The sequence below is a fragment of the Streptomyces montanisoli genome (assembly GCF_017813245.1).
GTDB lineage: Bacteria > Actinomycetota > Actinomycetes > Streptomycetales > Streptomycetaceae > Streptomyces > Streptomyces montanisoli.
The window spans coordinates 1-104,201 of the sequence record NZ_JAGIQL010000004.1; the positions used below are offsets into that span (position 1 = coordinate 1).

Below are 104,201 nucleotides of genomic sequence, written 5' to 3' on the forward strand. Positions count from 1 at the left end.
GGGGGCCCGGGGGCCCGAATGGCGCCGGTCAGCCCGCCGGCGCCAGCGCCGCGTCGACCAGGCAGACGAACGGCGCGAGGCCGCCGAGCCGCAGCGCGCGGCGCACCGGGAAGGCGGCGCCGTCCACGATCACCTCGGTGCCCGGGGCGAGCCCCTGCTGGCCCAGGGCGAGGCAGCGGACGACGGCGCCCGTCACCGACGTGACGTCCGCCATGTGCAGTACCACCCGGCGCACCGCGCCCGCCGCGATCCCGTCGAGCAACTCACGCAGCCGCGCCGTGTCCCCGTCCCGCAGATCGCCGCGCAGGTGCAGCGCCGCGATCTTGCCCGAGAAGGCGAGGTGTGCCTCGAAGGCCGTGTCCGTGGCCATGTCCGTTCCTCTCGTGTCAGGTCGTACGGGTACTCGCCGCGCGGCGGACTCAGCGGGCCGTCAGGGCGACCACGCTGTGTCCGGCGAGCTGGAGCGAGCCGCGCACGAGGGCGGGCTCCCGCCCCGGCGGGTGGCTGTCCAGCGGTGGTGGCGCGCCGGTGTCCATGGACAGGTGCCAGCGCGTACCCGGCGGCGGCCCGGGCAGCCGGACGGTACGCCGAGCGCCGCCGGTGTTGGCCGCCAGGTAGACCGTGTCCGCCGTGCCCACCGGCTGCTGCTGGTGCAGCATGACCGCCAGCAGGGTCGACGACGGGTGCCAGTCCGGCTCTCCCGGCGTCTCACCGTGCCAGCTCACCGGCGGGTAGCTCCATCCGTCGGGCAGGGCGCCGTCGGGGTGTGTGGTGCGCCGCAGCACCGGGTGGGCACGGCGGAACGCGACGCAGTGGGAGACGAAACGCAGCAGTGCCGCCTGACCGCCGGTGTGCGACCAGTTCAGCCAGCTCACAGGCGAGTCCTGGCTGTAGGCGTTGTTGTTGCCGCGCTGCGTGCGCCCGAACTCGTCGCCGGCGAGCAGCATGGGGACGCCGGCGCTGGTCAGCAGGAGCAGCAGCGCGTTGCGGCGCTGCTGCTCGCGCAGGCGCAGCACCCTGTGATCGTCGGTCGGCCCCTCGTAGCCGCAGTTCCAGCTCTCCTCGTCGGGAATGCCGTCGTCACCCCCCTCGCCGTTGTCCTCGTTGTGCCGCCGGTCGTAGGACGTCCAGTCGGCGAGGGTGAGGCCGTCGTGGCAGGTGATGTAGTTGACCGACGCGGTGGTGGGACGGCCCGTGTACAGGTCGGGTGAGCCGACGAAGCGGGTCGCGAATTCGCCGGCGCTGCCCCGCCTGCCGAGCAGGAAGCGCCGTACCGCGTCGCGGTAGCGGCCGTTCCACTCGCTCCACCGGCCGTGGCCGGGGAAGGATCCCACCTGGTCGAGCCCGGTGGCGTCGGTGGCCTCGGCGATCAGCAGCCGTCCGGCGAGCACCGGGTCGTGCGCGACGGCCGCGAGCAGCGGTGGATCGTCCATGACCCGGCCGTCCGCCCCCCGAGTGAGGATGGACGCCATGTCGAAGCGGAATCCGTCCACGTCGTAGCGGGTGACCCAGTCACGAAGACAGTCGAGGATGAAGCGCGAGGTGATCGGATGGCCGGCGTTGACGGTGTTGCCGGTGGCGGTGATGTTGAGCGGCTCGCCGTCCGGCGTCAGGAGGTAGTACGCCGGCTCGTCCAGGCCGCGGAAGGACAGCATGGGTCCCGTGCGGCCGCCCTCCGCGGTGTGGTTGAACACCACGTCGAGCACCACCTGGATGCCCGACCGGTGCAACGCACCAACTGTCTCGCGCAGTTCGGCGTCGGCGCCGGCCGGGGTGGGGTCGGCCGCGTACGCCGACTTCGGCGCGGCGAAGCCGACGGTGTTGTAGCCCCAGTAGTTCGGCAGCGGGGCGCCGCTCTCCGGTGACGTGTACGTGTTGTCGGACTCGTCGAACTCCGCGATCGGAAGCAGTTCCACACAGTTGACGCCCAGTTCCCGCAGGTACGGGATCTTCTCGCGCAGCCCGGCGAACGTTCCCGGGTGGCTTACGCCCGAGCTGGGATCGCGGGAGAAGCCGCGCACGTGCGCCTCGTAGATCACCAGGTCGGCCGGGTCGATCAGCGGCCGGGGCACGGCGGGCGGGCCGGGCAGGGGCAGCACACGGGAGCGGTACCGCGGCCGTTCGCCCCACGCGCCCGCCCCGGCCAGCCCCCGTGCGTACGGGTCGAGCAGTACCGGCGAGCGGGCACCGGTCGGTTGCTCGACGCGGTAGCCGTAGTCGAAACTGCCGGGTTCGGCGCCGTACAGCCGAATGGTGTGCACGGTGCCGACGCGGCCCTCGTCGGGGAAGGGGTACTCGGCCAGTACAGTGCCGGTGCCCGGGTCCATCAGCACCAGCCACAGGCGCGGTGTGCCACGTGCGTGCACCGCGAAGTTGACCGCGCCGGCCACCGGGGTCGCTCCGAACGGCTGCGCTCGCCCGGGGCCGACACACAGCCTGTCCAGGAGTGGCGGCGCCTGCCCGGCGGCTGTCGCGGGAGGCGTCACGACGTGCTCCCCACCGGGCGCAGGCGCGCTCTGACGAGGTGCCGGGCGCGGTCCACCGGGAGCCGCACGGTCAGCGACGCGGAGTCGAAGTCGGTATGGGGCGCGCCGTCCACGAGGACCGAATCGAGCACCACCCGGCCGGGCGGCAGCATGTCGGGCGCCACGCGCAGCAGCCCCTGCGGGTAGTACGCGTCAGCGCGGGGCCTGAACCACAGGTCCAGAGGCTCTCGGTGCACCAGCAGCCGCCCGTACACCTCGGCCAGGTAGGCCAGTTCCGCCGCGTGGTACATGCTCATCGCGTGGCTGCCCTTGAGCCGCTCGTCGCCCACGTGGTACGGGACCCCGTCGGCGAGCACGGAGAAGTGGACGGCGCCCTCGTCATGGTCGAGGAAGAAGGCGTTGTAGAAGGCGGACGCCTCCTCCGCGTGCCGCAGGAAGCCGTCGTCGCCCGTGTTCCCGGCCAGTACCAGATAGGCCAGGACGGCCTGTTCCTGTTGCCACCAGGTCTTGTGGTCGTGCCAGACGAACGCATGGCGTCCGAGGTCCGCTCGGCGCTCGACCATGTCGTACCAGCCGCCGCGCCGCGGATCGCGGCCGACGTCCGGCATGGTGCGGCCGATGCGTTCGGCCAGTTCGCGGTAGGCGGGCTTGGGCATCGCGGCGTTCATCCGCATGAGGTTCCAGGCGATCTTCAGGTTGTGGCCCACGACGGCCCGGTCCTGCTGCCAGCCCCAGGACCGGTCCGGTGTCCAGTCGGCGTGGAAGCGTTCGTCGACGAAGGGGCTGCCGTCGGCCGACCGGTCGGGCATGTGCGTGACGATCATGTCGAACGTATGTTCAAGCATGTGCAGGTACCGTTCGTCGCCGGTCGCTCCGTACAGGTTGAACAGGTAGGCGGGGGCATGGTCGCCCACCGAGTTCCAGTTCTTGCGAGACCGGTTCGGGCCGAGCGACGCGTGGTGCGGATCGAGCGTCACCGGGTCGATGTGCGAGTAATAGCCGCCGAGGCGCCGGTCGGCGAAGAACCGCTCGAAGAGCCGGACGGTGCCCTCGGCGTCGGCCAGGAGGGCCGGCGCGCCGGTCATCCGGTAGGTCTGCACGAGGCCCGCCAGCGCGTAGATCTGCTCGTACGCCGGTATCGCGCCGCGGTCGTCACCGAACTCCGACGCGTAGAAGCCGCGCGGCCGCGGCCCGCCGGCGTCCAGGCCGTGGTACCAGGACACGATGTCCTCGACCGGGTCGACCGAGCGCAGGTGGTCGTGGAGGTAGTCCGACCCGGCCTCGGCCACGTCGAGGAAGTCCTCCTCGCCGGTGAGCGTGAAGGCCGACGCCATCCCGTACACCATCCGCGAGATGGTGTCGGTCTCCTGGATGTGGACGGTGGTCTTGCCGCCGCCCCCGCCGAGCTCGGTCCGGTAACCGGTGAAGTCGATCGGCCCGTCGCCGAACTGGGAGCGCCGGTAGAAGCGGGCGAGCCCTCGCAGTTGCGCCGTCCACCAGCCGGACGACGCGTACGGCAGTGGCGAGCCCGGCCCACTGACCACGACGACAGCGGTGGCCTGGTGGTGCAGGCCGCCCTCGTGCGGGTAGACCGGGCCGTGGCTGAAGACGAGGGCGCCCGGGGCCAGCAGGTCGTCGAGCCGTCCGGTCACGTCCTGGTACGGCTCGCCCAGGTTGCGCAGCCGCTGCCCGTAGGTGACGTCTGTCAGGTGGACGACCACGGTGCCGCCGCCGGGGGTGCGCAGCTCCACCTGGCGCCCGCGACGAGCGAGCACCCGGCCGGCCACGGTGTCGGAGAAGGTGAAGTCCAGGTCAATGGCCATGACCGGCCTCGCCTGCACTCGGCCCGGCACCAGGTGCACGGCGGTGCGGTGCGTGACGGTTCACGCCGCCACCGCCCGGACGTCGAGCAGGTCGATGACGCCGCGGGCCAGCAGGTGGCAGTCCTCGACCGTGCGGCTGGTCACCAGGTCCCCGTCGATCACCAGGTCCTGCTCGGTGTAGTGCGCGCCCATGTTGCGCACGTCGCCCACCAGGTTGTTGTGGCAGGTGACGGGGCGGCCGCGGACCAGTTCGGGCGCGGCGGACACCAGCAGCAGCCCGTGGCAGGAGAACGCCTTGATCAGGTTCGGCATCCGGAAGGCGCGCCGCATCAGGTCGACGGCGGGCGCGGGGACGCCGAGGTCATCGGTGTAGCGGAGCCGGTCGGAGACCATTCCGGCCGGCACCACGAGTGCGGACAGGCGCGACAGCTCACCGTAGTCGAGCGCTTCGAGGTCGCCTGTCACGGTGACCGTCGCGCGGGTCTCGTGGCCGGTGAAGGTGAGGGACCGCTGTCCCCACAGCCGGGTCAACAGCACGACCTCGGCTCCCTCCTCGGCGAAACGGCGGCGGTAGTAGGAGATCTCGTCCTCGACGAAGTCGCTCTCCATGAGGATCCCGACGCGTTTTCCGGCAAGACGCCCGGACCGGTTCGGCACGGCCTCGGCCATGGTTGTGTCCTTCCCATCGGGTCGATCGGTGGCGCGCGGTCAGGGGCGGGTGAGCGCGACGACCGGCGGGTGCTGCACGAAGGCGATGCCGCGGATACGGGGCACACCGCCCTGGAGCACCACCCGCCAGATCTGGCGGGTGGTCTCCTGCTGTGGGGCGGCGGAACCGGCGCGTGTGATGGTCACCTCCGCATGGATCGGGGAGACGAGCTGGATGCGGACCTCCTCGGCGGGCCGGGCGCCCAGGAAGCCGAAGCCGCCCGCCCGCCCGCGATACCACGCCCTGAACTCCTCGAAATGGCCCTGGAACTCGTCGGTGCCGCGCACCGTCCGTCCTGGCAGTTCGAGCAGCAGGCCGTTGGCCAGGTGCGGCAGCAGGTCCGCCGCGGAAGGGCGCCGGGCCAGCGCGGCCTGCCATTGGGTGACGAGTCTGCGGACCGCCGGTACCGACAGCGCAGTCCTCCTGGCAGGCTCGGGTGATTCCATGAGTGTGTCTTCCTCCTTCGGGTTCTTCGCCGGGCTCAGTCGGTGTCCAGGTCGATGAGGTAGGGGCCGTCGTGGGCGAGCATCTCCCCGACGGCGTCGGCCACCTGGCCGGGCCGCTCGACCCGGCGGCCGGGCACGCCGAGGGAGCCCGCCAGGTCCGTGAAGCGGATCGCCGGATCCGACAGGTCGAACGCCGCCGGAGCGGTGTGCCGGGCGATGCCGAGACCGTCCCAGTACTGCTCGATGTTGAGGTCGAGCAGCCGGTAGCGGTGGTTGTTGCAGATGACGAACTTCGCGCCGATGCCGTAGCGCGCCGCCGTCCACAGTGCCTGGATGGTGTACATGCTGCCGCCGTCGCCGGTGAAACCGACCACCGGCAGTTCCGGGCGGGCCAGCTTGACGCCGAGCGCGCCCGGGATGCCGACGCCGAGCGAGCCGCCCCTGGTCTGGAAGAACCGGCCGGGCTCTCTGGGCGGCAGGTGCCGCGCCAGCGGACCGGACGCGGTCAGCGCCTCGTCGAAGACAGCGAGCTCGGCCGGGGCGCGTTCGGCCAGTGTGCGGACGAACAGGTCGAGGAGGGAGTCGTCCTCGGCGCCGCCCGTGCCGGCCGTGTCGCCCGTACCGGCCGCCGGGCGCCGTTCGTGGGGTACACCGCCCGCGCCCTGCCGGTCCATGGCGCCGGCCAGCGCCGCGAGGGCGAGCTTGGGGTCGGCCACCATGCCGAGGTCGACGGGGAAGTTCTTCGCGATCTCGTACGCGTCCAGGTCGATGTGGACGATTTGGGCGTCTTCGTGGAAGGGGCTGGTCAGCGAGGGGAACACCTCGGGGAAGAGATAGGTCCCCACGACCAGCACGGAGTCGGCGCCGGCGACCACGCGGGCGCTGTCGGCTCCGAACATGTGGCCCAGCTGGCCCCCGTACAGCGGGTGCGTGGTGTCGAAGTTGACCTCAGAGGAGTTGACGCCCCACACCGGTGCTCCCAACCGCTGTGCGACTTCCCTGAGTTCGGCTTGTGCGCCACTGGCGGCGACGCCGTCGCCCATGAGGATCAGTGGCCGCCGCCCGGCCAGCAGCGTGCTGGCGGCACGCTCCACCAGCTCGGGCGACGGCGCGGACCGGGTGTCGGGCAGCGAGGTGGGCACCGCGGTCTCGGTGGTGACCTGGTCGAGTACGTCGGCGGGCAGGACCACGAGGACCGGGCCGCGCGGCGGGGTCATCGCGATCTTGACGGCCCGCCGCAGTACCCGCAGCGTGGAGGCCGGGTCGAGGACGCGGGTGGCGTACTTGGTCACCGGCTCGGCCATCGTCACCAGGTCGGCGGCCATCTGGGCGTCCATGGCGTCGTAGCGCACGCCGGCGTCCCCGGCCAGCACGACCAGCGGTGAACCGCCGCGTTTGGCCTGGTACAGCATGCCGATCCCGTTGCCGAGGCCCACTCCGGTGTGGAGCTGGACCAGGCCGGGCCGCTGGGCGGCGCGAGCGTATCCGTCCGCCATGCCCACCGCCACGCCTTCGTGGAGGGTCAGCAGGTAGGACATCCCGGAGCGGCCCGCCTCGTCGAGGAAGCCCTGCTCCACGGTGCCCGGATTGCCGAACATGTAGGTGATGCCGTCGGCCGCGAACTGCTCGTAGATCGCGGTCTTCCCTGGTCTGGCTCGCATGTCACTGCTCCTGGTTCGTGGGTGGGGTCGGCCGGCTACCAGCCGTAGCGACGAAGGCCGTTCTCCAGGACCCGCACCAGGAGCTCGCCACTGGGGGCGGAGTCCGGCGTGGAGCGGGCGGTGACGAACGGGTGGTCGACGATGACGGACGTCTCCTTGCCGACGTTGCCGTGGAAGCCGCCGTCGGGGCCGGTCGCGTCGCGCAGGATGTACTCCAGCGGGTACGGGGGCGGGCCCATGTTGAAGTCGACGCCCACGAAGCCTGTGCCGTCCTTGTAGTCGTACTCCTTGGGATGGCCGGTGACGTGCTTGCCCTGGAGCAGGCTCGCGCGGGTCTCCAGGTCACGGGCGAAGGCCAGCACGGCGACGCCGTAGCACTCGGCCAGGATCGGCTTGTCCGCGGCGGCGAAGCCCAGCACGACCTCGTGCAGCCGCTCGTTGTTCGCGAGGTCCACGATCGGGCCGCTGCCACCGACGATGACCAGCGCGTCGAAGCCGGCCACGAGGTCCCCGACGGCCGCGTCGCGCAGCCGGTGGTACTCCTCCAGCTCCCGCAGGTGGTTCAGCGAGCTGAAGTAGGGCCGTTCGGGTATGAGTTGCTGAAGGCTCAGCGGGCTGTCGAGGCGGGTGGAGGCGTCGATCTCCCGGACCTTGCGCGCCATGTCCCGCGTGGTGACGGAACGGCCCAGCGGGGGGTCGACGTAATCCGGGTCGTAACTCGGCGGCAGTGCCTGGGCTCGCTGCCCGGTCGGTGTGGCGAAGGTGATGCGGTAGCCGCGGGCGTCGAACGCTTCGACGGGACCGACGAGTTCTTCTCCCCAGTAACCGAATTCGGAGAGAACCACCAGGATACGTTTCGACACGAATGACTCCCGAGATCATGGTTTCGTTGAATGGGGAACGAGCCCCGTGCGTGTTCGTTGAGAAAGGCCGTCAAAGGCCCGTCGCGAACGAGTCCGAGTGAACTCTCCATGGCTGTCGGCAGCAAGCGCCGGGTGGGTCGCGGTGACTACTTCTGGAAGTGGAAAGAATGTCCCGGCAGCGGACATCGGCCGCTTCGCAATTGCGTTAAGTCCAGGAAGTGCGCCACTGATTGCCCGCATCGCTTTCTTCTGCGGGTGATCGCTCCACATGATGACGGCATCGCAGAAGAAGAGGTGACGCACCATGATTGGGCGATTGGGGATCGACGAAGTCACTCCCGTTGTCGACGGGGGTCGCTATCCGTCCAAGGCTGTTGTCGGTGAACACGTACCGGTGGCTGCCACCATATGGCGCGAAGGCCATGACGAGCTGGCGGCCGCGGTCGTCCTGCGCGGGCCGGGGCCCGGCGGCGACCGCGAAGTGCTCCCGATGGAACGTGTCGACGCCGGAGCCGACCGCTGGGCGGCAACCGCCGTGCCCGACCGGCCCGGCGTGTGGACCTACCGCGTGGAGGCATGGAGCGATCCGTGGGCGACCTGGCGGCACGGGATGCGGGCCAAGCTGGACGACGGCTGGACGGCGGAAGACCTCGACAACGAACTGGAGGACGGAGCACGGCTGCTGGAACGCCACGCGGAACAGTCATCACCCGGCGGAGCCGACGCCGGCCGTGCCTGGCTGCACCGCGCGGCCGGGGCGCTGCGCGACCGGCGTGTTCCGCTCGCCGACCGCGTCGCACTCGCACTCGACGGCCGTACCACCACGGCAGCCGACCGCCGTCCGCTGCGTGAACTGCTCACCATCGGAGCGGAGCTCCAAGTCAGGGTGGACAGGCCACGGGCGCTGGCCGGCGCCTGGTACGAGTTGTTCCCCCGCTCCACCGGCGGCCGCGACGAGCACGGCAAGCCCGTGCACGGCACATTCGCCACCGCCGAGGCGCAGCTGCCCCGCATCGCGCGAATGGGCTTCGACGTCCTCTACCTGCCACCGATCCATCCCATCGGTGTGACCCATCGCAAGGGACCCGACAACGCGCTGACGGCCGCGGCCGGCGATGTCGGCTCACCCTGGGCGATCGGCTCCGCCGACGGCGGACACGATGCCGTCCACCCGGAGCTCGGCACCCTGGACGAGTTCGGCCATTTCGTCGCCGCGGCCGCGGAGCACGGGCTCGAAGTGGCGCTCGACCTGGCGTTCCAGTGCTCTCCCGACCACCCGTGGGTGGTCTCGCACCCGGAGTGGTTCACCGCGCGGCCCGACGGTACGGTCGCCTTCGCCGAGAACCCGCCCAAGCGGTACCAGGACATCTACCCGCTCGACTTCGACCAGGAGCCGGCCGGCCTGTACGAGGAACTGCTGCGCGTGGTGCTGTTCTGGGCCGAACGCGGCGTGCGGATATTCCGGGTGGACAACCCGCACACCAAGCCGCGCGACTTCTGGCACTGGCTGATCGGCACCGTCAAGAACAGCCATCCCGACGTGCTGTTCCTCGCCGAGGCGTTCACCAGGCCCGCTGTCCTCAAGGGACTGGCGAAGGCCGGATTCACCCAGTCCTACACGTACTTCACGTGGCGGACGACGAAACGCGAGCTGACCGCGTACCTGACCGAACTGGCCGGCTCGGTCGACTACCTGCGCCCCAACCTCTTCGTCAACACACCCGACATCCTGCCGGCCCACCTCCAGCAGGGCTCGCCGGCCGTCTTCGCCTCCCGCGCCGCCCTCGCCGCCCTCCTCTCACCCACGTGGGGCGTCTACGCGGGCTTCGAGCTCTGCGAGAACGAGGCGCTCGGGGACGGCGGCGAGGAGTACGCACACGCGGAGAAGTACGAACTGCGCCCCCGCGACTGGGCGGCGAGCGCGGCCACCGGCCGCGACCTTCAGCCGTGGATCGCGACGCTCAACCGGCTGCGGCGGGCTCATCCGGCCTTCGGCGGGCTGCGCACACTGCGCTTCCACGACATCGCGCACGACGCGCTGATCGCGTTCTCGAAGACCGACCCGGCCACGGGCGACGCCGTGCTGTGCGTCGTCTCGCTCGCCCCCGACCGCCCGGCGGCCGGACGTCTCGAACTGCGCGGACCCCTGCCCGGCGCGGGCCCCGACGGCACGATCACCGCGCGTGACGCGCTGACCGGCGAGGGGGTCACGCTCGGCGGCGGCACGATCACGATCCTCCCGGGCGGCCCGGTCGCCCGCGTCTTCACCTGGAGCGGCAATGCCTGACGAAGCCACCGACGAGACCGCCGTCCCGCACGCCGCCGAGGTACACGGCAGCGCGCGTGCCATGCCCGTGGAGCGGGACTGGTACAAGCGGGCGGTCTTCTACGAGGTGCTCGTGCGTTCCTTCTACGACAGCGACGGCGACGGGACCGGCGACATGCGCGGCCTCACCGAGAAGCTGGACTACCTCGAGTGGCTGAGCGTGGACTGCCTCTGGCTGCCGCCGTTCTACGCGTCACCCTTGCGCGACGGCGGCTACGACATCAGCGACTTCCGCAGAGTGCGTCCCGAGCACGGCACCATCGAGGACTTCATCGAGCTGCTGGACGCCGCCCACGCCCGCGGACTGCGGATCATCACCGACCTCGTCATGAACCACACCTCCGACCAGCACCCGTGGTTCCAGGAGTCCCGGCGCCATCCGCAGGGGCCCTACGGCGACTTCTACGTCTGGGCCGACGACGATCGCGGATATGCCGACGCCCGGATCATCTTCGTCGACTCCGAGAGCTCCAACTGGACGTTCGACCCGGTACGCGGTCAGTACTTCTTCCACCGCTTCTTCCACCACCAGCCGGACCTCAACTACGAGAACCCGAAGGTCCAGGACGCGATGCTGGACGTGCTGCGCTTCTGGCTCGACCTGGGGATCGACGGATTCCGGATGGACGCGGTGCCCTACCTCTTCGCCGAGGAGGGCACCAACGGGGAGAACCTGCCGCGCACCCACGCCTTCTTGAAGATGGTTCGCAAGGTCGTGGACGACGAGTACCCCGGCCGGGTGCTGCTCGCGGAGGCCAACCAGTGGCCCAAGGACGCCGTGGAGTACTTCGGCGACCCGGCCGTCGGCGGTGACGAGGCACACATGGCGTTCCACTTCCCGCTGATGCCCCGCATCTTCATGGCGCTGCGCATGGCCGACAGCCGGCCGATAACCGAGATCCTCGCCCAGACGCCCGCCATCCCCTCGGGCAGCCAGTGGGGCATCTTCCTGCGCAACCACGATGAGCTGACGCTGGAGATGGTCACCGAGGTCGAGCGCGCCTACATCTACTCGCAGTACGCGCGCGACCCGCGCATGCGGGCCAACATCGGCATACGCCGCCGCCTCGCGCCGCTGCTCGACAACGACCGCGACCAGATCGAGTTGCTGACCGCCCTGCTGCTGTCGCTGCCCGGCTCGCCCGTCCTCTACTACGGGGACGAGATCGGTATGGGCGACAACATCTGGCTCAGCGACCGCGACGGCGTCCGCACGCCGATGCAGTGGACGCCCGACCGCAACGCCGGATTCTCCACCGCGGACCCGGGCCGGCTCATCCTCCCGATCGTCTCGGGCCTCACCTACGGCTACGCGTCGGTCAACGTGGAGGCACAACTCGCCGCTCCCGCGTCACTGCTGCACTGGACGCGCACCATGCTCACCGTGCGGCGCAGACACCCCGCCTTCGGCCAGGGCACCTTCGAGCCGCTGGAGACGGGCAACAGCAGCGTACTGGCCTACGCGCGGCGGTTGAAGCGTGCTGATGGCCCCGACGACCTCATGGTGTGCGTCAACAACCTCTCCGGGCACCCGCAGCCGGTGGCGCTCGACCTCAGCGAGGCGGCGGGCACCGTGCCCACCGAGGTCACCGGTGGTGTGGCCTTCCCCGCCATCACAAAGGCTCCCTACCAACTGGCCCTCGGCGGCCATGGCTTCCTCTGGCTGAGCGTGCGGGTGCGCGGCGATGGGAGCGCTGAGGCGATAGAGGCCGGTCCGGAGGGCGCCGGCTGATCCGCCGCACACCGCCCCTGCCCGGTACCGCCGTCGCCACGAACGGATTCCCACCATGATGTCCATGCCCGACCTGGCTGTCGCCCTCAACGACTGGCTGCCGAGCCAGTCGTGGTTCCCCTCCGGGGGACGCTCGCCCGTCCGCACGGAGGTGCTGCACATCCACCCGTTCGCCCCCGTCGACGACACCCCGGCAGCACGTGTGCGCGGAGTCGTCGCCGTGGTACGCGTCCACCACGCCGACGGGGCGGGCGGGGGAACCTACCAGGTGCCGCTTGGCGTACGTACGTCCTTGCCCACCGGCCTGCGCCCGGACGTGATCGCACAGCGGCTCGGCGTCGTGCTTTACGACGCCCTCGGCGACCCGGAGCTGGTGGACGCCCTGATACGCCGGATCGCGGCTCGCCGCGGTGTGCCGGGCCTGTGTCCGCAAGCGGGACTGCCCGGGCCGCGGCTGCCCGCCCGGCCGCTGCGCTCCCGGCCGCTCGGCGTCGAGCAGAGCAACACCTCGGTACTCGTCGAGGACCGCTACCTGCTGAAGGTCTTCCGGCGGCTGGAGCCGGGCACCAACCCGGACCTGGAGGTCCAGCTGCTGTTGCGGGACGCGGGGTCGCGGAGCGTCCCGCGCCTGCTCGGCGCGCTGACCGGGCGGCTGGGCCGCTCGCACGCCACCCTCGCCGTCCTCCAAGAGTACATCGCGGACGCGGAGGACGGCTGGCGCAGCGCGCTCACGGACCTGCCGGAGGCCGGCGGCGCCGGGCGAGAAGTACCTCCCTCGCCCGGCGCCGCGCACGAGCCCGGCGCCTTCGCCACCGCTGTCCGCGATCTCGGCGGGGCGGTCGCGGAGATCCACCGGGAACTGGCCCGTGCGGGCGGCACCGCGGCCGTGACCGAGTCGGGCACGGCGGCGCTGGCGGCGGGGATGCGGGCCAGGTTCGACGCGGCGACGGCCGAGGTGCCGAGCCTGGCTCCCCACGCGGAGCCGGTCCTGGCCGCGTACGCCGCGGTGGCCGCGCTGCCCGTTCACGGCCTCTGGCCCGACCAGCGCATCCACGGGGACCTGCACCTCGGTCAGGTCCTGCGGACGCGCCGCGGCTGGCGGATCGTGGATTTCGAGGGTGAGCCGAACGCACCGCTGGACGAACGGCGCTCCCGGCACTCGCCGTTGAAGGACGTCGCCGGGATGCTGCGGTCCTTCGACTACGCGGCGCACCACGACCGGCCGGGCGGCGCCGCCCCGGCCCCCGGCGGCGCGCGGGGAGGGGCCAGGGACGCATGGCGCGTCCGCCGGCAGGCCGCCTTCTGCGGGGGTTACGCGGCCGTCGCGGGCCAAGACCCCCGTGAATTCGGCGCCCTTCTGACCGCCCACCTGCTCGACAAGGCGGTGTACGAGGCGGTCTACGAAACAAGGCGGCGTCCGGAGTTGGCGGCCATTCCGCTGGCCGCCGTCGCACGATTGGCCGCGGATATCAACCGCCTCCCGGCTGCCTGAGCGACCGGCGAGACCAACACGGGATTTACCCATTACGGCTCGCGCCTACACGTGCGGGAAGTGCCATGACTCGACCAGGTCCTATCGATGCAAAGGGGTGCAACTACGTTAAATCCACGTTGCAGGTGGTGCTGACCCGTAGGAAGCTGCGAGTGCCTTCGGTGCGGAGATCGCCAGATGTTTCGGAAAGGATTTCTGATGCAACCTGACATGCTAGAAACGCCGCACAGTGATACAGAACCATTATCTTTTGCGGCAGACGCATTCAGTACGATGCCGCGTTCCGATCAACGCCGGTGGGCGAAAGTTTATCTCCGTGGGCTGCTGCTCGCCGACGGCAGGAAATCGGTTCGCCGGATAGCCGACAGCATGCCGGTCGACCGCGCGAAACAATCGCTCCAGCAGTTCATCAACCAGAGCCCGTGGGACTGGGAGCCGGTGCGGGCGCGGATAGCGGCCCGGGTCGAGGGCGAGATCGCGCCCGACGCATGGGTCGTCCACCGAGTGATCATCCCCAAGCGCGGCGACCGCTCCGTCGGTGTGCAGAGACGATTCGTCCCCGAACTCGGCCGTACCGTCAACAGCCAGCTCGTCCTGGGCGTCTCGCTCGCCTCGGCGCGGGCGAACGTACCGGTGGACTGGCGTATCGCGCTCGTCGGCGGGTGGTCCACCGACCGGGATCTGCGCCGAGCCGCGTACATACCGGACACGGTGACCGCGAAACCGGAGTGGTCGGAGATCTCGGACATGCTGGAGGAGATGCTCACACGCTGGGAGCTCACGCCCAGACCCGTCGTCGGGGACCTCCGCCACCTCCAGGACGCGGCACCGCTGATGGCGGCGCTCGACGAACGAGGCCTCAGGTACGTCTTTCAAGTGGACCCCGGCTTCCGGATCACCGCCGGCGGCGCCCCGGCGGCCCCGCCGACCGTCCCTCGCCCGGTAGCCCGGGCCGGCAAGCCGGGCGCCGCCACCGTGCGCGGCCACTTCGAGGCCGTCACCACGCGCCTTGCCGTCCCGCATGCCCGCCCGCCGGCGGGCCCACTGGGGCGCATCGCGACCGTGCCGCGCGGCCGGCTGCTGTCGTCACCCGCCGGCCTGCTCCCCGTCCCCGGCGCGGAGGCCACCCCACGCCCGGTGAGGATCGTCGCCGAGGTGAACGGGCAGGACGAGTTCAGCAGGTTCTGGGTCACCAACGCGGTCCGGGGCAACCTCGACCAGGTGATGGTTTCGGCCCATCGTGGCGTGCGTAACCGGCAGGCCATGACGGAGCTTCAAGCCGGTTTCGGGCTCCTGGACTTCGAAGGGCGCTCCTACCGCGGCCTCCACCATCATTTGACCATGGTATCTGCCGCATTCGCCTACAACGTTGTCGGCGACGCGATGACGGCCGCGCCGGTGTGAGGGCTGTCCTGCGCACTCGCGGCCCGCGGGCGTCCGGACCGTCGCGTCCTTGGCCGTCACGCCTCGCCCGGATGCGTCCAGTACGCGGTCGAACCTCCGCCCCCCGGATGAGCACACGGGACGCCACCGGCTGACCCACCGTGGGTTGTGCCGGACAGTCCCCGGCGCGTACGTCAGGGCTCCACACGGCCGGCGCCGCACACCATCGACGCCCCAGCGACCCTCCCATGGAGCCCCCATGACCACACGACTCGTCGACGCCGCCAATCTGCTGCCACAGTGTGAGCGGGAATCTTTCCGGGAATTCAGCAGAGGGCTTTTCTATCCGTTGCCCCGAGCCGATCAGCGCAAATGGGCCGAGGTGTATCTCGCGGGGCTGCTGACCCTCCAGGGCCGCAAGAGTATCCGCCGCATGGCGGAGCAGTATCCGGGCTGGAGCGCCGATCGTGCCGCCCAGTCGCTCCAGCAATTCGTCAATCAGAGCCCGTGGGACTGGTCGCACATCACCCGGGCCCTCGCGGACTGGGTGACCTCCGTCAGCAGACCGCAGGCCTGGGTGGTGGACACAGCCGTCATCCCCAAACGCGGAGCCCACTCGGTGGGCGTCGCTCGACGGCGCATCGCGGGCCAGAGCCGTCCGGTCAACAGCCAGTTCGCTCTGGGCGGGTTCATCGCCACACGCTCCGACGCGCTCCCCGTCGAGTGGCAACTGGTCCTGGAGCAGGACTGGACGAGCGACCACGAGCGCAAGGCGCGCGCCCGCATACCGCCCGGCTCGACGCCGCGTCCGCTGTGGCGCAACGTCCTCGAGGCGTGTGGGGGCCTCGGCAGGCCCGGGATCCCGCTCACCCTTCCGGTCGTCACCGACCTGCGCTGTGAATCCGGCGTCGACCGGCTGATCAGCGCCCTGTGCGAGCGCGGGCATCAGTTCCTGATCGGTGCCACGGCCCCGTCGCGCCGGGGAGCCCGCCCCACCGCGGCCGGCCTGTCCGATCCGTTCTCCGGCCCCTTCGAGGCCCTGGACGGTTTCGCCGAGGCGCCGGCGCGGATCCTGGCACGGCAGGTGGCGGACCACGGCATGCGGACGCGTCGACGCACACGACTGCTGGCCCATCAGGTGAGGCTGCCGGGCGCGGGGGGCGGCTCGACGGGGGTGGTCTACCGGCAGCTGGACGACGGGGACGGGGGCGAGGGGCTCGTGCGCTACTGGGTCACCAACAACGTGCACCTGGGTCCGAACGATGTCATGGCCTTGATCGGCCATCTCCAGCGTGCCAAGGGTTGCGTACGCCTCCTGGCGGAGGAGTTCGGCATGAGCGACTTCGAGGGGCGCTCCTTCCCGGGCTGGCACCATCACATGGCCCTGGTGTCGGCGGCCGGGGTGTACAGCCTTACCGGAGCGGGGTTCGCCGCACGCCGGGCGTCGCAGGACCGCATGCCGGCAGCGGTGCGCACAGGCCAAACATCTCCCGCTGCCTGAATGCCTCTCCGGTACTACTTTCCGGATTTCCCGAAAGTAGTGCCCGGGCGGAGGAATTGATTGACAGTCGGTCGACGCCGATCCTACGTTTCTTGTGTGGCCGGGAGTTTCGCTGAAACAAGTGGAATTCCGCACAACACAGCCCGTGCGCGGCATTTCTTGAAAGGCCGTCGATCAGCCCTGCCCAGAGATAGGGGAAATCCATGGAAGCGGATCAGTCCATCACGAGGTTCGTCTACGAGTGGTTCGACGACCTGAGCGCCCACGAGCCCGTGGACCGGATGCTGCCGCGAGTGCGCGACGAGGGTCTGGAGATGGTTTTCCCGGAGCGCACCCTGCGCGGCCACGACGACTTCCTCGACTGGTACGAGGGGGTCGGCAAGGCTTTCGCCGACCAGTCCCACACCGTCGAGGAGATACGGTGCGAGCTGCGCGGTGACCTCATCGAGCTGGCGATCACCGTGGTGTGGACGGCGACGGACACCACCGACCGCACCCGCAGCAGCTTCCGCGCCCATCAGACCTGGCGCCTGCGCAAGGACGACGGTGATCTGCGGATCGTCACCTACCGGGTCGACGACCTCACCCCGCTGTCCGCCACCGAAGGCGACGGCGTCCGGGGACGGCGGTGAGCCCCGGCGGCCGGAGCGCCGACTACGTGGTGGTGGGCGCCGGCTCCTCCGGAGCGGTGGTCGCGAGCCGGCTCAGCGCCGACCCCTCACGTACCGTCGTGCTGCTCGAGGCCGGGGACCAGGACACCAGGCCGGAATTACGCCGCACCGACGCGGCCTCCGTGATCGGCCTGCTGACCTCCGACTGGAGTCCGCGGATCGACTGGGGATACGCCACCGAGGCTGAACCCGGTCTCGACGGACGCGTCGTGCCGGTCGCCCGCGGCAAGGTGCTCGGTGGCAGTAGCTCGGTCAACGCCCTGATGTGGGTGCGCGGCCACCGGGACGACTACGACCGCTGGTCCCGGGAGGGCAACACCGGCTGGTCCTTCGATGAGGTCCTTCCGTACTTCAGGCGCGCCGAGAACTATGCCCAGGCGCCGACCGGTTCGGTGGACCGCGGCACCCGGGGACCGGTGCGCGTGCGTGATCTGGACGATCCGAGCCCGGTCGCTCGCAGCTTCGTCGCGGCCACCCGCGAACTCGGCTTCGGCGCGGGCGCGGGCGCGAGCTCCGGCACGGAGGGCTTCGACTACAACGGCGCCCAGCAGGAGGGCGGCGGCTTCTTCTACCAGACGACCCGGACGCCGGACAACGAACGCAGCAGCACGGCCTCGGCCTACCTGGCCCCGGTGGCCGACCGGCCGAACCTGCGTGTCGAGGTACGGGCACAGGTCACCCGGCTCCTGTTCACCGGAGTGCGGGTGACCGGTGTCGAGTACGTCCAGGACGGCGTCCGGCACACCGTCGGCGTGGAACAGGAGGCGATCGTCAGCGCAGGCGCCTTCGAGAGCCCCAAGTTGCTGATGCTCTCCGGTGTCGGTCCGGCCGCCCACCTGCGCGAGCACGGCCTGCCCGTCGTGCGGGACCTGCCGGGCGTCGGCGAGAACCTCCAGGACCATCCCTTCGTACCGTTGTGCCACCAGGCACTCCACGAGCACCCGGCCGGCGCGCTGCTCTCCGAGGCTGGCATGTTCACCCACACCGCTGCCGGAGCCGCGGCGGCCGGGTTCACCGGAGCGGCCGAGCCGGGGCGGCCAACGTCACCGGACCTGCAGTTCACCTTCGGCCCCATCAAATTCCTGCCGCCGACCGCGTCCGCCGAGCTGTGGGAGGGGCCGGGATTCACCTTCGCACCGATCCTGCTGCACCCTGCCAGCCGCGGCAGCGTGCGGCTGCGCGGCGCCGATCCGGCGGACACCGCCGTCGTACGTGCCAATTACCTGCAGCGCCAGGTCGACGTCGAGGTGCTGGCCGAGGGCCTGACTCTCGCCCGCGAGCTGGCCGCCCGCACGGCCTTCGACGGGATACGGGGCCCGGAACTCGCCCCGGGCAAGGCGGTGACGGGGCGCAAGGAGCTTCGCGCCTTCATCCGCGCCAACACGTCCACACTCTGGCACCCGGTGGGCACCTGCCGCATGGGCGACGACCCCATGGCCGTCGTCGACGCGGAGTTGAGGGTGCACGGGATCGACGGACTGCGGATCGCCGACGCGTCGATCATGCCGCACATCGTGTCGGGAAACACCAACGCGGCCTGCGTGATGATCGGCGAGAAGGCGGCCGACCTGATCGCGCACACACCATCACCACCGACAACAGGACGGACATCATGAGTACTGACCCGACGACCGCGGCCGCGAACGGCGCCGCGCTCTACCGCCGCTTCCTCGCCGCTTTCAACAGCGGCGACCTCGACGAGATCGCCGAGGTGATCAGCCCCGACTTCGTGGACCACCACCCCGGCTTCGACATCAACGGCGTCGACTCCTACCTCGACGCACTGAGGAACGCCCACGCCACCCTGGAGATCCGCGGTGAACTCGAGGAGGTCCTGGAGGCGGGCGACCGGGTCGTGACCCGGGTCCACCTCACGGGCACTCACGTCGGCCCCGTACTGGGCGTCCCGGCCACAGGCCGCGACGTCATGTGGGAGACCACCGAGATATGGCGGGTGCGGGACGGCCGCTTCGCCGAGCGGTGGGCGGTCGACGACCTGCTGGGTCTGCGCGAGCAGATCTCGGTGCAGGAGGACAACGTCGCCCTCGTCCAGAGGGTCAGCGACGTGGTCAACGAGCGCCGCTACGACGCCATGGACGAGCTGTTCTCCGACGACTTCGTGGACCACAACCCGGCCTGGAGCGTGGACAGCCTGGAAGAGCTGAAGGGGATCATCAGGGACGTCCACGGCACCCTCGACTTCACCGCCAACCTCGACGGCCTCTACGCGGCGGGCGACGACAAGGTCGTCATGCAGATCACCTTCACCGGCCGGCACGTGGGCGCCATGTTCGGTGTGGAGGCGACCGGCAAGCCCGTGACGTGGACCAGCATCGAGGTCTACCGGGTGGCGGGCCACAAGGTCGTGGAGCGGTGGGTGCAGGCCGACACCACCGGTCTGATGGCCCAGCTCGGCGTCGCACTGCCCCAGTGATCCGTACCACCCAACCAGGAAGTGGGACATCATGAACACCGCGGAAGTGGTCGACCGTTACTACACGCTGGCGAACGCCGGTGAGTGGGACGCCTGGTCCGATCTGTTCGCCGAGGACCAGACCATGGACGAGCAGCTCGCCGGCCATGTCGAGGGACGCGAGACGCTCCGGGAGATGATGCGGGGCTTCCCGCGGACCTGGGCGTTCTTCGCCAACATGCCGGTGCACATCGTGATCGACGGAGACCGTGCGGCCGTCCTGTCGCACATCTCGGGCCGCAGCGCCGATGGCGAGTCGGTGGAGGCGGACGTCTGCAACTACTTCGAGGTGGCCGATGGCCTGATCACGTACATGCAGAACGTGCACGACACCGTGCCGTTCACACCCATCATCGCCAAGTGAGGCGGCCCCAGATGCCAGAACGCACCGCAATCGAGGCACGCTGGTCGCACGTCGGCCTCAACTGCACCGACCAGGACGCGACCGAGGAGTTCTACACCCGGTGGTTCGGCTTCCGCCGGGCCCGCATGGTCGAGGCGGACGGCGTACGGGTGATCTTCCTGCGCAGCGGCAACGTCTATCTGGAGCTGTTCAAGACCGGTGCCGCTCCGCTGTTCGCCCCGGAGAACGACGGCCCGGACAACCCCGGCACCGCCCGCCACCTTGCCTTCCAGGTGGACGACGTCGACGCCTTCCTCGCGGCGGCGGACGGGGCCCTGCCGGTGTCCCTCGGGCCACTGACCTTCGACGCGTTCATCCCCGGCTGGAAGACCGTCTGGGTGACCGACCCCGACGGCCTGGTCATCGAGATCAGCCAGGGCTACACCGACCAGTCGAGGGAGGAGCTGGCCCGCTACTCATAGGCGGTCGGCCGCGTGAGCGAGGGGGCGCGGGAGCACTCTTCCCGCGCCCTCTCGAAGTGCCGGTGTCCGTGTCAGTCCGACGAACGCGCTATCAGCTGCGTCGGGTTGACGAAGCGCAGCGCCACCAGCAGCAGGACCGCCATCGTGCCCGTGTAGAGGACCGCCATCGCGTCGATGGACTGCGTGGAGCGGATGCCCGCCGAGTTCACCGCCGAGAACAGCGCCACGATGAGCGTCTGGCTGGTCGATCCCGCTGTGAGGAAGGTGAGTTCGAACATGCCGAAGGTGCGCACCAGCACCAGGATCCCCGCCGCCAGCATGCCCGGCAGCAGCAGCGGGGACAGGACGCGGGTCAGCACCGTCCAGGTGGACGCCCCGCACATGCGGGCCGCCGACTCGATCTTCGGGTCGATCTGCTCGATGAACGGTGTCATCGTGAAGATCACGAACGGGATGGACGGTACGAGGTTCGCGAGCACCACGCCCGTGAGCGTCCCCGCCAGGTGCACCTTGTAGAGCACGGTCGCCATGGGGATGCCGTACGCGATCGGCGGCACCAGGATGGGCAGCACGAACAGGATCGTCAGCAGCTTCTTGCCCGGGAAGTTCTGGCGCGCCAGCGCGTACGACGCCGGCACGGCCAGCACCAGCGACACCAGCACCACCAGGAACGTCACCTCGACGGTGGTACCCAGCACGCGCCCGAGGTTGAACTCCTTCCACGCGTCCCCGTACCAGTGGCCAGTCCAGCCGGACGGCAGCCAGGTGGCGAACCAGCGGCCGCCGAACGAGTTCAGCAGCACGGTCGCGATGACACCGAGCAGGTTGACGAAGAAGAACACCAGCGCGGCCCACGTCAGCCACGCTCCCGGGCGCAGTGTGATGCCGCGCCTCGGTGCGCGTGCGACGCCGATGGTGTGAGCGCTCATCCTTTGCCTCCGGTGGATCCGCGGTACAACTGGGAGCGCAGGCCCGCGATCGCGCCGAGGACGACGAGCATCAGCGCGGTCATGATCATCGCGTCCGCGCTGCCCTGCGCGTAGTCGAAGCGCTCCAGGGCCGCCTGGTAGGCCTCGATGGAGATGACGTGGGTCGAGCCGTTCGGGTCGCCGACCATCATCGCCGAGGGGAACACGGCGAAGGCCATCACGAAGCTCAGCGAGAACGTGGTCATCAGGCCCGGCAGCAGGAGAGGGAGTGTGATGTAGCGGAACCGCTGCCACCAGCCCGCGCCGAGTGTGGAGGCCGCCTTCTCCAGGCTCGGGTGGATGCCGGACAGGTAGGAGTGGGTGAGCAGGTAGGCGAAGGGGAAGCCGCTGATGATCAGCGACAGCAGCACGCCCGTGTAGTTCATCGTCAGTTTCACCGGCGAGTCGGCGAGCCCCAGCAGGTGCAGGGTCCGGTTGAACCAGCCCGCCGGCCCGAAGAACTCCAGAATGCCCTCGGCCGTGAGGACCGTGCCCAGGGTGATCGGCACGACCAGCAGCGCCAGCAGCAGCCGCTTGCCGCGGAAGTCGCGCCGCATCCGGTACGAGATCGGCACCGAGACGCCCACGTTGATCAGCGCCGCGGGGATGGCCAGCGAGAAGGTGGCCCAGATCGACTTGCGGGAGAACGGCTCGGAGAAGAACTGCTGGTACGCGCCGAGCGCGCCGCCCTTCGTCGGCTGGAAGGAGAGCTGGAGGCCGTAGAGGAACGGGTAGCAGAACAGGGCGATCATCGCGAGCGCCGCGGGGACCACGAGCAACAGGGTGCGGTCGACGCCGCGTTCGGCCAGGCGGTGGCGCAGGGCCGTCCTGCCCTGGGGCTCGACCAGGGCGGGCGGCGGAGTGGTGGGCTGCGGCGCCGTGGGCGGGGGAGTGAGGGGGAGGCCGCTCATCCGGAGACCTCCTCTGCGGGTGCGTCGGGCGAGCCCGATGACGCGTCGGGCGAGCCCGCTTCGTCCGTCCCGTCGGCTCCGTGCGTTCCGCCGGCACCGTCCGTCCCGTCGGCCGCGGCGCTCGCCGGGAAGAGCAGTGCACGGTCCGTGTCCACCGCGACGGCGAGCGCGTCACCGGGCCTGACCTCGCGCTGCGCCTTGACGTGGATGCGGTCGCCCTCGCGGGTGACCGCCTCCACGTGGAGCGCGCGGCCGTGGTACTCCACGACCTCGGCCACGGCCCGCGCGTTCGGCTCCTCGCCGTCCTCCGCGATCCGCAGGTCCTCCGGCCTGATGGCGACGGTGACCTCCTGGCCCTCCGCCACCGGCGCCTCACCGACGACGGTCCCGGCGAGCCGCAGTCCTGGCCGCTGCGCGACCGCCTGCGTGCCGTGCGACGAGACGACGTTCAGCGTCAGCATGTTCCGGTAGCCCATGAAGGCGGCCACATGCGGGTCGGCCGGGTGCTCGTAGAGCTCGGCGGGCGTGCCGATCTGGCTGACCCGGCCGGCGTGCAGCACGACCAGCCGGTCCGCCAGGGACAGCGCCTCCTCCTGGTCGTGTGTCACGTAGACGGTGGTGAGCCCGAACTCCTGGTGTATGCGGCGTATTTCACTGCGCATCTCCAGCCGCAGCGCCGCGTCCAGGTTGGACAGCGGCTCGTCCATCAGGACGAGGGCCGGCTCCATGACGATGGCGCGCGCGATGGCCACGCGCTGCTGCTGGCCGCCCGAGAGCTGCCCCGGGTGCTTGTGCGCCTGCTCGGTCAGCTGGACCAGGCGCAGCACCTCGTCGACCCGCCGCCTGGTCTCGGCCTTGCCCGTGCCCCGCATCTTCAGCCCGAAGGCCACGTTGGCGCGGACGGTGAGGTGCGGGAAGAGCGCGTAGTTCTGGAAGACCATGCCGAAGCCGCGCTTCTCCGGCGGCACGGTGTCCATCCGCCTGCCGTCGAGCTCGATCCGTCCCGAGGTGAGCGGCAGCAGGCCGGCCAGGCAGTTCAGGGCCGTGGTCTTGCCGCACCCGGACGGGCCGAGCAGCGCGACGAACTCGCCGCCCCTGATGGTCAGATCGAGCGAGTGGAGGGCGGTGTGCGCCCCGTACGCGCGGCTGAGGCCGCTGATGCGCAACTCGCCTATCTGGGACTCGGGCCGGTTGCCCGCGGCTCTCGGGGCGGGCACCCCCTTGGACTGCGCTGTCGTGCCGGTCATGTCGGTCACCGCACTCACTTCGTCGAGCCGATCTTCTTGTCCCACAGGTCGAACGCCGTGACCTGCGCGGTGGCGGGCAGCGAGTTCTTGATCGGGTTGTCCTTGATCCAGCCGTCGAAGCGCGAGTCGCCGTACTTCGCCATGACCGCCTGCGACGACGCAGGAGCCTGGCTGAGGGTGACGTCCTTGACCGCCGGGCCGGGGTAGAAGTAGCCCTTGTCGTAGGTGACGGCCTGCTCCTCGGGCGTGAGCATGAACGCGATCAGCCGCAGGGCGGCCACCAGTTCGTCGTTCGAGACACCCTTGGGGATGATGGCGAACTGCGCGTCGCTGACCCAGGTCAGGTTGTCGAACTTGGCCACCTTCATCGACTTCGGCACCGTGCCGAGCGCGCGCGGGTTGATGTACCAGCCGGTGGTGGTGGCGAGCAGGTGGACGGTGCCCTGGGCCAGGTTCGTCATCGTCGCCGACGTCTTGGACGGGTACTGGGCCGTGTACTTGTTGAGTTCGGTCAGATACGCCCAGGTACGGGACCAGCCGTTGGTCGGGTCGGTCGGGTCCGAGTCCTTCAGCAGGTAGGGCAGGCCCATCAGGAACGTGCGCCCGGGGCCCGAGTTGCGCGGCTGCGCGTACTGGAACTTGCCCGGGTTCGCCTTGGCCCAGTCGAGCAGCGCGTCGGTGGTGGTGGGCGGCGACGGCAGCTTGGCGGGGTCGTACTCCAGCAGCGGGCCCGACGGGTACCAGACCAGCTCGACGCCCTGGTCCTGGGCGAGCGCGGCCATCGAGGCGGCAGGCGCCTGGTAGTTGGACATCAAACCCGGCAGAAAGCGGTCGTAGTACGGCTTGAGGTCGTACCACAGGCCCTTCTGTATCCCCGCCGCCAGGCCGTCGGTGCCGGACAGGACGAGCTGGATCTGCACGTTGCCGGCCTGCTGCTGCGCCTGCACCTTCGGTGCGAGCTCGGGCGCGGTCCCGGTGGACGTGGTGACCTTGGCGACGATCTCGGGATGCTTGGCCTTGAACGCGTCGATGATCGGCTGGGTGAGCGCCAGGTTCCCCGCCACGTCCAGGATGTTCAGTGTGACCGGCTTGGACGGCGCACTGGCCAGGGCGCTCGGGGCGGCCTTCTTGTCGGACGTGCCGCTGCTCGGCGCGGAGCAGGCGGCGAGCACGGGTCCTGCCGCGGCCGCCGTGGCGAAGGTGGAGAGCACCCGGCGGCGGGACAGCGCTCTCGGCAGGCTGGGGGAGTTTCGCGTCGGGAAGTCGCTGTGTGCGGACATGGCTGGCGGAGCCCTTCGGTCGGAAGCGGTGGGGTGGGGGGTGGAGGCGCTGTTCCTCGGGGCCCACATGTTCGGGGTCCGCATGTGACGGTGTGTCCGGCGTGATCACGCTTGCGACGGGGGACGCGGGTTGGGGAAGTGTTTGGGGGCGGAGTCAGGTTCGCGCGTTCATACCTCCCCCTCCGGGAAGTTCCGTGCCACGAAGGCGGCGATGTGGCTGCGCATCAGGTCGCGTACCAGCTCGACGTCCCCGGCCTCGGCGGCCTGGAGGATCGTGCGGTGCTCGGCGGCCTCCAGGTCCCAGGACGGCCGTGTGGACCACGCGGCGGTGGACAGCAGCGCCGTCTGGTCGCGCAGCTCGTCGAGCGACCTCACCAGCAGGGGGTTGCCGCAGCCCGCGTACATCGCGCGGTGGAACGCCCGGTTGGCGAGCGACCGTTCCGCCGTGTCCTCCGCCTCGTCGGCGAGGTCGAGCGCGGCCTTCGCGTCCTCCTGGACCCGTCCCGCGGCGGTGGACCTGGCCGCCGCCGCCGGTTCGAGCAGCAGGCGCATGTCGTACACACTGCGGGCGTGCGTCCGGTCGACCGCGCGCACCGCGGCACCCTTGTACGGGCTCATGTTGACGAGCCCCGAGGCCGCGAGCGTCTTCAGCGCCTCCCGCACCGGCGTCTTCGACACGCCGAGCTGCTCGGCGAGATCGCTCTCCACTAGGGCCTGCCCCGGCTTCAACTCCCCTGTCAGGATGGCGTGCTTGATCGCTTCGAGCACCACCTCCGTACGGGACGGCAGGGTGCCGGGGTGGGCGTGGCCCCTACGGGCGAGTGCGTCGGACACGGTTGCTTGCTCCAGGGCCGGGAGACCTCGGGGCGGCCAGAGATCTCATATACGATGTGCGGGACGGTAGGGTGTCGCGGATGCGTGGTCAAGAGGCCGCGCAGCAGCGGGTGATCGCGGTGAACTCCCGCCGCCGGCGGGCGTATCAGCCTGCGTAGGGGTCGGGGACCTCGCCGGGGCGTGACAGGAAGGCGAAGTCGCAGCCGATGTCCGCCTGGGTGATCTGCTCCTGGTACAGGGAGCCGTATCCGCGGCCGTAGCGCGGGGCCGGGGCCTGCCAGGCGGCCCTGCGTTCCGCCAGCTCCGCGTCGTCGACGTCAAGTCGCAGCGTGCGCTTCTCCACGTCCAGCGTGACCAGGTCCCCGGTGCGGACGAGCGCGAGCGGGCCGCCGACGTACGACTCCGGCGCGACGTGCAGCACGCACGCCCCGTAGGACGTTCCGCTCATCCGCGCGTCGGAGATCCGCACCATGTCCCGCACCCCCTGTTCGAGCAGGTACTTCGGGATCGGCAGCATCCCGTACTCAGGCATGCCGGGGCCGCCGAGCGGCCCCGCGCCGCGCAGGACGAGCACCGAGTCCGCGGTGACGGCGAGGGACGGGTCGTCGATCGTCTTCTGCATCTGCCGGTAGTCGTCGAACACGACGGCTGGACCGGTATGTTGCAGCAGGTGGGGCTCGGCTGCGATGTGTTTGATCACCGCGCCGTCCGGGGCCAGGTTGCCGCGCAGCACGGCGATGCCGCCTTCCGGCGCGAGCGCCTTGTCCGGCGGCCGGATGACGTCGTCGTCGTGGACGAGGGCGCCGTCGAGCTGCTCGCGCAGTGTGGCGTGCGTGACGGTGGGACGGTCGAGGTCGAGCCGGTCGCGCAGGCGGCCGAGCAGGCCCGGCAGGCCGCCCGCGTAGTGGAAGTCCTCCATCAGGTACGCGCCGCCCGGGCGGACGTTGGCCAGCACCGGCGTGGAGCGGGCGATCGCGTCGAAGTCGTCGAGGGTGAGCTCCACGCCGGAGCGCCCGGCCATGGCGATCAGGTGGATGACGGCGTTGGTGGAACCGCCGAGCGCGATCACGGTGGTGACGGCGTTCTCGAAGGCGCCACGGGTGAGGAAGCGGGACAGCCGCTGGTCCTGCCATACGAGGTCGACCACGCGGCGGCCCGCGGCAGCGGCCATGCGGTGGTGCCCCGAGTCGACGGCCGGGATGGACGAGGCGCCGGGGATCGTCAGTCCGAGCGCCTCGGCGGCGGCCGTCATGGTGGACGCGGTGCCCATCGTCATGCACGTACCGGGGGAGCGGGCGAGACCGCACTCCAGTTCGCCCAGCTCGCGGTCGCCTATCAGCCCGGCGCGCCGGTCGTCCCAGTACTTCCACATGTCGGTGCCGGAGCCGAGCGTCTCGCCGCGCCAGTGGCCGCGCAGCATGGGGCCCGCCGGGACGAACACCGCGGGCAGGTCGACACTCGCCGCGCCCATCAGCAGGGCGGGAGTGGTCTTGTCGCAGCCGCCCATCAGCACCGCGCCGTCGACCGGATAGGAACGCAGCAGCTCCTCGGTCTCCATGGCGAGCAGGTTCCGGTAGAGCATCGGCGTCGGCTTCTGGAACGTCTCGGAGAGCGTCGCCACCGGGAATTCCAGCGGGAAGCCGCCCGCCTGCCAGACGCCGCGCTTGACCGCCTCGGCCCGTTCGCGCAGGTGCATGTGGCAGGGGTTGATGTCGCTCCACGTGTTGAGGATCGCGATCACCGGCTTGCCGAGATGCTCCTCGGGCAGGTACCCGAGCTGCCGGGTGCGGGCGCGGTGACTGAACGACCGCAGGCCATCCGTGCCGTACCACTGGTGGCTGCGCAGCTGCTCGGGCGTCTTCACGCGAGATTCTTCGTGCGGTCCCTCGGGCGCCGTCACGCGCTCGCCCCCCACGACTTGATGGCCGCCGCGACGAGCTCCCTGCGCTCCGGTGGCAGCACGCGGCTCGGCGGGCGCACATCGCGGCCGCACAGCCCCATCAGGTGCAGCGCCTCCTTCACCACGCTGACGTTGTCGGCGCTGGAGTCCTGGGCGCGCAGCTCCTCGAAGTCGCGTACCCGCGCCCACAGTTCCATCGCGGTGGCGAAGTCCCCGCTCCGCAGCGCCGCCAGCATGGACAGCGAGAGTTCGGGGGCGACGTTGGCGAGCCCCGAGGTGAAGCCGGTCGCGCCGGAGGCGAAGTAGCCGGGGGCGTACAGCTCGGCGAGACCGGCGACCCACACGAAGCGGTCGAGGCCGGCGTCGCGCGCGACGGCGGCGAACCGCGCGGCATCGGGCACGGCGTACTTCACGCCGATCACGTTGGGACACAGCTCGCCGAGCCTGGCCAGCTCGGCCCCGCTGATCCGCGGGTCCCGCACGTAGGGGACGACCCCGAGTTCGGGTACGGCCCGGGCGATCGCGCGGTGGTAGTCGACCCATCCGTCGCGTGACACGTAGGGGTGGACGGGCTGGTGGACCATCACCATGTGGGCGCCGGCCTCGCGTGCGTGCTCGGCCGCGGCGACGGCGGTCGGGGTGTCCATGCCGACACCGGCCACGAGCTGGGCCTCGCCTCCCGCCTCCGCGACGGCGAGCTCGACGACGGCACGGCGCTCCGCCGGCTCCAGCGCGTAGAACTCGCCGGTGTTGCCGTTCGGGACGAGCGTGGTGACGCCCGCGTCGAGCAGCCTGCGCAGCAGTGCCCGGTAGGCGTCCTCGTCCAGTCCGCCGCCGGCGGAGGTGAACGGTGTGACCGGGACCGCCACCACGTCGGCGAGCGCGGCCCGCTGTGTGCCGTGTTCGTGCACGTTCATCACTGGCCTCCGCGGGAGAGGCACGCCCCGTGAAGGGACGTCATGTGCCCCCGGGGGACGTACCGTGTCTCATATACGATCCCCACCTTTCAGCGTGGAGCCGTCTCCCGTCAATACCCGTGAACGCGCGGCTGCGGCAGGGGCTTTCGGGTGAGTGAGGGGTGGCGAACCATATATGAGGGCTCGTGTCCGCGCGCCAAGCCGGCGGCTACGGCGCCGGCTCAGCCGGACAGGACGGTGCAGCCCAGCGCGATCAGCGCAGCGACCTTCACGACCTCGAGACCCACGTAGTAGAGGTGGGCACGGGAGCGGTGCAGCGCCGGGTCCTCGCCGGCGAGCACGGCGTCGGAGCGCCGGTTCAGACTCGGGCGCACGACGGCGAGTTGCCCGGCGAGCACCACCGCGGCGACGGCGGTGAGCGCGATGACGGCCACCGGGGGAGCGCTGACGGCGACGGTGATGATCACCGCGAGTGCCAGCACGGCCTCGGAGAGGTTGAGGGCGCGAAAGACCCTGCGGCCGATGCCGAGACCGATCGGGATCGTCACTCCGGGCGCCCCGAACTTCAACGGCGCCTCGAGGAAGGAGATCGCCAGCACCATGCCGAGCCAGACGAAGGTGGCGGCGCTTGCTATGCCCGCTGAGAGCGTGATCATCGGAGCTGCTCGTACTTTCTTGTTGGAGGGACGACGGTGGGATTCGGTGCGGGCGCGAGCGTGCGGCGGGGCTATGCGGACCCGGTGGTGACCGTCAGGCGTGCCAGGCACGCGTCGGGCTCGGCGAACGGTTCGAGGCGGGTGGCCTCGACGGGCGCGCGCAGCTCCGCCAGCGCGCCCTGCATCAGGCCCAGATGGAGGGGACACACGACCTCGCCGAACTCCTCGGCCAGTTCGAGGAACGGGCAGTGGCGCAACCTGACGCGGTCCGGCGTGCCGCCCTCGCCGACCGGCTGCGGGTCGAAGCCAAGATCGGCCAGCATCGCGTTGAGCCGGCCGACCGCCTCCCGCGCCGACGGGCGGCGGGGAGGCGGCAGTTGCTCGACCAGGTAGCGCCCCCAGGCCCGTCCCGCATCGGTGGCCGCGGCCTCGGCCCCGGATCCGGTCGAGGCCAGCTGGCCGAGCAGGACCCGGGCGAGCAGGCGGTAGCGCCGCGCCCCTCCGCGGTCCATGCCGCGCCGCGCGGCATGGACCGTGCGCGGCCGCCCGGGCCCGGACGACTGCTCCACCATCCGCTCGACGCGGCCCTCCGCCACGAGCGCGTCGAGGTGGAAGCGGACCGTGTTGGGGTGGACGGCGAGCCGGTCGGCGACGTCCGCGACGCCCAGCGGGGTGTCGGCGTCGCGCACGGCGTCCAGTACGGCCTGGCGGCGCGGGGAGAGGGGCTGCCGCTCGTCGTCAGGGCTCACGCCGCGCTCCTCACACCGGTGGACGATTTCTCCAAATGGTACATGTAATAATCGTGGCCACGAGGGCCGGGGACGAAGAGAGTCAGGGACGAAGGGAGCTCCGAGGTGGCACCGTCATCCGAGATCTACATCGACGCGACAGAGACCGACCCGGATGTGCGGGCGCGGGCAGAGGTCCGCGACGTGCACGAGCGGCTGCGCGCCGAACTCGCCGGCTTTACGGGGCCCGAAAGGGCCGCGCGCCCCGGCGCCCCCTTGGACGCGGCTCCCTTGGAAGCGGCTCCCATAGACGCGGCACCCGTGGACGCGGCTCTCGTCGGCTTCTGCACCGGCGACCTGCGCCGCTACCTCGCCGCCGCCGATCAGACGCTGTACGCGGCGGCCTCGGGCGCGGCCGAGACGCGCCTGCTCGTCCGCGCACTGCGCGGCGGCTCCGCGGCACTCGACGCGCGTGTCGGCGCGCTGGCCGCCTTCCCCGACGCGGCCGCCGCGGTCGCGGCCGCGCGGGCGGTGGAGGCGGTCCTGGCCGTCCACCTGGCGGCGGAGGAGACCGTCCTGCTGCCCGCGCTCTCGGCCATGCCGGGCGCGGACCTGCCGACCCTCGTCGCCGATCTGCGCACCCTCCTCGACGGCGGTTCGCTCGACGCGCCCGCGGTGATCGACGTACGCGAGATCCCGCACGGACGCCGCCACCCGCGGATCTTCGCCCGCTACGCCCGCCTCGCCCCAGGCGAGTCCTTCATCCTCGTCAACAACCACGATCCCAAGCCGCTGCGCCGGGAGTTCGAGGCCACACACCCCGGCGCCCACACCTGGGACTACGTCGAATCAGGCCCCGACAAGTGGCGGGTACGGATCGGCAAGGCTTCAGCGGATGCCTGATCAGCACCACGAGCCCACCGGCGCGCCGGCGCCCGGCTTTCTGTGCGACGTCCACGCCCTCACGGCGCAGCCGCAGGCGCCCGCCGGCGCGCTGTGGAAGCTCGCCGAGCCCGGACGTCAACTCGATGCCAACGTCATTCACCTGGCGGAGAACCAGCACATCGAGACCCACGCCGAGCCGGACCTCGACGTGCTCCTGCTCGTCATCGCGGGCCACGGGACCCTGCATGCGCCCGACGGCACCGTGCGGCTGGCCGCCGGAGCGCTGTGCTGGCTGCCGCACGGCTCGTCCCGCAGTGTCACCGCGGGCGCGGAGGGTCTGGACTACATGACCGTCCACCGGCGCCGGCCCGGAATGCGGATCGGGCGGCGGCAGGACTGACGGCGGCGCGGCGCTCGCGCGGGTGAGCGCTCGCGCGCGTGAGTGGGACGGCGGGCCTGGCGAGTTCCCCGCGGGTGGCATGGCGATCGTCACGTCCGCCTCGGGGATCGGCCCGCCCGGGGCGTGCGACTTCCTGGGGGAGTCCGGCGCAGACGCCGGTGTGTCCCTCGGGGAAGGTCCACGAAACGTGACAAGTGATCTCGCGGCGGCGTCCCGGGAGACGCCACCGCAGGCGGACGGGCACCGGGGCGCGGCTCCCGGCTTCGAGCCCGGCGGGGCGGGCGCGTGGCGGAGTGTGCGTCCGCTGCTGATACGCCTGCACTTCTACGTGGGTGTCTGCATCGGCCCGTTCCTGATCGTCGCCGCGGTCACCGGGCTCGCGTACACGACGACCCCGCAGCTCGAACACGTCATCTACCGGCACGAGTTGACTGTGACCCGGCCGGGAGCCCGCGCCCCGTGGCGGACCAGGTGCGCGCCGCGGGGAAGGCCGTGCCGAAGGGCACGCTCGAGACCGTGGGGCCGGCGGCCACGGCCACCTCGTCCACCCGGGTCGCGTTCACCTGACTTCTCGCTCGGAAGCCTCGCCCTTCAGGACCAGGAAAAGCGGCCGGAGCCGCGCAGCGGCGGAGTGCTCTTCGTTCTGCCTGGACGGTGATTTGACGAAGCGTCGGATATACACCTATGTTGCTTTACGTGAAGATTGTCGCGCAGGTGAAGTTGTTGCCTGCGTCCGCTCATGACGCGGACGCTCTGGTGGCCACTCTGCGTGCCTGCAATCGGGCCGCGAATCACGCGTCCGAGGTGGCGTTCGAGAAGAACCTGAAGCGGCGCAACGGGTTGCAGGATGCCGTGTACCACGGGATCAAGGCCGACTTCGATCTCGGGGCGCAGGCCACCGTGCGTACCGTGAAGAAGGTGTGCGACTCCTACGCCACGCTCAAGGCCAACATCCGTGCCGGGAACCACGGGCCAGAGGGTTCCAAGCGCCGGGCCAAGATCTTGTCGAAGCCGATCCGTTTCCGTGAGACGTCGGCGCAGCCGTACGACGACCGGATGCTGACCTGGAACCTCGACGCGAGGTCGGTGTCCATCTGGACGGTGGCCGGGCGGTTGAAGGGCATCCCCTTCGTCTGCTCCGACGAGGCGATGAAGCTCCTGTCCTCCCGCAAGGGGGAGTCGGACCTGGTGCTGCGGGACGGCATGTTCTTCCTGTACGCCACCATCGAGGTGGTCGAACCCAATAGGTCCGAGCCAGGTGGTTTCCTCGGTGTAGACCTGGGGATCGTCAACATCGCCACCACGTCGGACGGTCGGATCATGTCCGGCCGGCAGGTCAACCGCTACCGGCAGCGCAAGCGCGATCTGCGCACCAAGCTGCAGAAGAAGCGCACCAAGTCGGCTGCCCGTGCCCTCAAGCGCAACCGGCGCAAGGAAGCCCGGTACGCCACCCAGCGCAATCACATCATCGCCAAGAAGCTCGTCGCCCACGCTGAACGCACCTCCCGGGGTATCGGTCTGGAAGATCTGACCGGTATCCGGCAGAGGGTTACGGCCAAGAAGGACCAGCGGGCACGACTGCACTCCTGGGCATTCGCCCAGCTCGGTACGTTCATCGAGTACAAGGCCAAGAGGGCTGGTGTTCCCGTGGTCCGTGTGGACCCGAGGAACACCTCCCGTCAGTGCTCGGAGTGCTGGCACACCCACCGGTCCAACCGGGTGACTCAAGCACGGTTCGTGTGCAGGTCCTGCGGGACGGTTCTGCACGCGGACCACAACGGCTCCCGCAACATCGCCCACCGGGCCGATGCCGCGTGGCAGCGGGGCGCAGTCAACCGCCCCAGAACGGCCTAGCCGTTCCGGACGCAGGAGACCACAGTGAGGGCTTCGCGTCCCACTCTGCCTGCAAGCCAGGCCCTTCAGGGCCAGGTAGTTGACCGCCGATGTCTTCCCCTCCCGAGCTCTGCCCATGTGGCGCGGCCGACGCGAAAGTGCGGGAACTGGGCGCGCTTCCCGTACGACTACTGATGCGGAACGGGACTCACGGGGCCGCCGGAACAGGTGGTTCACGCGCCTCCCGAACTTGCCGAACCCCAGGCACTTCCCGAACCTCCCCCCGCTTCTCAGGAATCACTTGTGGCGACCTCCTTTCCCGCACCGACAGCGCGCCGCCGCGCAGCGGGCGCACCTCTCTCCGGGCTGCTCCCGCTGCTCGGCTTCGCCGTCCTGCTGGCCGCGGTCTTCACCGTGGCGTACGCCGTCGGCTCCGCCTCCGGGCCCGCCGCCCCCGGCCTGCACCGCACAGGGGGCGGCGGGCCGAAGGGCGGCGGGCCCACAGGCGGGATGGCCGGCATGGGCGGCATGTGATGGCCCATGACACCGCCGGTGCCACCACGCCGGCCACAACGGACCTGACCGTCACCGGGATGACGTGCGCGGCCTGCGTGGCGCGCGTCGAGAAGCGGCTCGCACGCATCGACGGCGTACGCGCGAGCGTCAACCTCGCGACCGGCACCGCCCGCGTCCACCACGGCGCCGACGTGGCGCCCGAGGACCTGATCGCGGCCGTCGAACGCGCGGGCTACCAGGCCGAGGTGCGGCGGCGCCCGAGCGACGGGAGCGCCCGGAACGACGGGACAGACGAGACGTACGGCGCGACCGGCGCGCGGGCGGACGACGAGCGTGCCGCACGCACCCGCCTCCTGCTGACCGCGCTGCTCGCCGTCCCCGTACTCGTGCTGTCCATGGTGACCGGGCTGCAGTTCCGCGACTGGCAGTGGTTCTCCTTCGCCCTCGCCGCGCCCGTCGCCACCTGGGGCGCCTGGCCCTTCCACCGTCGCGCGCTGCGCGGGCTGCGCCACTCGGCCGCCACCATGGACACCCTCGTGTCCCTCGGCGTCGCCGCGTCCTTCGGCTGGTCCGTGTACGCGCTGTTCGCCGGGGGCGCCGGTGATCCTGGCATGCGCATGCCCTTCTCGCTCGCGCCCGCCGCGGGCCCGGACACCCCCGGACTCTACCTGGAGGCCGCGGTCGGCGTCCCGTTGTTCGTGCTGCTCGGACGGGCCCTCGAAGGGCGCGCCAGGCGGGGCACGGGGGCCGCGCTGCGGGCGCTCGCCACCATGACCGTCAAGGAGGCGAGCGTCCTCGACGGCCGGGGACGCGAACACCGCGCCGCGGCCGAAACCCTGCGAGTGGGCGATCGGTTCGCCGTGCGTCCCGGCGAACGCGTCGCGACGGACGGAGTGGTGACTGAGGGGCGCGGCGCCGTCGACCTCTCCCTCGTCACGGGGGAGAGCGAGCCCGTCGAGGTCGGGCCCGGAGACGCCGTGACCGGCGCCGCCGTCAACGCCGGTGGCCGCCTCGTCGTACGGGCCACCGCGGTCGGCGAGGACACCCGGCTCGCCCGTATCGCCCGGCTGGTCGCCGACGCCCAGGCGGGCAAGGCGCGTGCGCAGCGCGTGGCGGACAGCGTCGCCGGGGTGTTCGTGCCCACCGTCGTCGCGCTCGCCGTCACCGTCCTCGGGTTCTGGCTCGGCGCGGGCGCGTCCCCGCACACCGCGGTCACCTCGGCCGTCGCCGTCCTCGTGGTCGCCTGCCCGTGCGCGCTCGGACTCGCCACCCCGACGGCCCTCCTCGCGGCGACCGGCCGCGGCGCCGGGCTCGGCGTACTCGTCTCGGGCCCACGCGCGCTCGAAACGCTGCGGCGCGTCGACACGGTGGTGCTCGACAAGACGGGCACCCTCACCACCGGGCGCATGTCGGTCCTCTCGGTGACGGCCGACCCGGCGGGCTTGGACGAACCGGACGTGCTGCGCCTGGTGGGAGCCGTCGAGCACGCCTCGGAGCACCCGGTGGGCCGCGCCGTCACCGCCCACGCGCGCCGCCGGCTGCCCGGGGCCGAACTGCCGCCGGCCACGGACTTCGCCGCCACCGCGGGCTCGGGCGTGCGCGGCACGGTCGAGGGCCGCCGCGTGGTGGTGCGCAGCGCGGAGGGCGACCTGCCGGAGGGACTCGCGCGAGCGCGGGACGCGGCGGCCGCCCGCGCCCACACGGCCGTGGTCGCCGTCGTGGACGAGCGGCCCGAACTGCTCATCGAGATCGGGGACGTGCTGCGCCCCTCCGCCTACCGCGCCGTCGAGCGGCTGCGCCGCCTCGGCCTGTCCGTCGTCCTCGCCACGGGGGACGGGCAGGGCCCGGCGCACGCCGTCGCCGGCAGGCTGCGTGTCACCGAGGTGCACGCGCGCCAGAGCCCCGAGGACAAGGCGCGGCTCGTGCGGGACATGCGCGGGCGCGGGCAGCGTGTCGCCGTGGTCGGTGACGGCGTCAACGACACGGCAGCGCTGGCCGCCGCGGACCTCGGCATCGCCATGGGCGGCGGCACGGACGCGGCCATCGGCGCCGCCGACGTGACGCTCGTGCGCGAGGACGCCATCGAGGCCCTGGTGGACGCCGTCCTGCTGGCCAGGCGGACGATGGCGACCGTGCGGGGCAACCTGCTGTGGGCCTTCGGGTACAACGCGGTCACCCTGCCGCTCGCCGCACTCGGGCTGCTCGCCCCGACGATCGCCGCCGCGGCCATGTCCGCGAGTTCCGTCCTCGTCGTCGCGTCGAGCCTGCGCCTGCGCACCTGGCGGCCGGGGCCGCGCCGGACACCCCGCGCGGCGCTTGGACCACGCGCGTACGCGGGCCCAGGGAGCGCGGCCGGGCGCGGGGGCGCGCGATGAGCGACGCGAACCGGCCCCGGGCGCTGCCCGCCGTGGACAGCGCACGCGCGGCGGCGCGCGGCCTGCGAGCCCTCGCGGTCCCTGTGCTGTGCTGCGCGCTCGCGCTCCTCGGCCTCACCGCGTGGTCGAGGAGCGGTCACGCGGCGAGGCCCAGCCACGTGACCGTCTCCCAAGGGACCGTCTACCGGCCGCTGCTCGGCGCGCGGACCACCGCCGCGTTCTTCCGGATCGACAACACGGGCCCCACGGACGACACACTCATCTCGGTGACGTCACCCGCCACAGGACCGGCCGTCCTCGCCAGGACGGTGACCGCGCACCACGCCGGGACGATGCGGATGGGCGGCACCCTCCCCGTCCCCGCGCACGGCACGGTCCGCATGCACGCCTACGACCGGGACGTCATGGTCCGGCTGCGGCGTCCCCCGCGCTTGGGCGAACACATCGCGTTCGTACTGCACTTCGCGTACGCGGGGGACGTCAGGGCCGACGCCGTGGTGATCCGCCCGGGCAGCTGAGCCCCATGTCCGCCGGTCCGTCAGCGCTTCCTGCGCTCCACGTACAGGCGGCCGTCCCGCCGCCCGGTCCACTCCAGCCGCACGACTCCGGCCGCGGCGCCGTCGTCGACGCGTGAGGGATTGGACCAGTAGCCGGCGTTGGGGTTGCGGAAGAACGTCGACCAGAGGCCGCCGTGGTGGTCCTCGAAGATGTTGTTGTGCCCGGTGCCGACGCCCATGGTCCAGCGCTCGGAGTACGGGCCCTCGAACGTGTCCGATACGGCGACGACCGCGTCGTACTGGAACTGCGTGCGGCCCGCGCCGCCGGTGTCGTAGGCCTGCCGCACCGTGCCGTCGGCGTTGACGGACGTCCAGTCCCACGCGCTCTGGACGAGGTAGTACTTGCCGCCGTACTTGAACACGTACACGCCCTCGCGGTACGGCTCGGGCGAGTACGGGTGCTGCTGGAACGTGGGCAGGTTCGTGCTGGGGACGATGTCCTCCATGTCCTCCCTGAACTTGGCGTACAGGTCGTTGTGGAGCACGAGCCAGGCGTCGTCGCCCTCGGAGTACATGCTGCCGTCGATGTGGTGGTAGGCACCGGGCTTGATGAACTTCGGCCCACCGATGAACGAGTCTCCGAAGGGCTTGTCGACGTTGCCCTCGATGAGCCGGTAGGGGCCTTCGACGCCGCCGTCGCTCACCAGCATGAACGAGCCGACCAGTTGGGAGTGGTCGCCCATGCAGGCGACGATGTACCAGGTGTCGCGGAAGCGGTGGATCTCCGGGGCCCAGACCTCGCCGCGCTTGCCGAACTGGTCGTCGTGCCAGTACTCCTGCCACGGCGCGACGACCGTGCGCCCGGACTTGTTCTCGTCGGTGAACTCGGGCGACCACACCTTGCCGCGCTCGGCGCCCGGCCGGATCCCGGTCGTGTCGGCGAGCTGCCACGGGCCCTTGATGGAGCGGGCGGTCCACACGAAGATGCCGTCGTTCCATGGGGCGGCCGCCTCGAGTCCCGGCATGCGGGTGGTGCCTGTGGCGACGTAGAGCGGGCGGCCGTCGACGCGGAAGCAGTTGACGTAGAAGTCCCGCATCCAGACCCGGCCGAGCTCCTCGTCGCGGGGCCGCAGTTCGAGCGGGAGGATGTAGGAGTTGTCGTCACGCGGCCACAGATCGAGCCGGGTGTCGGCGAGGCCGTAGGGCTCGGGGTCGGGCCAGTTGGACAGATGGCGGCCCTTCGACGCGCTTTTCGACGCGGCGGGCGCGGCGGACGCGGCGCCGGGCGCGGCGGACGCCGACGCGGGCGCCGCCTGGGCCGCGGCGGTGGGCAGCGCCACGGCCGCTCCCACGCCCGCCATACCGGCCAACAGGGCGCGTCGGTGGAACCCGCTCTCTGTGCTGGTCATCAGTCACGTTCTCCTTTGTCGGCAGTCCCTGGTCGGCACGGCGCACAGCATGTGTACGGCTTCTTATTTCCGTCAACACACCGGACGAATAATCCGTGACACCCCGTACCTCGAACCTTCGGCGTACCAGAGTGTTTGCGCAGGTCCCGCGATCTGCGGGCAGACCGAACGACCGTGTCACGATTGGATAACGGCGCAGAGGCGGCACTCGAAGCGCCGCCGCACTTCTTCGTGCCTTTTTCTGTCGGAGTGTTGACGGAATTTCCCCGCCTCCCTACGTTGACCGGCATGCAGTTGCCCACCGGAGTGCACGTACTGGTCAGGCGCACCCACGAGGACCGTGTGATGCGTGCCTTGCAGGAGAACGGCGCCATGAGCCGCGGCGAGATCGCCCGGGTCGTCGGCCTGTCGCGCACCACGCTTTCCGAGATCACCGGCAGCCTCCTCCAGCGGGGCGCCATCGTCGTCGTGGACACCGACGCCTCACGGCGCGCGGGCAGCGGGCGGCCGGCCGAGCGGCTCGCGCTCGACCCGGCGTCGGCGCAGTTCATGGGCGTCGACTTCGGCCACCGGCGCGTCCACGTCGTCATCGCCGACGCCTCGCACGAGGTCATGGCGTCCGACGCCGTGCGCTACGACGGCTCGGCGTCCTGGGCGACACGCACCGAGCTGGCGCTCGGTCTCGTCGACCGGCTGAGCGCCGAGTCGGGCATCCACTTCGGCGCGATCCAGGGCATCGGCATCGGCGTGCCAGGGCCCTACCCGGCCCCTGACGGGCCCGCCGGTTCCGCCGGGCCGCGCGCCGCCTCGAAGGCGCCGGTGCTCCGTCCGGCACCGGAGGGCGTCGACGTGGCCTTCGCCGAGCGGTTCCACGCGCCGGTCATCGTCGACAACAACACCCGCCTCGCCGCGCTCGCCGAGGCGATCAGCGGCGCCGACAGCGTCGCCGACCTCGTGTACGTGCGCCTGTCCGACGGCGTCGGCGGCGGGCTCGTCGTCGGCGGCCAGCTGGTCACGGGCTCGGCCGGTCTCGCGGGCGAGCTCGGGCACGTCACGGTGGAACCGGCAGGACGGCCGTGCCGGTGCGGCAAGCGCGGCTGCCTGGAGACCGTGGCCTCTGTGCCCGGGATCCTCGCCGCCTGCTGGCAGTTCGGCCTCCAGCTGGAGAACCTCCAGGACCTCGCCGAGGCCGTGGCCGCCGCGCACCCCGTCGCCGACCGGGTGCTGCGCGAAGCGGCCGCCGCGCTGGGGCGCGTCATCGGGGCGGCGACGATGACCCTCAACCCCGCCAAGGTCGTCATCGGCGGCGAGATCACCCGGCTCGCGCCCGTCCTCGTGGAACAGGTCGCCGCCACGCTCGCCGCCGAACTCTTCCCCGTCGCGTCGGCCGGCCCCGTCGTCGAGGCGGCGCGGCTCTCGGACGACGACGGCGCCATCGGAGCCCTCGCCGCGGTCTTCCACAACTCGCCCCTGCTGGCGGGATATCCGGAGAGCACCGACGTGAAGGAGGCGACCGATGCCCCCGACGCACCCAACTCCACCACCGAAGGAGCCGCCCATGTCCGTCCTTGACCAGCAGGGCGCCGAAGCCACGGCCGAGGAGGCGCCCGCGGCGGCCGCCACCACCGACGCGGGGGAGAGCGCCGGGAACGCGCCGCGGCCGCGGCCGCGCAAGAGCGCGCTGTTCCTCGCCCTGAACGCCCTGTCCATCGCGCTGGGCATCGGGCTGTGGTGGGCCCTGGCGGCCGCGGGACTCAAACTGCCGACACCGCCCGAGGTCATATCCAAGGCCGGGACGCTGATCGGGAACGGGACCTACGCCAAGGACGTGTCCGCGAGCCTGATGCGCGTGGTCGCCGGCTTCGCACTGGGCACGGCAGTGGCCATCCCCGTGGGCTTCCTCATGGGCTGGTACCGCGTGCTGCGCAGCCTGATCGAGCCGTGGATCCAGTTCTTCAGGACCATCCCGCCACTGGCGATCATCCCGCTGGCCATCGTGGTCATGGGCATCGGCGAGACGCCGAAGATATTCGTGATCTTCCTGGCCTCGTTCCTCGCCTGCGTCATCTCGACGTTCCAGGGCGTGGTGAACGTCGACCGCACACTCATCAACGCCGCCCGGGTGCTCGGCGCCAAGGACACGACCATCTTCGCCCGCGTCGTGGTGCCCGCGTCCACACCGTTCATCCTCGTGGGCATGCGGGTGGGCCTCGGCTCGTCCTGGGCGACCCTGGTCGCCGCCGAACTGGTCGCGGCCCAGCAGGGCCTCGGCTACCGGATGCAGAACGCCGAGCTCTACTACGACCTCCCGACGATCTTCGTCGGCCTCATCTCGATCGGGATCCTCGGCCTGCTCATGGACCGGCTCCTGCTCCTTGCGGAACGCAAGCTCACCGGATGGCAGGAACGCCGATGACCAGCAACGCGGCCAAGATATCCGTCCAAGGCGTCACCAAGACCTTCGCGCTGGGACGCGACACGTTCACCGCGCTCGACAACCTCTCCCTCGACATCGCGGACAACGAGTTCGTCACCGTCGTCGGCCCCTCCGGCTGCGGCAAGAGCACCCTGCTCAACATCCTCGCCGGCCTCGACGAGCCGACCACGGGACGCGCCCTCGTCGACGGCTCACCGGTGTCAGGACCAGGTCCCGAACGCGGTGTGATCTTCCAGCAGTACGCCCTCTTCCCCTGGCTGACCGTCCGGCAGAACGTCGAGTTCGGCTTGCGGACCGCGGGCGTGCCCAAGGCCGAACGCCGAAAGCGCGCCGAGCACTTCATCGCCCTGGTGGGTCTCGAACAGTTCGCCGACGCGCTGCCCAAGACGCTCTCGGGCGGCATGCGGCAGCGGTGCGCCATCGCCCGCGCGTACGCCGTCGGCCCGTCGATCCTGCTGATGGACGAGCCGTTCGGAGCGCTCGACGCCCTCACTCGCGTCAAGCTCCAGGAACAGCTCCTCGACACCTGGAGCAAGGAGAAGCGCACCGTCCTGTTCATCACGCACGACGTGGACGAGGCCGTCTTCCTGGCGAACCGGGTGATCGTCATGGCCGCACGGCCCGGCCGCATCTATGACGTCGTCGAGGTCGGCGCCCCCGCGCGCGACGAGGACTTCCGCCTCAGCCCCGAGTTCACCGCGCTGCGCAACCGCGTGTGGCACTCCGTCTACCACCAGGACGGCCGCACCGCCGCCCCCATGCCGTCCAAGACCCACTGACCGCTCCCCGCACTGACCGCTCCCCGCACTGACCGCTCCCCGGACTGACTGCTCCCCGGACTGACTGCTCCCCGAAGGACACACCCATGCGACTCACGACCTCACACCGCGCGTTGGCCGCCGCGGTGGCCTGCCTCACCGCCGGCGCCCTGCTGACCGCCTGCGGCGGCGACTCCTCCGGTGGCAAGGGCGGCGAGAAGGTGCGTGTCGGCTACATCGGCGACTTCAACGGCACCAGCCTGATAGCCATCGCCGACGCCAAGGGCATGTGGGCCAAGCACGGCCTCTCGGCCGACACCAAGGTCTTCACCAACGGCCCCCTGCAGATCCAGGCCCTCGGTACGAACAACCTCGACCTCGGCTACATCGGCCCCGGCGCGATGTGGCTGCCGGCGTCCGGCAAGGCCAAGGTCGTCGCGATCAACACGCTCGGCGACGCCGACCGCGTCATCGCACAGCCGGGCATCACCTCGATGAAACAGCTCAAGGGCAAGACGGTCGCCGTGCCCGAGGGAACCTCGGGGGACATGATCCTCACCCTCGCCCTGAAGAACGCCGGCATGACGAAGAAGGACATCAAGACCGTCCCGATGGACCCGTCGACCATCGTCTCGGCGTTCTCGTCCAAGAAGGTCGACGCCGCGGGCTTCTGGTATCCGGCCGCCGCGACCATCAAGAAGCAGGTCCCCGGCATGGTCGAGCTGGCCAAGGACTCCGACTTCTCCCAGCAGGTCGCCTTCCCGACGGCGTTCGTCGCCGGCAACGACTTCGTCTCCAAGAAGCCGAAGGAGGCGAAGAAGGTACTCGCCGTGCTGCGTGACGCCATCGCCTACCGCTCCGCGCACATGGACGAGTCCATCAAGCTCACCGCCGACAAGCTCGCCATCCCCGAGGACCAGGTGAAGGCGGACGCCTCCAACAACAAGGTGCTCAGCCTCGGCAAGCTGGACACACTGACCAAGAACGGCACCATCGACAAGTGGCTGACCGGCCTGAACGACTACTTCGTCCAGGCGGGCAAGCTCAAGAAGCCCGTCGACCCGAAGACGTACTACACCGGCGACCTCTTCACCGGGGCCGGCAAGTGACCCGTACCGCCCCCGCGGGCCAGAACATCCTCTTCCTCATGACCGACCAGCACCGTGCGGACACCCTCGGCTGCTACGGCAACCCGCTGGCGCGCACCCCGGTACTCGACGAACTCGCCGCGACCGGCACCCGCTTCGACCGCTGGTACACCCCCACCGCGATCTGCACCCCCGCACGGGCCAGCCTACTGACCGGCCAGGCACCCTTCCGGCACAAGCTGCTCGCCAACCGCGAGCGCAACGTCGGCTACATCGAGGACCTCGCCGACGACCAGTTCACCTTCTCCCGTGCGCTGCGGGAGAAGGGCTACAACTGCGGCCTCATCGGCAAGTGGCACGCAGGCAACCGGCGCACCGCCGCCGACTACGGCTTCGACGGGCCCGAACTGCCCGGCTGGCACAACCCGGTGGACAACCCCGACTACCTCGACTACCTCGCGCGGCACGACCTGCCGCCCTACCGGATCAGCGACCGGGTCCGCGGCGTCCTGCCGAACGGCGGCCCGGGCAACCTGCTCGCCGCCCGGCTGCACCAGCCGGTGGAGGCCACCTTCGAGCACTATCTGGCCACCCGCGCCATCGAGAGGCTGGAGCGGTACGCCGCCGACGCGCGCGAGCGTGAGCGGCCGTTCTTCCTCGCCCTGCACTTCTTCGGGCCGCACCTGCCGTACATCCTCCCCGACGAGTACTTCGACATGTTCGATCCGGCGGACGTGGAACTGCCGGCGTCCATCGCGGAGACCTTCGACGGGAAACCGCCCGTGCAGCGCAACTACAGCGCGCACTGGACCTTCGACACCATGCCGCTCGAACAGACCCGCAAACTCATCGCGGTCTACTGGGGCTACGTGTCGCTGATCGACAGGGAGATCGGCCGGGTCATGGAGGCCATGGAGCGGCTCGGGCTCGTCGATGACACCGCGGTGTTCTTCACCTGCGACCACGGCGAGTTCACCGGCTCCCACCGGCTGCACGACAAGGGCCCGGCGATGTACGAGGACATCTACCGCACGCCCGGCCTGCTCCGGGTGCCGGGAGCGCCGGGCGGCGTCGTGCGGCGCGAGTTCGTCTCCCTGCTCGACTGCACGGCGACCATCCTCGAACTCGCGGGAGTGGACGCGAAGCCCGCGGTCGACTCGCGCAGCCTGCTGCCGCTCGTCCACGGCGACGAGGTGGAGTGGGACGAGGACATCGTCTGCGAGTTCCACGGCCACCACTTCCCCTACCCGCAGCGGATGCTGCGCGAGGACCGGTACAAGCTCGTCGTCAACCCGGACTCCGTCAACGAGCTCTACGACCTCCTGGACGACCCCGACGAGCTGCGGAACGTCTACGCCGACCCGGAGCACGCGGAGGTACGCTCACGGATGATGCGCCGGCTGTACGGCGTACTGCGCGAGCGCGGCGACAATTTCTACCACTGGATGACGTCGATGTACGAGGTGGGAGAGGTGGAACACGACCCGACCCTCAGCGGACTCGACGAATCCACCTACCAGGCGTAGCACGGCGGCGCACTGCGCGGGCCCGGTACCGCGCGGTGCGGGCGCCCCGCCGGGCACGCGACCGAGGACCACGAACCATGACCAGCGAGCACCACCCCTGCTGCACCCCGGCCGCCGCACCGGCCGATCCCGCCGCGTCCGCGCAGGCATCACAGGCACCACAGCGGATGCCGGAAACCCCCGCCGGAGCCTTCAACAAGCGCGGGCAGGTACTGCTGACCGGCGGCGAGTTCGCCATGGGCGACGGCTTCGGCGAGGGGTACCCCGCCGACGGCGAGACGCCCGTCCACGCGGTGCGTCTCCCGTCGTTCCACATCGACGCGACCGCCGTCACCAACGCCCACTTCGCCACCTTCGTCAAGGCCACCGGCTACGTGACCGACGCGGAGCGCCACGGCTCCTCCGCCGTCTTCCACCTCGCGGTCGACGCGCCCTCGTCCGACATCCTCGGCACCGCGGCCGGAGCGCCCTGGTGGCTCAACGTGCGCGGCGCCCACTGGCGGCGCCCCGACGGCGGGCGCTCCGACACCACGGGCCGCGACAACCACCCCGTCGTCCACGTCTCCTGGCACGACGCCGCCGCCTACGCCAGGTGGGCCGGCAAGCGCCTGCCCACCGAGGCCGAGTGGGAGTACGCCGCACGCGGCGGGCTGTCCGGTCGCCGCTACCCCTGGGGCGACGACCTCACGCCCGGCGGGCGGTGGCGCTGCAACATCTGGCAGGGGCGCTTCCCCGACGTCAACACGGCCGAGGACGGCTACCTGACCACCGCACCGGTCAAGGCCTACCGCCCCAACGGCCTCGGCCTGTGGAACACCTCGGGCAACGTGTGGGAGTGGTGCGGCGACTGGTTCTCGCCCACCTACTACGCCGAGTCCGTCACCGACGCGCCGCGGGGCCCGCAGGCCGGGACGGCACGGGTCATCCGTGGCGGCTCCTACCTGTGCCACGACTCCTACTGCAACCGCTACCGGGTCGCCGCACGCTCCTCCAACACCCCGGACTCGTCCTCCGGCAACATGGGCTTCCGCTGTGCCAACGACAAGACGCCGGCCACGTGACGGGCTGAGCCCTGGCCCCCGGGGCGCTCAGCCTTCGGCCGCCGCGCGCTTGACGCCCACGCCCGCCCAGAACGGCGTCAGCGCCTCGTCCAGGGTGTCGTCCTCCCGTCCCACCTCCACCAGGGCGGGACGCCAGCGCTGCGGCACGACGATGCCCGGTTCGAGGAGGTCGAGGCCGGCGAAGAACTCGGCGAACTCCTCCCTGGTGCGGCCGTGCACCTCGGAGCCCGTGCCGCGGAAGCCCTCCGAGACATCATCGAGGGGCGCCATGTGCGTGAGGACGACATGGCTGCCCGGGGCCAGCGCGTCGACCAGATGCTTCACGACCGTGTACGGGTCGCCCGGCAGCCAATGCAGCAGCGCGCACATGCTCAGCCCCACCGGCCGGTCCAGGTCTATGGTCTCCCGCAGCAGGGGCGACGCGAGGACGGTGTCCGGGTCGGTGACGTCGGCGTCGATGTACGCGGTCGCCCCCGCCGGGTCGCTGGTGTGCAGCGCGCGCGAGTGCGCCAGCACGATCGGGTCGTTGTCCACGTACACCACGCGGCTCTCGGGCGCGACGCCCTGCGCCACCTCGTGCAGGTTGGGGGAGGTGGGGATGCCGGTCCCGATGTCTAGGAACTGCCGTACGCCTGCCTCGGCGGCCAGGTACCGGGTCGCGCGGTGCATGAAGATCCGGTTGGCGAGGGCGATCGGCCGTGCGGTCGGGACATTGGCGATGATCTTTTCGGCCTGCTTGCGGTCGGCCGGGTAGTTCGTCTTCCCGCCGAGGAGGACGTCGTACACGCGCGCCGCGTGCGGCCGGTCCGTCTTCAGATCGATCGGCCCGTACCCCTGGCCCGTGCGGCTGTTCGTGTCCCGTGTCGACAACGGATTGCCTCCCTGTGGTTCTCAACCTGCCAGGACACTAGCCCCTTTGGGGCTGCCCCCGTCAGAGCCAGCCGCGTGCGGCCGCCTGGACGCCCGCCTGGAAGCGGGTCGACGCGTCGAGCAGCCGCACGATCTCCGCCACGCGCCGCTCCACGGTGCGTTCCGTGACGTCGAGGGCGCGGGCGATGCTGCGGTCCTTGGCGCCGCTGGCCAGCAGGCGCAGTATGGCGAGGTCGCGCGGCGAGAGCGGGTGCCTGCCGCCGCCCGCGGTGTCTTCCGCGGCCGCGTCGCCCGCCGGGGCCGGCCGCTCGGCCGGGGCGGCCCTGCCGACCGGGGTGGCCCGGTTCCACAGCGCCTCGAACGCGAGCTTCAGCGCGTCCAGCACGGGTGAGGGCCGCACCAGCAGGCGGGTGGCGGCGTCGTCCCCGGTGAAGCTGATCGGGATGACGGCCAGCTCGCCGTCGGCTATCAGCATCTTCATGCGGATGTCCGGGAGTGACCGCGCCTGCTCGCCCACCGCGAGGTAGCGGTCGAGCAGCCGGAGGGCGCCTGGCGCCGCGAGCGTGGGGGCGTGGTAGATGCCGCGGTAGGTCACGCCCCGTGCCAGCGCCTGGAGTTCGTTGGTGTTGAGCGTGCCGGGCGACAGGTAGGGCGGGGCGTCGATGATGCACACCTCGTGGCGGGCGCCGAGCTCCAGCCTGGTCAGCGTGTGAAGTACGGCGTCGGCGCCGTCCAGCACCTCGATGAGGTCGCCCGGCTGGGTGCCTGCTGCGACCTTGGCGCGCAGCGACAGCTCGCGGGCCTGGGCGCGCAGGTCGTCGAGTACCTGGTGGTGGTGGAGGACCAGCGAGTCGAGCGCGACCTCGGGCGGCGCGGCCACGTAGCGCGCGGGCCGGCCGATGAGCCGGTTGGCGAGGCCGGCGGACGTGAGCCGGGAGAGCGCGGTGCGCACCCGCGGCGCCGTGATGCCGAGGGCCTCGGCGATGCCGGGCACTCCCGCGTGGGCGTGGGACAGGAGGTGGAGGTAGACGTCGCTCTCCACCGGGCCGAGCCCGACCGGCTTCAGCAGATGGGTCATGGAGCGGCACCTTACGGCTTGTGCGCGAGACCGGATGGGCCCGCGGCGGCCGAGTAAGCCCGCGGCGGCCGCACGTTCGGGTCGTGCGTGCCGCCGCGGGAGCCTGGATCAGATCCCCTGGTAGACGACCCAGGGGAACGTGGTCGAGCCGGAGGCGCCGTCGGCGTCCGCGGCCTTGACGGTGACGGAGTACGTGCCGGCCCGGGTCGGCGTGCCGGAGGCCGCGCCGGTGGAGCTCATGGTGATGCCGGGCGGCAGGCCGGTGGCCGAGTAGGTCAGCGGCTCGTTGTTGCTGTCGGTGGCCTGCATCTGGAGCGGGAAGGCCGAGAAGCCGGTGAAGCCGAACTGCTGCCCCGGGTTGGTGACGGTGACCGTGCCGCCGCCGCCCGATCCCCTGACGGTCCAGGTGAACGAGGCGGTGCCGGTCTTGCCCTTGCTGTCCTTGGCGGTGAGCGTGGTGTGGAAGGTGCCCGCCGCGGTGGGCGTTCCGCTGACCGTGCCCGTCGAGGAGTCGATCGACAGTCCGCCCGGCAGACCGGAGGCGGACCAGGTGTACGGCGCGGTGCCGCCGGAGACCGAGTTCTTCAGCGGTGTGATCGCCGTGCCGGCCGTGGCCGTCTGCGCACCCGGGTCGGCGACCTTGAGGTCACCGGTCGGAGGCGGCTGGTTGCCGCCCGGGGTGAACGCGCCGACGCCTTCGGGCGTGCCGAGGCCGGTGGGGCCGTCCCAGCCGGTGCGTGCGGAGCACATGGGCGAGCCGCAGCCGCCGTTGTTGCCCGAGGTCACGTCGTTGAGCCGGCCGGTGTGCGCGTACGGGTAGGAGGCCGGGTTGCCCTGCGCGCCCGGGGTGCCGGCGAGCGCGTACATGGCGGTGATCAGCGGGGTGGCCAGGCTGGTGCCGCCGTACTGCGCCCAGCCGCTTTGCCCGTAGGTGTCGTAGATGGCGAGACCGGTCTGCGGGTCGGCGACGGCGGACACGTCGGAGTTCGCCTCTCCGCGGCAGCCGGTGTTGACGTTCGCCTGCCAGGCCGACTGCGTCTCGTAGGCCGAGCAGCCGGAGCCCGCGCCGCTCCACACGGACTCGCCCCAGCCGCGCGCGCTGGAGTCGCGGCGCAGTGAAGTGCCGCCGACCGCGAGGGTGTTGGTGGCCGAGGCCGGGTACTGGGTGCCGCCGTTGTACCCGTTGTCACCTGTGGCGAAGGCGAACAGCACGCCGGGCACGTCCCAGTGGCTGTCGCTCTGCGTCTGGCCCGAGCTCTCGGAGGAGCTGTAGGAGTTGGAGACGAACTTGGCGCCGAGACTCACCGCCTGGTCGACCGCGGTGTACAGGTTGTTGTCGTTGTTGTCGTCCGCCTCGACGAGGAGGATGTGGCACTGCGGGCAGGCCGCGGACACCGCGTCCAGGTCGAGCGAGATCTCCGCCGCCCAGCCGCTGTCGCCCTTCGGGTACGAGGTACCGCCGCGCTGGTTCACCTTGCTGAAGCAGCCGTTGTCCGTGGTGCAGGCGGGCAGTCCGTACTGGCTGCGGTAGGTGGCCAGGTCCGACTCGGCGTTGGGGTCGTCGTAGGCGTCGACGATCGCCACCGTGGCGCCCTTGCCGGCCTGGGGCAGGTCGTAGGCGGCCTGGATGTCCGAGGGGCCGTAGCCCGAGGGCGCGACCTTCTGCAGGCCCTTGTGGCCCTGCACGCTCGTGAGCCGTTCCGCCCAGCAGTTGGCGTGGCCCGCCTGCGGGGTGGCGCAGGCCGCCGGCTGGACCGACGGCTCGCTCGCCGACGCGCTCGCGGGCAGCAGGGCGAGCCCCGAGGTGGCCGTCGCCAGCGCGACGGCCGCGAAGCCGGCCAGTCTGGGTATGAGTCTGGGCTTCATGGTGTCCTCTCCATGGGGGGCGCCGAAGGTCGTCGGTACGGTGGCGCCGCTTGGGGAGGCGGGCGCCACCGGACCGGCCCCATCGGCGGTGGGCGGACGGCACCCTAGGCCCGTCGCACGGGGCACCACAGCGGAGAGATCCGACAACGTCGGGAACCCGACAGAGATTCGGTCGGAAGCGGGGCCGCGCAGGCGGATGCCCGCCGGCCGTGGTGCGGCCGGCGGGCATCCGGGGTGGCGTGGCGGCCGGTCAGGCCGGCAGCGTCCACTTCTGTGCGGCGCTGTTGTTGCAGGTGTAGATCTGCAGCTGCGTGCTGTTGGCGGTCGACGAGTTCGGGTCGTCGAGGCACAACCCCGAGTGCGTGTTGATCAATTGGCCGCTCGTCGTGGCCCGCCACTGCTGTGCGCCGGTGCCGTTGCAGTTCCACAACTCCACCGGTGTGCCGTTGGACGTGCCGCTGTTCGACACGTCGAGGCAGCCGCCCACGACCCGCAGCGTGCCGTCCGCGCCGACGGTCCAGTCCTGCGCGCCGCTGCCGTTGCAGGTGTAGATCTGCACGGGGGTGCCGTTGGCGGTGCCCGCCGACTTGTCGTCCAGGCACAGGTTCGAGCCCACCCCGGCGGTGACCGCGCCCGTACGGGCGGCAGGGGCGGCGGGCAGGGTCCAGTTCTGCGCGCCGCTGCCGTTGCACGTGTAGATCTGGAGCCTGGTGCCCTCGGTCGTGGAGCCGCTGGGATCGTCGAGGCACAGCCCGGACTCGGGGTTGACCAGTGAGCCGTTCGCCCCCGTCTGCCACTGCTGGGCGCCCGAGCCGTTGCATCCGTACAGCTGGACCTTGGTGCCGCTCGTCGTCCCGGAGCCCGTGACGTCGAGGCACTTGCCCAGGGTGCGCAGGGTGCCGTCGGTCGCGATCACCCAGTCCTGTGCCGCCGTGTTGTCGCAGCCCCAGATCTGGATCGCCGAGCCGTCGGACGTCGACGAGTTGGCGTCGTCGACGCACTGGCCGCCGGCCGACTCGATGGCCCCGACCCGCGGCTTCACGGGTGCGGCGACGTCGCCGCCGTACGACGGCGGAGCGGCGGCCGAGCCCGCCGCCCAGGCGGTATTGGCACTGGTGGACAGGGTGTAGCTGAGGGTGCCGCCGTCGGTGATCGCGGTGGCCGGCGCGTAGGCGTTGTTCCACGCGGACCCGTTGAACGTCGCCGACTGCACGTAAGGGGCGTTGTCCGCCGCGCCGTTGCCGTTGATCGTCAGGGTCTTGCCCGAGGGCAGCGTGACGACGGCCTGCGTGAACACCGGCGAGCCGAGAGCGAGGTCGGACGTGCCGGGCGTCATCGGGAACATCCCGAGCGCCGACCACACGTACCAGGCGCTCATCGCGCCCAGGTCGTCGTTGCCGTCGGCGAGACCGCTCGGGCTGTTGGCCCAGATCTGGTCCTGGACCGACCGAACCGTCGACTGCGTCTTGTACGGCTCACCGGTGTAGTCGTACTCCCACGGCAGCTCGATGCTGGGCTCGTTGCCGACCCACGCGTAGCCGTTGGCTCCCGTGTAGCTGCGCAGCACGCTGTCGAGGTAGTGGTTCATCGCCGTGTCGCCGCCCTTGGCGGTGGCGAGCCCGGCCACGTCGAACGGCACCATGCCGGTGTAGATCCATGAGTCGGCCTCGACCATGTCGGTGCCGCTGGTCGGGTCGAAGCCGTTCACCCACGTGCCGTCGGCGTCGCGCGGCTCGACGAAGCCGGACGACGGGTCGAGGGTGCCACGCCAGTCCTGGGCGCGGTTCGCGTACGTGTGCTGGTTCGCGGTGTCGCCGAGCGCGCCGGCGAACGCCGACAGGGCGAAGTCGGCCGTGTTGTACTCCAGCGTCGTGGCGACGGGGCCGTAAAAGTTGCAGCAGCCGTAGCTGCCGTCGTGCGGCTCGTAGCCCGGCGCGTTCAGGTAGTTCAGCCCCGGCCGGTCGTTGTTGGCGGTGCTCGCCTGCTTGACCAGGTCGGACAGGGCGGCCTTGGTGTCGAAGTCCGTCGCGCCGAACGCGTGGTAGTCGGCGATGATCGCGGCGGCCGGGTCACCCACCATCACGTACGACTCGCCGTTGTCCTCCGACCACTTGGGGAAGATGCCCGTCTGCGCGTAGTCGTCGACCATCGACTGCGCGGTGTCGGACGCGGCCTGCGGATCGACCAGCGCCTCCAGCTGCGCCTGGGAGCGGTAGATGTCCCAGCCCGAGTAGTTGGCGTACGCCGCGCTGTGGCCGGAGTCGACGGTGTGGGTCCTGCCGTCGAAGCCGTAGTACTGCCCGTTGGTGTCGCTGATGACGTTGGGGTGCAGCAGCGAGTGGTAGAGCGCGGTGTAGAAGATCTTCTGCTGGTCGTCGGTCCCGCCGGCGATCTTCACCTTGCCGAGCGCGGAGTTCCAGGCGCTCTGGGCGGCGGCGCGGGTGCCGTCGAAGTTCCAGCCGGGGTTCTCCACGGTGCGGTTGGCGACCGCGTTCGCGACGGAGACGTAGGAGACGCCGACCTTGGCCTGGACGACCGGGTCCGAGCTGGTGTCGAAGGTGACGTGTGCGCTGGACGCCGCGGCGTCGGGCGACGCGGACTCGGCCGCCGCCGAGTTGTGGGCCTTCGGCATCGTGCCGTGGAGCGTCGGCCGGTTCGCCTTCTCCGGCGCGTTCTTGGACGCGCGCTTCGTGGACTCGGGGCGCAGGGTCCCCGCGGACTTCGCGGCGGCGGTTCCCTGGTCGGTGAACGGCTTGTCGAAGACCATGTCGAAGTAGACGGTGTACGTGTTGCCCGCGCCGCAGAAGTGGCCGCTGGTGACCTGGCCGCTCACCTCGGTGCTGGAGACCACGTTGAATTGCGTCGAGGACGCGCCGTTCTGGCTGCCGGAGAGCTTGAACAGGAGGTTGGCCCGGTTCGTCGACGGGAAGGTGAAGCGCGCCATGCCGCTGCGGGTGGTGGCGGTCAGCTCGGTGGTCACCTTGTTGTCGAGCGCGACCTTGTAACTGCCTGCCGAGGCCGACTCGTTGCTGTGCGAGAAGGAGTCCGTCGCCGAGTTGTCCACGGCGCCCACGGTCGGCAGCACCGGCACGTCCCCGGCGGCCCCGCAGCCGGGCCCCGCGATGTGGGTCAGGCTGAAGCCGGTGATCGACGAGTCGTTGTACTCGTACCCGCCGCCGGGCGGCCGCGACGGCGTGTCGGGACTCCACTGCACCATGCCGAACGGGACATCGGCGCCGGGGAAGTCGTTGGCCTGGTTCGAGGTGCCGATGAACGGGTTCACGAGGGACGCGGGTGACGTGACGAGCGCGGCGGCCTGCTTCGCGGCGGCGTGCCCGGCGGCGTGCCCGGCCGCGGGCGCGGCCTGGGCCGGTATCGCGAACGTGCACATCAGCGCGGCGCCCGCGCCGGCCGCGAGGAAGCCGGTGAGGCGCCGGTGGCGGGGGAGCGATCTGCGGCGGCGCGGGCGAGTCGCACCCGCGGAAGGGGGATTCATGGATTTCTCTCCTGGGGGTGAGTGGTGCTCCATGCAAGGGAGACAACGTTGTCAGGTGCCCAACGTGGAGAGCGCTCTCGGCAACGTAGCCAGCGGGCGCAGGCGCGTCAATGGTCCGCGCAAATGCCTTGCCCCGGCGCATAGTTGACCACGCAAGCAGCACGGGCCAGGCCTGCGCGGTGGCGGTCTTGACGGGACATGACAACGGTGTCTCAATACCGGGAGGACGCCGAAGGGCGCCAACGCCGAAGCCAACGTCGACGCCAACGGCCCGCGGACGATGGGGGATCTCATGACAAGAACCCGGTTCGTGCCCCTCGCACTGCTCGCCCTGCTCGTCGCCTGCCTCCAGTCCCTCGCCCTCTCCTCCGCCCAGCACGCGCACGCCGCGACGCAGGTCTGCGCCCTCTACTGCGACACCCGCGACCCCTCCCAGGCGCAGGCCGAGACGTTCCCCGTCCCCAACAAGGAGGAGAACGGGCGCCGCATCGAGCTGCACGTGTCCGACCCCGACGGCATGGCCTGGGCCAGCATCGACGACGGGAAGCTCAACGACTCCGTGTGGCTGGACCGTTCGTGGGACGGCGGGAAGACCTGGGACGGGCTGCTCGGCAAGGCGTCCATCCCGTCCACCTGGACCGGCACCCGCACGCTCATGTACAACCTCTACGACCCCACCAACCACCGGCGCGCCGTGCTGCGCGCCTGCGGCGACGCCCAGGGCGTGGCCTGCACGAACTGGGCGCACCTCGGCGTGTGCGCCGACCGCTGCGACGGCGCGGCCCCCGGCTCCGGCACGGGCGACACCCAGCCGGTGCCCGCGACGACCTTGAAGGGGCGCGTCATCGCCCTGCACATGGACGACGCGGGGATGGCGTGGGCGACCCTGCGGGGCGGGGCCGCGGGGGACGAGGTGTGGCTCGACCGGTCCTGGGACGCCGGCGCGACCTGGCCCGACGGCTCCTCGATGTCACGGACGAGCGTCCCCGCGGGCGCCACGTCGAGGACCACCGACGAGATCAACACGTCCGATCCGCTGGGCCGGTTGTACGGGGGCGCGGTCCGCGCCTGCGGCCGTGCCGTCGACGGGCAGAACGGCAGCTGCACCGCGTGGGCCAGGCCGGCCACGTCACGCCCCGCGGCGGCGGCGGACGCGCTGATGTGGTCCTACGACCCGGGGACCGCCTACTGGAAGTCCAGCTGGTGGAACTCGGCGGTCGCCCTCGCCACGGTCATCGACTACATGCGGCAGACAGGCGACACCACGTACGAGTGGATCGTCGACCGCAGCTTCGAGATCAACAAGGGCAGCTTCCCTGCGGGCGCCCGGAGTTCCGACCCGATCGAGGGCGACTTCATCAGCCGCGCCACGGACGACACGGAGTGGTGGGCGCTCGCCTGGATCGACGCGTACGACCTCACCGGCGACGCCAAGTACCTGGACGAGGCGCGGACCATCGCCTCCTACGTGAACGGCTACTGGGACTCCACCTGCGGTGGCGGTGTGTGGTGGGACCGCGAGAAGACGTACAAGAACGCCGTCACCAACGGCCTCTACGTGCGCCTCGCGGCCGAGCTGCACAACCGGATCCCCGGCGACACACTCTGGCTCGGCCGGGCGTCCACGGCGTGGAAGTGGTACGTGTCCAGCGGGCTGATCAACTCGTCGGGGCTGGTCAACGACGGCCTGAACACCTCCACATGCCAGAACAACGGGCAGACCGTCTACTCCTACAACCAGGGGCTCGCGATCGGCGCCGGGGTGGAGGTGTGGCGTGCCACGCACGACGCCTCGGCGCTGGCCCAGGCCCGGCGGCTGGCCGACGCGGCGATCGGTTCACCCGCGCTGACGACGGGCGGCATCCTGACCGACAGGTGCGACGCGGCCACCTCCGACTGCGACGACAACGCCAAGCAGTTCAAGGGCGTGTTCATGCGCTACCTGCAGGACCTCGACGGCGTCACGGGCGGTGCGTACCGCTCCTTCGCGACGAAGCAGGCCGACTCGATCTGGTCCGCCGACCGCGACACACTGGGCAGGCTCGGCGAGCGGTGGTCGGGCGCGACGTCGTCGGACCATCCCAACGCGAGGGACTGGCGCACGCAGGCATCGGCGCTGAGCGCACTGCTCGCGGCTGACGGCTGACGGCTGACGGCTCGCCGGTCGCGGCTGACGCCTCGCCGGTCGCGGCTGACGTCGTGCGCGCCGCATGCGCACACGTCTCAGCGGGTCTTGCGCGCCACACCGCCGTAGAAGCCGATCTCCTCGGAGCCCTGCGGCGGTGTGGCGTCCGGACGCCAGAACGGCACCTGCACCAGGCCCGGCTCCACGAGCTCGAAGCCGTCGAAGAACCGCTCCACCTCGGAGTGCGGCCGCAGGTTCAGCGTGGCGGTGGCGCGGGTGTAGACGGCCTGAGCCTCGCTGCGGTCGGCGAAGTCGCCGGTGGCGTGCGACAGGACGAGGAAGCTGCCCGCGGGCAGCGCGTCGCGCAGGGTGGCGACGACGCCCGCCGGGTCCTCCGCGTCCGTGAGGAAGTGCAGCACGGCGATGAGGAGCAGCCCCACCGGCTGGTCGAAGTCGATGAGCCGGCGCACCTCGGGATCGTCCAGCACGGCGGCGGGCTCACGCAGGTCGCCGAGCGCGACGCCGGTCGCGCCCGAGTCGCTGAGCAGCGCGTTGGCGTACGTGTTCACGATCGGGTCGTTGTCGACGTACGCGACCCGCACGTCGGGTGACACCTCGTGCGCCGTCTCGTGCACGTTGGGTGAGGTGGGAAGTCCCGTGCCGATGTCGAGGATCTGGCGGATGCCGCTGTCGACCACGTACCTGACCGCGCGCCGCAGGAAGGCCCGATTGGCCTGCACGCCGACGCGCACCTCCGGTGCCGCGTCGACGAGTTGGTCGCCGGCCTCGCGGTCGAGCTCGTAGTTGTTCTTGCCGCCGAGCAGGTAGTCGTAGATGCGGGCCGGGTGCGGTTTGCTGGTGTCGATGTCCCCGGCGCGGAAGCCCCTGTGCGTCACGTTGCGCTCCTCTCGACGACTGCGACGGCCCGTGTCCGCGACCGGCTGACGGCAGTTTCGCACACCGGTCGAGCACGGCCCGCGCGCAGGCCGGGCCCCGGCCTCACAGCCAGCCGCGCCGTACCGCCTGTGCTCCGGCCTGAAAGCGGCTCGTGGCGCCGAGGCGCGCCACCAGGTCGGCGGTGCGGCGGCGCAACGTGCGCTCGCTCACGCCGAGTTGGCGCGCCAGCGCCTCGTCCTTGAGCCCGGCGTTCAGCAGCGAGAGCAGCAGCCGGTCCTCCTTCGCGAGACCCTCGGTGTCCGTGGACTGCGCGGCGCCGAAGGCCTGCACCCCCTGTTCCCACTTCGCCTCGAAGAGCTCGCTGAGCGCGTCGAGCAGGCGCGACTGGCGGACGAGTACGGCGGAGGCCCGCGTGCCCAGATCGCTGGCGGTGAGGGGGAGCACGGCCGCCCTGCCGTCCACCATGACCATCTTCAGCGGCACCCTCGGCACGAGCCGCACCTGCTCGCCCATGGCCGCCGCCTCCTTGATGGACGCGGCACGCTCCGGCACGTCAAGCGCCTCCGTCGCGTACACCGCCCGTATCGTCACACCACGCGCCAGCGCCTCGTACTCGACATCGGACGGCTTGGGCGAACTGGCCAGGTAGGGCGGCGAGTCAAAGGCGAGCACCTCGCGTTCGGCGCCGAGCATCAGCTCGCCGAGGCGCGCCGTGACGGCCGCCGCCCCGTCGATGACCTCGACCAGCTGGTGGGGGTCACCCCGCATGGCGCGCTCGTGGTACTCCGCCGCGTAGGCCTCCACGGAGGATGCGGCGCCGTCGAGTTCGGCCTGCCGCGCGCGGATCAGCGCGGTCAGGCCGCGGCGCGGGTCGACGGCCGTGTAGCGGGCGGGACGCCCGGCGGAGGTGGCGAGGCCGGCGGCGACGAGCCGGTCGAGCACGCGCCGCGCGGCCGCGACGGACGTGGCCTGCCGCTCGGCCAGCTCCCTGCTGGTCAGCCGCTGCCGCCGCAGGAGCAGCCGGTAGGCGTCCTCCGACGCGGTCTCGGGCCATACCGGCTCAAGCACGCTCAAGCACCCTGCCTCCCGCGATTCCCGTGTGCCCGGGCCCACGCTATCGCGTGGCCAGGATCGGTCATTGACCGGTAGCGGCCACGGTGATCCCTCGCCGAACATGCATGGCCCCTGCAAGAGTTTCCGGCGCCCCGCCAAGTCCCCGGGCGACCCGCCCAGCCCAGCAGGAGTGATCAACCCCGATGTCATCCAGAAGGAAACCCGAACGCCCGGGCATACGCCCCGGCATACGCCCGGGTACGCGTCCCGGCATACGCCCGGCCGGACTCGTGGCGGCCCTCGCCACCTCCGTGGCGCTGCTCAGCGCCCCTGCCGCCCACGCGGACCCCGCCACCGGCCACCACTCCGTACGCCTGACCGCCGGCGCCCTGAAGAAGCTCAGCGACCGCTACACGCCCCGCACGGACGGCACCCCCGGCCTGGTCGCCGCCGCCAGAGCCGCCTCCGGCGGGCCCTCGGGAGCCGGCGCCGTCAACGACACGCCGTCCCAAGGGTCGGGGACCGTTAACGGCGCCAAGGCCGCCCCTCGCAGCACCACGGCTGACTCCGGCTCCACCACCGGCTTCCAGGAGGAGAGCAGCTGGGAGACGCCCAGGGGAGCGGCCTCCACTCTCGCGCTGCACGGCACCTCCGACTGGGTGGGCGTCTTCAGCGGCGGCGAGGTCGCACGCTACGACGCGAACGGCAAGCCGGTCTGGCAGCGCACCAGCCACTCCCTCTACAAGGACTGGCAGGTCAAGCCCGTAAACGCCCGGCAAACCGAGGAGTTCTCGCCGGTCCTCTACCAGGGCTACGATCCGTACGAGCCGAGTTCGCTCGGCACCCACCCCTTCGCGCAGGCCGACTTCACCCACGACGGCGTCGACGACATCGCCGTCGCCTACAACGTAGGCAAGTCCCCCGCTCGGTCCTTCACCTCTCCCGGCTCCGACCTCCAGTACGGCACCTTCGTGTCCCTGCTGGACGGCCGCACCGGAGCGATGCTGTGGCACACCCTGCTGCCAGGCAGCGTCGGCTCGCTGACCGTCGAGGACGGCAAGCTCATCGCCGCCGACGCCACGGGACCCGACTGGGGCAACGACCCGGTCGCCGAGCAGGGCGACAGCCGCAGCTCCCTCATCGCGTACAGCTTCCACGCCGCGGCCAAGTCCAAGCTGGCCGGCAAGAAGGCATGGACCTACAGCACCAAGGCGCCCTGGGCGCTGTGGAGCGACGTCGAACCCGCGGGCGACGGCCTCGTCACCGCCGGCTGGACCGACACCCCGATGGGCCTCGGCAACCCCAGGCCCGCCGACGGCCACGTGGTCGTCGTCGACACCGGCACGGGCCGCGCAGTCTCCGACACCAAGACCCCCGGCTACCCGCGCATCGTCAAGCGCGACCCGGGCTCCGACCGCATCCTCGTCGCCGAGCAGAACGACCCGCTCGACGCGGTGGGCTGGGACCTGACCACCGTGGGCATCACGTCGGGCAAGCGATCGGTCATCACCCACCGCTCCGGCGTCATCCCCGAGGCGCTCGCCGTCAACACCGGCGCACACGGCAAGCAGCCGCGCTACGCCGTCGCCGAACTCGGCATCAACGCCGACCTGACCGACGGGCAGAGCTCCGTCTCGGCGCTGGACAAGCACGGGAAAACCACCTGGACGCACCAGACGTCGAGCACCATCGGAGGCGCCAACGCGCCGACGCAGTCGCTCACCTACGACAGCAGGGGCCACGGCAGCGTCTACGCCGCCGTCGCCGACGCGGGCCCGGAGACGAGCAAGCGGCCCGAGGCGCCGGCACACAGCCGGCTCATCGCGTTCGACGCACGCAACGGCCGCACGGCCTGGCACAAGGACGGCAGCGTCGTCGCCAACCAGGTGACGCCCTACCACGGCGGCCTGCTGACCGTCGGCTACGACCTGACCGCCTACCGCACCAACCCGGCCAACGGCAAGGCCACCGCGCTTCCGCTGCTGGCCGACACGTACGCCGCGGTCGCCACCGACGTCAACGGCGACGGCGTCAAGGACCTCGTCGTCGGCGGCGAGAGCCACGGTGTGTTCGCCCTCGACGGCCGCACCCTCAAGGCCACCCAGCCGCGCATCCTGTGGAAGAGCGCCGTCGACGCCTCGGTGCGCCAACTGCGCATCGGCAAGCTGAAGGACAGCGCGGGCCACACCGCGCAGCGCGTCGTGGCCGCCACGTCGCACGGTTTCGCCGTCCTGCGCCCCGGCGACGGGAAGATCACCGGCCAGGTGGACACCGGCACGTTCCAGCCCGGCGTGGCCGTCGCACGCGGCTCCGTCGTCGCCTCCGGCAGCACGCTCACCGCCTACACCTCCGACGGCGCCAAGGTCTGGAGCTACCGGCCGGCCGGCACCTCGGGCAAGGACGTCCGCTACTCCGTGCCCGCCACGGACGCCGACGGCCGCCTCTACCTGGAGTACGGCGGCGCGCGCAGCGCGATCGGCACCGGTACGACCGACCCGGCGCCCACGGCCGTCGCACTCGACGCCACGAACGGCAAGGAGCTGTGGAGCGAGCAGCCGAAGTCGGCCGCCGCGGCCTGGATCGAGCAGCAGTCCGGCGTGTTCGCCAGCCCGTACATACCGGGCGCGGACGGTCACGGCATCGCGTTCGCGTTCGGCGGTGACGCGCTGTCCACCGGCGCCCATCTCGTCCAGATCGTCGACGGAGCCACGGGCAAGGTGCTCTCCAGCGACGACTCCACTGGCTCCCCGACGTTCCAGGGCTTCGCGGCCTCCCCGTCGTACGGGCTGGTCGAACTGCACACCAACCTCATGACGGTCTACCCGGCCGACGGTGGGGCGCGGTTCAAGGTGCGCACCATGGCCAACGTGTTCCAGGCCGTGTTCGCCACCACCACCGGCGGCAAGGAGGTGTTCGCCGCCGGGTGGGGCGGCGGAGTGGGCGCCTACGTTCTGCCGTTCCCGAAGGACGACTCGCAGTACACCTCCGCCGACAGCGAGCAGTTCGCCCTGTTCGCCGGCTCGGTCACGCCCGCCGGCCTTGGCAAGGGCAAGGGGACGGACCTGATCGCGCTCCAGCGCGACTGGTCGGCCTACGACCTCAACCAGCAGGTCGGCGGCTTCGGCGCCGACTCCTTCGCGGTCGACAGCTACCAGCACGGCATCAGCGTCGAGAAGGTGACAGGGCAGGACACGGCGGGAACGGCCGCACGGAAGACCACCGGGACCACCGAGACCGCCAAGACCACCCAGACCGCGCCCACGGCTCCGGCCGCCGCGCAGACGGTCGAGGTCAGGACCCTGCCCATCGGCAACGCCGTCGCCCCGATGCACGTCCAGCGCTCCCTGAAGGCCGAGGGCGCGAACGACACGGAGACGACCGCGGGTTACACACCGCAGCAGATACGCGCCCGCCTCGGGCTCACCGGTGACGGCACGGGCCAGACCACCGCGATCACGGTGGCGTACGACTACCCCGGCGCCAAGGCCGACCTCAACCACTTCGCCGGGCACTTCGGGCTGCCGCAGACGTGCGACAGCGTCGCCAAGGGCACCGACTGCTTCGACTTCGAGCAGGTGTACGCCGAAGGTGCCAAGCCGCAGGCGAACGCCAACTGGAACGAGGAGGCCGCGCTCGACATCGAGTGGGCCCACTCGGTGGCGCCCAAGGCGAAGATCGTCCTGGTGGAGGCGGCGGACGCCTCGGCCGCGGCCCTCAACCGGGCCGTCGACACGGCGGCGTCCTACCACCCCGCCGCAGTCAACGCCAGTTGGGGCATGCCGGAGTTCTCCGAGGAGTCCTTCTACGACGGCCACTGCAAGCTGCGGCAGTCGGTGTGCACCCAGTCCACCGGCGACGCCGGCTACCCGGCCGGCTACTCGAGCACGAACCCGTACGCGCTGGCCATCGGCGGCACGCACCTCGTGCTGGGCGACGACGGCTCCACCCAGAGCGAGACGGCGTGGAGCTCGACCGGCGGCGGCCTGAGCTATTTCGAGAGGCGCCCCGCCTACCAGGACGGCGTGCAGTCCAGCGCCTACCGCGCCACCCCTGACGTGTCCTTCGTCGCCGACCCGCGGACCGGAGTCGCGGTCTACACGTCGGCCACGGGTACCGCGCAGTGGCTGGAGGTCGGCGGCACCAGCCTCTCGTCGCCGATCTGGGCGGGCATCGTCACCGCCGCCGACCAACTGCGCGCCGCGGCGGGCGAGAAGCCGCTGGCCGCCGCGGGCGCGGGTGGGGACACCGCCCACGCCGCCGTGTACGGCCTGGGTGACGCGCTGAGCGACGTCACCGCGGGCTCGAACGGCGCCTGCGGCAGCGAGTGCACGGCCGGCACCGGCTACGACACGGTGACCGGCCTCGGCTCTCCGAAGTCCGGGATCGACGCGGCACTGGCCGCGGCCAAGTAGCCGCGCCGCACCGCCCACGACGCTGGGCCCGCTCCGGGGGGAGCGGGCCCAGCCTGCGTCATGAGGAGGGCGTGCCCGTCCTGCCCTGCTGCCTGTCCCACTCACGCTCCACCACGGTGCGGAAGGAGTGCGGGGGCCGGCCGGTGACGCGCTCCACGGCGTCGCTGGTGCGGTCCTCTGCGCCCTCGGCGATGGAGCGCTCCATGTCCGCCAGCATCGCGGCGAAATCCCGCGGGACCTCCGCCGCGAGGCGCTCCCGCAACTGCTCGTGGGTCACATGGCGGTGCACCACGCGGCGGCCCGTGGCCTCCGTCATGATCGCGGCGATGTCGTCATGGCTGAGGGCCCGCGGCCCCGTGAGCACCAGGTCGGTGTTGAGAGCGCGATCGGCGGTCAGAGCCTGTACGGCAACGGCGGCGATGTCGTCGGCGTCGACGAACGCGACGCGCCCGGCGCCGGTGGCAGTGGTGATGGTGCCGTGCTCCCGGATGCCGCGCGCGTGCACGTGGCTCCCGGTGAAGTTCTGCATGAACCAGGACGGCCGCAAAACCGCCCACTCGTCGAACAGCCCCGGCAGGGCCTCGTGCACGGCCCCCACGGCGGGGCCGCCGCTCGCCACCGCGGAGCTGCTGAGGAGCACCGCGCGGCGTACCCCCGTGTCGCGCGCACGCCGCAGGAAGGGCAGCATCACCTGCGCCGGGTCGAAGTCGCCCACGGGCGGCGTGAGATGGACGCGGTCGACGCCGTCGAGCGCGGCGGCGTGCGTCGCCGGGTCGTACCAGTCGAAGCGGACCGCCTCCGCCTCCGCCTCAACGCCCGTGCCGGGGCCCGCACCCCTGCTGGCGGCCTTGACGCGGTGACCTGCGGCGGTGAGCCGGGCGGCGACGCGGCTGCCCGTGGTTCCGGTGGCGCCGATCACGAGAGTGGCGGCGGTGGGAGTCGCCGTCATCGCGCGCTCCCGACGAAGTCGGCGCCGGGCTCCTGAACGGCGAGGGGGTTCCAGTAGTCGCGGTACGAGGTGATGTGGCCATCCGCGACGGTCACGACGGCGATGTAGCGCATGTCGAACGGGTCGCCGGTCCGTACAAGGCGGCCGGCGCCGCGCATCTCGACCACGCTCGTCGCCGGGTCGGTGGTCTCGTGGATCCGCACGTCGGGGAAATCGTGCAGGTCGATGTGGTCGGGATAGCCACTCATGTAGGCGGCCACCGCCTCCCGTCCCTCCAGCAGCCTAGGCCAGCCAGGGGGCGCGAAGGGGAACTCCATGGTGCCGTCCTCGGCCCAGAGGCCGGCAAAGCCGTCCATGTCCTTGGCCAGCAGCAGCCGCAGGCCGTGGCGGTAGAGATCCGCCGGTGAGGTGTGTGCGGGCACGGGGCTCGCTCCTTTTCGATACGATGCGGAACGCAGATGCGGACCGGTGGTCCGGTTTCTACAATACGGACCCGGGGTCCGCTTCGCAAGCGGTGAAGCGGCGCACGACAGACCGGAGGAGACGCATGGCCGAGCGCAAACCCCGCAAGGACGCGGCCCGCAACCGGGCGGCCGTCCTCGCGGCGGCCGACGACCTCTTCGCGAGCCGCGAAGGTGCCGAAGAGGTCACGATGGCGGACATCGCGGCGGCCGCGGGCGTGGGAAAGGGCACCTTGTTCCGGGCCTTCGGCGACCGCGTCGGCCTGATCCGCGCGCTGTACCAGGCACGCCTCGAACCGTTCGGAAAGGCGGTCGAGACGGGCCCACCGCCCCTCGGGCCGGACACTCCGCCGCTCCAGCGGCTGCCTGCCGTGCTGGACGCCCTGCTGTGCTTCAAGCTCGACAACCGGCAACTCGCGCTGGCCCTTGAGGGCGCAGGGAGTGGCAGCCCCTACCAGGCCGGGCACTACGAGCAGTGGCACACGCTGCTGCGTACGGTGCTGGAAGGCGTCCCCGGCTTCGCGGACGGCGGCGCGGACGCCGGCTTCGCCGCGCACGTGCTGCTCGCCGCCACCCGGGCCGACCTCGTCGAGCACCTGGCGGGCCAGGAAGGCGCCACGCGCGAGGAACTGCGGGCCGGACTCGCGGCGTTCACCGCCAGGGTGCTGGGCGGGGCGTGACAACGGGCCGGGGCCCTGCTCGGGGCCCCGGCCCGTTCCCCTGCACGCAGGCCGCTTACTGGGGGTGTGCCTCGTCCTGTGCCCTCGGTACGGGCCCGATGGCGCGGCCCGCCCACTCCGGCGGCGCCTCGGTGAGCGCGTCGAACCTCTCGCGTACGGCGTCGGGGAGCGGGGCGGCGTGGCCCGCTTCCTGGTCCACATGGATGCCGAGCAGCTCGATGGTGGCGACGGGCGCACCGTCCCCGGCGTCGGCGCCGCTGCCGTCGGCGGGCCGCACGCGCATCTCGTGCGCGAACCGCACCTTCTTGGCGTCGACGCCAAGCACCCGGGTGCGGATGGCCAGTTGGCTGCCCTCCGCGACCTCACGCAGATAACGCACGTGGGCCTCGGCGGTGTAGAGCGAGCAGTTGCTCTGCTCCCGGTAGCCGGGCCCAAGGCCCGTCTCGATCATCATCGCGTCCGTCGCGTGCCCGAAGGCGAGGACGTAGAACGCCTCGCTCATGTGCCCGTTGTAGTCGATCCACTCGGGCCTGACGGTGGCGCGGAACAGCGGCAGGCGCTCGGTCATGCGTCACCACTCCGCTCGCGGGCGGCCACGGATCCCGCACCGCTCAGCCGGCCCGTCGCGCGCAGCACGTCGATGACGCCCTGGTCCCGTTCCGCGACGAGCTGCGCGATGGTGCGCCCGTCCGCGGCCTCGTCGCAGCCCTCGACCATCGCCGTACGCAGCGCGGAGTCCAGCTCCGGCGCCTCCAGACGGGTCCACGGCGACTTCAGCGAGGGGCCGAAGTGGTCGAGCATGTGCCCCATGCCGCCCTCGCCGCCCGCGAGCGCGAAGGTGAGGCACGGGCCCATGAACGCCCAGCGCAGGCCGGGGCCTTCGGTGATGGACGCGTCGATGTCCCGTACCGTCGCCTCGCCGTTGTTCACCATGTGCAGCGCCTCGCGCCACAGTGCTTCCTGGAGGCGGTTGGCGATGAAGCCGGGCAGCTCGCGGTCCATGGTGATGACGGACTTCCCGGCGGCCTCGTAGAAGCGGGAGGCCCACTCCACGGCCGCTCTGTCCGTGCGCTCCCCGCCGACGACCTCGACGAGCGGTATCAGGTAGGGCGGATTGAACGGGTGCCCGACGAGCAGCCGTCCCGGGTTGGCGGCCCGCGTCTGCATGTCGGTCATCGGGTAGCCCGAGGTCGACGAGGCGATCACGGCCTCCGCGGGAGCGGCGGCGTCGATACGGGCCAGCAGCTCGCGCTTGAGCTCGAGCTTCTCCGGCGCGCTCTCCTGCACGAACTGGGCGCCTGCGACGGCCTCTTCGAGCGTGGACGCCACGGTCAGCCGCTCGGTGGAGGCGCCTTCTGCGAGGCCGAGCTGGGTCAGGGCGGGCCAGGCGGCGTCGACCAGGCGGCGCAGCTTCTCCTCGGCGTCCGGGGCGGGATCCCAGGCGGTGACGGAGTAGCCGCGGGCGAGGAAGTGGGCCACCCAGCCGCCACCGATCACACCGGCGCCGACACAGGCGACATGGCGTACTTCCTCGGGCGGGGGTGGCAGCGGGATGTGCGGTTCGGTCATGGTGGGGTCCTTGGCGCGTCGTGCGATGGGGGAGAGGGGGGGACGGGATCGGGGGAGTCACGACCGGGGCTTGAGCCCGAGCCGCTGCCTGGCCTCGTCGGGCGTCGCCACCCGTGCGCCCAGCAACTCGGTGATCCGCACGGCACGTTCGACGAGCTGCCCGTTGGTCGCCTTGACGCCCTTGCTGAGGTAGAGGTTGTCCTCAAGCCCCACCCGTACGTTGCCGCCGAGCAGGATGGACTGGGCGACCCACGGCATCTGCATGCGGCCCAGCGCGAAGCTCGCCCACTGCGCGCCCTGCGGCAGGATGTCGACCATCGACTTCAGCACGCCGGGCTCGGCGGGCGCGCCCCACGGGATGCCCATGCAGAGCTGGAAGACCGTCGGATCGTCCAGCAGCCCCTCGGCCAGCAGCTGCTTGGCGAACCAGAGCTGTCCGGTGTCGAAGATCTCCAGCTCAGGGCGTACGCCCAGCTCCTGGATGCGCTTGGCGCCCGTGCGGAGCATGTCCGGGGTGGAGACGTAGAGGTTGCTGCCGTCGCCGAAGTTCAGCGACCCGCAGTCGAGGGTGCAGATATCGGGCAGCAACTCCTCGACGTGTGGCAGCCGTTCGATGCCGCCGACGAGATCCGTCCCGGGCAGGTGGGTCAGCGGCTTCTCGGGGTCGATGACGAGGTCGCCGCCCATTCCGGCGGTCAGGTTGATGACGACGTCCGTGCCGGTCTCCTTCACCCGCTCGACCACCTCGCGGTAGAGGCGGGGGTCGCGGGAGGGCGCCCCGGTCCCGGGATCGCGTACGTGGATGTGCACCACGGCCGCGCCCGCCTCGGCGGCCTCCGTCGCGGAACGGGCGATCTGCTCGGGTGTGATGGGGACGTGCGGGCTGCGGCCCACGGTGTCCCCAGCGCCGGTGAGGGCGCAGGTGATGATGACCGAGTCGTTCATGGGCATGGGGGATCCTCCGCTCGTGCGGTTGGGGTTTCGGATGCGCGCGAGGCGCTGCCTACTGCGCGCTGCGTACTGCTTGCTGCGTACTACGCGCTCAACTCGGTGTCGACGTAGGCGAGAAGCGCGGTGTGCATGTCGTCGGCGCTGGTGCCGCCGCCGTCCGGGGCGCCGGGTCCTTCGCCGGTCGGCGAGGCCAGCACCTGGGCGGCCAGGCCGTCGATCATCGCGGTCAGCCGCAGGGCGCTGAACTCCGGGTCGACGTCCCGGAAGACGCCCTGCGCGATGCCCCGTGCGAGCACGTCGGCGACGGTCGTCCGCCACTGCCGGTAGTACTCCACGTGCAGCCGGCCGATGGCCGTGGAGCGCGCGGCCTCCGCCCACAGGTCGAGCCAGACCGTCCACTGCTCCCGCCGGCGCGGGGTCGTCGGCGTCTGCAACTCGATGAGCTGGCGAAGCTCGTCGGCCGCGCTGTCCGCCTCGGCGATGCGGGCGGATCGGCGGGCGGTGTCCTCGTCCATGCACCAGCGCACGGCGGCTTCCAGCAACTCGGCGCGGCCGGGGAAGTGGTAGTGGATGGCGGCCGTGCTCGTCCCGCAGGCGTCGGCGATGTCGGAGACCCGTACGGCATGGAAGCCGTGCCGGGCGATGAGCCGCACCGTCTCCCGGACGATCTGCAACGGGCGCCCGCCCTCGGGCCCGGCGCCACGCGGTGCGGCAGGGACGGCCGGGGTGGCGGAAGGGGTGGTGTGTTCCGCAGCCGCCGCCGGGTGCCCGTCCGCCCCCGAGCCGAGCAGCCAGCCCGCGTCCACGCTGCCCGCGTCCGCGATGCGCGCGAGCTCCGCGACGGTGAACCGGCGGGTGCCACGGAGCGACCGGGACAGTTTCGACGGGTCCATCACGATGCGCCGCGCGAACTCCCGCTGGCTGCAACGGGCCGCGCCGATCACCTCGCGCACGCGCTGCGCCACTTCCTCGTGCTGCTGCATGGTGAGCCACCGTAGGGCCACGTTGAGGAAAACGCAATCGCACCTCCTCGTAATACCTGCCAGACGCGCGATTGCGGTACTGACTGACGCATCAGTCAGTACCGCAACGGCATCGCGAGCGGCAGGCGTTACGCCTTGTCGAGCGTGTAGTTCACCGTCACCGTCCGTCCCTTCTTGAGCCTCGCCCTGGAGGTCGTCGGCTGGTAGCCGTCCTTCGCGACGATCAGGGTGAGCGGGTTGTTACGGGTGTCGAGCCAGAGCTGGTACGTGCCGTCGGCGCCGGTCTTGAGCGTGTAGTGGGTGGCCCACGAGTCGATCTGGACCGTGGCGCCTGCCAGCGCGGCGGTGCCGCCCTTGCCGTCGGAGCCGAGGACCTTGCCGGTGATCTTGCCCCAGGTCCTGGGCGGTGCCACCGTGAGGGTCACCGGGACGCTCGGCAGGGCGTAGGGCGTGTCCGAGGACAGCAGCAGCTCGGCGCCGTAGGCCCCGGGCTGGGTGATGTCCGGGATGGAGGCGTCCAGTGTGACGGCCACCGTGGCCGTGCCACCGGGCTTGAGTGTGACGTGCTCCTTGCCCTCGGACAGCCAGCTGACGTCGCCGCCGCCCTGCTGGTCGTAGCCGGGGAGCAGTTCGACGGTTCTGATCGGCTGACCGTTGCCCACAGCGCCCCCGACCTTGTAGAAGCCGGACGCGCCACCGCCTCGGTAGCTCGCCTGGTTGGCGTTGGGCAGGGCGGACCAGGCACCGGCCGCCGGGTCGTAGGCGAACGCCTTGTTGGTCAGGGCGGTCCCCTCGACCCCCGCGGTCACCAGCAGTTGGCCGTTGGCCGCCGTGTACGACGAGGCCCAGAGCGCGGCGGGCAGGTCGGGCAGCGCGCTCCAGGAGTCGGCCGCCGGGTCGTAGACGTAGGCGGAGACCAGGGCGCCGCCCGCGTCGGAGTTGCCGCCGGCGCAGTACAGCTCACCCTTGACGGCTCCGCACGCCTCCCAGGAGACCGGTACCGGGTAGGGCGCGGCGGTCGACCAGGAGTCGGCAGCCGGGTCGTACACGTTCACCGCGGTCGACCCGCAGGCGGACGCGGTGCAGCCGCCGACGGCGTACAGCTTGCCGTCGAGGACCGCGGAGCCGGATCCGGCCAGCGGGGACGGCTCGTCGGAGCCGGTCGTCCAGGCGTCGGTCGCGGGGTCGTAGATCTCCAGCTTGCCGTCGGGGTCGCCGCTTGCGCCCCAGCCGCCGGCGATGTACCACTTGCCGCCGACGAAGCCGTGGGCAGGCGACTCGCGGGTGTCGCTCGCCGAGGCACCCTGCGTCCACGCGCCCGTGTCCGGGTCGTAGCTGTGGAGCGTCTTGACGTCGGCGGCGCCGTCGAAGCCGAAGGCCGCGTAGACCTTGCCGTCGTGCGTGTCGGCGGCCAGGTCCTGGAGGTTCGTCGGCAGATCGCCCGCGCTCTGCCAGGCGTCGGCGGACGGACCGGTCAGGCTCGGCGTGGCCTTCCTTGAATGGTGGGCCGCGGCCGACAGCGGCGAGAAGTCGCCCTTGACCCTCTGCAGCGGCGCGCCGTGGCCTGCCGGTGTGACGGTGCCGGAACCCTCGGCGATGTCGAGGGTCGCCGGCTCGGATCCGGTGTTCTCGACGGTCAGTCGCTTCGTCTTGGAGCCGCCCCACTTCACCGAGGCGCCGATCTTGTCCGGGGTGACCTTGAGCCGTCCCGCCTTGAGCGAGAAGTTGGCCTTGGCGGCCGAGTCGGCCGCGACGGTCACCTGCTTGGTGAGGTCGGCGTACCCGTGCTTCGAGCCGGTCAGCGGCTGCTTGCCGGCCTTGGCGAACGACCAGTAGAAGCCGTCCGGCAGGTTCGGGTCGTCCAGCGTGGCCGCCGTGGCCGCCTCGACCGGTGAACCGTCGGCGCCGCTGACGTTCGCGGCGACGAGACCGTCCTTGGTGTTGGCGTCCGTGACGACGCCCTCGACGAGGCCGCCGGGCCGCAGCTGGGCGATCCGCTGCCCCACCATGACGTCGTCGACCTGCCACCACCAGGCGAAGTGGCCGGTGTAGTGGAAGCGCAGCCGGACCGACGACTTGCCGGCGAAGTCTCCGAGCGGGACCGTCACCTGCTGCGGACCCGCGACGTCCTGCGCCGGTGCGGTCCACACCGCCGTCCAGGTCTTGCCGCCGTCCGAAGTGGCTTCGACGGTCGCCTGCTGGCCGGAGTACGACTTGTAGTCGGTACGGAACGACATCTCGGGGGCCTCGGCGCCACTCAGGTCATAGACCGGACTGACCAGGGAGGTGTCCTGGGTGGACGAGCTGCCGAGGTGGTCGCTGTCCACGATCGCGAACGCGCCGTCGCCACCCGTCTTGTTGCCCCGGCCGCCCGGGTCGTCGAACTCCCAACCACCCTCGGTGTCGGATGCGTTGACCACGCTCCAGCCTTCCGGAGCTGTGGTGGTGGAGTCGAAGGGCTCCGTGGTGCCTTCGTCCTTGAAGGTGTAGCCGGGCGTCCGGCTCGCGAACGGGTCGACCGGAACGGAGACACTGGCGGAGACGTCCGCGTCCTTGACGGTGACCTTCTTGGTGGCGGGCCGGTAGCCCGGGTAGGCGCTCGTCACGGTGAGCGTGTAGTCGTGGTCCGACGGCAGCGGAAGCGCGTACGCGCCGGTCGCCGGGTCGGTCCACACCGACGCGTCGTCGCCCACACTGACACGCGCGTACAGCGGCCAGCCGTGCCCGGACCCGTCCGTCACCCTGCCGGACACGGTCTCGCGCGCGACGGCGGTGAGGGCGACGTCCTTGGTGACGGCGGCCCCGTCGTCGACCTTCACGGCCGGTGTGGAGGCGGTGGCATAGCCGAAGGCGTCGACGGAGAGACTGTAGGAGCCCGGCGTCAGGGTCAGGGAGTACGTCCCGTCGGCGGCGGTCTTCGCCCGGACGCTGGTGTCGCCGGCCGTCGCGGTCACGGTCGCTCCGGACACCGCCTTGCCGGTGGCGCCGTCCGTCACGGCGCCCGACAGGCTGCCGTGCGCACCTTCGGTGAAGGCGGCGACACCGTGCGGGGTGCCGAGACCCGTCGGGCCGTCGTAGCCCGTGGCCGCGGTGCACAGATAGGCCGGACTGCACGTGCCGTTGCTACCGCTGGTGACGTCGTTCAGCGTCCCGTCGGCGGCCGCGTAGGGATAGGAGTTGGGGTACGTGCTGGCCGCGGGCGAGCCCGCCGCTGCGTACACGCCCGCGATCAGCGGCGAGGACGCGCTCGTGCCGCCGTACACGGCCCAGCCGGAGCCGCCGTACGTGACGTACACCGACACACCGGTGACCGGGTCGGCGACCGCCGAGACGTCCGTCACGGCGCGCTTGTCGCAGCCGGTGTCCGTCTGGAAGGCGGGCTTCGCCTCGTAGGCCGAGCAGCCCGAGCCGGGGCCGCCGTAGCTGTTGTGCCACACCGACTCGGCCCAGCCGCGGTCCGTGCCACCGTCCCGGCTCAGCGCGGTGCCGCCGACCGACGTGACGTAGGGCGACGCGGCGGGGTACGCCACGCCGTACGCGTCGTCGCCCGATGACGCGACGACCGCCACGCCCGGGTGGTTGTAGTACGGGTCGTACGCGGTGGCCTCGCTCGGGTCCTCACCGCCGCCGGAAGCGGTGTAGCTCGTGCCGTACGAGTTGGAGACGTACTTGGCTCCCAGCGCCACGGCCTCGTCCACGGCCGAGCCCAGGTCCTCGAAGGACGCGCTGTCGGCCTCGACGAGGAGGATGTGCGCGTTGGGCGCGGCGGCGGAGACCATGTCCAGGTCGAGGGATATCTCCCCGGCCCAGCCGGAGTCCGGCGCCGGGTAGTCGGTGCCTCCGCGCTGGTCGACCTTGGTGAAGCAGCCGTCGTCGGCGGTGCAGGCCGGCAGGCCGTACTGCGCGCGGTAGACGGCGAGGTCGGCCTCGGCGTTCGGGTCGTCCTGCGCGTCGACGACGGCGACCGTTTGGCCGGCGCCTCCGTTCGCGGGCAGGTCGTACGCGGACTGGAGATCGGCCGCCCCGAACCCGCTGGGCGTGGCGTCGCCCTTCAACAGCCCTTTGACGGGGCTGACGTCGGTGCGGCGCAGGGCGTAGCAGGTCGCGTAGCCGGGCTTCGGCTGAGTGGTGCAGGCAGGCTCCACCTTGGAGGACTTGCCGTGCACGGACACCTGGGCGGCACCCTTTGCGGGCGCGGTCGGTGCGGTATGGGTGGTTCCGATAACGTTGTCAACGGTCGTGGATCGGGCCGCTTGCGCGGTGGGTGCCTGCACGCCGACGAGTACGAGTGCGGCGGCGCCCAGTACGGCCGACAAGGCCGAAATCCGCTGCCCGAGGGGTCTCCTGGGGGGTCTCGGCTTGAGCGATCTGTTCAAGATGCTCTCCCTTGAGGTGCACGAACTCCGCGTGATGTGTGCGGAGGTCGTGAAGAAGGAAATCTTCCTGACCATTGACGATGAACGGTCAACAAAAGTCAATGAGCTTGCAATGAGCCGGAGTTGTCCCGCCGGCGCGCCTGGCGCGAACCCGCTTCTTCGCCCGCCGGGCGCGCCGCAGGTGGCGAGAATTCGGTGAAACGCGTCGAGGGGACGGGCGCAAGAACGGCAATGCGCCAATCCCGGCACGCCGGCACGGCGGCACGCGCCGCGTGGCTCCGGGGCCGGGCGTCCCGCAGTCGCTGACGCGCGTCGGGAATGCACAAAAAAGGTCGGCGCTGCCGAAGGCCGAAAAACGCCGTCGTGTCGAGAAATCCACGCGCGGAGAATCGGAGGGAATGCGGAATCTCGGATTTCGTATGAGGTGGTCGGCTCGGTCCCGAAGGTTCTCGACCGCATCCTCCTCGGCCGGGCAGTGGCCGAAATTAGCAGCCACCGCCGGCTCGGCCCCGGGCGGCTCGCCCGCTACCTCATGGCGGTGCGCAACGGCATCGCCGTCCAGGCGTTCAGCCGGCGTGCGCGGCGGCGAACCCGACGAACGCCCGCCAGGCGTCGGCACGGGTGGTGAGGCCGGGACGGCTCGTGTCCTTGGAGTCCCGTACGTGGACGCTGTGCACGGCGTCGGCCACCTCGACGCACTGGCCGCCTTCGCCGCTGCTGTAGGTGCTCTTGAACCACGCCAGTTCCGCCGCGTCCTTCATGACTCTCCTAGCAACGCCTCGACGAAGGCCATTGACTCCCGCGGAGTGAGAGCCTGGGCCCGGATGATCCCATACTGGGCCTCCAGCTCTCGAACTGCACCCCGTTCCGTGAACAGTTGGCTGCTCCTCTGCGCTTCGGTGTAGCCGATGCGCTGCCCCTTCGCCGTTTCGATCAGCGTGAACGGCCCGGCGAGCCCGGCATGGTCTTCCCGATCCAGGGGCATGACCTGGATCTCGATGTTGCGCTTCTGCCCGATGAGCAGGATCTGTTCAAGTTGGCCCCGCGCAACTTCCCGGCCGCCGATGGGCCGCCGAAGGACCGACTCCTCGATGACGAAGCTCATCAGCGGGGCGGGCCAGCGGGAGAAGACGTCCTGCCGGAGCAACCGGGCGTTCACGCGCTGCTCGATCGTCTCCTGGCCGAGAACCGGGCGTCGCATGGTGAAGACCGCCCGTGCGTACTCCTCCGTCTGCAACAGGCCGTTCACGACATGGGTGTCGTAGACGTGCAACTCGACCGCCTCCGCCTCCAGCCGCGCCGCGTCGCGGAAGAACGCGGGGTACTGGGAGCGGGCCAACTCGTCCTTCATCTCGGACAGCACGCCACCGCCGTCGAGCAACTCGTCTGCCGCGTCGACGAACTCGGGCGGCGGAATCCGGCGCCCCTGCTCGTAGGACGCGATGGTCGACGGCGAGTAGCCCGTGCGTGAAGCGAACTCCGGGCGCTCGATGCCCGCCCTCAGACGCAACCGTTTGAGCTGCCGTCCGAACACGCGCACGATGCCCGTGCTCTGCTCGGGCGACAGCCCCGGCTCCGGCTCCGGCTCGGCGGAGCCGTCCTCCTGCTGTTGCAGCACTTCGCTCATGGTCACTCCCACCTCCTACGGACAACGCGCATCCCCACCCGGTGGATACGCCTCACCCCACCGACAACCGCCGGACGATCGCGTACCGCGTCCGCGTGTATGCGTGGATTGTCATGGGGCGCGCAACGTTCCGGCACAGGCCCGTAACAGGGGCTGACCTGGGCTCCAGTCGTCTGACACGATCGTTCGGAAGCGGGTAGGCGTGATATCGCCGCCTCGCCACCCCCACACGGAAAGAGGGAAGTCTCATGAGCCTCAGGACCCTTGGCCGCGGAATCCTGCCGGTTGCCGCCCTCGTCACCGCCGGACTGACGCTCACCGCCTGCGGCCCGGGAAACAACGACGCTTCCGGTTCAGCCACCCCCTCCTCCTCCCCGTCGGCCTCCTCGCCCAGCTCCCCGGCGCCCTCCCCGTCGTCCAGCCCTCCCAGCGCACCGAGCTCGTCGCCGGCGGGCTCCGGCGGCTCATCCGGCTCGGGAGGGTCCGTCTCCGAGTCCGTCCCCGGGGTGATCGACTGCGGCAAGTCGCTCTCCAAGCTGGAGATCCGCCCGAAGTCGATCCTCCTCGCCTGCAGCGACAGCACCGCCGGACTCCAGAACCTGACCTGGAGCCACTGGGGCCGCAACACCTTGACGGGCAGCCCGGACGACGGCCCGACGCCTTCCGCGACCGCGACGGCCACGGGCGAGTTCTTCCTGAACGACTGCGACCCCGACTGCGCGACGGGGCACGCACACACCTACCCGGTGAAGGTGACGCTGTCGGTGGTGAACAGCTCGCCGCTGAAGAGCGGCGACACGTACTTCGCCCGTGCGTCGCTCACCTGGCAGGGCGCCAAGCCGCCGGCCGGTACGAAGACCACGTTCGTCCTCCAGGACCCCACCGCGTCGTAGCGCCGGGCGCGCTGCGCTGCCGCGTCCCTGGCCGAGCCATCCGTGCTGCGGGCTCCGCCGCTGCGGCAAGGTCAGAAGCTGATGACGGTGGCCTGTTCGAGGGTGAAGCGGAGGAACTCGTCCCGGGCCACCCGAAGGTTGAGCCCGCGCCTGGCGAGGTCGTCCGTGACCCCGTCAACGCGAGCAGCATTGGCACAGGCCCCTACAACGACACCGTCCGCGATCAGCTCGTCGATCTGCCCGTTGAACGTCGCGACGGCCTCCCCGCCATCCTTGCCGCTCAGGCGGCGCTGAGCCGGCCCGAAGCAGAAGACCTCGACTTCGCTTCCATGCCCGGGGGCGATCTCCTGGATGCGCTGCGCCACCCGCGTCCCTGTGGCAAGCGAGTCATCATCGTCATGGAACACATGAATGACAGTCTTGGGCATCGCGCGCCTCCCGCTCGTTCGCAGTTTCTCGGGCGATCTGAACCCTAGCTGGTTCTCATATAACAAGACTGTGTGTCTCGCGATTCAAAACGCCTGCGTGCTCGAGCGGGGCGCTCGGGCGAGGCCAGCGGCCGATCACCATCCGGCCGCCGATCGGCGTACGTCACCATGGTCTGCCGAGCGGAACAGTATGTGGTCGCCCGGTAGGAGCGGCGGTCTGTCGGTGGGGGTGGGAGTCCGTGGATCAGAGCGAAGACCAGATCTTGGCTGAGGAGCTTGCTGCTCTCGGCGCGGTTGGGGGAGCTAGTGGTCGCTTGGTCCGGGTGGCGGCCAAGCTGATGAGGAAGAACATCCATGAGGTCGACTTGCTTGTTCCCTTGCCTTTTGACGAGACGGTGAAGCGCGTCTCGGGTGTGCTCGGGAAGGCGGGCCACATTATGGAAACCGTGCCAGTTCGCCTTGGTGAGGACGAGACCATTCGCATCGTCGCCGGCGGCGGTGTCGGCGGTCTCAATCCCGTAGTGGTGACCGCGCGCGTGCTGAAGGCCGATGGGGACGGCTCGGAGGTCTGGCTTCGTGCGGTTGCCGCGGAGGGTCTGATCAGGCAGCGAGCCGGGGAGAAGACCGCCGTCCGTCTCGCCGCCCAGTTGAGCATGGCGACCGGCGCGGGCGGGTGAGCTGTCCGCCGCGCCATTGCAAAGAAGCGCGACGAGATCACCAACCGTACGAAGCGCGGCTCCCAGCCCGTCCGCTACGAGGCGACAGCCTTTGCCCAGGGCATACCTCCCTGATCCGGTTGGATGTCGTCGACAGCCTCGCGCGATGCGTGGGGGTCACCGTGAAATCGGAGGGGTGCTGAGCTCGGTGAACGGGTTGAACGAGGTACTGGCGGACAACCACTACCCCGGACGCGGGGTCCTGTGGTGCCGAACTGGTGACGGCGACACGCTTGGCGCGTACTTCCTCACGGGACGAAGCCGTGCCTCCCAGGCCCGCGCTCTGCGCCGCACGCCGGAGAGTGAGCTGATCGTCGCCCCATCGGAAGCGCGCGCGCACGACCACCTGCGTCACTATGTCGCCGCCCGCCAGAGCGGCCGCTGGCTGGTCTTCGGCAACGGTGAACAGGTCGCCACGGTCGCTGAGCGGCTCGACTCAGGGCTGGTGCCCGCCCTGGCCCTGGACGGGCTGGACTACGAACCGGACCCACCGATCTTCACGCCCCGCCTCACCGTCGTCGCTGACGGCCGGGACGCCGGGCAGGCGTGGTTCGGCGCCGCACGGCACAGCAGCGGGACACGCACGGCTACCAACCGGTTGACCTTGCAGGTCAGTGGTCTGGCGCCCGGTGAGGGAGTGCTCATGTCGACCTACCGGTCCGACGGGCACGCGGTCGCTACCGGTGAGCCGCTCGCCGAGGTCCGCATCGCCGCCGGTAACCGAAGCGGCCTCCTCGAAGAGTTGTGGACCTCCCTGCCGCTCCAGCTTCGGATTGCCGCAGCGGTCTTCTCGCCCGGCGGTCTCGCGGAGGCCGACATCCGGCAAGCGGCGCCGGCACAAAGCTGAAATCGGCCGGGCACTCAGCCTGGAGCCACTCAACTCCTTGGGTAGCCTGGCTAGTCCCCGGCGAAGACCACGTAGCTGCCGGGAGTCGCGGCACAGGCTTCCAAGTAGGCGGCGAGGGTACGTATCGCTTCAGCTTCGGAGTCGTCGGTGCTCGGACGCGTTGTTCGAGCCGGCCGACGCTGTCCTGTGCGGTGACCGGTTCCCGGACAGGCGGCTCACCAGGGAACCGGTCCGTGCTCGTCGAAGAAGCCGCCGGTCGGCCCGTCATCGGGCAGCGTGGCGAGCCGGACGACCACGGCCGCGCCATCGGCCGCGGTGCGGGTGAGGCCCGGGAACGCGGTGGTGAGGTCGGTCGCACACGGCCCCGGATCGGCGGCGTTGACCAGGATGTTGCGGCTGCGCAGTTCCTTGGCGTACTGCACGGTCAGCGAGTTGAGTGCCGTCTTGGACGGGACGTACGCGGCCAACGGGGGCCGGGTTGTGAAGTAGTCCTCGGGGTCGGTCATCCGGGCGATGGAGCCCAGTCCGCTGCTGACATTGACGATCCGGGCCGCGGGGGAGCGGGCGAGCAGCGGCAGCATCGCGGTGGTCACGCTGATCACGCCGAACACGTTGGTCTCGAACACCTCGCGTACAGCCGACAGTTCGACACTGCCAGGGCTCTGGGCGGCGAGGTCGCCAGAGATGCCGGCGTTGTTGACCAGGATGTCCAGCCGGCCGAAGCGCCCCTCGATCCAGCGGGCGGCGGACAGGACGCCGGCGCGGTCGGTGACGTCCAGGGTGACCGGGTACACCCGCGGGCCCAGGGCGGCTGCGGCTTCCGCGCCGCGGTGCGGGTCGCGCGAGGCCAGCAGGACGTTCGTGCCGAGCGAGGCGAGCCGGGCTGCGACCTCGCGCCCGATGCCCTTGTTGGCGCCGGTGACCAGGGCAGTCGTGGTTTCTGTCATGCGTTCAGCCCACCACGGGAGCGGCCGGGAGTTCCAACACCGACCTGGTATGCGGCGATACCGTGCGGGTATGGAAAGACTGGAGGTCCGCGAGCTCGTCTACTTCACCGCTGTCGCCGAAGAACTGCACTTCGGTCGGGCGGCCGCCCGGCTGGAGATGACCCAACCGCCGCTCTCCCGCGCCATTCAGCAGCTCGAACGACGGCTGGGCGTAGCCCTGTTGGAGCGTGGCAGCCGCCGGGTCGCACTGACCGAGGCGGGGGCCGTCCTGCTCCGCGAGAGCCGTACGGTGCTCGACGCCGCGTCGGCCGCGGCGCGCCGCACCCGGCGGGCCAGCCGCGCCGACCCGCGTCTGGTGCTGGTCATCAAGCCGGGCGGCGACGGTGGCCTGCTGCCCGCGATCCTCGACGCCTATCAGGCTGAGCCGGGTGCGCTGCCGGTCGAGCTGGTGTGCAGCTTCGGCGAGCGTGAGATCCTCCTGCGGGAGGGCCGTGCCGACGCCGCCCTGCTTCACCGCCCCCACCCCGACCTCACCGGCCTGGACACCCAGGACCTCCTGGCCGAGACTCAACTTCTCGTGGTGCCGAGTTCGCATCGCCTCGCGGGCCGTACCCGGGTCTGCCTGAACGATCTCGCCGGAGAGACCCTGCCGCGCTGGCCGGGCGCACCTGGGGGTGGCTCACACGGGCCCGAGGTCCACGATCTTGGGCAGCTTCTCCACCTCATCGCCTTGCGCCGCATGGTCGCCGTCCTCCCCTCCTCCATCCGCGACCAGCTCCGCGACGACCTGGTCGCTGTCCCAGTCGATGATGCCGAGCCCACCACGCTCGTCCTCGCCTGGCCCGAGCACGCCACCTCCCCAGCCCTGGCCGCCTTCGTCCGCGCGGCAGCCGCCGTGGCGGGCGAGGCGACCGGCCACGGCGGGTAGAGCGGGAAGAGCGGGAAGAGCGGGAAGAGCGGGAAGAGCGGGAAGAGCGGGGAGACGCGCGGGGTGGGAGGCGCCCTCTCGCCCATGCTCGCAGGCGTGCGAACACTCCAGGACGCCCTCACGGCCACCGTCGAGATCACACCTGGAGGCAGAATGACGGGCACCGGACGGCGAACCAATCACGCGCTCGACAATCCGAGTCAAGCCACTAGGACGGCTCGCCGAGGTCGCGGGCCATCCAGGCGGGGGTGTCGAAGCGGACGGGGGAGGCGCCCGCCAGGGTCGTCAGGTGCGTTTCCATGCGCTCGAGTTCCGCGGAGCCGATTCGTCGCGCCCAGCGCTCGCGCAGTTCGTCGAAGACCTCCTCGCCCTGGCGCAGCACCTCGAAGCCGAGATCGGTGACCTGGAGGCGCTTGCGGCGGCCGTCGAGGGGGTCGGCCTCGCGCGTCACGTATCCGCGTTCCCGCAGGACCGCGACCGTCTTCGCGGCCGCCTGCTTCGAGACCGACAGGCGGCGGCCGAGGCGCGTGGCGTCGTCGGCGCCCGCGGCGATGGCGCGCATGGCGAAGTCGTGGACGGGCCGTACGTCCTGGTGGCCGCGCCGGGCGAGTTCGGCGGTCGCCTCGTCCACCAGCGAACGGAAGCCCCCGAGCAGCAGCAACGCGAGATCGGCACCGGAGCGGGACATGGCAGCAGCGTACGGGGTGCGGCAGGGCCGGGCATCGCGCCCTTGCAGCTGGACAACCTGGTTGACTATTATGGGTAACCCGGTTGTCCAAGTGAGGAGCTGCGATGACCACGACGACCACGACCACAGCCGGCGCGACCATCCCGGGCGTCACCCACCACCGTGCCGACGTGAACGGAACCACGCTGCACTACGTGGCGGCGGGGACCGGCGGGTCCCCGATCCTGCTCGTCCACGGGTTCCCCGAGACCTGGTGGTCCTTCCACCGGCTCATCCCGCTGCTCGCCGCCCACCACCGCGTGTTCGCCGTCGACCTGCGCGGCTTCGGCGACTCCGGCAACGGGCCCGGCGCGTACGGCAGCGCCGCCACGGCCGAGGACCTGCACCTGCTGATCGACCGGCTGGGCGTGGGCCCCGTGCACCTCACCGGGCAGGACATCAGCGGGGCGAGCGTGTTCCGCCTCGCCACCACGCACCCGGAGGGCGTCCTCAGCCTCACCGCCATCGAGACGGGCCTGCCCGGCTTCGGCATGGAGGCACTGGCGGACATCACCCACGGCGGCGTCTGGTACATTGGGGTCCTCGCCGCTCCCGGCGTCCCGGAGATGCTGCTGACCGGCCGCGAGCGCGCGTTCCTGGAGGAGTTCCTGTTCCCGGCCCTGAGCGCGGTTCCAGGAGCGATCACCTCGGCCGACATCGACGAGTTCGCCCGCACCTACGCGCGGCCCGGCGGATGGCGCGGCGCGATCGGCCTCTACCGGTCGATGCTGCGCGAGGGCTCCGAGATCATGGCCCTCGCCCGGACACCCGGCCTGAACGCGCCCGTTCTCGCGGTCGGGGCCCGCGCCGGCTCCTTCACGCTGGACACCCTGGCCCGGGCCGCGTCGAGCGACGTGAGCTCGGCGTCGCTCGACGGTGTCGGCCACTACGTCGCCCTGGAGGCCCCCGACGAACTGGCCAGAGTCATGGAGGAGTTCACGGGACGCATCGACGCGCCCTGAGAAGGCGAGGCGCCCTGAGAAGCCGAGGCGCCCCGAGAAGCCGAGGCGCCTGGCGCGAATGGGGCTTGTGGGGGACGCGGTGGCTGCGGGAGAGTGCGCCCGCCAACCCCCAGGAGGTAGTGCGTGCGGAACTCATCCCGGCGAACCCGAAGAGTCCTCGTCTCGGTCGCCCTCACGGCAGCCCTCGGCACGGCGGGCCTGCCCGCCGCCCACGCGGCGCAGAAACCTTCCATCAAGGTCACCGCCGACGGCACCCAGCCCGTCTTCTCCTACCAGGACGCCATCCGCGAACACGTGAACGTCCAGTCGAGCGTCGACTCCGACCGCGACGGCAAGAAGGACCTGATCAGGGTCGACATCATCCGGCCGAGGGAGAGCGGGCCCCGGTTCCGGGTGCCCGTGATCATGGACGAGAGCCCGTACTACGACAACCTCGGACGCGGCAACGAGTCCGAGCGCAAGACGTACGACGCCCATGGCGATCCGGCCAAGTTCCCGCTCTACTACGACAACTACTTCGTGCCGCGCGGTTACGCCGTCGTCGAGGTCGACATGGACGGCACCACGAAGTCCGACGGCTGCCCGACCTCGGGCGGCGCCTCCGACGTGCTCGGCGGCAAGGCCGTCGTGGACTGGCTGAACGGCCGCGCCACGGCGTACGACGCGCACGGCAAGCGTGTCAGGGCGGACTGGACGAACGGCCGCACCGGCATGATCGGCAAGTCCTACGACGGGACGCTCGCCAACGCCGTCGCCGCGACCGGCGTGAAGGGCCTGGAGACGGTGGTGCCCATATCCGCCATCAGCTCCTGGTACGACTACAGCCGCATGAACGGGACGCTGTTCGCGCGCGGCGAGGAGAACGGCCTCGCCGACACCGTCGACACCGACCCGCCCGCCAAGTGCGCCGCCGTCCGCGAGGACATGGCCGCCGGGCAGGACGACGCCACCGGCGACTACAACGCGTTCTGGAACGAGCGTGACTACCGTACGGGTTCCGTCGCCGACGTGAGCAAGGTGCACGCCGCCGTCTTCGCGAGCCAGGGCCTGAACGACATGAACGTCAAGCCCAACCAGTTCTCGACCTGGTGGGCCGGTCTTGCCGCGCACCACGTGCCGCGCAAGGTGTGGCTGTCGCAGTACGGGCACGTCGACCCGTTCGACTACCGGCGCGACGCGTGGGTCGACACCCTGCACCAGTGGTTCGACCACTGGCTGTGGCGCCTGCCCAACGGCATCATGAAGCAGCCGCGCGTCGACCTGGAGACCGGCCCCGACCAGTGGATCACCCAGGCCGACTGGCCCGCACCGCACGCCACCGACGTCACCCTGCGGCCCGGCGCGAACGGCGCGCTCGGCCTCGCCCCGTCCGCCGGCACCGCCACCTACACCGACACCGCGCTGTCCGAGGCGGACGCCGTGAGCGACCCGACCGCCGCACGGCCCGGCCGCCTCGCCTACGCGACCCCGCCGCTGCCCCGGGACGTACGCGTGTCCGGCACGCCGAATGTCAGCCTCAAGGTGAGCCTCGACAAGCCGACCGCCAACCTCGGCGCGCTTCTCGTGGACTACGGGACCGACACCCGCGTCAACTACCTCGGCCCCGGCGCCGGGGTGAAGACCCTGACCACCGAGGACTGCCACGGCGAGTCCACCGCCGTCGACGACGCCTGCTACCGGCAGGTCGTCACCGACACCGTGACGTCCGACGTCAACGTCGTCGCGCGCGGCTACATCGACGCGCAGAACCGGAACTCGCTCAGCCACCCGTCCGCGCTGAAACCGGGGAAGTCCTACCGCGTCCGCTGGGACACGCTGCCGCAGGACTACCGGTTCAAGGCCGGGCACCGGCTGGGCCTCGTGCTCCTCGGCACGGACGACGACATCCAGAGCGATCACGCCACCGGCGCCTCGGTCAGCGTGGACCTCGCGGCCAGCGGGATCACCCTGCCGATCGTCGGCGGGGACGGGCGGCTCGGCCGGCTGCCCGCGCCGCGCGCCTGGCACGGGCCGTCACATGTGGTGCTGCCCGCGCCGCACCGGTCCTTCAAGTAGGGCCTGCGCATCGGGCTCCGTGAGGCGTGGCGCCCCGCGCCTCACGGAGCCCGCGCGCCTCACGGCGTCCGCGCGTCCATCTCGTCGGACGGTGGCGACAGCACGTCGTCCGACGGGCCGCCCCGGTGACCCGTCACGTACCGCGCCACCGCCACGGCGATGCCCACCGCCAGCCAGCACGCGCCGACGACGAGGGCCAGGTGGCTCGCCTTGACCAGCAGCGCGATGATGATCGCCACGCCGAGCGCCGGCACGACGGTCGCCGCCGTCCTGACGCCCGCGGAGCTCGACCTGGTCTCGCGCCGCACCACGAAGTAGCCGAAGACCGACGCGTGCAGCAGCACGAACGCGACCAGCGCGCCGACCGTCACCATGGACGACAGCGTGTCGAGGCCGTTGGGCTGCGTCGCGGCCCAGATGGCGAGGATCAGCGTCGCGGCCGCCGACACGAGGATCGCCGTGCGTGGCGTGCGCGTGCGCGGGTTGACGCGGCCGAGCCAGGACGGCAGGTGGCCCTGGTTCGCCATCCCGTACATCAGGCGGCTCACGGCGGCCTGCGCCACCAGCGCGGAGAACACCGGGCCCACCGCCTTGACGGCGCTGACCGTCGTGCCGAACCAGCCGCCGATCGCGTGCCTGATGACCGTGTAGAAGGCGGTGCCCTGCTCGTCGGGGTGCGCGGCCAGGTGCTGCGGGCTGACGTCGCTGACCAGGTCGGCCAGGTACGTCTGCGCCACGAACAGCAGGCCCGCGAGCGCCAGGCAGAACAGCACGGCCCTGCCGACCTGCCGCGAGCTTCCGGTGTTCTCCTCGGCGAACGTCGCGATCGCGTCGAAGCCGAGGAAGGACAGCACGGCCACCGAGACCGCGCCGAGCACGCCGCCGATCGCCAGGTTCGACGTACTGGCCAGCGGGGAGAGCCAGCCCCTGCTCGGGCCGTCGTGCACGAGGACGACGATCGCGCCGACGATGAACATCGCGAGCACGACCACCTCGATGACCAGCATGATCATGCCCACGCGCGCGGCGATGCCGACACCCGCGAGGTTGAGGGCCGTGAACACGATGATGCCCACGCCCGTCGCGAGCCACGTCGGCACGCCCGACACGAGGGAGTGGGTCGCGATGCCGGTGAAGAGCGCCGCGACGGCCGGGATGAAGAGGTAGTCGAGCCCCGCCATCCACCCGGCGAAGAAGCCGGGCCAGCGGCCGAGCCCCGCCGTCGCGTACGCGGAGACCGAGCCGGCCCGCGGCACCGCACGCGACATGCGCGCGTACGACCAGGCGGTGAAGCCCATCGCGACCGTGGCGACGACGAAGACGAGCGCGGTGGCCCCGCCGCTCTTGGCGTCGAGCACGCCGAAGACGCCCATCGGCGCGGTCGGGCCGATGAACAGCAGGCCGTAGACGATCAGGTCCTTGACCGACAGCGTTCGTCGCAGATGGATCGGGGCCTCGGATGCCATGGGGGGAGCTCCAGGTCGGGGACGTACGGAGCGCCAACGCGCTGTCGTCCTGATTCATTCCAGGGACCTACCACAAAGGGAACAAAATAGCGGAAGGCAGGGCTAAAGACCAGGTGAGTGGGCGAGGTGGGGCCTGGCCCACCGCGTGCACGGAACAAAGCGCGAGCGCCGGCGGTTGGTGGCGGTGACCAGTCGGCACGGCACAGACACGGCACAGACACGGCAGGGAAGGGACCCGGGAGCACTCATGGCTGAGCTGCGGATCGAACGGACGGGATCGCACGAGTTCACGGCGCACAACGCGCGCGGCGCCGCGGTGCGGATCGGCCGGGTGGGCGCCGAGGGCTCCTTCACCCCGGGCGAGCTGCTGCAGCTCGCCGCCGCGGGCTGCGCCGCCGTGACCGTCGAGGAGCTCGTGGTGCGCCGCTCGGGCGAGGACGCGCCCTTCGTCGCGACGGCGGGCAACGACCGCCGCCCCGGAAGCCACGAGTACGACGCCCTGCACGTGGCGCTCGACGTCGACCTGTCGTCCCTGGACGCCGCCGCCCGCGAGCGCGTGGCGGCGGCGATGCGGACGGCGGTGGAGCGGGAGTGCACTGTGAGCCGCACGATCGAGAAGGGCACGCCGGTGACGCTCGGCATCGCGACGGGCGGGCCGGATGCCGCGCCTTCGGAGCCGGAGGCCGTACCCGCCGGGGAGTGACGCAGCCGCCGTGGGGCGGTCAGCGTCCGGCGGCGTCCTCCGCGAGGGGCGTGCGGGGTGTGCGCGGCGGTAGCGGGGGCCGGCGGGCGAAGGCCGGCGCGTGCTCGGGGCGTACGCCGACGCCCACCACGTAGGCGGGCGCGGCAGCCAGCGCGGGGAAGCGGTCGAGCATGTCGGCCACGGCCGCCGGCGGGCCTTCACGCCTGCCCTCCATCACCGGACGGATCAGCCCCCTGTGCAGGGCCTGTTGCAGGGACTGCGTGACCACGGTGGGAAGCAGCCGCCGTGCGCGCACCTTCGCCAGCTCGCGGCCCTGCACCTCGCCGGTGGTTCCACGTGACAGCGGTCCGGCGAGCAGGCCGGCCGCCGCGACCGCGTCCTGCACCGCGAGGTTGACGCCGACGCCGCCCACCGGCGACATGGCGTGTGCCGCGTCCCCGATGCACAGCAGGCCCCGGGTGTGCCACTGGCGCAGCCGGTCGAGCCTGATGTCCAGGAATTTGACGTCGTCGAGCGAGGCGAGTTCGGTCATCCGGTCGGCGAACTGGGGGCAGACCGCAGCCACTTCGCGCCTGAACCCGTCGATGCCGAGCCGCCGTACGTCCTCGCCCTTCGGGGCGAGGTAGGCGATCTGGTAGTAGCCGGTGCGGGGGAGCGCGACGGCGAAGCGGCGCCCTCCCATCCGGGGGATGAGCTGGTCCTCGGCCTCCTCCCCGTGCCGGGGCAGCCGGAACCACCAGGCGTCCACCGGGACCTGGAACTGCCTCGGGCGCAGCCCGGCGTGGTGCCGCGTCACCGAACCGCGGCCGTCGGCCGCCACGACGAGACCGGCGTGCAGCCGCCCGGTCGTGCCGTCCGCCCTGCGGTACGCGACCCCGCTGACCCGGCCGCCCTCGCGCAGCAGGCCGGTCACCTCGTGCCGCATCCGCAGGTCGAACGAGGGCTCGCGCGCGCCCGCGTCGGCGAGCAGGTCGAGGAAGTCCCACTGCGGCGCCATGGCGACGTAGGGGTGGGGGACCCGCAGGCGCGACACGTCGGCCACGGTCATGGTGCGGCCGTCGCGGAGGGGGAGCGTGACGCGGCCGACCCTGGTGTGCGGCACGGCGGCGAACCACTCGCCGAGCCCGAGCTCGTCGAGGAGCGTCAGCGTCGACGGGTGGATCGTGTCGCCGCGGAAGTCGCGCAGGAAGTCCGGGTGCTTCTCCAGGACGGTGACGTCGACGCCCGCGCGGGCGAGCAGCAGCCCCAGCACCATCCCGGCGGGCCCGCCGCCGACCACGACGCACCGCCTGTGCTCGGTCTCGGTCATGTGGTGACCACCTCCGCGTCTGTCCGTGTCTCTCCGTCTCGGTACCACCATGTTATTCATCGAGTGATGAATAACAACACCCATGGACGGGTCATCACTTCTCCAAGCGAAGACCATCTCCGGGCCAAGAGTGGACGGCAGGCGCGGTGGAGGACGGGCGTCCGTGGCAGTGTTCGAACCTCTGTCCCACCGTGCGTCGAGGGGAGCCGGCATGCAGAGCGGCAGGATGCGAGTGTCGTTGACGACCCTGGTGGAGGCCCAGTCCGAACTCGAAGCGCTCGCCACCGACCTGGACCGCGAGCTGAAGACGCTCGACGGCGTGGTCAAGGGGCTCGCCGAGAAGTGGAAGGGCGAGACGAAGGGCGCGTTCGAGACGACGTACACGGAGTGGCGCAAGGCGTCCACCGAACTCCACCGCGCCCTGCGCGCCCTGCACAAGGCGGCGGGCACGGCACACGGCAACTACTCGTCGGCGAAGACCGCCAACAGGACGATGTGGGGCGGCCGTTGAGCCACCCGTTATCGCCGGACGGTGGTCAGAGCATCGACCTGTTCCCGGGTGACCTCGACTCGGTCGCAGTCAAGTTCGCCACCGGCCAGACGCAACTCGACACCATCGCCACCACGCTCAACGACGCCCTCCAGGGCGATGGAGGCATGGCCGGCGATGACGAGTACGGCCGTAAGTTCGGCCACTCGTACGATCCGGCGGCCAAGTCGCTGTTCCATGCCGTCTCGGCGGCCGCGCGTGCGATCGGCCAGTCGGCGGACGCGTTGCTGACCACGGCCAACAACTACCTCAAGGCCGATCACCACTCCAACCCCAAGGCAGGCAAGGGCGCGCCGAAACTGTTCCCGCCGCTCGGGGTGTTCACGGATGTGGTGTACCCGGACCCCCCGTCCGCGATCGGAGCGGGCCATTCGTCGGTCCCCACGGTGATCGCCAAGTACTGGCCCAACGGCCATCAGGACAGGCTGCGAAACGCGGCAGGCGCTTACCGCACCGCTTCGAAGGCTATCCAGGGACTCGGCCGCTCCCTGCACGGACAGGTGCAGTCGCTGACCGACAACAACTCGGATGATTCGGTCCACGCGATGGCCGCCTTCTGGGCGAAGATCTGGCAGGACGGCGCGGGGGCGACGAAGGCACCGCTGTCGGCCGCACACCACGCCTGCGACCAACTGGCCAAAGCTTGTGAGGCGTTCGCTCACGCGATCGACCAGGCACACAGCAGCACCGAGCACAAGCTCGCGGGCGCGGGCATCCTCGTCGGTCTCACCACCGCGGTGGGCGTACTGCTCACCCCGTTCACCGGAGGCGGTTCCGATGCCGGGGCCGCCGCCCTGGACGGTGCTGAGGCGGGCGCGATCCTTGGCGGCGTCGAGGTCGCGGCGGAGGAAGCCGTGGCGGACATCGGGACGAGCGTCATCGCGGATGTCGGAGCAGATCTGGATGCCGCGGCCACTGCGGTCCCGGAGATTGAGACGGTCGACGCCGAGACGACGGAGGTCGGCGAGACACTCGACGACGAACTGGCCCAGACGGCTGCACGCGATGGCGATCGCTTCACGTGGGAACCCGACGAGTCCGACTCCCCGGGGCGAATCGCGCAGCTGCGGGGAGACGCCTACGAGAAGTACGTGCAAGGCCGATTGGGCGGCAAGGAGCCCTTCAGCACGGGGGGTCGGCAGTTCGACGGCGCATTCGACGGTGAGGAAGGGCAAGAGACCTGGTACGAAGCGAAGTCAGGGCAGTACTGGGAGAGAGCGAACGAAAGCCCTGCGACCATGGCCAAGTTCAAGTCGAACCTCGGGGCTGCGCGACGCATCGCAACCGAGAACGGGAAGGGGTTCGAGGTCGTTTCGGAGAATCCGATCCCCGAGAATGTCAAGGCGTGGCTCATCAAGAAGGGCTACACGTGGCGAATCATCCCCTAACGGCAGGTGCGCACTGTGTCGAGAACAGCGGACATCGACTTCCACTTCGTCCATCCGGTCACCGTCACGGCCGTGGTAGGGGCGGTGTCGCCCTTCGGATGGTCGCCGCGTGAGCCGCTCGGAGTCTCCTACCTGATCGACGAGGACGACGATTTCGACTGGGAACGGGGCGGGGCGGCAGACGCCGAGTTCATTGTCGAGCAACTCGACTCGTCCGATGCCGGCGCCACGCATGTGGGAATCTCTCTGTTCTCCGAGGCGGCGTCGACGGGCGGGACCATGTTGTTCTTCCCCGGAAGGAGGATGGTCTCCTTCACGCCCTCCATCTACAGGCGGCAACTGGTGGAAGGCTCGTCCATCACGGACATCGCCTGGTACCTGGGGCAGTTCGCCGGACCGTTGGCCACACTGGGCCTCAGTGGTTACGAGGCGCGTGACGTGGATGGCTGACCGGTATCAGCGATGTCGTGAATGAAGAGTCTGCCGTCGGCCTCGACGCGTTGAGCGGGTTCCACGAGCGCCTCGCCCCACTCATCGGTGGCACCAAGAATGTCGTCAGTCCAGGCGCCCCGGGAGGCGGCGCCGGAAGAGGGCGTAGCCGGCCAGGGCCGCCGCCGCGATGCCCAGGGCGATGGCCAGGTCGCGGGGGGACTGCTGGGTGAGCGCCACCGCGACGCCCGCGATCGCCAGCAGCGGCGGCAGCGGCCACAGCGGGAGGCGGAACGCGCGGGGCAGCGAGCGGTCGCGTACCCGGCAGACCAGCGCGGAGACGGCCACCAGCAGGTACATCGTCACGATCACCACACCGGTGAACGTGATCAGGTCCTCCAGCGAACTGAACACGCACAGCACGCCGTTGCCGACGAAGAGGAACGCGATCGCCCACACCGGCACGCGCGTCTCGCGCGAGACCCGGCCGAAGACGCGGCCGAGCGGGCCGGGGAGCATGCCGTCGCGCGCCGCGGCGTAATAGGCGCGCGCGTAGCCGAGGTTAGCGGCCAGGCCCGTGTCGAACATCGCGATCACCACGCCCACGATCAGCACCGTCGCGCCCGTCGGGCCCATCACCTGGTGCGCGATCAGCGAGAGCGGCGAGTCGTCGGCCGCCGTCGCGCCGAGGTCGTGCACGGCGTACGTCGCGGCGATTACCGCCGCCACCTCGACGGCCACGGCGACGGCGGCCGCGACGACGACGGCGCGGGGCAGCGCGCGGCGCGTGCCGCGCGACTCCTCCGCGAAGTACAGCGGCCAGTCGTAGCCGTTGAACGCGAAGAGCGCGGGGACGACCGCCGCGAGCATGCCCGCCGCGCCGACGCCGGTCAGCATGCCGCCCCGCGTGCCGTCGTGGACGGCCACGGCCGGCGCCGTGAACGGGTGGTTCGCGCCCGACGCGTGGGCGAACGCGAAGCCGGTGAAGACCAGCACGACGGCGAGCTCCAGTACGAGCATCGCGCCCGCGACCCAGCTCGCCGGTGCGATCTTCCCCAGCGACAGCGCCGTGACCAGCACCATCATGCCGAGCGCCACAAGACCGACCGGCAGGCCGCCCGGCACGAGCGAGGACAGGTACGTCGCCGACGACACCAGGATCGACGCCGTCGACACCAGCCCGAGCAGCAGGAACAGCACGGCCGCCACACCGCCGAACACCGGCCCGAGCGCCCGGCGCACGATCGCGTACGCGCCGCCCGCCGACGGGAACACGGAGCCCACCTCCGCGTAGCACAGCGACATGGCGAGCGCGATGACGGCGCCGATGACGAACGCCCAGACGATGCCCGTGCCGGCCGACGAGATGCCCGAGCCGTAGACGAGGAAGACCGAAGTCGTCGGCGAGATGGCGGAGATGGCGATGGCCAGCACGTTCCACGGCCCGATCGCGGCGGCCCGCAGCGCGCGCGGCGGCGCGGCCTCGCCGGTGCCGCCGTCCTGTCCGGTCGTCCTGAGCGCCATCGCGTTGCCTCCTCCTGCCGGGGGCGCCCGGCGGGTGGAGGGCGCCGCTACGGGGCGAGGCGGCGACCGTACCGCAGAAGATCGCTCCGGGCACCGCGGCGGACGCAGCGCGTCCGACCTGCGCCGAAGGTCGTTTACGTACCGGGCGTGCGGCGGGCCGGGCGCGCCACGCCCGGCGCCGCGCACCGGCGCCACCGTACCGCCCGTCAGCGCGTCCGCGACGCCAGCGCGATCAGGTCGCGCACCGGCCCCTGCGGGGGCTGCGGCCCGCCCGCCCACACCGCCCGCAGGTCGCGCACGAGACCCACGCCGCGCACCGGCACGGCGTGCAGGCGGCCCAGCGTGATGTCGTCCGCCACGGCGAGCGACGACAGGGCGCCGGGGCCCGCGCCCGCGGCGATCGCGGACTTGACCGACGCCGTCCCCGCGAGCTCCAGCACCGGCTCGGCCTGCGGCGTGCCGGGCGCGGCCGCGGTGAGCGCCGCGGCCAGCGCCTCCCTCGTGCCGGAACCCTCCTCGCGCATGACGAGCGGCGTCGCCGCCAGCTCCGCCGCGGTGACGGGCGAACGGCGGCGCGCCCACGGGTGCGCGGGGTCCACGACGACCAGCAGCTCGTCCCTGGCGACCGTGCGCGAGCGCAGGCCGAGCGGCGCGCGCGGGCCCTCCACGAACCCGACGTCCGCCGTGCCGCGCTCCACCGACTCGGCGACCGCCACGCTGTTGCTCGCCTCCAGCTCGACGTTGGTCGCCGGACTGCCCGTCAGGCGCTGCTGGTCGCGCAGCGCGACCATCCACCGGGGCAGCAGGTGGCTCGCGACGGTCAGGCTCGCGGCGACCTTGATGTGGCCCGCCCGGTCGGAGCGCAGCGAGGTGATGCCGGCGTCCAGTTCGGCCGCCGCGTCCAGCACCCGCGACGCCCACTGCTCGACGAGCCGGCCGCCCGCGGTCAGCTGCGAGCCGCGCGGGCCGCGGCTCAGCAGCGAGATGCCGACGCGCCCCTCCATCGCCCGTACGCGCTGGGACAGCGCCTGCTGCGACACGCCGAGTTCGGCGGCGGCGAGGCGGAGGCTGCCGGTCCTGGCGACGGAGGCCAGCATCTGGAGGTCGATCAGGTCGGGGACGTGCGTGCTCAGCAAGGGGCCGGTCTTTCAGTGACAAGCGTTGCTTGTGGCTCTCACAAGCAATTGCAGACTACTCCGGCCCGTGCGCCCCCGCGCAGGGTGGAGGGCGTGAAGACCTCCCTGCCCCGTCCCGCCTGGGCCCCCGGTATCGCGGCGGCCGCCGCCGCCACCGTCGTCGCGTATGCGGTGGCGCACTGGGTGCCCGCGCTCAACCCGTCCATCGTCGCGGTGATCCTCGGCGCGCTCGTCACCAACCTGCACCTGCACCGGCCCGTGCTGCACGCGGGCACGCGGCTCGCAGGCAAGCGGCTGCTGCGGTGCGCCGTGGTGCTGCTCGGCCTCCAGCTCTCGCTGCCGGAACTCGCCCACCTCGGCGGGCGCGGCCTCGCGGTGGTCGCGGTGACCGTCGCCGTCACCTTCACCGGCACGCAGGTCCTGGCGAGGTGGCTCGGGGTGTCGCCGGCGCGCGGCCTGCTCGTCGCGACCGGGTTCTCCATCTGCGGCGCCTCCGCCGTCGCCGCGATGGAGCCCGTGGCCGGCGGCGACGAGGAGGACACCGGCGTCGCCGTCGCGCTGGTCACTCTCTGCGGGACGCTCGCGATCGCCGTCCTGCCCGCCCTGCGCGGCCCGCTCGGGCTGAACGTCGCCGACTTCGGCTCCTGGGTCGGCGCGAGCGTGCACGACGTCGGCCAGACGGTCGCGACGGCGCAGCGCGTGCCGGGGGCGCTGACGACCGCCGTCGTGGTGAAGCTGACGCGCGTGGTGCTGCTCGCGCCGCTGGTCGCCTCGGTCGGTCTCGCCGTGCGCCGCCGTCAGCGGGTCCTCGTCCCCGCGGGAGGGGTGGGCGACCTTGCCGAGGAGCCGCACGCCAAGCGCCGCATGCCGCCGCCCGTGCCGCTGTTCGTGGCCGGATTCCTGCTGGCCATCGCCGTGACCAGCACCGGGCTGCTGTCCCCGCGCGTCCTCGCGGACGCGAAGTCGGTCCAGTCCGTGCTGCTGGTGGCGGCGCTCTTCGGGCTCGGCACCGGCATCCACCTGCCCGCGCTCTTCCGCACGGGCCGCCGCAGCCTGGTGCTCGGCGTCGCGTCCTGGGCGCTGGTCGCGGCGATCGCCTACGCGGGGGTGCGCGTCGCGGCGCTGTAGACCCGCGACGCCGCGGTCCCGCGCGGGCGCGAGGAGCACCGCGCGGCGGGGACGCGCTGGTCACAGTGGCGGACGGATGCCATGATGCGGTCCCATGGCGATCGAGCGGCAAACCTACAAGGAGCAGGCGTACCGGGAGATCCGCCAGATGCTCGTGGACGGTGAGCTGGCGCCCGGCTCCAAGGTGGTGGTGCGGCTGCTGTCCGAGCGGCTCGCGCTGTCGCCCACCCCCATCAAGTCGGCGCTCGCCGGGCTCGAACGCGACCGCTTCCTCGTCGCCGTGCCGCACCGCGGCTACTTCGTCCCCGAGGTCGCCATCGAGGACATGCGGGAGATCTACGAGCTGCGCGAGGCGCTCGACGGCATCGCCGCGCGCAACGCGGCCGGCGCCCCGGACGCCGAGGGCTTCGTACGCCGCGTCCTGCGGCCGCTGTACGAGGAGCAGCGCAGGGTGCTCGACGAGGACGGCGGCCAGGGCTACAGCGCCGTGGACGTCGCCTTCCACCGCGCGATCTGGCACGCGTCGGGCAACGCGCGCCTCGCGCAGATCCTCGACAACCTGGGCGGGCAGCTGCGCTTCGCCTCCGGCTCGTCGTCCAAGGTGCCGGGGCGCGTCCCCGAGGCGCTGGACGAGCACGAGGCGATCATGGCCGCGGTCGCGGCGGGCGACTCCGCGCTCGCGGAACGGCTCTCCCGCCGGCACGTGCGCCGCGCGGCCGAGGCGTTCGGGGGCGTCGTGAAGACGGACTCCCCGACCCCGTACCGCCCAACGAACTGACCCGCACCGCCGCACCCCGCGCGTCCGCGCGGCGGGCACCCCCGGCGGCCCGTGGTGGCGAAGCCGGTATCTCGCGCCGCGGCCGTGGCCGGGCGGGCACCCGTGGACCTCCGCGGTCCGTGTGCGGCGCCCTGCGGCCCCACGTCCGCGGGGCGGCACGCCTGGCGACCCGTGGTGGCGAAGCCGGTACTTCCCGGCACCGGGCCGGGCTCCCGCGGCTCATCTGCGGCGCCCCGCAAGCCTCCGTCCGCGCGGCGGGCGCACCCGGCGGCCCGTGGTGGCGAAGCCGGTGCCTCTCGGCGCGGGTGGCCCAAGCGGGCACCCGCGGGTCTCCGTGGGTCATGTTGAGGCGCACACGGCCCCGCGTCCGCGGGGCGGGCGCGCCCGGCGGCCCGTGGTGGCGAAGCCGGTACCTCTCGGCGCGGCCGTGGCCCGAGCGGGCACCCGCGGGCCTCCGTGGGCCGTGTGCGGCGCCCTGCGGCCCCCTGTCCGCGCGGCGGTGACATCCGGCGGTCCGTGGTGGCGAAGCCGGTACTTCCCGGCACCGGGCCGGGCTCCTGCGGCTCATCTGCGGCGCCCCCCGGCGCGGCGGGCGCACCTGGCAACCCATGGCGGCGGAACCGGTGCCTCTCGTCGCGGCCGCGGCCCAGGCGGGCACTCGCGGGCCTCCGCGGGCCGTGTACGGAGCCCCACGGCCCCCGTCCGCGCGGCGGTGACATCCGGCGGTCCGTGGTGGCGAAGCCGGTACTTCCCGGCGCCGGGCGCCGGGCTTCCGCGGCTCATCTGCGGCGCCCCACGGCCTCCCGTCCGCGCGGCGGGCAACGCCCGGCGGCCCCGTGGTGGTGAAGCCGGCCGGCACCCCTCGGCGCCGCCGTGGCCGGGCGGACGCCCACGTACCCCCGTGGTCCGTGTGCAGCGCCGTCGGCGCGCCCCGCGCGCTGCGGCGGTGCGGTGTGGCCGGCATCCCGTGGCGGCACGGTGTGCAGCGCGCCCGGCCTGCGGCCCCGCGCGGCGCGACCGCCCCCGCGGGGGCCCGCGGGCAGCGTCTTTCGACTATCCCGACAAGGGATGAGACAGACCCTTGACGCGCCCATGATTTGAATCCAAAATCCAAACCACTCCTGCCCGTCCCTACGAGGAGACCCATGCCGCACTCCGCCCTCAGCCACCTCGAATGCTCCAAGACCGGCAAGCGCTACGACGCCGACCAGGTCCAGGGCGTGAGCGACGCCGGAGCGCCGCTGCTGGCGCGCTACGACCTCGAACAGGTCGCGGCGACCGTCACCCCCGCCGACATCGCCACCCGCCCCGCCGACCTCTGGCGCTACCACGAGGTGCTGCCCGTCAGGGACGAGGCGAACATCGTCTCCCTCGGCGAGGGCATGACCCCGCTGCTGCCCCTGCCGTCGTACGGCGCGGCCATCGGCGTCCCCGGACTGCTGATGAAGGACGAGGGCCTGGTGCCCACCGGCACCTTCAAGGCGCGCGGCGCCGCCGCCGGCGTGTCACGGGCCAAGGAGCTCGGCGTCACCGGCGTCGCCATGCCGACCAACGGCAACGCGGGCGCCGCCTGGGCCCTGTACGCAGCGCGCGCCGGGATGAAGAGCCTGATCGCCATGCCCGTGGACGCCCCCGCCATCACCCGCGCCGAGTGCGTGGTGGCAGGCGCCGAGCTGTACCTCGTGGACGGCCTCATCGGCGACGCCGGCAAGCTCGTGGCCGCCGCCGTCGCCGAGCGCACCGGCTACCAGGAGGTCTCCACGCTCAAGGAGCCCTACCGGCTCGAGGGCAAGAAGACCATGGGCTACGAGATCGTCGAGCAGCTCGGCTGGCACGCCCCCGACGTGATCCTCTACCCGGCGGGCGGCGGCGTCGGCCACATCGGCATCTACAAGGCCCTGCTGGAGATGCGCGAGCTGGGCTGGCTGGGGGGCGACCTGCCGCGCCTGGTCGCCGTGCAGGCCGAGGGGTGCGCGCCCATCGTCGAGGCGTTCGAGGCCGGCAAGGACGAGAGCGAGCCGTTCCCCGACGCGCACACCGTCGCCTTCGGCATCACCGTGCCCAAGGCGCTCGGCGACTTCCTCGTGCTGGACGCGGTGCGTGCCACCGAGGGCACCGCGATCGCCGTCAGCGACGCGGAACTCCTCGCCGAGCAGGCCGAACTGGCCCGCCACGAAGGCGCGTTCATCTGTCCCGAGGGAGCGGCCTGCATGGCCGCCGCCAAGCGGCTGAGGGCCTCGGGCTGGCTGCGCGAGGGCGACCGCACGGTCGTGCTCAACACCGGCGCGGGCATCAAGTACCCCGAGACCGTCACGGTCGACGTCCCGACGCTCGCCGTCGACTCCCGCATACCGACACCGTCGGCCGGCTGACCGCCCGAGCGGCGGCAACTCACCGGCACATCCCGGCAGGAGACGAACCATGCGCGCTCCCCGGCACCCCCGGACCACCCGGACACGCACCGCGTTCCGGGGGCTCCGGGCGCCCCGGGCAGCGGCGCTCGGCGGTCTCGCGGCGCTACTCGCCGCGTCCCTGACCGCGTGCGCGCTGCCCACCACCACCGGCGGCTCCGCCCCCGGGTCCGCCCGGCTCACGGCGGACCTGGCCGGCTACCCGTCGAGCCTCGACCCGGGGCTCCAGTACGACACCGACTCGTACTCCGTCTACCGCAACATCTTCGACCAGCTGCTGCACCGCGACCCGAAGACCAACAAGCCCATCCCCTGGCTGGCCACGCACTGGCGCCGCACGAACCCCACCACCTGGGTGTTCACCCTGCGCGACGACGTACGCTTCAGCGACGGCAGCCGACTCACGGCCGCCGACGCCGCGTTCAGCGTCCAGCGGATACTCGACCCGAAGTTCGGCAGTCAGCAGTACGCCAACTTCTCCGCCATCGCGTCGGCCACCGGCCACGGCGACACCCTCATCCTCACCACCAAGTACCCGTCCCCGACCCTGCTCACGTACCTCACCACGCTCTCGGTCGTGCCCGAGGCGTACGTGAAGAAGGTCGGCAACGACCGGTTCAACGTGCGCCCGATGGGCTCGGGGCCCTACAGCTTCGTCTCGGCGATACCCGGCTCGCAGGTCGTCCTCAAGCGCAACGAGTCCTACTGGGGGGCCGAACCGCCCATCAGGCGCGTCACGTTCCGCGCCGTGCCGTCCCCGGCGAGCCGCGTCGCGGACCTGACGTCCGGCAAGGCGGACATCGCCGACGGGATGACGCCGGACACGGCCATCCAGATGAAGAGCGCCAGCAACCTCAAGGTGCTGTCCGCGCCCACGGAACGCGTCAGCTACCTCGCGTTCAACACCATCAAGGGCGGCCCCACCGACGACCCGCGCGTGCGGCGGGCCATCAGCCTCGCCATCGACTACAAGGCCCTGATCAGCGCGCTTGAGCAGGGCTACGGCAAACGCGTGAACAGCGTGCTGACCCCGCTCGCCGTCGGCTATCCCGAGCAGCTGTCCCCCTACACGTACGACCCGAAGAAGGCACGCGGCCTCATCAAGCAGGCCGGCGCCGCCGGCAAGACCGTGGTGATGGCGACGTCGCCCACGTACGACCCGCAGATCGTGCAGGTCATCCAGGCGAACATCCAGGACGCCGGTCTCAAGGTCTCCATCGTCAACTCCGACCAGGCCACCTACCTGAAGAAGGTGCAGAGCCCCTCGCACGACTGGGGTTCCATCCGCTTCGGCCAGTGGTCCTGCTCCTGCCTCGACGCGGACGGCGTGGCCTATCCGCTGTTCCGCAGCGGCACGGTGTGGAGCTCGTACCACAACCCCGACTTCGACGCACTCGTCGACCAGGCGCGCAGGACCATCGACCCGGTGGCACGCGACCGCCTCTACGCCAAGGCCTACGGCATCCTCGACAAGGACACCCCGGGCGTCGGCCTCTTCCAGATCTACTCCATCTACGGGGCCAACAAGCGGCTCTTGTGGCATCCAGATGCCCAGCAGAGCTTCTACGTGGCCGACATGAGGTTCACGTCATGAACCGAGGAGCAGTGGCCACCGCCGCCGGGTACCTCGGCACGCGCCTCGGCCAGGCGCTCATCGCCCTGTGGGGCGTCACCACAGCCGTCTTCTTCGCCCTCAGGCTCTCCGGCGACCCGGCCAGGCTGCTGGCGCCGCAGGGTGCCACGGCCGCCGACATCGCGCGGCTGCGGGGGCAGCTGGGGCTCGACGTGTCGGTGTGGCACCAGTACCTGAACTTCCTCGACGGGCTCCTGCACGGCGACCTCGGGTACTCCTACGTCCAGCACCAGCCGGCGCTCGGCCTCATCGCCCAGCGCGTCCCCTACACCATCGATCTCGCGCTCTCCGCGCTGTTCCTCTCGGTGGTGTTCGGCGTCGGCGCCGGGATGGTGATGGCGCTGAACCGGGGCCGCTGGCCGGAACGCGTCCTGATGCCCGTCGTCCTCGTCGGGCAGGCCATGCCGGCGTTCTGGACGGGCATCCTGCTGATCCTGCTTTTCTCCGTCACCTTCCGCATCCTGCCCTCCACCGGCTACGGCGGCATCACCTCGCTGATCCTGCCCGCCGTGACCCTGGCCTCGCTGTCCGCCGCTACCGTCGCCCGCATCACGCGCGGCGCCGTGCTGGAGCAACTCGGCCGCGACTACGTGCGCACCGCACGCTCCAAGGGCGCGGGGACCGCGCGGCTGGTGGTGCGCCACCTCGCCCGCAACGTGTCCGTGCCGATCCTCACCGTCCTCGCGCTGGAGGTGGCGAACCTGCTGGGCGGCTCGGTGGTGACCGAGCTGATCTTCGCCTGGCCGGGGCTCGGCCAGCTCACCGTGCAGTCCGTGGACGGCCGTGACTTCCCCCTCGTCCAGGCCATCGTGATCCTCGCGGCGCTCGTGTACATCGTGGTGAACCTCGTGACGGACCTCGCCTACGCGTTCCTCGATCCGCGCATCAGCACACTCGGAAAGGCGGCCGGGACATGAGCGGCCAGAAGGTGACCGGCCGGACGGGGCGCCGGCGCGGGCTGATCCCGGCCGTGGTGGTGGTCCTGTACGTGCTGGTGGCGCTGTGCGCGCCGCTGATCTCGCCGTTCGACCCGAACCACGCGGACCTGGTGGCGCGCCTGAGCGGCCCTTTCACCACCGTCCACGGCCACTTCCACCTGCTGGGCACGGACGCGCTCGGCCGCGACGTGCTCAGCCGGGCCTTCTACGGCTCCCGCGTCTCCATCGCGGTCGCGGCGGCCACGGTCGTCGTCTCAGGCGCCTTCGGCGTGCTCGTCGGTGTGCTCGCGGGCTGGTACCGCGGCTGGGTCGGCGTGGTCGTGATGCGCGTCGCGGACATCGCGCTGTCGGTGCCGTTCTTCCTGCTGGCGATCCTGGTGGTGGCCGTGCTCGGGCCCAGCCTGGCCAACGTGGTCATCTGCCTGGCGCTGGTGCGCTGGCCCCGCTACACCCGCATCGCCTACGCGAGCGTGCTGGAGACCCGGGAGCGCGGCTTCGTGCGGGGCGCGGTCGCGGTCGGGGCGCCCGGCCGGTGGATCGTCACCCGGCACGTGCTGCCCGAGGTGCTGCCGCTCGCCGTGGTCGTCGCGACCCTGGAACTCGGCCTGATGGTGGTGTTCGAGGCGTCGCTGTCGTTCATCGGCCTCGGCGTCCAGCCGCCCACCGCGTCGTGGGGCTCGATGCTCTCCGACGGCCAGAACTACGTGGCCTCGGCCTGGTGGCTCGTCACCTTCCCGGGCCTCGCGCTGTTCGGGCTCGTCCTCGCCGTGAACCTGCTCGGCGACACCGTGCGCGACCGGCTCGACCCGACGCGCAGCGTGTCCAGGAAGCCGTTCCGCAGGCGCGGCCCGGGGCGCGGTGGACGCGCGCCCGGCTGGCTGCGCCCCGGCGGGACGACCGGTCCCACCGCCCCGACTTCCACCGCGCCGACTTCCACCGCCCCGATTCCCACCGCCCCGTCCGGCACTTCACAGGAGGCATGACCGTGCGCGACTACCGGGACGAATTCAACGGCACGCGGGTGGTGGTGACGGGCGCCGCCGGGATCTTCGGCACGTGGATCGCCGAGGCGTTCGCGGCGGCCGGCGCCGACCTGCTGCTCACCGACGCCCGCCCCGAGCCGCTCGCCGAGCTGGCGAAGCGGCTCGGCGCCCGGCACCTCGCCGCGGACCTCGCCGAGCCAGGGGACCTCGGCCGCCTCGGCGACGCCGTCGCGGGCACCTGGCACGCACCTGACGTGCTGGTCAACAACGCGGGCCTCTACCCGCGCACACCCGTCGCCACCACCGGGCCCGACGAGGTCAGGCGCATCCTCGACGTGAACGTCGTCGCGCCGTACGAGCTGTCGCGCCGCGCGATCGGCGCCATGATCACCGCGGGCGTGCGCGGGCGCATCGTCAACATCTCGTCCGGCGCGGCCGTACGCCCCGGCGCGACCGGCTCGGTGTACGCGGCGAGCAAGGCCGCCGTGGAGACGCTGACCCGCTCCATGGCGTTGGAAGTCGCCCGGCACGGCATCCGGATCAACACCGTCCAGCCCGGGTTCGCGCCGGGCAGCGAGGTCAGCGCGCTCACCGACGCGCACATACGCGGCATGCGCGACAGGATCCCGCTCGGCCGCACCTCGGGGCCGGGCGACGCCCCGGCGGCCGTGCTGTGGCTGGCCTCCGAGGACGCGTCGTTCGTGACGGGCACGACCCTCGCGGTGGACGGTGGCCGTACCGCCGGCGACTACACCCCGCCGGCCCCGGCCCCGGCCCCGGCCCCGGCCCCGGCCCCGGCACCGGGGAAGGAGGGCGGCCGATGACCGGCACCTACCCCTGGCCCGACGGCCGCCGCGCCGGACTGTGCGTGACGTTCGACTTCGACGGCGAGTCCCCGCTGCTGTGGCGGCTGCGCAACGACCCGCCCGGCGACGTCGCCGAGCTGGAGCAGCGGCGCTACGGGCCACGGCGCGGCGTCCACAACATCCTGGACGCGCTGGAGTCCGCCGGCGTACGTGCCACGTTCTTCGTACCCGGCTGGATCGCCAGGACATACCGCCCCGCGGTCGAGGAGATCCACGCCGCCGGGCACGAACTCGCCCTGCACGGCTGGTGCCACGAGCCGCCCGCCTACCTGGACGACGCCGAGCTGCGCTCCACCCTCACCCGCGCCCGCGACCTGCTCGGCGAGATCAGCGGCACCGCGCCCACCGGCTACCGCTCGCCCAGCTTCCGCATGTCACCCGATGCGTTCGACACCCTGGCAGGGCTCGGACTCGCCTACGACAGCTCCGTGATGGGCGACGACCGGCCCTACCGCATCGGCGAACTCGTCGAGATCCCCGTCGACTGGGCCACCGACGACGCCGTGTACTACCGCTACACCGGCGGCGGCGAGACCCGCCCGCCCTACGGCGCCGGCGACCTGTACGACGCGTGGCACGCCGAGCTCGCCGGGGCCCGCGAGACGGGCAGCCTGGTGAACCTGACCATGCACCCCTGGCAGTCCGGGCGCCCGGCACGCGTCCTGTGGCTGCGGCAACTCCTCAGCGACGCGAAGGAGTTCGGGGACATCTGGATCGGCCCTGCGGGCGAACTCGCCGCGCACCACGGCAAGTCGGCGCCGCGCGAGCCCGCCGCGCTCGACGTCCCCACCGAGACCCTGGGATGGCCGCTGTGACGACGGCACCTGACACCGCGGCCGCGCCCGCGCGCACCGGGGACACCGTCCTCGACGTGCGCGACCTGCGCGTCTCCTTCGGTCCCGGACTCGACGCCGTGGACGGGCTGACGCTGACCGCGCGCCGCGGCGAGACCGTCGCCGTCGTCGGCGAGTCGGGCTGCGGCAAGACGCTCAGCGCCCTCGCGCTCAGCGGGCTGCTGCCCGAGAGCGCCACCGTCACCGGCTCCGCCGTGCTCGACGGGGACCAGCTCGTCGGCAGGAGCGAGCGCCAGTGGCGGGCGCTGCGCGGCGCCAAGGTCAGCATGATCTTCCAGGACGCGGCGACCGCGCTGAACCCGCTGATGTCCGTGGGCGCCCAGATCGAGGAGGTCATGGCCATCCACGGCACCCACGGCAGGGCCGCGCGCCGCGCACGCGCCGTGGAACTGCTGACGTCCGTGGGCGTCCCCGACGCGGCCGTGCGGGCCCGCAGCCACCCGCACCAGCTCTCCGGCGGCATGCGGCAGCGCGTGATGATCGCGATCGCGCTGGCCGGCTCGCCCGACCTCGTCGTCGCGGACGAGCCCACCACGGCGCTCGACGTCACCGTCCAGGCGCAGGTGCTCGCCCTGCTGCGGGAGTCGACGCGGGACGCCGCCGTCATCTTCATCACCCACGACATGGGCGTCGTCGCCGAGATCGCCGACCGTGTGGTCGTCATGTACGCGGGCAGCGTCGTGGAGTCAGGACCGCTCGACGAGGTACTGGAGCGCCCCCACCACCCGTACACCGCCGCCCTGCTGGCGTCGGTGCCCGACCCGGACGCCCCGCTCGCCGGCGAACTACCCACCATCCCGGGCCGGGTGCCGCCGCTCGGCGAGCGCGCGGAGGGCTGCCCGTTCCGCGACCGGTGCCCGAAGGCGCGCGAGAAGTGCGGGCAGCGGCCGCCACTGGCCGCCATCACCCCCGGCGGTTCCGCCGCCGCGTGCTGGTACCCGGAGAACACCGCGGCCGCGGAAGACGGCCGCACCGCCGACGAGGAGGGCACGCCATGACGGCACGACCCCTGGCCGTGGCGGGCCGCGAGACGGCCGGCGCCCCGCTGATCAGGGCCGAAGGGCTCACCAAGCGCTATACCGTGCGCACCCGAGCGGGCCGCAGAACGCTGACCGCCGTGGACCGCGTCGACCTGTCCGTCGGCGCGGGGCGCATCGTCGCCGTCGTCGGGGAGTCCGGCTGCGGCAAGTCGACCACGGGGCGGCTGCTGCTCGCCCTGGAAAGCCCCAGCGAGGGCACGGTCACCGTCGGCGGGCGGGACGTGGCGCTGCTGTCGAAGAAGGAACTGCGGCTGCTGCGCCGGGACATCCAGCCCGTGTCCCAGGACCCGTACGACGCGCTCAACGGCAGGATGACCGTCGAACGGATCCTGTCGGAGCCGGCCAGGGTGCACGGCGTGCCGCTCGGCGGGCCCGGCGGCGCGCGCACCGTCGCGGAACTCCTCGACCTGGTCGGCCTCGGCGCCGCGTACGCGCAGCGCCACCCGCACGAGCTGTCCGGCGGGCAGCGGCAGCGGGTGGCCATCGCACGCGCCCTGGCCCTCGAACCGAAGTTCGTGGTGTGCGACGAGGCGGTGTCTGCGCTCGACGTGTCGGTGCAGGCCCAGGTGGTCAACCTGCTCGGGCGGCTCCAGCGGGAACTTGGCCTCGCCTACCTGTTCATCAGCCACGACCTCGCGCTCGTGCGCTACCTCGCGCACGAGACCGCCGTCATGTACCTGGGACGCGTGGTCGAACAGGGGCCCACATCCACGCTGTTCGCGGATCCGCGCCACCCGTACACCCAGCTCCTGCTGGCGACCGTGCCCAGGCCGCGTGCACGCCGCCAGGGCCGTGACGAGCAGCGGCGCGCGGCCGTGTCGGCCGGCGATCTGCCGAGCCCGCTCGACCGGCCCAAGGGGTGCGTGTTCTCCACGCGCTGCCCCCTCGCGACGGACCGCTGCCGCGCCGAGGAGCCGGCGCTGCGTCCTGTGGGCGGCGAGGGGCGGACGGTGGCGTGTCACTACGCAGAGACCGCGGAGGTGGCGGCGTGACCGGCGGCGTCAGCGGGGGCGTGAGCGGCGACGCGTACGGGGACGGCGGCGCGGTGCGGCGCCTCGCGGCCCAGGCGCGCGCCCGCACGGAGGAACTGCGCGGCGAGCTGCTCGCGCTGAGCCACGCGATCCACGCCGAGCCGGAGCTTCGGTTCGAGGAGCACGCGGCGGCCGGGCGACTGCGCGCGCTGCTCGGCGCGCACGGGTTCGCCGTCGAGGCGGGCATCGGCGGCCTCGACACGGCCTTCCGCGCCACACGCGACTTCGGCGGCGAAGCCGGGGACGGCGGCGGGCGCGGTCCCACCGTCGCGGTGTTCTGCGAGTACGACGCGCTGCCCGGGCTCGGCCACGGCTGCGGGCACAACGTCATCGCGGCCGCCGGCGCCGGCGCCGCCCTGGCCGCCGCGGCGCTGATGGCCGAGCGCGGCGCCCCCGGACGGCTGCTGGTGATCGGCAGCCCCGGCGAGGAGGGCGGCGGGGGCAAGGTGCGGTTGATCGAGGCCGGCGTGCTCGACGGCGTCGACGCGGCCGTCATGGCCCACGCCGCCGGGTACGACGCGGTGGCCCGCACCAACCTGGGCCGCCTCTCCCTCGAAGCGGTCTTCACCGGGCGCGCCTCGCACGCCTCCGCCGCGCCCGAGGGTGGCAGGAACGCGCTCGACGCCGCCACCCTGCTGCTCGTCGCGATCGGGCTGCTGCGCCAGCAGACCACCCCGGACTCCCGCATCCACGCACGCGTGGCGGAGGGCGGGCAGTCCATCAACATCATCCCGGAACGCGCCAGGGTCGAGATGTTCGTGCGCTCCCTGGACAGCGGGTACCTGCGCGGGCGTCTGCTGGACGCCGTACGCGACTGCGTGCGGGGCGCGGCCATCGCCACGGGGACGTCGTGCACCTTCGACGAGGTGGCCCCCGCCTACGACCCGGTGCTCGCCAACCCGGTGCTCGCGGATCTCGCGGCCGAGGCGTTCGGCGCGCTGGGGCGGCCGATACCGCCCGGCGGCGGCTGGTCCGGGCCCGCGGGCTCCACGGACATGGGCAACGTGAGCCAACTCCTGCCCGCGCTGCACCCGTACGTGTGCGCGGTACCGGGAGCGGCCCTGCACACGCGGGAGTTCGCGGCGGGAGCGGCGGGCGAGCAGGCGGACGCCGCCGTGCTGGACGGGGGAGCGGTGCTCGCGGCCGTGGTCACCTCGCTGTTCACCCGGCCCGAGCTGCTGGAGCGTGCGAAGGCGGAGTTCGCGGCCGCCACGACGGGCGGAGGTGACCGCGCATGAGCGGCGAGGAGGCGCCCGTGCGGAGGATCGTCCCTGACGACCTGGCCGAGCTCGCGCTCGTCGGCGCGCCGGACGTGGCGCCCGGCGGCGGCTGGACCGTCGCGGCCGTGCAGAGCGTGGACGAGGGCAAGGAGCGCTACAGCAGCAGGCTCTGGCGGTTCGCCACGCCTTCCGCCGCCGCGCCCGGCCCGGATTCCGGCCCCGGCTCCGATCCCGGTGCGGGCCCCGCGCCGTACCCGCTCACCGGCGGCGAAGGTGCCTGGTCCGACACCGCGCCCGCCATCGCGCCCGACGGCGGCCGCGTCGCCTTCCGCAGCGACCGCGACGGCGCGCGGCGGCTGTGGCTCGTACCCGCGGCCGGAGGCGTCCCCGCGCCGTTGGACGCAGCGCCTGACGGCAACCCCGCCGAGTTCGCCTGGCTCGACGACGAGCACCTGCTCGCGCTGTACGCCAAGCCCAAGGCCCCGCCCCCGTCCATGTCCACGTCCGCGTCCACGGCGTCCGCGCCCGTGGTGGTGGACTGGCTGCGCTACAAGAACGACGGTGCCGCAGGGCCCGTCGAGCCCCTGGACGAGCTGTGGCTGCTGCGGATCGCCCACGACGGCACGTCCTGCGCGCCGCGGCTGCTGCGCGCGGGCGGCGAGCAGGCGCGGCTCAGCTGCCTGGCGCCCGACGGCAGGGGCGGGGTGTTCTACGCGGCGCGCCCGCGCCACAGCGACGAGCTGCACCCCGCGACCCAGGTGTGGCGGCACGACCTGGTCACGGGCGGCGAGGCGCCGGTGTGGCGCTGCCCGTCGCTCGTGCGCGCCCTCGCGGTCACCGCGTCGGGCCGCCCGGTCGCGCTCGCCAGCGGCGTGGCGGGCCACAGCGTCGAGCCGCCGCGCGTGTGGTGGGCGGACGAGGGGCGTCCCGCCTTCCCCGGCCAGGACCTGGAGTGCGAGCGCGCGCTGCTCGCCGACGCCCGCCCGCTGGGCGCACCCCGGCTGCTCGCGACGGCGGGGGAGCGGATCGTCTTCGCCGTGACGACGGCGGGCGAGGTCGCGCTGTACGAGGGCGGCGCGGACGGCACGGCCCGCCGGGCCACCGCGCCAGGACGCTCCGTCGTGGACTTCGCCGTCAGGGACGGCGTGGCGGCCGTGTGCCTGGAGTCGGCGACGCAGCCGGCCGAACTGTACGTGGCGGGACGGCGCGTGTCGTCGTTCAACACCGCCTGGGCGCGGGCCGTGCGGCCCGTCGCGCCCGAGGAGGTGACCGCGACATCCGCTGACGGCCTCCCGCTGCACGGGCTGCTCTACCGCTCGCCCGGCGCCGAGCGCGGAGACCTGCTGCTGCGGGTGCACGGCGGCCCGCACATGGTCTACGGCAACGCCTTCGACGTGGAGACGCAAGGCTACGTCGCCGCCGGCTTCCATGTGCTGCTGCCCGAGGTGCGGGGCGGCGCGGGCCGCGGGACCCCGTTCAGGGCGCTGAGCGTTGGCGCCTGGGGGCGCGGTGACGTCGACGACCTGACGGCGTTCGCGGACCTCGCGGTGGCCACGGGCGTGGCCGCACCCGACCGCCTCTACCTGGCGGGCGGCAGCTACGGCGGATACCTCACCAACTGGACGCTCACCAGGACGGGCCGCTTCCGCGCCGCCGTCTCCGAGCGCTCGCTGTCCAACCTCGTGTCCAAGGCGGGCACGTCGGACAACGGGTTCACCGTCAACAGCCACGAGTTCGGGGGCGCGGACGTCCTGGACGCGGCAGGCGCCGCCGAGCTCTGGGACCGCTCGCCGCTCGCGCACGCGCGCGCCGTCACGACGCCGCTGCTGCTGATCCACGGCGAGAGCGACCAGCGCTGCCCCGTCGAGCAGTCGGAGCAGTTCTACGCGGCGCTGCGGCGGACGGGGCACGAGGTGGTGCTCGCCCGCTACCCGGGCGCGTCCCACGGCTTCGCGACCACGGGCCGCCCGGACCACCGTGTGCACCGTCTTGAGCTGATCCTGTCCTGGCTGCGCGACCATGCTGCCCGCGCCGGAGATCCTGGGTGAACCGGGCTGGCGCCGCCCGCTACCCGGCCGCGGCGAAGCAGTGGAGCGTGACCGTGCGGCCCCCGTCCCACTCCTGCCGCGCGGTCGCCAGCAGGCGCCAGCCGAGCCGTTCGTACAGCGCGCGCGCCGCCACGTCCGAGTCCACCACGTCGAGCAGCGGCTGCCGGTGCGCCGCCCTGGCCGCCGCGGCCGCCCGCCGCAGCAGCAGCGCGCCCGCGCCCCTGCCACGCGCGGCGGGGGAGACGAACAGCCG

General features: G+C 71.7%; 89 protein-coding genes. 49 read left to right on the plus strand and 40 right to left on the minus strand.

Annotation, left to right across the window (positions count from 1 at the left end):
- Positions 1-28: 28 nt before the first annotated feature.
- From JFN87_RS02085 to JFN87_RS02115, 7 genes are read right to left on the minus strand one after another with little or no spacing between them, the layout of a single operon-like run.
- The gene (locus JFN87_RS02085; RefSeq protein ID WP_209338083.1) at positions 29-370 is read right to left on the minus strand and encodes an STAS domain-containing protein; all 342 of its coding nucleotides are present in this window, start codon (positions 368-370) and stop codon (positions 29-31) included.
- A gap of 49 nt (positions 371-419) precedes the next feature.
- Positions 420-2,486 (minus strand): glycogen debranching protein, encoded by a 2,067-nt coding sequence (locus tag JFN87_RS02090; protein WP_209338084.1) that lies wholly within the window; start codon positions 2,484-2,486, stop codon positions 420-422.
- Positions 2,483-4,309 carry an AGE family epimerase/isomerase gene (locus tag JFN87_RS02095; protein ID WP_209338085.1) on the minus strand — a complete coding sequence of 609 codons (1,827 nt, stop codon included), beginning with the start codon at positions 4,307-4,309 and terminating at the stop codon, positions 2,483-2,485. The genes JFN87_RS02090 and JFN87_RS02095 overlap by 4 nt, the downstream gene beginning before the upstream one ends.
- 60 nt (positions 4,310-4,369) lie before the next feature.
- A complete protein-coding gene (locus tag JFN87_RS02100) occupies positions 4,370-4,978 on the minus strand; it encodes a DJ-1/PfpI family protein (protein ID WP_209338086.1) in 609 nt (202 codons plus the stop codon).
- A 39-nt stretch (positions 4,979-5,017) separates the two neighbouring features.
- Complete coding sequence (locus JFN87_RS02105; protein WP_209338087.1) at positions 5,018-5,464, minus strand: hypothetical protein; 447 nt, start codon at positions 5,462-5,464, stop codon at positions 5,018-5,020.
- Positions 5,465-5,499: 35 nt separating this feature from the next.
- The gene (locus JFN87_RS02110; protein WP_209338088.1) at positions 5,500-7,125 is read right to left on the minus strand and encodes a thiamine pyrophosphate-binding protein; all 1,626 of its coding nucleotides are present in this window, start codon (positions 7,123-7,125) and stop codon (positions 5,500-5,502) included.
- 35 nt (positions 7,126-7,160) lie between these two features.
- Positions 7,161-7,988 (minus strand): type 1 glutamine amidotransferase domain-containing protein, encoded by an 828-nt coding sequence (locus JFN87_RS02115; RefSeq protein WP_209338089.1) that lies wholly within the window; start codon positions 7,986-7,988, stop codon positions 7,161-7,163.
- A 304-nt stretch (positions 7,989-8,292) separates the two neighbouring features.
- On the opposite strand from JFN87_RS02115, the gene JFN87_RS02120 reads away from it, so the two are divergent.
- The 10 genes from JFN87_RS02120 (at position 8,293) to JFN87_RS02165 (ending at position 20,391) form a co-directional block, all read left to right on the plus strand.
- Positions 8,293-10,275 carry an alpha-1,4-glucan--maltose-1-phosphate maltosyltransferase gene (locus tag JFN87_RS02120; RefSeq protein WP_209338090.1) on the plus strand — a complete coding sequence of 661 codons (1,983 nt, stop codon included), beginning with the start codon at positions 8,293-8,295 and terminating at the stop codon, positions 10,273-10,275.
- 61 nt (positions 10,276-10,336) lie between these two features.
- Positions 10,337-12,046 (plus strand): maltose alpha-D-glucosyltransferase, encoded by a 1,710-nt coding sequence (gene treS / locus JFN87_RS02125; RefSeq protein ID WP_209338162.1) that lies wholly within the window; start codon positions 10,337-10,339, stop codon positions 12,044-12,046.
- 64 nt (positions 12,047-12,110) lie between these two features.
- The gene (locus tag JFN87_RS02130; protein ID WP_209338091.1) at positions 12,111-13,538 is read left to right on the plus strand and encodes a maltokinase N-terminal cap-like domain-containing protein; all 1,428 of its coding nucleotides are present in this window, start codon (positions 12,111-12,113) and stop codon (positions 13,536-13,538) included.
- A gap of 210 nt (positions 13,539-13,748) precedes the next feature.
- Positions 13,749-14,942, plus strand: a complete 1,194-nt coding sequence (locus JFN87_RS02135; protein WP_443732197.1) for an IS701 family transposase — start codon at positions 13,749-13,751, stop codon at positions 14,940-14,942.
- Positions 14,943-15,180: 238 nt separating this feature from the next.
- Complete coding sequence (locus JFN87_RS02140) at positions 15,181-16,422, plus strand: IS701 family transposase (protein ID WP_209338093.1); 1,242 nt, start codon at positions 15,181-15,183, stop codon at positions 16,420-16,422.
- A 203-nt stretch (positions 16,423-16,625) separates the two neighbouring features.
- Positions 16,626-17,054 (plus strand): nuclear transport factor 2 family protein, encoded by a 429-nt coding sequence (locus JFN87_RS02145; RefSeq protein ID WP_209338094.1) that lies wholly within the window; start codon positions 16,626-16,628, stop codon positions 17,052-17,054.
- On the plus strand, positions 17,051-18,709 hold the full coding sequence (locus JFN87_RS34245) for a GMC family oxidoreductase (protein WP_209338095.1): 1,659 nt from the start codon (positions 17,051-17,053) through the stop codon (positions 18,707-18,709). Before JFN87_RS02145 ends, JFN87_RS34245 begins: the two co-directional genes overlap by 4 nt.
- Positions 18,706-19,527: an ester cyclase gene (locus tag JFN87_RS02155; RefSeq protein WP_209338096.1), complete on the plus strand. Its 822-nt coding sequence runs from the start codon at positions 18,706-18,708 to the stop codon at positions 19,525-19,527. Before JFN87_RS34245 ends, JFN87_RS02155 begins: the two co-directional genes overlap by 4 nt.
- A 31-nt stretch (positions 19,528-19,558) precedes the next feature.
- Entirely contained in the window at positions 19,559-19,930 is a 372-nt protein-coding gene (locus tag JFN87_RS02160) for a nuclear transport factor 2 family protein (protein WP_209338097.1), read from the plus strand.
- A gap of 11 nt (positions 19,931-19,941) precedes the next feature.
- On the plus strand, positions 19,942-20,391 hold the full coding sequence (locus JFN87_RS02165; RefSeq protein WP_209338098.1) for a VOC family protein: 450 nt from the start codon (positions 19,942-19,944) through the stop codon (positions 20,389-20,391).
- Between the two features lie 71 nt (positions 20,392-20,462).
- Here JFN87_RS02165 and JFN87_RS02170 read toward each other — a convergent pair whose 3' ends face one another.
- The 9 genes from JFN87_RS02170 to JFN87_RS02210 all read right to left on the minus strand — a co-directional run bounded on the left by JFN87_RS02170 (position 20,463) and on the right by JFN87_RS02210 (position 29,853).
- Positions 20,463-21,320, minus strand: a complete 858-nt coding sequence (locus JFN87_RS02170; RefSeq protein WP_209338099.1) for an ABC transporter permease — start codon at positions 21,318-21,320, stop codon at positions 20,463-20,465.
- Positions 21,317-22,270: an ABC transporter permease gene (locus JFN87_RS02175; RefSeq protein WP_209338100.1), complete on the minus strand. Its 954-nt coding sequence runs from the start codon at positions 22,268-22,270 to the stop codon at positions 21,317-21,319. The genes JFN87_RS02170 and JFN87_RS02175 overlap by 4 nt, the downstream gene beginning before the upstream one ends.
- Entirely contained in the window at positions 22,267-23,517 is a 1,251-nt protein-coding gene (locus JFN87_RS02180; protein WP_209338101.1) for an ABC transporter ATP-binding protein, read from the minus strand. The genes JFN87_RS02175 and JFN87_RS02180 overlap by 4 nt, the downstream gene beginning before the upstream one ends.
- Positions 23,518-23,531: 14 nt before the next feature.
- Positions 23,532-24,797, minus strand: a complete 1,266-nt coding sequence (locus JFN87_RS02185) for an extracellular solute-binding protein (protein ID WP_209338102.1) — start codon at positions 24,795-24,797, stop codon at positions 23,532-23,534.
- Between the two features lie 168 nt (positions 24,798-24,965).
- Positions 24,966-25,631: a GntR family transcriptional regulator gene (locus JFN87_RS02190; RefSeq protein WP_307865260.1), complete on the minus strand. Its 666-nt coding sequence runs from the start codon at positions 25,629-25,631 to the stop codon at positions 24,966-24,968.
- Between the two features lie 145 nt (positions 25,632-25,776).
- Entirely contained in the window at positions 25,777-27,495 is a 1,719-nt protein-coding gene (gene araD / locus JFN87_RS02195) for an L-arabinonate dehydratase (RefSeq protein WP_209338103.1), read from the minus strand.
- 32 nt (positions 27,496-27,527) lie between these two features.
- Positions 27,528-28,448 (minus strand): dihydrodipicolinate synthase family protein, encoded by a 921-nt coding sequence (locus JFN87_RS02200; protein WP_209338104.1) that lies wholly within the window; start codon positions 28,446-28,448, stop codon positions 27,528-27,530.
- 221 nt (positions 28,449-28,669) lie between these two features.
- Positions 28,670-29,104: a hypothetical protein gene (locus JFN87_RS02205; RefSeq protein ID WP_209338105.1), complete on the minus strand. Its 435-nt coding sequence runs from the start codon at positions 29,102-29,104 to the stop codon at positions 28,670-28,672.
- A 71-nt stretch (positions 29,105-29,175) separates the two neighbouring features.
- A complete protein-coding gene (locus JFN87_RS02210) occupies positions 29,176-29,853 on the minus strand; it encodes a helix-turn-helix transcriptional regulator (protein ID WP_209338106.1) in 678 nt (225 codons plus the stop codon).
- A gap of 105 nt (positions 29,854-29,958) precedes the next feature.
- On the opposite strand from JFN87_RS02210, the gene JFN87_RS34250 reads away from it, so the two are divergent.
- From JFN87_RS34250 to JFN87_RS02245, 7 genes are all read left to right on the plus strand, one after another.
- Complete coding sequence (locus JFN87_RS34250) at positions 29,959-30,735, plus strand: DUF2249 domain-containing protein (RefSeq protein WP_209338107.1); 777 nt, start codon at positions 29,959-29,961, stop codon at positions 30,733-30,735.
- Positions 30,728-31,117, plus strand: a complete 390-nt coding sequence (locus JFN87_RS02220) for a hypothetical protein (RefSeq protein ID WP_209338108.1) — start codon at positions 30,728-30,730, stop codon at positions 31,115-31,117. Before JFN87_RS34250 ends, JFN87_RS02220 begins: the two co-directional genes overlap by 8 nt.
- 79 nt (positions 31,118-31,196) lie before the next feature.
- Positions 31,197-31,775: a PepSY domain-containing protein gene (locus tag JFN87_RS34465; protein WP_372449166.1), complete on the plus strand. Its 579-nt coding sequence runs from the start codon at positions 31,197-31,199 to the stop codon at positions 31,773-31,775.
- Positions 31,776-31,813: 38 nt separating this feature from the next.
- Entirely contained in the window at positions 31,814-32,971 is a 1,158-nt protein-coding gene (locus tag JFN87_RS02230) for an RNA-guided endonuclease InsQ/TnpB family protein (protein ID WP_307865261.1), read from the plus strand.
- 282 nt (positions 32,972-33,253) lie between these two features.
- Positions 33,254-33,484: a hypothetical protein gene (locus tag JFN87_RS02235; protein ID WP_209338169.1), complete on the plus strand. Its 231-nt coding sequence runs from the start codon at positions 33,254-33,256 to the stop codon at positions 33,482-33,484.
- Positions 33,484-35,841, plus strand: a complete 2,358-nt coding sequence (locus tag JFN87_RS02240; protein ID WP_209338110.1) for a heavy metal translocating P-type ATPase — start codon at positions 33,484-33,486, stop codon at positions 35,839-35,841. Before JFN87_RS02235 ends, JFN87_RS02240 begins: the two co-directional genes overlap by 1 nt.
- Entirely contained in the window at positions 35,838-36,359 is a 522-nt protein-coding gene (locus JFN87_RS02245) for a copper chaperone PCu(A)C (protein ID WP_209338111.1), read from the plus strand. The genes JFN87_RS02240 and JFN87_RS02245 overlap by 4 nt, the downstream gene beginning before the upstream one ends.
- 20 nt (positions 36,360-36,379) lie before the next feature.
- Here the strand turns inward: JFN87_RS02245 and JFN87_RS02250 are convergent, their stop codons facing one another.
- Positions 36,380-37,747 carry a family 43 glycosylhydrolase gene (locus JFN87_RS02250; protein WP_209338112.1) on the minus strand — a complete coding sequence of 456 codons (1,368 nt, stop codon included), beginning with the start codon at positions 37,745-37,747 and terminating at the stop codon, positions 36,380-36,382.
- 288 nt (positions 37,748-38,035) lie between these two features.
- Here JFN87_RS02250 and JFN87_RS02255 point away from each other — a divergent pair, with 288 nt between their 5' ends.
- The 6 genes from JFN87_RS02255 (at position 38,036) to JFN87_RS02280 (ending at position 44,617) form a co-directional block, all read left to right on the plus strand.
- Positions 38,036-39,319 carry an ROK family transcriptional regulator gene (locus JFN87_RS02255; protein WP_209338113.1) on the plus strand — a complete coding sequence of 428 codons (1,284 nt, stop codon included), beginning with the start codon at positions 38,036-38,038 and terminating at the stop codon, positions 39,317-39,319.
- Positions 39,306-40,163: an ABC transporter permease gene (locus JFN87_RS02260; RefSeq protein ID WP_209338114.1), complete on the plus strand. Its 858-nt coding sequence runs from the start codon at positions 39,306-39,308 to the stop codon at positions 40,161-40,163. The genes JFN87_RS02255 and JFN87_RS02260 overlap by 14 nt, the downstream gene beginning before the upstream one ends.
- Complete coding sequence (locus JFN87_RS02265) at positions 40,160-40,963, plus strand: ABC transporter ATP-binding protein (protein WP_209338115.1); 804 nt, start codon at positions 40,160-40,162, stop codon at positions 40,961-40,963. Before JFN87_RS02260 ends, JFN87_RS02265 begins: the two co-directional genes overlap by 4 nt.
- Before the next feature lie 86 nt (positions 40,964-41,049).
- Positions 41,050-42,051, plus strand: a complete 1,002-nt coding sequence (locus tag JFN87_RS02270; RefSeq protein WP_209338116.1) for an aliphatic sulfonate ABC transporter substrate-binding protein — start codon at positions 41,050-41,052, stop codon at positions 42,049-42,051.
- Entirely contained in the window at positions 42,048-43,556 is a 1,509-nt protein-coding gene (locus tag JFN87_RS02275) for a sulfatase family protein (protein WP_209338117.1), read from the plus strand. The genes JFN87_RS02270 and JFN87_RS02275 overlap by 4 nt, the downstream gene beginning before the upstream one ends.
- Before the next feature lie 77 nt (positions 43,557-43,633).
- A complete protein-coding gene (locus tag JFN87_RS02280) occupies positions 43,634-44,617 on the plus strand; it encodes a formylglycine-generating enzyme family protein (RefSeq protein ID WP_209338118.1) in 984 nt (327 codons plus the stop codon).
- A gap of 27 nt (positions 44,618-44,644) precedes the next feature.
- On the opposite strand, the gene JFN87_RS02285 is transcribed toward JFN87_RS02280, so the two are convergent.
- The 4 genes from JFN87_RS02285 to JFN87_RS02300 form a co-directional block, all read right to left on the minus strand.
- Positions 44,645-45,487: an SAM-dependent methyltransferase gene (locus JFN87_RS02285; protein WP_209338119.1), complete on the minus strand. Its 843-nt coding sequence runs from the start codon at positions 45,485-45,487 to the stop codon at positions 44,645-44,647.
- Between the two features lie 61 nt (positions 45,488-45,548).
- Positions 45,549-46,565: a helix-turn-helix transcriptional regulator gene (locus JFN87_RS02290; RefSeq protein WP_209338120.1), complete on the minus strand. Its 1,017-nt coding sequence runs from the start codon at positions 46,563-46,565 to the stop codon at positions 45,549-45,551.
- Between the two features lie 108 nt (positions 46,566-46,673).
- Positions 46,674-48,431, minus strand: a complete 1,758-nt coding sequence (locus JFN87_RS02295; protein ID WP_209338121.1) for a putative Ig domain-containing protein — start codon at positions 48,429-48,431, stop codon at positions 46,674-46,676.
- A 250-nt stretch (positions 48,432-48,681) separates the two neighbouring features.
- Positions 48,682-51,927: a lectin gene (locus JFN87_RS02300; RefSeq protein WP_245178605.1), complete on the minus strand. Its 3,246-nt coding sequence runs from the start codon at positions 51,925-51,927 to the stop codon at positions 48,682-48,684.
- Positions 51,928-52,219: 292 nt separating this feature from the next.
- Here JFN87_RS02300 and JFN87_RS02305 point away from each other — a divergent pair, with 292 nt between their 5' ends.
- Positions 52,220-54,073 (plus strand): glycoside hydrolase family 76 protein, encoded by a 1,854-nt coding sequence (locus JFN87_RS02305; RefSeq protein ID WP_209338122.1) that lies wholly within the window; start codon positions 52,220-52,222, stop codon positions 54,071-54,073.
- 77 nt (positions 54,074-54,150) lie between these two features.
- Here JFN87_RS02305 and JFN87_RS02310 read toward each other — a convergent pair whose 3' ends face one another.
- Together JFN87_RS02310 and JFN87_RS02315 are read right to left on the minus strand one after the other, a co-directional pair.
- A complete protein-coding gene (locus tag JFN87_RS02310; RefSeq protein ID WP_209338123.1) occupies positions 54,151-54,948 on the minus strand; it encodes an SAM-dependent methyltransferase in 798 nt (265 codons plus the stop codon).
- 103 nt (positions 54,949-55,051) lie between these two features.
- Positions 55,052-56,017: a helix-turn-helix transcriptional regulator gene (locus JFN87_RS02315; protein WP_209338124.1), complete on the minus strand. Its 966-nt coding sequence runs from the start codon at positions 56,015-56,017 to the stop codon at positions 55,052-55,054.
- Between the two features lie 188 nt (positions 56,018-56,205).
- On the opposite strand from JFN87_RS02315, the gene JFN87_RS02320 reads away from it, so the two are divergent.
- Complete coding sequence (locus tag JFN87_RS02320) at positions 56,206-60,414, plus strand: S53 family peptidase (RefSeq protein ID WP_209338125.1); 4,209 nt, start codon at positions 56,206-56,208, stop codon at positions 60,412-60,414.
- A gap of 58 nt (positions 60,415-60,472) precedes the next feature.
- Here the strand turns inward: JFN87_RS02320 and JFN87_RS02325 are convergent, their stop codons facing one another.
- Positions 60,473-61,363, minus strand: coding sequence for an NmrA family NAD(P)-binding protein (locus JFN87_RS02325; protein ID WP_209338126.1), 891 nt, complete (start codon positions 61,361-61,363; stop codon positions 60,473-60,475).
- Positions 61,360-61,785, minus strand: a complete 426-nt coding sequence (locus JFN87_RS02330) for a nuclear transport factor 2 family protein (protein ID WP_209338127.1) — start codon at positions 61,783-61,785, stop codon at positions 61,360-61,362. The genes JFN87_RS02325 and JFN87_RS02330 overlap by 4 nt, the downstream gene beginning before the upstream one ends.
- 125 nt (positions 61,786-61,910) lie before the next feature.
- Here JFN87_RS02330 and JFN87_RS02335 point away from each other — a divergent pair, with 125 nt between their 5' ends.
- Positions 61,911-62,504 (plus strand): TetR/AcrR family transcriptional regulator, encoded by a 594-nt coding sequence (locus JFN87_RS02335; RefSeq protein WP_209338128.1) that lies wholly within the window; start codon positions 61,911-61,913, stop codon positions 62,502-62,504.
- A gap of 55 nt (positions 62,505-62,559) precedes the next feature.
- On the opposite strand, the gene JFN87_RS02340 is transcribed toward JFN87_RS02335, so the two are convergent.
- From JFN87_RS02340 to JFN87_RS02360, 5 genes are all read right to left on the minus strand, one after another.
- On the minus strand, positions 62,560-63,072 hold the full coding sequence (locus JFN87_RS02340) for a thioesterase family protein (RefSeq protein ID WP_209338129.1): 513 nt from the start codon (positions 63,070-63,072) through the stop codon (positions 62,560-62,562).
- Positions 63,069-64,073, minus strand: coding sequence for a 3-hydroxyacyl-CoA dehydrogenase NAD-binding domain-containing protein (locus JFN87_RS02345; protein WP_209338130.1), 1,005 nt, complete (start codon positions 64,071-64,073; stop codon positions 63,069-63,071). The genes JFN87_RS02340 and JFN87_RS02345 overlap by 4 nt, the downstream gene beginning before the upstream one ends.
- Positions 64,074-64,130: 57 nt before the next feature.
- The gene (locus JFN87_RS02350; RefSeq protein WP_209338165.1) at positions 64,131-65,018 is read right to left on the minus strand and encodes a beta-keto acid cleavage family enzyme; all 888 of its coding nucleotides are present in this window, start codon (positions 65,016-65,018) and stop codon (positions 64,131-64,133) included.
- Between the two features lie 89 nt (positions 65,019-65,107).
- Complete coding sequence (locus JFN87_RS02355) at positions 65,108-66,007, minus strand: TetR/AcrR family transcriptional regulator (protein ID WP_209338131.1); 900 nt, start codon at positions 66,005-66,007, stop codon at positions 65,108-65,110.
- 128 nt (positions 66,008-66,135) lie between these two features.
- Positions 66,136-70,230: a carboxypeptidase regulatory-like domain-containing protein gene (locus tag JFN87_RS02360; RefSeq protein ID WP_443732198.1), complete on the minus strand. Its 4,095-nt coding sequence runs from the start codon at positions 70,228-70,230 to the stop codon at positions 66,136-66,138.
- 136 nt (positions 70,231-70,366) lie between these two features.
- Between JFN87_RS02360 and JFN87_RS02365 the strand changes: the two genes are divergently transcribed.
- On the plus strand, positions 70,367-70,582 hold the full coding sequence (locus tag JFN87_RS02365; RefSeq protein ID WP_209338170.1) for a hypothetical protein: 216 nt from the start codon (positions 70,367-70,369) through the stop codon (positions 70,580-70,582).
- 367 nt (positions 70,583-70,949) lie between these two features.
- On the opposite strand, the gene JFN87_RS02370 is transcribed toward JFN87_RS02365, so the two are convergent.
- Together JFN87_RS02370 and JFN87_RS02375 are read right to left on the minus strand one after the other, a co-directional pair.
- On the minus strand, positions 70,950-71,144 hold the full coding sequence (locus tag JFN87_RS02370; protein ID WP_209338133.1) for a DUF397 domain-containing protein: 195 nt from the start codon (positions 71,142-71,144) through the stop codon (positions 70,950-70,952).
- The gene (locus JFN87_RS02375; RefSeq protein WP_209338134.1) at positions 71,141-72,010 is read right to left on the minus strand and encodes a helix-turn-helix domain-containing protein; all 870 of its coding nucleotides are present in this window, start codon (positions 72,008-72,010) and stop codon (positions 71,141-71,143) included. The genes JFN87_RS02370 and JFN87_RS02375 overlap by 4 nt, the downstream gene beginning before the upstream one ends.
- Before the next feature lie 248 nt (positions 72,011-72,258).
- On the opposite strand from JFN87_RS02375, the gene JFN87_RS02380 reads away from it, so the two are divergent.
- Positions 72,259-72,903 (plus strand): hypothetical protein, encoded by a 645-nt coding sequence (locus JFN87_RS02380; protein WP_209338135.1) that lies wholly within the window; start codon positions 72,259-72,261, stop codon positions 72,901-72,903.
- A gap of 71 nt (positions 72,904-72,974) precedes the next feature.
- Here JFN87_RS02380 and JFN87_RS02385 read toward each other — a convergent pair whose 3' ends face one another.
- Positions 72,975-73,331 (minus strand): hypothetical protein, encoded by a 357-nt coding sequence (locus JFN87_RS02385; protein ID WP_209338136.1) that lies wholly within the window; start codon positions 73,329-73,331, stop codon positions 72,975-72,977.
- A gap of 239 nt (positions 73,332-73,570) precedes the next feature.
- Between JFN87_RS02385 and JFN87_RS02390 the strand changes: the two genes are divergently transcribed.
- A complete protein-coding gene (locus tag JFN87_RS02390) occupies positions 73,571-74,008 on the plus strand; it encodes a hypothetical protein (protein WP_209338137.1) in 438 nt (145 codons plus the stop codon).
- A 175-nt stretch (positions 74,009-74,183) separates the two neighbouring features.
- Positions 74,184-74,894, plus strand: coding sequence for an IMP cyclohydrolase (locus tag JFN87_RS02395; RefSeq protein WP_307865262.1), 711 nt, complete (start codon positions 74,184-74,186; stop codon positions 74,892-74,894).
- A gap of 215 nt (positions 74,895-75,109) precedes the next feature.
- On the opposite strand, the gene JFN87_RS02400 is transcribed toward JFN87_RS02395, so the two are convergent.
- Positions 75,110-75,841 (minus strand): SDR family oxidoreductase, encoded by a 732-nt coding sequence (locus tag JFN87_RS02400; RefSeq protein WP_209338138.1) that lies wholly within the window; start codon positions 75,839-75,841, stop codon positions 75,110-75,112.
- 70 nt (positions 75,842-75,911) lie between these two features.
- Here JFN87_RS02400 and JFN87_RS02405 point away from each other — a divergent pair, with 70 nt between their 5' ends.
- Positions 75,912-76,769: a LysR family transcriptional regulator gene (locus tag JFN87_RS02405; protein WP_209338139.1), complete on the plus strand. Its 858-nt coding sequence runs from the start codon at positions 75,912-75,914 to the stop codon at positions 76,767-76,769.
- Between the two features lie 208 nt (positions 76,770-76,977).
- On the opposite strand, the gene JFN87_RS02410 is transcribed toward JFN87_RS02405, so the two are convergent.
- On the minus strand, positions 76,978-77,457 hold the full coding sequence (locus JFN87_RS02410; RefSeq protein WP_209338140.1) for a MarR family winged helix-turn-helix transcriptional regulator: 480 nt from the start codon (positions 77,455-77,457) through the stop codon (positions 76,978-76,980).
- Between the two features lie 104 nt (positions 77,458-77,561).
- On the opposite strand from JFN87_RS02410, the gene JFN87_RS02415 reads away from it, so the two are divergent.
- Together JFN87_RS02415 and JFN87_RS02420 are read left to right on the plus strand one after the other, a co-directional pair.
- Positions 77,562-78,458 carry an alpha/beta fold hydrolase gene (locus JFN87_RS02415; RefSeq protein ID WP_209338141.1) on the plus strand — a complete coding sequence of 299 codons (897 nt, stop codon included), beginning with the start codon at positions 77,562-77,564 and terminating at the stop codon, positions 78,456-78,458.
- 123 nt (positions 78,459-78,581) lie between these two features.
- Complete coding sequence (locus tag JFN87_RS02420) at positions 78,582-80,513, plus strand: Xaa-Pro dipeptidyl-peptidase (protein ID WP_209338142.1); 1,932 nt, start codon at positions 78,582-78,584, stop codon at positions 80,511-80,513.
- A 59-nt stretch (positions 80,514-80,572) separates the two neighbouring features.
- Here the strand turns inward: JFN87_RS02420 and JFN87_RS02425 are convergent, their stop codons facing one another.
- A complete protein-coding gene (locus JFN87_RS02425) occupies positions 80,573-81,979 on the minus strand; it encodes an APC family permease (RefSeq protein ID WP_209338143.1) in 1,407 nt (468 codons plus the stop codon).
- Between the two features lie 247 nt (positions 81,980-82,226).
- On the opposite strand from JFN87_RS02425, the gene JFN87_RS02430 reads away from it, so the two are divergent.
- A complete protein-coding gene (locus JFN87_RS02430; protein WP_209338144.1) occupies positions 82,227-82,682 on the plus strand; it encodes an OsmC family protein in 456 nt (151 codons plus the stop codon).
- Positions 82,683-82,701: 19 nt separating this feature from the next.
- On the opposite strand, the gene JFN87_RS02435 is transcribed toward JFN87_RS02430, so the two are convergent.
- A complete protein-coding gene (locus JFN87_RS02435) occupies positions 82,702-83,991 on the minus strand; it encodes an FAD-dependent oxidoreductase (protein ID WP_209338145.1) in 1,290 nt (429 codons plus the stop codon).
- Between the two features lie 232 nt (positions 83,992-84,223).
- Here JFN87_RS02435 and JFN87_RS02440 point away from each other — a divergent pair, with 232 nt between their 5' ends.
- Genes JFN87_RS02440 through JFN87_RS02450 form a run of 3 tightly spaced genes read left to right on the plus strand, consistent with a single transcriptional unit; the run spans position 84,224 to position 86,379 of the window.
- Positions 84,224-84,502, plus strand: a complete 279-nt coding sequence (locus JFN87_RS02440) for a WXG100 family type VII secretion target (RefSeq protein ID WP_209338146.1) — start codon at positions 84,224-84,226, stop codon at positions 84,500-84,502.
- Positions 84,499-85,929, plus strand: coding sequence for a WXG100-like domain-containing protein (locus JFN87_RS02445; protein ID WP_209338147.1), 1,431 nt, complete (start codon positions 84,499-84,501; stop codon positions 85,927-85,929). Before JFN87_RS02440 ends, JFN87_RS02445 begins: the two co-directional genes overlap by 4 nt.
- A 15-nt stretch (positions 85,930-85,944) precedes the next feature.
- Entirely contained in the window at positions 85,945-86,379 is a 435-nt protein-coding gene (locus JFN87_RS02450) for a hypothetical protein (protein WP_209338148.1), read from the plus strand.
- A 105-nt stretch (positions 86,380-86,484) separates the two neighbouring features.
- Here the strand turns inward: JFN87_RS02450 and JFN87_RS02455 are convergent, their stop codons facing one another.
- Complete coding sequence (locus tag JFN87_RS02455) at positions 86,485-87,882, minus strand: APC family permease (RefSeq protein WP_209338149.1); 1,398 nt, start codon at positions 87,880-87,882, stop codon at positions 86,485-86,487.
- A gap of 206 nt (positions 87,883-88,088) precedes the next feature.
- Entirely contained in the window at positions 88,089-89,018 is a 930-nt protein-coding gene (locus tag JFN87_RS02460; protein ID WP_245178607.1) for a LysR family transcriptional regulator, read from the minus strand.
- A 93-nt stretch (positions 89,019-89,111) separates the two neighbouring features.
- On the opposite strand from JFN87_RS02460, the gene JFN87_RS02465 reads away from it, so the two are divergent.
- The 12 genes from JFN87_RS02465 to JFN87_RS02520 all read left to right on the plus strand — a co-directional run bounded on the left by JFN87_RS02465 (position 89,112) and on the right by JFN87_RS02520 (position 103,948).
- Positions 89,112-90,146, plus strand: coding sequence for a YeiH family protein (locus tag JFN87_RS02465; RefSeq protein ID WP_307865263.1), 1,035 nt, complete (start codon positions 89,112-89,114; stop codon positions 90,144-90,146).
- A gap of 94 nt (positions 90,147-90,240) precedes the next feature.
- Positions 90,241-90,924: a GntR family transcriptional regulator gene (locus JFN87_RS02470; RefSeq protein ID WP_209338150.1), complete on the plus strand. Its 684-nt coding sequence runs from the start codon at positions 90,241-90,243 to the stop codon at positions 90,922-90,924.
- 1,145 nt (positions 90,925-92,069) lie between these two features.
- Positions 92,070-93,296, plus strand: coding sequence for a threonine synthase (locus tag JFN87_RS02475; RefSeq protein WP_209338151.1), 1,227 nt, complete (start codon positions 92,070-92,072; stop codon positions 93,294-93,296).
- Between the two features lie 49 nt (positions 93,297-93,345).
- A complete protein-coding gene (locus tag JFN87_RS02480) occupies positions 93,346-94,929 on the plus strand; it encodes an ABC transporter substrate-binding protein (protein WP_209338152.1) in 1,584 nt (527 codons plus the stop codon).
- Positions 94,926-95,885, plus strand: coding sequence for an ABC transporter permease (locus JFN87_RS02485; RefSeq protein WP_209338153.1), 960 nt, complete (start codon positions 94,926-94,928; stop codon positions 95,883-95,885). The genes JFN87_RS02480 and JFN87_RS02485 overlap by 4 nt, the downstream gene beginning before the upstream one ends.
- Entirely contained in the window at positions 95,882-96,889 is a 1,008-nt protein-coding gene (locus tag JFN87_RS02490) for an ABC transporter permease (RefSeq protein WP_209338154.1), read from the plus strand. Before JFN87_RS02485 ends, JFN87_RS02490 begins: the two co-directional genes overlap by 4 nt.
- Positions 96,886-97,713: an SDR family NAD(P)-dependent oxidoreductase gene (locus tag JFN87_RS02495; protein WP_209338155.1), complete on the plus strand. Its 828-nt coding sequence runs from the start codon at positions 96,886-96,888 to the stop codon at positions 97,711-97,713. Before JFN87_RS02490 ends, JFN87_RS02495 begins: the two co-directional genes overlap by 4 nt.
- Complete coding sequence (locus JFN87_RS02500; protein ID WP_209338156.1) at positions 97,710-98,570, plus strand: polysaccharide deacetylase family protein; 861 nt, start codon at positions 97,710-97,712, stop codon at positions 98,568-98,570. The genes JFN87_RS02495 and JFN87_RS02500 overlap by 4 nt, the downstream gene beginning before the upstream one ends.
- Positions 98,558-99,607, plus strand: coding sequence for an ABC transporter ATP-binding protein (locus JFN87_RS02505; RefSeq protein ID WP_209338157.1), 1,050 nt, complete (start codon positions 98,558-98,560; stop codon positions 99,605-99,607). The genes JFN87_RS02500 and JFN87_RS02505 overlap by 13 nt, the downstream gene beginning before the upstream one ends.
- Positions 99,604-100,641, plus strand: coding sequence for an ABC transporter ATP-binding protein (locus JFN87_RS02510; protein WP_209338158.1), 1,038 nt, complete (start codon positions 99,604-99,606; stop codon positions 100,639-100,641). The genes JFN87_RS02505 and JFN87_RS02510 overlap by 4 nt, the downstream gene beginning before the upstream one ends.
- A complete protein-coding gene (locus tag JFN87_RS02515; RefSeq protein WP_209338159.1) occupies positions 100,638-101,918 on the plus strand; it encodes a M20 family metallopeptidase in 1,281 nt (426 codons plus the stop codon). The genes JFN87_RS02510 and JFN87_RS02515 overlap by 4 nt, the downstream gene beginning before the upstream one ends.
- Positions 101,915-103,948, plus strand: coding sequence for an alpha/beta hydrolase family protein (locus JFN87_RS02520; RefSeq protein ID WP_209338160.1), 2,034 nt, complete (start codon positions 101,915-101,917; stop codon positions 103,946-103,948). The genes JFN87_RS02515 and JFN87_RS02520 overlap by 4 nt, the downstream gene beginning before the upstream one ends.
- 19 nt (positions 103,949-103,967) lie before the next feature.
- Here the strand turns inward: JFN87_RS02520 and JFN87_RS02525 are convergent.
- Positions 103,968-104,201 (minus strand): GNAT family N-acetyltransferase (locus JFN87_RS02525; protein WP_209338161.1); only part of this gene is annotated, 234 nt, incomplete at its 5' end.

Bases quoted from the DNA above. Each gene is read 5' to 3' on its own strand.
- JFN87_RS02175 (WP_209338100.1), bottom strand. From the start codon at position 22,270: ATGAGCGGCCTCCCCCTCACTCCCCCGCCCACGGCGCCGCAGCCCACC.
- JFN87_RS02095 (WP_209338085.1), bottom strand. From the start codon at position 4,309: ATGGCCATTGACCTGGACTTCACCTTCTCCGACACCGTGGCCGGCCGG.
- JFN87_RS02475 (WP_209338151.1), top strand. From the start codon at position 92,070: ATGCCGCACTCCGCCCTCAGCCACCTCGAATGCTCCAAGACCGGCAAG.
- JFN87_RS02160 (WP_209338097.1), top strand. From the start codon at position 19,559: ATGAACACCGCGGAAGTGGTCGACCGTTACTACACGCTGGCGAACGCC.
- JFN87_RS02455 (WP_209338149.1), bottom strand. From the start codon at position 87,882: ATGGCGCTCAGGACGACCGGACAGGACGGCGGCACCGGCGAGGCCGCG.
- JFN87_RS02260 (WP_209338114.1), top strand. From the start codon at position 39,306: ATGTCCGTCCTTGACCAGCAGGGCGCCGAAGCCACGGCCGAGGAGGCG.
- JFN87_RS02430 (WP_209338144.1), top strand. From the start codon at position 82,227: ATGGCTGAGCTGCGGATCGAACGGACGGGATCGCACGAGTTCACGGCG.
- JFN87_RS02410 (WP_209338140.1), bottom strand. From the start codon at position 77,457: ATGTCCCGCTCCGGTGCCGATCTCGCGTTGCTGCTGCTCGGGGGCTTC.
- JFN87_RS02350 (WP_209338165.1), bottom strand. From the start codon at position 65,018: ATGAACGACTCGGTCATCATCACCTGCGCCCTCACCGGCGCTGGGGAC.
- JFN87_RS34465 (WP_372449166.1), top strand. From the start codon at position 31,197: ATGGCGATCGTCACGTCCGCCTCGGGGATCGGCCCGCCCGGGGCGTGC.
- JFN87_RS02415 (WP_209338141.1), top strand. From the start codon at position 77,562: ATGACCACGACGACCACGACCACAGCCGGCGCGACCATCCCGGGCGTC.
- JFN87_RS02265 (WP_209338115.1), top strand. From the start codon at position 40,160: ATGACCAGCAACGCGGCCAAGATATCCGTCCAAGGCGTCACCAAGACC.
- JFN87_RS02495 (WP_209338155.1), top strand. From the start codon at position 96,886: ATGACCGTGCGCGACTACCGGGACGAATTCAACGGCACGCGGGTGGTG.
- JFN87_RS02500 (WP_209338156.1), top strand. From the start codon at position 97,710: ATGACCGGCACCTACCCCTGGCCCGACGGCCGCCGCGCCGGACTGTGC.
- JFN87_RS02240 (WP_209338110.1), top strand. From the start codon at position 33,484: ATGGCCCATGACACCGCCGGTGCCACCACGCCGGCCACAACGGACCTG.
- JFN87_RS02370 (WP_209338133.1), bottom strand. From the start codon at position 71,144: ATGAAGGACGCGGCGGAACTGGCGTGGTTCAAGAGCACCTACAGCAGC.
- JFN87_RS02435 (WP_209338145.1), bottom strand. From the start codon at position 83,991: ATGACCGAGACCGAGCACAGGCGGTGCGTCGTGGTCGGCGGCGGGCCC.
- JFN87_RS02355 (WP_209338131.1), bottom strand. From the start codon at position 66,007: ATGCAGCAGCACGAGGAAGTGGCGCAGCGCGTGCGCGAGGTGATCGGC.
- JFN87_RS02255 (WP_209338113.1), top strand. From the start codon at position 38,036: ATGCAGTTGCCCACCGGAGTGCACGTACTGGTCAGGCGCACCCACGAG.
- JFN87_RS02325 (WP_209338126.1), bottom strand. From the start codon at position 61,363: ATGACGGCGACTCCCACCGCCGCCACTCTCGTGATCGGCGCCACCGGA.
- JFN87_RS02110 (WP_209338088.1), bottom strand. From the start codon at position 7,125: ATGCGAGCCAGACCAGGGAAGACCGCGATCTACGAGCAGTTCGCGGCC.
- JFN87_RS02200 (WP_209338104.1), bottom strand. From the start codon at position 28,448: ATGAACGTGCACGAACACGGCACACAGCGGGCCGCGCTCGCCGACGTG.
- JFN87_RS02490 (WP_209338154.1), top strand. From the start codon at position 95,882: ATGAGCGGCCAGAAGGTGACCGGCCGGACGGGGCGCCGGCGCGGGCTG.
- JFN87_RS02105 (WP_209338087.1), bottom strand. From the start codon at position 5,464: ATGGAATCACCCGAGCCTGCCAGGAGGACTGCGCTGTCGGTACCGGCG.
- JFN87_RS02145 (WP_209338094.1), top strand. From the start codon at position 16,626: ATGGAAGCGGATCAGTCCATCACGAGGTTCGTCTACGAGTGGTTCGAC.
- JFN87_RS02510 (WP_209338158.1), top strand. From the start codon at position 99,604: ATGACGGCACGACCCCTGGCCGTGGCGGGCCGCGAGACGGCCGGCGCC.
- JFN87_RS02220 (WP_209338108.1), top strand. From the start codon at position 30,728: ATGCCTGATCAGCACCACGAGCCCACCGGCGCGCCGGCGCCCGGCTTT.
- JFN87_RS02250 (WP_209338112.1), bottom strand. From the start codon at position 37,747: ATGACCAGCACAGAGAGCGGGTTCCACCGACGCGCCCTGTTGGCCGGT.
- JFN87_RS02085 (WP_209338083.1), bottom strand. From the start codon at position 370: ATGGCCACGGACACGGCCTTCGAGGCACACCTCGCCTTCTCGGGCAAG.
- JFN87_RS02520 (WP_209338160.1), top strand. From the start codon at position 101,915: ATGAGCGGCGAGGAGGCGCCCGTGCGGAGGATCGTCCCTGACGACCTG.
- JFN87_RS02100 (WP_209338086.1), bottom strand. From the start codon at position 4,978: ATGGCCGAGGCCGTGCCGAACCGGTCCGGGCGTCTTGCCGGAAAACGC.
- JFN87_RS02340 (WP_209338129.1), bottom strand. From the start codon at position 63,072: ATGACCGAGCGCCTGCCGCTGTTCCGCGCCACCGTCAGGCCCGAGTGG.
- JFN87_RS02130 (WP_209338091.1), top strand. From the start codon at position 12,111: ATGCCCGACCTGGCTGTCGCCCTCAACGACTGGCTGCCGAGCCAGTCG.
- JFN87_RS02405 (WP_209338139.1), top strand. From the start codon at position 75,912: ATGGAAAGACTGGAGGTCCGCGAGCTCGTCTACTTCACCGCTGTCGCC.
- JFN87_RS02300 (WP_245178605.1), bottom strand. From the start codon at position 51,927: ATGAATCCCCCTTCCGCGGGTGCGACTCGCCCGCGCCGCCGCAGATCG.
- JFN87_RS02335 (WP_209338128.1), top strand. From the start codon at position 61,911: ATGGCCGAGCGCAAACCCCGCAAGGACGCGGCCCGCAACCGGGCGGCC.
- JFN87_RS02470 (WP_209338150.1), top strand. From the start codon at position 90,241: ATGGCGATCGAGCGGCAAACCTACAAGGAGCAGGCGTACCGGGAGATC.
- JFN87_RS02400 (WP_209338138.1), bottom strand. From the start codon at position 75,841: ATGACAGAAACCACGACTGCCCTGGTCACCGGCGCCAACAAGGGCATC.
- JFN87_RS02180 (WP_209338101.1), bottom strand. From the start codon at position 23,517: ATGACCGGCACGACAGCGCAGTCCAAGGGGGTGCCCGCCCCGAGAGCC.
- JFN87_RS02485 (WP_209338153.1), top strand. From the start codon at position 94,926: ATGAACCGAGGAGCAGTGGCCACCGCCGCCGGGTACCTCGGCACGCGC.
- JFN87_RS02170 (WP_209338099.1), bottom strand. From the start codon at position 21,320: ATGAGCGCTCACACCATCGGCGTCGCACGCGCACCGAGGCGCGGCATC.
- treS (WP_209338162.1), top strand. From the start codon at position 10,337: ATGCCCGTGGAGCGGGACTGGTACAAGCGGGCGGTCTTCTACGAGGTG.
- JFN87_RS02205 (WP_209338105.1), bottom strand. From the start codon at position 29,104: ATGATCACGCTCTCAGCGGGCATAGCAAGCGCCGCCACCTTCGTCTGG.
- JFN87_RS02425 (WP_209338143.1), bottom strand. From the start codon at position 81,979: ATGGCATCCGAGGCCCCGATCCATCTGCGACGAACGCTGTCGGTCAAG.
- JFN87_RS02280 (WP_209338118.1), top strand. From the start codon at position 43,634: ATGACCAGCGAGCACCACCCCTGCTGCACCCCGGCCGCCGCACCGGCC.
- JFN87_RS02290 (WP_209338120.1), bottom strand. From the start codon at position 46,565: ATGACCCATCTGCTGAAGCCGGTCGGGCTCGGCCCGGTGGAGAGCGAC.
- JFN87_RS02480 (WP_209338152.1), top strand. From the start codon at position 93,346: ATGCGCGCTCCCCGGCACCCCCGGACCACCCGGACACGCACCGCGTTC.
- JFN87_RS02345 (WP_209338130.1), bottom strand. From the start codon at position 64,073: ATGACCGAACCGCACATCCCGCTGCCACCCCCGCCCGAGGAAGTACGC.
- JFN87_RS02375 (WP_209338134.1), bottom strand. From the start codon at position 72,010: ATGAGCGAAGTGCTGCAACAGCAGGAGGACGGCTCCGCCGAGCCGGAG.
- JFN87_RS02165 (WP_209338098.1), top strand. From the start codon at position 19,942: ATGCCAGAACGCACCGCAATCGAGGCACGCTGGTCGCACGTCGGCCTC.
- JFN87_RS02295 (WP_209338121.1), bottom strand. From the start codon at position 48,431: ATGAAGCCCAGACTCATACCCAGACTGGCCGGCTTCGCGGCCGTCGCG.
- JFN87_RS02155 (WP_209338096.1), top strand. From the start codon at position 18,706: ATGAGTACTGACCCGACGACCGCGGCCGCGAACGGCGCCGCGCTCTAC.
- JFN87_RS02120 (WP_209338090.1), top strand. From the start codon at position 8,293: ATGATTGGGCGATTGGGGATCGACGAAGTCACTCCCGTTGTCGACGGG.
- JFN87_RS02305 (WP_209338122.1), top strand. From the start codon at position 52,220: ATGACAAGAACCCGGTTCGTGCCCCTCGCACTGCTCGCCCTGCTCGTC.
- JFN87_RS02380 (WP_209338135.1), top strand. From the start codon at position 72,259: ATGAGCCTCAGGACCCTTGGCCGCGGAATCCTGCCGGTTGCCGCCCTC.
- JFN87_RS02140 (WP_209338093.1), top strand. From the start codon at position 15,181: ATGACCACACGACTCGTCGACGCCGCCAATCTGCTGCCACAGTGTGAG.
- JFN87_RS02135 (WP_443732197.1), top strand. From the start codon at position 13,749: ATGCTAGAAACGCCGCACAGTGATACAGAACCATTATCTTTTGCGGCA.
- JFN87_RS02185 (WP_209338102.1), bottom strand. From the start codon at position 24,797: ATGTCCGCACACAGCGACTTCCCGACGCGAAACTCCCCCAGCCTGCCG.
- JFN87_RS02320 (WP_209338125.1), top strand. From the start codon at position 56,206: ATGTCATCCAGAAGGAAACCCGAACGCCCGGGCATACGCCCCGGCATA.
- JFN87_RS02385 (WP_209338136.1), bottom strand. From the start codon at position 73,331: ATGCCCAAGACTGTCATTCATGTGTTCCATGACGATGATGACTCGCTT.
- JFN87_RS02505 (WP_209338157.1), top strand. From the start codon at position 98,558: ATGGCCGCTGTGACGACGGCACCTGACACCGCGGCCGCGCCCGCGCGC.
- JFN87_RS02245 (WP_209338111.1), top strand. From the start codon at position 35,838: ATGAGCGACGCGAACCGGCCCCGGGCGCTGCCCGCCGTGGACAGCGCA.
- JFN87_RS02270 (WP_209338116.1), top strand. From the start codon at position 41,050: ATGCGACTCACGACCTCACACCGCGCGTTGGCCGCCGCGGTGGCCTGC.